This window comes from Nonomuraea sp. 10N515B, from assembly GCF_052245915.1.
Taxonomy (GTDB): domain Bacteria; phylum Actinomycetota; class Actinomycetes; order Streptosporangiales; family Streptosporangiaceae; genus Nonomuraea.
The window spans coordinates 1-104,027 of sequence record NZ_JBQQBQ010000036.1; the positions used below are offsets into that span (position 1 = coordinate 1).

A 104,027-nucleotide genomic window follows, 5' to 3' on the forward strand; every position below is an offset into this window, starting at 1 on the left:
CCCTGGTCCGCGCCGGGGCCACGTTCGTCAAGGGCAAGCTCGTCGAGCGGCCCGAGGAATCACCGACGATCGGGGGTAAGTCGAAAGCTGCTTAAGAAACTTGATCCACAGGTCTTGACGATTGCTCTGTCCGGCCCCGGGAGCTCGTGAGGATGACGAGTTGCCGAGTCGCTCGGGTCATCGTGACATAGCGGTCGACTACTCTTTCGATGCCGTTGCCGAACGCCTCTCGGTCGATGAGGAGTTGCTCACAGCTCCTTCACATAGGTGTCCTGATAAGCCGCCCGACCGTCGAAGACGTTCAGTCCGACATGTCCGCGCGTGTACGTCGTGTCCGTCACGTCCATGATCCGGGTGTCAGACAGGAACACCTGGATCCGGTTTCCCTCGGCGAGGATGCGGATCGGGTACGTCGTGCCGTGCCGGACCAGTGCCGGGACCCGGGCCAGGGCGGCCGCATCGTCGAACATCCCATCGGCCTTCGCGACCAGGCGGATCACGCGTAGGTTGGGGTCGATGTTTAGGCAGTAGGCGTCGTTGCCGTCGGCCGAGGCGCGCCACAGGAGGGAGAGTGCTCCGCTGGTCGTGGCGTCGGGGCTCCCCAGCCGGATCAGGGTGGTGAAGTCCAGGTTCGTGGCCGTGCGGGACGACATCGCGTTGCTGTCCTTGTCGAAGGTTCCGGAACGGCCCGCGCTGTCGGTCGACCAATGGCCGGCGGGGGTAACGGTCAACTCGCCCAGATTCGAGCGGAATTCCGCGCCGGTGGTCCGTGGGGTCTCTCGCTGCGTCGTACGGTCCACCAAGCGGTACGCGCTCCGCAGCCGGTGTACCTTGAGCGACTCGACGTGTGCGGTCCCGCCCTTTGTGTAGAAGGACATGCCTTGCGCGTCAGGGTCGGGGAAGATCAGGCTGGTGATCGTCGCCCGGCCGTCGGCTCCGAAGGCCTCGACCGACGAGGAATCCACGAAGACACGCAATGTCACACGGCCGTCGACGGGCCTCATCGGGGCAGTGGTGCGGCCCTTGAAGTACTGCGTGAAGTCGCTCAGGCCGGATGCCGTACGGTCGACGAACAGCCGGCCCGCCTGCGCGTCAAAGCCCACTGTCGTGTGCTGGTCGTCCTTTTCACGCAGCCGGAAGCCGACCTCCGTCGCCGTCCCGAGGGTGATCTCGGCCTCGACCTCGTACGCTACCGCTCTGACCCCGTCCAGCGGGTTGGCGGAGTCCGGCCCGACGGACAGGTCGGTACGGGTGGTCGTCGTGGCACGGAGGGCGGTCAGTTCCGGCACCGGACGCTGCACCAGACGTACACCGTCGTCGGTGTTGGTGAGGGTGAGCTCGCGCGGAATGCTCAACTGGCCGTTCCAGGCACCTGTCGGGGCGCTGAACGGGTAGTCCCAGTTGCTCGTCCAGGCCAGCCACACGCGTCGCCCGCCGGGCAGCCCGTAGAAGGACATGGCGGCGTAGTAGTCGCGCCCGGAGTCGGGGCGCAGCACCGTGCCCGCCGTCTGGTCCGGGGTGAAGGAGGTGCCGTTCCAGTCACCGGTGAAGTACTGGGCGGCCGAGCCGTCCGTCGCGCGCACGGCTCCCGTGCTCAGAGTGAGGATCCACTTGACGCGCGCCGTGTCCCCGTCGACCGGGAGTGGGAACAGGTCGGGGCACTCCCACACCCCGCCCGTCACCCAGCCGCCGTATCCGAAGGAACTGGTGTGCGTCCAGGTGAGCAGGTCGGTGGAGGTGAAGAAGCGGATGTGGTCGCCGCCGGAGACCACCATCACCCACTGCGCGTGTGCGTCGTCGCGGACGACCTTCGGGTCTCGGAAGGTCCAGCCGGCGTCGGGGCCTCCCGGGTTCTGCACGGCGGGTGCCGGGCCGCCGTGCCACTGCCAGGAGCGGCCCTTGTCCTTGCTGTAGGCGATGCGAACGCTCGCGTTGCCGCCGGGCTTGTCCGGGTGATAGCTGGTGTAGTACGCGATGAGGCCGGAGCCGCCGTCGAAGAGGCCTGACGAGTCGTCCTCGTCGACGACTGCCGAACCCGACCAGCAGTGGCCGTACTCGTTCCAGGGCAGGGCGATGGGCAGGGGCTGCCAGTGGACCAGATCCGTGCTCACGGCGTGCGCCCACCGGCCCCGGTCCTGGTGGAAGAGGTGGTATTCGCCGTCGTAGTGGACCAGGCCGTTGGGGTCGCTGGTGGAGCCGGTGAGCTGGGTGTAGTGGTATGTGGGGCGGTAGGGCTCCGTGAAGTAGCCGGCCGTGCTCCTGGCCTGCACGTTCTGGAAGTACGCCGTGCCGTACGCGGCCGCGACGCCGATGGAGGCGCCCGTGGTCGCGGAGACGCGTGCCATGAGCGCGCGTACGCCATCCACGTGCATCTCGATGGTCCTACCGGTCGCGCGGACCTCTACCCGGTAGGTGCCGCCTGCGGCGATGCGCCGGATCGGCGCGGCGGCGGTCGCGACGCGGGCGCCGGAGGCCCGGTCGATCAGGCTGACGGTGTTGCGGGCGGCGTCGAGGCGGGCCTCGTAGCCGCCGGAGCCGTTCGCGGACGCGCGCACGACGAGGCCGGCGGAGGCCGACGGGCCACTCGGCGTGATGTCGGCCCTCGCGACCAGGTCGCCGTGCGCGAATGAGTCCGTACGCAGGCCGCTGCCGCCTCGGATACCGCGCAGGTCGGGAGTCCAGGTACCGGACCTGGTCGTCCATCCCATGACGTCGGTGACGAGGTCGGCGGCGGCGATGTTGTCGAAAGACGCCGCGCCGCCGGACACCAGGACGCCGAGCCGCCCCAAGGCGTGTCCGGTGTCCCGAGCCGTGATGGCGGGGGCGTAGCCGTCGGGCGAGAGGAAGTTCGTCTGCCAGTGCACGCGCAGTTCGTCGCCTTCGGCCTCGATCCGCAGCCGGTAGACGGTTCCCGTTCTAATGGTGGTGTTGTAGGTGCCGAGGGTGACGTCCCCGTCGATGCGGCACAGCCGCAGCCGGCCCTGTCCGGGGTCGACCTGGACGCCGTAGCCCTGAGTACCCGTGGCGCCGGCCCGCACCAGCAGGGTGGCCACGGCGGAGGTGTCGTGGAGCATGAGGTCGGTCTGGAGGGCGGTGTCGTACGCCTGGGTGGCGGCGATGGCGCGGGCGGTGCCGCCGTCGGGTGCTTCGGCTCGCCAGCCGAGCGGGGTCGCCGTCCACGTGCCGCCGCCGGTGGTCCAGCCGGTGAGATTAGTGGTGACCTCGGACAGGGTGGGCGGGCCGAAGACCACGGTGCCGTTCTGGGCGAGCAGGCCCACGGCGCCGGAGTCGTAGCGGTGATCCTCTGCGCGGATGCGCCTCTTGCCGTCGACGGAGACGGTCAGCTCGGCTCCGTCCACGGTGACTTCGAGCTCGTACGTTCCTCCGGTCCGCGCTCCTGCCAGCCGCGCTGTGGCGATGGCTTGGCCGCTCGCCAGGTCGAAGAGCCGTACGCGCTCGTGGTCCAGGGCGGCCGCGTATCCGGCGGAGCCGTCCTCGGCGGCCCGGAACACCAGCGCGCCCACTCCGTTCTGGGATGTGGGGGCCACCTGGACGGTGTACGTGGCCTTGGCGGCGATCTGCTGCTCGGAGAGGGCGAGGGCGCCTTCTCCGGTGGCGCCGGTCGCCTTCCAACCGCCGTCGGCGGTGCGGTTCCACTTGCCGGTGAGGGGGAGGGGGTCGGGGATCGGGTTTCGTGCGGAGGTGTTCTCGGCAAGGGCGGATGCCGGGACGGCAGCTGGGAGGGGCAGCAGGGTGAGACCTCCGGCGAGCAGGAGGGTACGACGGGACACGCGCATGGCGGGCTCCTGAGGGGGTGCTGGGAGGGTGCTGAGAGGGTGGTGGGCTCAGACCGTCACGGCCACAGCGGCCGGGGGCCGTCGGTGAACGCCGGCGCCATCCGCCAAGCGTCGAAACTCTCCACGGTGACGTCGCCGTCGGCACTGATGCCGACGCCGACGGCCTCGTCGCAGCGGGTGGGGTAGATGCGGGCGGCGAGCGGCCGGCCGTTGGCGAAGATCTCCAGTGCGGAGTGGTCGACGAGGACACGCAGGTCCACCAGGCCGTCGCCACTCAGCGGCAGTTCCCCGTGACGCGGTTCGGCGTCCAGGGACGGGTCGAGGCTGGACGCCTCGCGGTGCAGCCGGAGGATGCCGCCCGTGGGCAGGCGGCTCACCTCGACGACCGTGCGTTCCGCACCGTCCGGCGTCTCGCGCACGACCAGCCGGGCGGTGGCGCCGGGCGCGAGCCGCAGGGTGATCTCGATGTCGAGCTGGTCTCCCCGCACGGAGTGCAGCCGGGTGTACGTGTTGTCCAGCGGGCCGGCGGGGACCCGTACGTGATCTCGCCGGAGCCGGGCCAGCTCGGGTACGGGGGCCTGAACCAGCTGCCCGTCCGCGCCGAGGGTGACGACGCGTGGCAGCGACATGACACCGCACCACCCCGCCTGCGCCGTCACCGCTTCCGATCGCCCCTCCTGGAGCCAGCCGAACATGATCCGCCGGCCGTGGGCGTCACGTGTGGACTGCGGAGCGTAGAAGTAGCGTTCGCCGTAGTCGAGCCGGTGGAGGGAGGTCGGAGTGAAGGTGTCGCCCTGGTAGCGGCCCGTCCAGTACAGAGGGTGGTGGGTGGTGCCCTCGTCCCAGGCGGAGAAGATCAGGACGTCGGTGTCGTCGTCTGTGCCGAACAGGTCGACGCACTCCCACATCGTGCCGGTCCAGTCGAGTTCGCCCCGGTTTTGCGAGGCGTCGCCGATCAGCAGGGGGCCGACGTACCGCCACGTGCGCAGGTCGTCGGATTCGTACAGGAAGGCCGTTCCGCCGACGCCCCGAATGCCCGAGCCCACCAGTTGCCGCCACACCTGGCCCTCCCGCCAGACGCAGTGGTCGCGGAAGGCGGTGGCGTCGATGTCGCGGGGCGGGGCGCTGATGACCGGATTGGCCGGGTCCTTGGTCCAGCGCCTCAGGTCGGCGGACCCGGTGGCCACGCACGGCAGTTCGCGGTTCCCGTGACGGCCGGAGTAGACGAGCGTGGGCACTCCCCCGTCGTCGACGAGGACGCCGGACCAGCAGCCGTCACGGTCGGGGCCGTCGGAGCCCGGGACGAGGGCGATCGGCTCGTCGGTCCAGTGGACGAGGTCGTTGCTGGTGGCGTGGCCCCAGTGGATGCGGTGGTGGACGGGAGCAAGCGGGTTGTACTGGTAGAAGAGGTGGTAGACGCCGTTCCAGTGGGTTAGCCCGTTGGGATCGTTGAGCCAGCCACCGGGCGAGGTGAAGTGGAAGCGGGGACGGTGGGGGTCGCGTTCGGCGCGCTCGGCCAGCCCCTCGGCGCCGGAGATGTCGGAGGGGAGGGTGAGGTCGTGGGTCATGCGGCGGCGGTCTCAGCTTCCTCGGTGTCGTCGGTGGCCTCGCCGGTCGGCCTGTCGGTGGTCTTGAGCACCCGGCGGGCGATGTCGGAGATCGGTGCGCGCAGGTGGCAGCGCACCCAGTGGGGATGTCCGTCGTCCTCGCCGACGACGTGGCGGACGGGCTCGGTGCGGCTGCACGTGCCGTCGTCGCCGTACGGGCAGGACGTGGGGTTGAGGATCGCCTCGCGCAGTCGAGCGCGCTCGACCGGGTCGTAGCTCCCGGCCCGCTCGGGGTCGGGTACGGCGGACAGCAGCAGGCGGGTGTAGGGGTGGGCCGGGGCGTCCATGACGGCAAGTGCGTCGCCGCCCTCGACGAGCTCGCCGGCGAACATCACCATCGTGGTGTCCGCGAGATAGCGGGCGGAGCCCAGGTCGTGGGTGATGTACAGCATGGCGGTGTCCCGTTCGTCGCGCAGACGCCGCATCAGATTGAGCACGCCGACGCGTACGGAGACGTCCAGCATCGAGGTCGGTTCGTCGGCGAGGATCAGCCGGGGTTCGACCGCGAGGGCGCGGGCGACGGCGACGCGCTGGCGCTGGCCGCCGGAGAGCTCGTGCGGGTAGGACTGCAGCATGTCCTCGGTCAGACCCACGGTCGTCATCAGTTCGCGCAGCGCCTCTCGTGTGGCGGGGCGGCCGTGCACGACGAGGGATCGAGTGAGGAAATGCTCGATGCGGTGAACGGGGTTGAGCGAGCCGAAGGGGTCCTGGAACACCATCTGGACCTTGCGGCGGTACGCCCGAGACGCCCGCCGCCGTTCGGTGCGCAGGACGTCCTCGCCGTCCAGGAGTACCTGTCCGGCGGAGGGCTGTTCAAGGCGGGCCAGACAGCGGGCGATGGTGGACTTGCCACTGCCGGACTCGCCGACCAGGGCGGTGATCCGGCCAGCCGGCAGGTCGAAGGACACGTCGTTGACGGCACGGACACGGCGCCGTGAGAAGACGGTGCCGACTTGGAAGTCCTTGCTCAGGCCGCGTACGGAGAGCAGGGGCTGGGTCATCGCGGGACTCCCTGAGGGCTCTGGGCCACCCACCGGCCGGGGGCGACCTCACGCAGGTTGGGGATGTTCACGGAGCAGTCCGAGCGGTCCTCGGGACAACGGACGTGGAAGCCGCAACTGCCGGCGGTACGGGGGGCGTCGAAGAGGCCGGTGAGCTCCCGGCGCGGGCCGGTCAGCGGCGGGAAGGCGTTCATCAGCGCCTCGGTGTACGGGTGGAGCGGCTGGGTGAACAGATCCTTGGCGTCGGCGAGTTCGACGATCCGTCCCCCGTACATCACGCCCATGCGGTCGGACAGCTCGACCATCAGGGACATGTCGTGGGTGATGAAGAGGATGGAGAAGCTCAGCTCGTGCTGGAGGTCGCGGATCTGGGCCATGATCTCCTGCTGGACGACGACGTCGAGTGCGGTGGTCGGCTCGTCCATGATCAGCAGTCGGGGCCGGAGCGCGACGGCCATGGCGATGACCACGCGCTGCCGCATACCGCCGGAGAGCTGGTGCGGGTAGGCCCTGAGTCGGCCGGGGTCGATGCCCACCAGGTGGAGCAGCTCGCCCGCTCTCTCCCGCGCCAGTCGTTTCTTCAGCTTCTCGTGAGTGGTGAAGATGTCGCCGATCTGCTCGCCGATGGTGAGGACGGGATTGAGCGAGTTCATCGCCGATTGGAAGACCATGGCGATCTCCCGCCACCGGAAGGCGCGCAGCTCCCGCTCGTCCAGGGCCAGGACGTCCCGGCCCTGGAAGTGGACACTTCCCGCGGTGATCTCCGCCGGGGGCTTCAGCAGTCGCATCACCGCGTTGGCGATGGTCGACTTGCCGCAGCCCGACTCCCCGGCCAGCCCGAAGACCTCTCCGGGGCCGATGGAGAAGGAGACGTCGTCGGCGCCCAGGACGGTGCGTCCGTCACTGCGGTATTCGACGCGGAGGCCGCGGACGTCGAGGACGGGTGCGTCGTGTACGGAATCCATGGCTCAGCCCTTCCTCTCGGCGGAGCGCCGCTTGGCGGGCTGGGCCCGCAGCCTCGGGTTGGTGATCTCGTCGACCGCGTAGTTGACCAATGCCAGCGCGAAGGCGACGAGCGCGATGCACAGCCCGGAGGGGACGAAGGCCCACCACGCGCCGGTCATCAAGGCGCCGTCGGTGCCGGCCCAGTACAGGTTCGTGCCCCAGCTGACGACGCTGCTGTCCCCGAGACCGAGGAACTCCAAGCCCGCCTGACCGCCGATGCCGAAGATCACGCAGCCGAGCAGCGTAGTCATCACCACGGACGCCATGTTGGGCAGGATCTCGCGGAACATGATGCGCAGCGGGCGCTCTCCCGTGACGACGGCCGCGGCCACGAAGTCCTTGCCGCGGATCGACTTGGCCTGAGCGCGCAGCACCCGGGCCGATCCCGCCCAGCCGGTGACGACGAGTACCAGGATCACGGTGGAGGTCCCGGGGGGCAGGAACGCGGCCAGGATGATGAGCAGCGGCAGGCCGGGGAGCAGCAGGAAGATGTTGGTGATCAGAGTGAGCACGTCGTCCGCGATTCGGCCGAAGTACGCGGAGGCCAGGCCGATGACGGTGGCAACCGCGCATGCGGCAAGCCCGACCGCGAACCCGACGAAGAGCGAACTGCGGGCACCCCACAGGGTGAGGGCGAGGACGTCCTGTCCCTTCGCCGTCGTACCGAGCCAGTGAGCGGCCGAGGGGGGCTGACTTCCCGTCGCGTTGATGAGCGACGGGTCGCCGGGGGCGATGACGGGGGCGAGCAGGGCGAGGAGCGCGAACAGAGCCAGCAGGGCCAGTCCGATCAGCGCTTTCTTGACGCCGGCGAGTTGGCGCAGCAGTCCACGTCGGCGGCCGGGCGGTGCCTGTGCCTTTGCCGCGGAGGTCCCCGCGATGTCGATGTCTACGGCGGTCATGTCGGCGGCTCCCCTCAGCGGACGCGGACGCGCGGGTCGAGGCGGACATAGACGAGGTCGACGAGGAAGTTCGCGAGCAGCACCGCCGCCGTGATGGTCAGGAAGATGCCCTGCATCAGCGGGTAGTCCAGGCCCTGGACGGCCATCAGGAGCTGGTAGCCGATGCCGGGGTAGGCGAACACGACCTCGGTGAGCAGGGCGCCGCCGACCACGAAGCCGAGCGCCATGCCGAAGTTGGTGACGGACGGGAGCATCGCGTTGCGGGCGGCGTAGCGGAACATGATCCGGGCGGGACTCAGGCCCTTGGCCTCGGCCATCGTGATGTAATCCTCCGCCGCCGTGGCGATCATGGTGTTGCGCATGCCGAGCATCCAGCCGCCGATGGAGACCAGCACGATGGTCAGCGCGGGCAGAACCAGGTGGGTGGCGACGTTCGAGACGAACTCGCCGGTGAAGCCGGGGGTCAGGCCGACGTCGTAGGCGTGCCGCAGCGGGAACCAGCCCAGGCTCACTCCGAACAGGTACAGCGCCCCCATGGCCAGCCAGAAGTACGGGAACGAGCCGACGAAGATCAGCAGGGGTGGGAAGGCGGAGTCGAGGACGCCGCCGCGCCGCCAGGCGGCGACGATGCCGAGCAGGTTGCCGACGACGGCGGCGATGACGAGCGCGATGCCGCCGAGCAGCAGGGTCCAGCCGATCTGCGAGCCGATCACCTCGGTGACCGGGGTCGGGAAGCGGGTGATGGAGATGCCGAGGTCGCCGGTGAAGACGCTCTTGACGTAGGTGACGTACTGCTCCCAGAGGGGGCGGTTGTCCAGGCCGAGGAGTTTCCGCAGCTGGGCTATCTGGTCGGGCTGCATCGTGCCCTGGGCCTGCGCGAACATCCGGGAAACCGGGTCGCCCGGCATGAAGCGCGGGAGTACGAAGTTCAGGGTGATGGAAGCCCAGAAGGCGAGCAGATAGAACCCCAGGTTGCGCAGGATCAGACGCACGGGTCGTGCTCCCTGTCAGTGGCGGTGGGGGCGGGGCGCGGGGGCGGCCGTCCGGGGAGGAGGACGGCCGCCGGTCCGCTCGGGCGTCAGCCCTTGACGGGCTGCAGTGAGGTGAGCACGAGGATCGTGCTGGAGTTGCGGTTGCCGAGGGTGGCGTACGGGTTCTCCTCGGTGGGCCAGCCGGTGAAGCGGGCGTCGGTGTACGCGCCCCATTCGGGGCCGGTGAACAGCGGGACCAGGGGCGCCTGCTCGTCGTACAGCTTCTGCAGGCCGTTCATCTGCTCGCGCTGCTTGGTCTCGTCCGTGGCGGCGGCGAAGGCGGCGATGAGCTCGTCGGCCTTCTTGTCGCCGAAGCGGTGGTAGTTCTCAGTGGCCTGCTTGCCGACGGGCTTGAGCATCTTGGTCGACATCACGCCTCGGTAGTACTCGTACGGGGTGGCGCCATTGTTGCTCCACACGATGCCGGTGTCGAAGGTGCCCTGGTCGTACGACGACTGGACGGCCGACCAGTCGGGCGTCTTCACGGTGGCGGTGATGCCGACCTTCGCGAGATCCTGCTTGATGATGTTGGCGACCGAGATCCAGTCGGAGGAGGCGGAGCCGACGGAGATGTCCAGCGTGAATGGCTTGCCGTCCTTCAGCAGCCGCTTGCCGCCGCTGTCCCGATAGCCGGCCGCGTCCAGGGCCTGCGCCGCCGCGCCGGTGTCGTACTTCGTCCAGGTGCACGAGGCGGCCAGGGACGTGTCGCGCCACTTGTCGTACGTCCGGGCCAGACCCGTGCAGTCGGCGGGTTCGGCGTAGCCGTTCATCGCGACCTTGGTGACCTTGTCGCGGTCGACGGCCATGCTGAGCGCCTTGCGGACGGCCGGGTCGTCGAAGGGGGCCTTGGTCGTGTTCAGCTGCCAGTTGATCATGGCGCCGACGGGTGGGAACCAGTAGTGGTTGTGCTGCTTGTCCTTGGCGACGAAGGACTTCTCGATGTCCGGGATGAAGGACTGCGTCCAGTCCACCTCGCCGTTGACGAAGGCGATATTGGCGCTGTCGTTGCCGGAGAAGGCGACCATCCTGATGCCGGCGATCTGCTGCTTGTCCGGCTGCCAGTAGTGCGGGTTCTTGCGCAGTTCGTACGACTGGCTCTGGAAGTTCTCGACCTTGGTGTACGGGCCGGTGCCGACCGGGTCCGGATTGGTGTGCTTCGCCGGGTCTTTCACCTGGGACCAGATGTGCTTCGGCAGGATGTAGTGGCCGCTGATCTCGAAGAAGGCAGGCGAGAAGGGCTTGTTGAAGGAGAACTTCACCGTTTGGGCGTCGACCGCGGTGACCTCGTCGAGGTAGTCGAAGCCGCCCAGCACGTCCTTCTGAAGCTGGAAGGTGTAGACGACGTCGTCGGCGGTGAGCGGCTGGCCGTCCGACCACTTGACGCCCTCGCGCAGCGTGAACGTGAGCGAGCGGGCGTCCTCGGCCTGCTCCCACTTGGTGGCGAGCCACGGCGTGTCCTTGGCGTCCGCCATGCTGTGCACCACCAGCGGCTCGTAGACCGCCTGATGGGTCATGGGAGCGGCCTGCATGCCCGCGAGCGGGTTGAAGTTGCGCGTGAACGTCGCCAGGTCCTCGCGCGGGATCGTGAGGAGCTGGCTACCGGAGGCGGCACCGGCCTTGGCGGCCCCGCCGGAGGCGCCGGAGCCGCCACTGCAGCCCGACAGCACCAGAGCCACTGCGGCGGAGGCGGACAGCGCCGTCATGAGGGGCCGCAGCCGCCGCCGTGAAGGTGTGGGGGGTGTCATAATGAAGATTCCTTTCCTCTTCAACACACAGGACGAAGACGGGACGGGATTCCTCGGCGGGCTGATTCGCAGTCAGACCGACGAGCGTTCGAGCAGCGGGCAGTCGAGCGTCACCCGGAGGGTGTCGAGCGGCTGCCCCGCTGCGAGGACGGCCAGCATGTCGACGCCCGTGGTGCCCATGGCTTCGAAGGGCAGGGCGAGCGTCGTCAGCTTCGGCCGCAGATAGGCGGCGATGAGTTCCTGGTTGTCGAACCCCACCACGGCCACGTCGTGCGGGATACGTAGTCCGCGTTCCTTGATCGCGTCGTACGCGCCCATCGCCATCCGGTCGTTGCCGCAGAACAGCGCGGTCGGCCGGTCGGCGCCCGTACGGTCGAGCAGTTCACACGCGGCGGTGTAGGCGCCGTCGGCGGTGGCGTAGCCCGGTATGACGAGGGAGGGATCGAGGGCGATCCCGGCCTCATGCAGGGCACGCTCGTATCCCTCGCGCCTCCCGATGGCGGCCGGTATCACTGGATCGAGATTGATGAACCCGATGCGGGTGTGCCCGGCGTCGAGGAGCCGGCGGGTCGCGCGGTAGCCGCCCGTAACCTCGTCGGGAACGACGCACGGTAGCTCCCCTTCCTCGTCATAGCAGTTGACGAGCACCGTCGGCACCTCGAGGGCGGCCTTGGGGAGCGTGACGGCCCGATGCCAGGTCGTGGCATACAGAAGCCCTTCTACGCGGTGCTCCAGCATCTGGTCGATCGCGGCGGCCTCCTGGGCGGGGTCGCTCTCGCTCGCGGCGATCAACAGGAACTTCCGGTCGCGCCAGGCGCGATTCTGCGCGCCTTTGATGACGTCAGCGGCGAAGGGCGCGGTGACGATCTCGGTGATCAGCCCGTACCAATCACTGCGCTTCGCGGCGAGGGCCCGCGCTCCGGCGTTGGGCCGGTAGCCGAGCTCGTCGATCGCCTCGAGGATCCGCTGACGGGTCTCGTCGGGGATCGTGGCGCCGGGCCGGCCGTTCAAGACAAAGGAGACGGTGGTCTGCGAGACGCCCGCGTGACGCGCGACGTCTTTCATGGTCACGCGACGCGGCTTGTTCGTGGCCACTTCCAGTCTCCTTCGATCGGCGCAGAGCAGACCAGACTCTGATCGCTTCTCGATAATGCGCTTTAGTAAAGCGTATTACCTCGGCGTTGCACGGAAGTTACGCCAGTTTCGCGCGGTATGTCAACACCCAGCATGGGCTGCATCAGGCCACCGGCCCGCACCCTTCGCCAGGACGGACGCGCGGGACGACCCACACCAGTCGGAACCTTCGCGACCTTCATGAGGGCCAGATAGGCGGTCAGGTAGTTGACCGCAGCACCGATCCTTGCGCCCAGTCGGGGGTATCGGGCAGCTCCAGCAGACGATCATCCCTGACCAATGATCGCCGAGGACGGCCGGACACAACGCGAGAGGCCCGTCACCGCGTTTCCGCTGGTGACGGGCCTCTTCCCGCTGGTGTGGCAGGTGCAAGGTTCGAACTTGCGTAGGCTGAGCCGACGGTTTTACAGACCGCTCCCTTTGGCCACTCGGGCAACCTGCCTTGTCTTCCGCTCTCGCGGCGACACACAGAAGGATAGCGGACTTCAGAGGTGTACGTGACACCGGTTTGTCCCGTGCCGGATTGTGGCGTCATGCTCGACCGGAACCAGCCCAGGCGCCCCATCCACCTACCTGACCAAGCGGTGCGGTTCTGGGCAAGAGATCATGAAGGGTGATCATCGGTGTACGGGGGACGGTGTCCTGCACGGCGGGCCGATGCTGGCTAGGCTCGTTCGCTGGGTCCGTTCGTTCGCTATTCGTGCGTTCGCGACGCCGGTGCAGGCGGGATCCGCGTAGTGCTTCGCAGCTGAGAGGGTGGGTGTTTTGGCCGATTCGTCTTTCGACATCGTTAGCAAGATCGACCGGCAGGAGGTCGACAACGCTCTGAACCAGACGGTCAAGGAGATCGGGCATCGGTTCGACTTCAAGGGCACCGGGGCGAGCATCAGCTGGTCCGGGCAGAACAACATCGAGATCAAGGCCAACAGCGAGGAGCGGGCCGATGCCGCGCTCGACGTGTTCAAGGAGAAGGTGGTCAAGCGAGGGCTCTCGCTGAAGATCCTCGACGCCGGTGAGGCCAAGCTGTCCGGTAAGGAATACCGCATGCTGGTCAGCCTCAAGGAGGGCATCGACCAGGAGCACGCCAAGAAGATCTCCAAGCTGATTCGCGACGAGGGGCCCAAGGGGATCAAGGCGCAGATTCAGGGTGAGGAGCTTCGGGTGAGCTCGAAGAAGAAGGACGAGCTGCAGGAGGTCATCTCGCTGCTCAAGGGCAAGGATCTGGATATCGCGTTGCAGTTCGTCAACTACCGATAGCTGTTGTGGACATCTCCGGGGTGGCGCGCGGTCGTGGGGGTCGCGGCGCGGAGGGGCACGTGGGAGGTGGGTTCAGGCGGCTTCTTGCATGGCATGGCATGGCCGGGCGCGTCGTTCAGGATGCGCCCGGTCATGGGCTCTTCCTGGCGCTGCGCGGGGCCGCCTATCGCCATGCGTGCGGTCCTGGGTCGTAGGGTCGGGGGATGTGACGAAGATTCCCCTGCGGCGCATCGCGGCGCGCGCTCTGCCCATCGATGATCAGGACCGGGTGCTTCTGCTGTACGGATTCAATCCCGAGCAGCCCGAGCTGCCGTACTGGTTCACCGTCGGCGGGGCCTTGGAGGACAGTGAGACGCCGGCTGAGGCCGCCGCGCGTGAGCTGTATGAGGAGGCCGGGATCCGGGTTGGCGTGGAGGAGTTCGGCGCGCCGTTCGGGGCCCGCACGATCGAGTTCTCCTGGGCGGGCTACGCCATCACGCAGGACCAGGTGTTTCTCACGGTACGGGTGGGTGACGCGGCCGTGTCGTTCGAGCACATGGAGCAGATCGAGAAGGACACGACGATCGGCTATCGGTGGTGGAGTGTCGAGGAGCTCGAAAGTGCCGAGGAGGTCTTCCATCCCGAGGATCTTGCGGCCCTCCTGCGGAAGGTCATTGCGGGTGGAGGAGTCGCGTAGCGGTCCCGCGTCGGCTGCTCACTGGGGGCGGAGGATTCGGGTGGCGCCTGCGATCAGTGCCGTTGCCAGAATCCAGCCCGAGACGATGAGCGCGTACGCCAGCCACTGCGTCCACCCGCCCGGGTCGAAGAACTCTCGCTGCCCGAATGTGGGCAGAGGGAGCAGCAGGTCGAAGGTGTATGCGAACGAGTTGAAATCTGGGCTCTCGGCGGGTTTGAGGGCTCTGGGTGGGTTGAGGCCAAAGACGACCGCGCCGATCGCCAGCAGGAGCGTGAACCATATGCCTGCCAGCCAGGGGCGGTAGCCGTATCCGACCGCGACGTCGAGCAGGCGGCCCCATAGCCGGCCGCCTAACCCCTGGGTCTGGCGTCTGGCGCGGAGTTTGGCCAGCTGGGTACGGCGGGCGAGCGCGTCGTTGCCGTCGCTGAGGTACCAGGCGGCCAGTTGCTCGTACGGCTGCGGACGGAAGCCCTCGGGGTCCCGCGTGACCCATTCGACCCTCCGTTTGACGCCGGAGCGCAGGCGGTCGTACGTCAGGCCGTTCAGGCGCAGCTTCGCCGGCCACGTTTCGGGGTCGTCGTGCAGGGTGCCTACCTTGGAGTGCGTGAGGGTGACGACGCCGTCGACGGGCTCGGCGGGCTTGAGGTAGAGCTCGCGGACCTCCATGTGGCTCATGTGGAGGGCATAACGGGTGTCGGGGCTGCTCACGGTGCCGTTGAGGGAGAACGTCCCGTTGATGCGGGCGCCTCGGAGTCGTACGCAGCCGTCTGCGTGGAATCCGTCGGTGCAGCGCATGATGTCCTCGACGACCATGTTGTCAGCGGTGAGGGCTTCCTTGCCGGGATTGCGGAGTGTTGCGTTCTCGAGGAAGAGTCCGCCGTTCAGGCGTGCGCCGACCAGGCCGACACCGCCGGTGAGGTCGGCGTTGCGCAGGTGCATGCCCGCGTCCACGATGGTGGCGTTCGCGTAGAGAGCCCATTCGCCGTCGTCGCCCACGATCTTGGTGCCGGCAAGCCACAACCCGCTCTCGAACTGGGTGCGGGCGACGCGGACGGTCCCGGTGATGTTGGAGCCGGAGAGGCTGAGGTGGCCGGCGACCCGCATGCCGCCGCCGTTGAGGCCCGGGAACGTGCAGTCGGTCAAGCGGATCGAGCGGGTGGTGGCGTTGGTGAGCTGGAGGGGTTCGTCCAGGTGGCAGCCGCTCAGCGCGAATTCGTGCTGGATGGTGCCGCCCAGGAGGGCGATTTGGCCGGTGATGCGCGCACCGCGCACCCGTACCGCAGGGACCTGGCCTGCGCCCGCCTCGCGTGCGCCGAGCAGCAGGGAGGAGACGACCTTGGCGCGGATCGTCCGCTCGGGGCCCCACGTGTCGCCGTCCTTCGGAGCGTTCTCTCCCGCGGGGCTGTCGGAGGCGCAGGTGACCGGGCCGAGGTCGACGAAGTCACCTGTGGGAAACGCGTTCCACAGTTTGCGCTCGGCTTCGGTCAGCCGGGGGGTTCGGCCCATCTGATCGATCAGCGACGGTAGCCGGCCATGCGCTCGAGGCGGGCGACGCGCTCGGACGTAGGCGGGTGGGTCGAGAAGAGGCGGCCGAAGCCGGAGCCGCGGAACGGGTTCGCGATCATCATGTGGGAGGCCGAGGTGAGGCGGCTGTTCTCGGGGAGCGGATGCCGGCGCGCGCCCATCTCGATCTTGCGGAGGGCGGAGGCCAGGGCGAGCGGGTCGCCCGTGAGCCTGGCGCCCGACTCGTCGGCCTGGAACTCTCTCGTACGGGAGATCGCCATCTGCACCATCCCTGCCGCCACCGGACCCAGGACCATCATCAGCAGCGCGCCTACGAAGCCCGGGCCCTCGTCGTCGTCGGAGCCGCCGAAGAACACGGCCACATAACTGAGCCAGGTGATCATCGTAGCCAATGCGCCGGCCACGGACGAGACGAGAATGTCCCGGTTGTAGACGTGCGACAGCTCGTGCCCGATCACGCCGCGCAGCTCGGCCTCATCGAGCAGCTGGGTCAGCCCGTACGTGACGCACACCGCGGCCTTACGCGGGCTTCGGCCCGTCGCGAACGCGTTCGGCTGTGCCGTCGGCGAGATGTAGAGCCGTGGCATGGGCTGCCGGGCCTCGGTGGACAGCTCGCGCACGATCCGGAAGAGCGTGGGCTGCTCGACCTCGCTGACCGGCCTGGCCCGCATGGCCGACAGCGCGATCCGGTCGGAGAAGAGGTAGGCCGCGCCGTTGCTCGCCAGGGCGAGCACGAGCGCGATCTGCACACCGGTTCCGCCGCCCAACCACGCGCCCGCCGCGACAATCAGCGCCGACAGGCTGCCGAGTAGCACGGCTGTGCGCAGACCGTTGTGGTGCAAGGTTCCCCCCTTCGTGGTCGAGGTCCACCACGTCCAACGACGATGACCCGGCTCTTCGTTCCCCGGCGTGCTCAGTTGAGGGCGGAGTGCGACTTTCTCGTTTCTCACCTGATGGACAGCGTGGTCATGTCCAGGACCAGTTGGGGTGCGATCGAGAACAGGATCGCCGCTGCCACGGCCAGGCCCATCGCGGGCCAGATCGCCGGTGACGGGCGGTGTGCGGCGGGCGCCGTGGCCTCTGCCGGGGTGAACAGGCGCGCCGTCCAGACGGCGTAGTAGTAGAGGCCGATCACCGTGTTGACGGCCATGACCAGCGCGAGCCAGCCGGTGCCGGCCTCGATGATCTCGCGGAAGACGAAGACCTTGGCGAAGAGCCCGGCCAGGCCCGGCGGCAGACCGGCCAGGCAGACCAGGCAGAACGCGAGCGCGATGCCCGCCGCCCGGTTGCGGTAGACCAGGCCGCGGTAGTCGTCGAGCTCGTTGCGGGCGGTTGTTCTGGAGACGAGCATGACGACCGCGAACGCGCCGAGGTTCATGGCCGCGTAGATGACGAGGTAGGCGGTGGACGCGCCGATCGCACCCGCCGTGCCGACCGCCAGCGGGGCCAGGATGTAGCCGGACTGGGCCACCGAGGACCAGGCCAGCAGGCGTACGGCCGAACGCTGGCGCAGGGCGAGCAGGTTGCCCACGGTCATGGTCAGCGCGGAGATGATCGCGATGATCGGGGTCCAGGTGGCGGCCTGCCCGGACAACGCCGCGACCAGGATGAGGATCAGCCCCGCGAACCCCGTCGCCTTCGAAATGACCGACAGCAGAGCGGCCACCGGGATGGGAGCGCCCTGGTAGACGTCGGCCGCCCAGGAGTGGAACGGCACGGCGGCGATCTTGAACGCGAACCCGGCCACGACGAGGACGACACCGACCGTGACGACGGCGGGCAGGCCCTGGTCGGCGGGCAGCGCCGCGCCCGGCGCGGGGATCTGGCCGCTGAAGACGGCGGCCAGGCGGGACAGGTAGACCGTCCCGGCGATGCCGTACAGGAGGGAGACGCCGAACAGCATGATCGCCGTAGAGACGACGGACACGACGAACAGCTTCACGGCCGCCTCGGAGGAGCGCCCGTCGTAGCGCTTCAGCGCGGTCAGGGCGAACACCGGGAGCGAAACGAGCTCCAGTGCCACCACCAGCATGATCAGGTCTCGGGAGGCAGGCAGGCTCACCGCGCCCACGAGGGTGCAGAGCAGGAGGAAATACCACTCGCCGACCGGGATGCCGCCGCTTGCCAGCTCGGTCATCGACATCAGGACGACGACCACGGCCGCCACCAGCACCAGGCCCGCGAAGACGAGCGTGAAGCCGTCCGCGACGAAGGAGCAGAGCGTCCCCTCGGCGGTGAGATTGGGGGGGACGCAGAAGGTCTGGCCGCCGCCGGTCGCCGTCTGGGCGATGACGAAGCCCAGGGAGGCCAGGACGCCGGCGAGCGTGGTCAGGCCCAGCGTGGTCTGCGTACGCGGGCGGGCGGGGAGGAAGGCGTCGAGCAGCAGCACCAGGCCGGCCACGATGCCCAGCACCAGCGGGGGCGCGATGACGAAGTAGTCGATCTGCTGGATCATGAGATGGCTCCCAGCAGGGTCTGCACGGCCGGCGTGGTGAGGGAGAGCAGGAGGCCTGGCCAGAGGCCGAGCAGGAGGATCAGGGCCACGAGCGGCGTCCAGGCCAGCAGTTCGTAGGTCCTGATGTCGGCTGCCGCCGCCGGCGCCAGGACGGCGATCTGTTGCGGCGGCGAGTCGAGGGGGACGACGGGGCGTTCGTCCGGGGTTTCGCGGACCAGGCGGTCGTCCGCGGCTTCTGGCGGGAGGTCCGCGATCAGCAGGGGGCGGCCGTGGGTGACGCGGGAGAGCATCACCAGGAAGTACGCGGCCGTCAGGACCGCGCCCAGGCCGCCGATCGCCATGTAGGTGAGGAACAGGCCGCGCGGCAGGCCGGTCGCCGGTTGATAGGAGCCGTAGAGCGCCAGCATCTCGCCCCAGAACCCGGCCAGCCCGGGCAACCCGAGCGAGGCGATCGACGCGTAGGTCAGCATCGATCCGAGCCGCGGCAACGTTGTCAGCATGCCGCCGCCCAGCGACGGCATGTCGGCGGTGTGGTAGCGCTCCTTGATCGCGCCGGCCAGGAAGAAGAGCAGACCCGTGATCAGACCGTGGGCGACGTTGGCGAAGAGCGCGCCATTGATGCCGACCGGGGTCAGCGTGGCGAAGCCGAGCAGGACGAAGCCCATGTGGCCGACCGAGGAGTAGGCGATCATACGTTTGAGGTCGCGCTGGGCGAGGCACGCCAGGGCCCCGTACACGATGCCGACCACCGCGAACGCGCCCAGCCACGGCGCCACCGCCACCGCCCCTTCGGGGAGGATGGGGATGGCGATCCTGGCGAAGCCGTACGTGCCCATCTTCAGCAGCACCCCGGCCAGCAGCACCGAGCCCACGGTGGGTGCCTCCGTGTGGGCATCGGGCAGCCAGGTGTGCAGCGGCCACATGGGGGTCTTGACCGCCAGGCCGATGCCGATCGCCACGAATGCCAGGATCTGCACCGATCTGGCCATACCGCTGCCGTGGGCCGCGCTCAGCGCCTCGATGTCGAGCGTGCCGGTCTGGGCCCAGACGAGCAGCAGGCCGAGCAGCATCACCACCGAGCCGAGCAGCGTGTAGAGGATGAACTTGACCGACGCCGCCCGCCGGCCCTCGCCGCCCCAGATGCCGATCAGGAAGTACATCGGGATCAGCACGATCTCGAAGAACACGAAGAAGAGCAGCAGGTCGAGGGCGAGGAACGTGCCGATCATGCCGACTTCGAGCACGAGCAGCGTGAACACCAGCGCCCTCGGCCTGGTGCTCATCAGCTGGCCGGGGGCTCGGGCGCTGCCCCAGGACAGATAGACGAAGCACAGGAAGGTCAGCAGGGCCGTCAGCGCGATCAGCGGCAGCGAGATCCCGTCGAGGCCGAGGTGGAAGCGGAGCCCGAGTCCCGGGATCCACGGGATGTCCACCTCGAACTGCTGCCGCGCGGCCTGGCCGTAGTCGAACATCGCCATCAGCAGGGCTGCCAGGGCCAGGGTGATGCCCGAAAGGATCAGTCCGTACGTGCGCAGCGCCGGGCGGAGGGCCTGCGGGGCCAGGACGAGGGCGAGTGCGCCCAGCAGCGGCACGGCCAGCAGCGAAACGGGAATCCAGCCCATCATGCGAACATCACCGCCCCTACCGCGATCAGGAGGACACCGGCCAGGATGCCGCTGATGTAGAGCTGGACGTTGCCGTTCTGGGCCAGGCGCAGCACCCCGGCCAATCCGCGGGCCGACCTGCCGGAGCCGCGGACCGCGCCGTCCACGACCACGTCGTCCGTCCTGACGACGAGCCTGGCCAGGGCCAGGACCGGGCGGACGAACAACGCGGCGTACAGCTGGTCCACATGGAACGCCTGCTCACATGGCGCCCGCAGCGGACCCAGCAGGCGTGCGGGGTCGGCGATGGGATCGATGCGCCAGAAGGCGTAGACCACCCCCGCGCCGAGCAGCGCGAGCACGACGCTGATGGCGGCCACGCCCAGATCCACGTGGAGTTCGCCGGAGAAGCCGAGCAGCAGCGCGGGGACGGCGAGGAGGATGAGGGGCACCAGCATCGTCCGCGGGGCTTCCGTGACGTCCACGACGTGGGCCGTGCCGGGTTCGGGCTCGGGCAACGCAACCGCCCTCGCCTCGCCGAAGAAGGTGCGGAGCCAGGCTCGGGTGGCGTACGCGCCGGTGACGGCCACGGTGGCGAGGCCGCAGCCATAAAGCAGGAGCGCTGCCGCGTCCGTCAGCCCGCCGGTCGCCAGGGCGTCGTCCATGGCCGCCAGGATCGCGTCCTTGCTGAAGAAACCGCTGGCCGGAGGGATGCCCATGAGGGCGGCGAAGCCGATCGTCATGGTCACGAACGTGATCGGCAGTTCCCTGCGCAGGCCACCCATCTGCGTCATCAAGTTGGAGCCGACGTGGTGGATCACCGCGCCGGCGCAGAGGAACAGCAGCGCCTTGAACGCGCCATGTGTCAGCAGGTGGAAGATGGCCGACGTGTCGGAGCCCGCGGCCAGGCCGCCGGCCATGTAGGCGAGTTGGCTGACCGTGGAGTAGGCGAGCACTCGTTTCAGGTCATCCTGCGCCAGCGCGGCCAGGGCGGCGCCGAGCATGCCCAGTGCCGCCACGACGGCCAGCACGTCCATCGTGGGCGGGGCTTCGCGGAACACGTCGAAGAGCCTGGCGACGATGAAGATCCCGGCGGCGACCATGGTGGCGGCGTGGATCAGGGCGCTGATCGGCGTCGGGCCCGCCATGGCGTCGGGGAGCCAGGTGTGCAGCGGGACCTGGGCGCTCTTACCGGCCACACCGGCCAGGAGGAGCATGGTGGCGGTTACGGTGGTGGCCGTGGACATCTCCGGCACCTTGGCCAGGACGTCGGCGATGCGGAAACTGCCCGCCGCCTGGCCCAGCACGAAGATCCCGAACAGGAAGCCGACGTCACCGAGGCGGGTCACGAGGAATGCCTTCACCGCGGCGCGCGAATTGCCCCGGTCCTCCCACCAGTGGCCGATGAGCAGGTAGGAGCACAGGCCCATGATCTCCCAGCCGACGTAGAGGACCAGGAGGTCCCCTGCGTAGACGACCAGGAGCATCGCGCTGGTGAACAGGCTGATGAAAGCGCTGTAGGAGGGGTAGCGCGGATCGTCTTTGAGGTATCCGACCGAATAGACCTGAACGGCCAGGGCTACGAGCGTGACCAGGACGCCGAGGAGGCTGGACAGAGGATCGGCCTGGAGGGTGAGCGAGATCGGGATGGCACCGGTGGTCACCGTGCCGTAGGTCTGGCCGGTGGGCTGTGGTGCCGTGGTGGTGCCCGCCAGGAACGCGAAGCCCGGGTCCCAGGCCAGCCAGGCTGCCAGCACTGCCGAGGCGGCGGTGGGCAGGATGGCCAGCCAAGCCGCGCGGGCATTCGCACGCTGCCCGTTGGTTGCCGCGGTCTGGGGGGCGGTGTCGTTTCCGGTGCCGTGGGGGGGCGGGTGACTGGTGGCTGGGCGCGGCGGGTGAATGGCGGCGGCTGGGCGTTGGCGGGGCCAGCGTGAAAGCAGCAGGCCCGCGAAGGCGGCCAGGAAGGGCAGGAGGACGGCCAGCAGCGGGAAGGTCGTCATCGCCGGCCACCTCGCTTCACCGGCTGCTCGCTTCCGTGGCCGTCCTGGGCGTCTCCCTGAGGGCCTCGGTGCTCCCGGGGCTCCGGCGTGTCGGCTGTGCTGTCGCCGTCGGAGTCAGGGGCGCCGTGGGACGGCTGTGCTGTGGGAGCGACCGTGGGGTCGGGCCTATCCCCCGGGAGGCTCGCCTGAGCGCGTGCCGGTGCCGTCAGGTCGTCTGTCGTGGCTTCGGTGGGTGGAGAGGCTGGCGCGGCTTCCGTGGGCAAAGAGGCAGACGTGGTGATGAGGACCGGAGGGTCGTCGGCGGGCTCGGCGAGGTCGCGGAGGTGGTCGATGTCGACCGTGCGGCGGTTGCGGTAGAGGGCGAGGACGATCGCGAGGCCCAAGCCCACTTCGGCGGCCGCGATGACGATGACGAAGAGGGTGAGCACCTGGCCGCTGTGCAGGCGGTCACGGAGCCATACGTCGAAGGCCACCAGGTTGAGGTTGACGGCGTTGAGCATCAACTCGACCGACATCAGCACGAGGATCGTGTTGCGGCGGGCGAGCACGCCGTAGACGCCGATGGAGAAGAGGAGCGCGGAGACGACTGCCGGGTAGACGATATGCACTAATGACCCCCGGTTTGATCGGGTGCCGAGCTACCGCCGGTCTGACGGCGTCCCGAATTTCCCGCGGAATCGCCTGTTTGGTCTGGTGGTGAGCCGCCGGGGATGTCCGTACGGGACAGCACGATGGCACCGATCAGTGCGGCGAGCAGCAGCACGGACAGGGCCTCGAAGGGCAGCACCCAGGTCGCGAATATGCTTGCGCCCAATTCCTTGGCGGCACCCGGGCCGGGTCTCAGCGGTGTGTACGCCGTGCGGAATCCGTCGATCACCACCGTGACCAGGATCGCGGCCGTCGCCAGCGCCACAAGGGCAGAGACGAGCCGGTTGCCGCTGTCGAGGTCCGCGGAGCGGCCGATGGGGGCTCGGGTGAGCATGATGCCGAACAACAGCAGCACGACCACCGCGCCCACGTAGATCAGCACCTGGACCCAGGCCACGAACTCGGCCGTCAGCACCAGGTAACAACCCGCCAGGGCCCCGAAGCAGACCACGAGCCAGAGGGCCGCGTGGACCAGTTGCCTGGTCGTGACGACAAGCAGCGCCGATCCAACCGCTACCGCACCCAGCAGCAAGAACACGATTTCTTGCCCGGTGGGTGACAGGTAGGAGGGCACCGCTTCGGTCACGACTCCTCCTCGGACTCCCTTGTCTCATCAGGGCCGAGCCGTCCGGGCGGGCGGATGGACCGTGGGTCGGCCATCTTGCGCCTGCGGGGGCTCGCGGCAGAAGTCTGCTCCTCCGGCTCGGGCCGTGGTTGCGGATCGGCCGAGGCTGTGGACAACTTTTCTGCGGTTGCATCACCTGTGGATGAAGCCGGTCCCTGCGACTGCTCTCCAGCATCGTCCGTAACGTGCTCTCCAGCCTCGTCCGTGACGGCCTCGCCCTCGGAGCGGGCGGGGAGAGCGCCGGGTGGTCTGATTCCGCGTACGTTCGACATCGGCCGGCGTTCGCGCTGAGGCCTGCCTGTGGGGCCTGTTGGCGTTGCGGGGCCCTCGCCGGGCGCGTTCGTCGTCGGTTTCGCGTCTTGGGCGTGGGCCGTGGGGCCTGTCCTCGCGGCGTCGTCGGCCGCTTCCGCGCTTGTTGGGGTGGTTGTCGCGCCTGCGCTGGTCTGTTCCGACGTGGCGTCGCGGGCAGGCGAACGGTCCGTCAGCTCGGTGCCGGCGGGCTCGGTGCCGGCGGGCTCGGCCGACGTGGGCTGTTCGGCACTCGGGCTAGCGGGCTGTTCGGTGGCGGGGCCCGACACGCCTTGGGTGGCCGGGCCGGACACGCCTTCGGTGGTGGGACCCGACACGCCTTCGGTGGCCGGACGGGACGGACGGTCGGCGGACGCGCCGGTGCCGCGGTCAGAGGCCCGGCGTGAGGGGCGGTCGGCACCCTGGCGGGACGGACGGTCCGCAGACGGGCCGGCGCCGCGATCCGCAGGTGGGCGGGGGGAGCGGTCCGGGGCCGGGCGGCGGGGTGCGGCGGTGAGTTCCTTTGGGGGCTCGGCGCCGGGGTCGTGGGCCGGAGGCGGGGGAACTGTCTGGGTCCAAGCCGCCAGTTGGTCCTTCTCATGCACGAGGTTGCGGATGTCACCCTCGGCGTACTCGAACTCCGGCGACCAGAAGAGCGCGTCGAACGGGCACACCTCGATGCAGATGCCGCAGTACATGCAGAGGGAGAAGTCGATGGCGAAGCGGTCGAGAACGTTGCGCTGGCGGGCGCGGCCGCCCTCGGGAGCCGGGATGGTCTCCTTGTGGGAATCGATGTAGATGCACCAGTCGGGGCACTCCCGGGCACAGAGCATGCAGGAGGTGCAGTTTTCCTCGACCAGGGCGATGACGCCGCGGCTGCGGGGCGGGAGGTCGGGCTTGACCTCGGGATACTGCTGCGTCACCGATCTACGCAGCATGTGGCGAAGGGTGATAGACAACCCCTTTGCCAGTCCGACTCCCGGCATCCTCCCCATATCAACATCATGTCGCACTTAGCGGCGCAGGTGAATGCGCCAGAGCGTTGTCCCCAGGTTTTTTCCACAGTCATCCACAGGCTGGCGGGAGGTTATCCACAAGCTGATGACATGCCCGGTATGAACCGCGACAGGACGATAGTCTCTCGGCCATGCAGCACAGCCATCAGGTCCGTCCCAGTGGCGGGGCGTGGGCGGCCGCGGTCGCGTGGGCCTGCCTGCCCCTGTTCACGTGCGGACTGGCGACCCCGTTCACGATCGGGTTCGCGGCGTTCTGGCTGCGCAGCGCGTTCCAGGCCGCTGCCGCCTCTGTTTACCTGGTCTGCATCGGCTCCTTCGTGATCTCGGCGCTCGCGTACGCCGAATTCGAGGACATCCCCGAGCCGCTGGGCCTGCTGGTGTCCCTGGGGCTCATCGTCAGCTGGGGCGGCGGTGTCATCCATTCCGGGATCCTGGTGCCGACGATGGTGCGGGCGCGGCTCAGCGCGCCTGTGCACACTCCGTACCGGCCGTACCAACAGCCCCGACAGCACCAGCACCCGCCGCCCATGCAGCAGGTGGATCTGCACCAGCGGACCACCGCGCCCAGCCACCAGCGGACGCCGGGTGAGCCGGAGTGGGTCGGGCACTATCGGGTGCTCAAGTCACTCGGACGTGGCGGACAGGGGGCTGTTTATCTGGCCGCGGCGCCCAATGGGGTGCGGGTCGCCGTGAAGGTGCTGCACGATCTGGTCGACGAGACGGCGCGGGCGAGGTTCGCGCGGGAGGTGGAAGCGGCCCGGCGGGTGGCGACGTTTTCCACAGCCCGGGTGCTGGACGTGAACATCACCGGGCAATACCCGTACATCGTCAGCGAATACGTGGAGGGGCCGTCGCTGGAGCAGCTCGTCAGGAAGCACGGGCCGCGCGACGAGGACAGCCTGACTCGGCTGGCGTTGTCCACAGCGGGGGCGCTGGCGGCCATCCACAAGGCGGGGATCGTTCATCGCGACTTCAAGCCGAGCAACGTGCTGATCGGGCATGACGGGCCACGAGTGATCGACTTCGGGATCGCCCGGGCGCTCGATCAGATGACCATGACGTCCGGGAAAATGGTGGGGACGCCGCCTTACATGTCGCCTGAGCAGTTGTCCGGGGAGACGGTGGGGCCGGCGTCCGACGTGTTCAGCTGGGCCGTGACGATCGTGTTCGCGGCCACGGGGCGGCCGGCGTTCGGGGAGGACTCCGTACCTGCGGTGTTCAACCGGGTGCTCACCGTTCATCCGGACTTATCGCCGTTGCCGCCTGCGTTACGCGGGGTTGTGGGGGGTTGTCTGAGCAAGCGGCCCGAGGAGCGGCCGTCGGCCTCCGATGTGATGTTGGCGATCATCAACTGATCCCGCATGCCGCGACCGTCGTCACTGGCGTTACGGGATTGCCGTTCTTGCCCGCTTGACCAAGTCGAGATACTCCTCGCGCGACAGCCGTTCCACGACCAGAAGCAGTTCCTGGCGCTTGGCAAAGCGGTCCACGTCGTTCGCGGGCCAGCGGCCGGGGAGGTGATGGAGAACATGATCCATCCTGTCCAGGACGACCAGGCCCGTCAGGTCCTCGTAGCTGTAGAGGAGCAGGCTGAACGCCTCGTTGATGTCCACGCCCATGGGAAAGTCGGCGATGACGACGTTCCGCTGGATGATCTGGAGCCTCCACCTGCTGTCCTTTCCGGCCAGGTACGGGCCTTGGAGCGGGCCCACGATCGAGCCTTTGTCGACGCGTCGGCGGTGGATTCTCGCCCTGACGGGGCGAATGACCATCAATGCCGGGCTGAGGGCGACGACCAGCCATTTCGCATCGACGATGTCCAGGATCAGCCGGCCGATCCAAGAAATGCCATGCCAGGCGGCCCACAGCCCCGCGTAAGCCAGATATGCCATGACGCACAAGCCGATGACTCCCGCGCATACGACTGCGGTTTTGCGCCATTTGGTGAATGAGGGGCGCGAGAGGCCGTGTAGGCGCACCCAGCCGGGGGCGCGGCTCGCGAGCACCTTGCGCACCACCCGCGAGGGCCTGCCACGGGCGTCCACCAGTGGGATTCCGGCCCGTGTAGCGAAGGACCGCAGGTGAGGCGTGTGCCATTCGCCGGGCAGGTCGAGCATGACCAGGCCGTCGGAATCCAACGCGGCCAGACCCTGAACAGAGCTGTCCCCGTGTTCATAGCCGTACTGGTAAAGCTGGGCCGGCGTCAGACGTACCGAATGGCCTGAGGTGTTGTCGGTGACCGTCAGCGAATCCCCGTCTGCGGTCAGGATGGTTTCGGGGCAGCGGCCCCCCTTTGTCGCGCCTGCTACCGGAAGAAGCTCGTTCAATGCGTCATCCCCCATGGGCCCCTTGCTCGGGTACGACGAATAAGGCGGGCGTAAAGTTTCCGCCTCGAAATTCAGACGAGGACTTTGATGACGCCGGTGAGAGCCAGTTGGAGGAGCGCCAAGGGGACGAGGCCGGCCCAGGCGAGCTTCTGCAGCTGGTCCTCGCGCAGCCGCGGATACGTCACCCGCAGCCAGATCACGACGAACGCCAGCAGGAACACCTTGACCAGCGTCCACAGCCAGCCGGGCAGGAACGGGCCGTGCCAGCCGCCCAGGAACAAGACGGTGGTCAGGAAGGACAGGACCACGATCCCGGCGTACTCGGAGAGCATGAACAGGGCGAAGCGCATGCCGGTGTATTCCGTCATCGGGCCCATGATGATCTCGGACTCGGCGATCGGCATGTCGAACGGCGGCCGCCGCAGCTCGGCCAGCCCTGCCATGAAGAAGACCACGCCGCCGATCGCCTGCCACGGCAGCCACCACCACTGCCACGCCTCGACGATTCCCGGGATCGATAGCGTGCCCGCGGCCATCGCCACCGAGGAGGCCGCCAGCACCAGCGGCAGCTCGTACGACATGAGCTGAGCGGCCGAGCGCATGCCTCCGAGCACCGAGTATTTGTTGGCCGAGGCCCAGCCGGCCATGATCGAGCCGAGCACGCCGATGCCCATGACGGCGAGGACAAAGAAGAGACCCAGGTCGAGGTCCACGGCCACGCGGCCGCGATCGATGGGGATGGCGATCAGCACGACCAGGTAAGGGACCAGCGCCACGCCGGGAGCGATCATGAAGATGCGGCGGTCGGCCGCGGCCGGGATGACGTCCTCCTTCTGCATGAACTTCACCCCGTCGGCGATGAGCTGCGCCCAGCCGTGGAAGCCACCCGCGTACATAGGGCCGAGCCGTGACTGCATGTGGGCCATGACCTTGTGCTCGGTCTGACCGATGATCAGAGGCAGCGCCAGGAACACGACGAGGATGACGGCGAAGCTCAGCACCACATCAAGCATTGGACGGCTCCCCATCGGAGTCGGCGGGCGCTCTTCGATGATCGGGCCGTGGCCGGCGGCCCAGGGCGATCAGCGACAGCGGGCATGGACGAGACGTCGGTGGTGCCTGGGGCGGGTCAGGCATCCGGGGCTCCCCAATCCGCGGGTACGCCCGGTGGGAGGGTTTTGCGGCGGCTCGGGGCACCATGTCCGGACTCCCCGGGCTCCTTGGCGCCCGGCCAGGGCTTGGCCACGCGGGCGGCCAGGATGAAGTCCTTACGTAGCGGGTGGCCTTCGAAGCCGTCGGGCAGCAGCAGCGGCACCAGGTAAGGGTGGCCGTCGAAGATCACGCCGAACATCTCGTACGTCTCCCGCTCATGCCAGTTGGCACCCCTGTAGACGCCGACGGCGGTCGGCAGGTGCGGGTCGGCGCGCGGGACGCGCGTGCGGAGCAGCAACCGCTCGCCGGCGACCAGGTTGTAGACGTGGGCCACGACGAGGAAGGCGTCCGGCGGGTCGTCGACGCCGGTCAGCCAGTCGAAGAACGCGTAGCCGAGGTCATCGCGGACGAACGTCAGCAGCTCGATCCAGTCAGCGGGCGCGACGTCGATCGTCGTGTCGCCGTAGGACTCGGAGACCTCGGCCCGGTCGCCGAAATGTGCGGCGAGCTCGGCGGCCCTCATGCCTTCTCCGACCCTGACGACGACCCTGACGACGACCCCGACGACGACTCCGACGGCGAGGACCCGTGCGAGCGGGACCACACGTACCGGTCGCTGAGCTTCTCCTCGGCGATCTTCTCCTGGAGCTTCATGATCCCGTACAGGAGGGCCTCGGGCCTGGGCGGGCAGCCAGGCACGTAGACGTCCACGGGGATGATCTGATCCACCCCGTTGGTCACGCAGTAGGAGTCCCAGTAGGGGCCGCCCGTGTTGGAGCAGGCGCCGAACGAAATCACGTATTTCGGGTCGGGCATCTGCTCGTACAGCCGCTTGACGGCCGGGGCCATCTTGTCGGTGACCGTGCCTGAGACGATCATGAGGTCGGCCTGGCGGGGGCCGTTCGCGAACGGGATCACTCCGAACCGGATGAAGTCATGCCTGCTCATCGACGTCGCGATGAACTCGATCGCGCAGCACGCCAGCCCGAAGTTGAACACCCACAGGGAATAGCGGCGACCCCAGTTGAGCACGAAGCGCATCGGCTTGGGCGCCAACCGGGAGATCGGCCCCACTGTGGGCATCGGGAGATCCGTCGCTGCCATGATTCCATTGTTGCGCGGATCGCGGGCCAGGCAAAGAAGGCCGAGCTAGGTCCAGGTGAGCACGCGCTTGCGCCAGGCGTAAACGATCCCGAGCGCGATGAACCCCAGGAACACGAACATCTCCACCAGCGTCGTCAGCCCGTAGCCCGGCGCGTCGAAGACGGTGGCCCAGGGGAACAGGAAAACGGCGTCCACCGCGAACACGACGTAGAGATAGGTGAAGACGTAGTAGCGGACCTGCGACTGCGCCCAGCCCTCGCCGACCGGGTCAACCCCGCACTCGTACGTGGTCAGCTTCTCGGGCGTGGGACGGCTCGGGCGGAGGAGGCGGTTGGCCGTCAAGGCCCCGGCCACGATGGCGATGCCGATGCCGAGCAGCGCGGCGACCAGCACGTAGGACCCGAAGTAGCCGTCCATGACGTCGATCGTAACCCGCCGACCCCCCATAGCCCCAGCCGCCGCAACCCAACGACCCCCGCAAACCCACCGCCTGGAACCCCAGGGAGCCGGTTCTTGAACAAAAGGCCGACGAGCCCGGGTCTAAAACCAAGGATCGGTCAAGACCTCTTACCTCCTCACCCAAGACCGGGGTAAACAGGAAGATCAACCCCATAACCTGACGCACATGCACAAATCGCGATTCTTTTCCGGAATCGCTCTGCTAGCCCTCTCAGCCGGCGGATGCGGTGTGACCACCTCCCCCCACGGGCGGGATGTCGTGGTCCCGGCAGAGCCGACACTGATCGACTTCGTCGACCCGGCGACCGTCGGCGGCCTGTCGATCAGGACGATGACCGAGGGCAATTCCTCCAGTGCGCCGCGATATGCGCACATCAACTACCCCGAGCTCCCCTCCGCACCCCCGCTCAACCGGGCGCTACGAGCGCAGGCCCAGCGGCAACTGCAGGACTTCCGCAAGCGCACCCCCGGCGGCGTCTACCCGCGTCCCGAGCTGAACGTCGGCTGGCAGCTCGCCGCCGCCTCCGCCCAGGCGATCGGCGTACGGCTGCGTACCGGCGAGTTCCTCAGCGCGAGCTGGGGCAATTCCACACAGACCCTCTGGTACGACCCGCGCAAGGACAAGGCCGTCGGCTCCACCGGGCTGCTGGCCGGACAGGACGCGCTGCGGCGGCTCGCGGTGCTGGTCAAGGAGCGGCTCAAGGGGCGCGGCGAGCAGATCGAACGGAACGCGGTCACGGCCGGCGAGGAGCAGTTCGACTCGATGGCGTTCAACAGGGGCGGGGATCTGGTGGTCGAGTTCGACGACTGCCAGCTCGGGCCGTGCTCGCTAGGGCGGCTCGCCGTGGCGGTGCCGGCGGAGGAGGCGGCGCCGCTGCTGTCCGATCTGGGGCGGCGTGCCCAGGAAAGCGTCCGCGGGGCGACGGGTCCGGGCGTCAGGGACGACGAGAGCGGCCTGCCCTCCTACGTGAGCGCCTCGCCGCAGGACGCCTCCGCGAGCAGCCCCCCGGCCGTCAGCAGCCGGGCCGGCACCGTGGACTGCGCCGAGGCCAAGTGTGTCGCGCTGACGTTCGACGACGGGCCGGGGCCGTTCACCGGCAGGCTGCTGAGCTTGCTGAGGGAGGCGCAGGCGCGGGCCACGTTCTTCACGGTCGGCAGCAGCGCGGCCGCGCAGCCGGAGCTGCTGCGCAGGATGAGCTCGGAAGGTCATCTGGTCGGAAACCACAGCTGGGTGCACAGGGACCTGTCGAAGCAGGCCAGCAGCAAAATCGCCGACTCGCTCGGGCGCACCGAGGACACGATCGCGGCGGCCATCGGGCAGGCGCCGACGCTGGTACGGCCGCCGTACGGGGCGGTGAGCGGGGGCCTGCGCGACATCGCGCGCCAACACGGCTTCTCACTGGTCACCTGGGACGTGGACACCGGCGACGAACAGGGCGCAAAGGCGGCCGACATCGCTAACAGGGCCGTGCGCGAGGCGCATCCAGGTGCGATCATTCTGATGCACGACACTTATCAGGAAACCGTTGACGCGGTTCCGGACATCCTCAAAAGGTTGCGCGGGAAGGGTTACAGCTTCGTCACCGTTCCAGAGTTGTACGGTTCTGCAGGAATGCAGGCCGGACGGCTGTACAGGTCAGGGAGCGAGCCGTCTCGTAAGCAGCCCCTGACGTAGCGCACGTGTTGGGGGGACGTATAGTTGGCGCTCGTGACCCGAACCGTCCTGTTCGCCCGCCTGCATGTAGACCTCTGCAGGCTCGCGTCCGGGCTGTGTCGTCGTTGTTCTCCGACCTCACCCTGAGACCGACCGCGTTTACCCGCTTTACGCGGGCCGCAAACGCGCGACCTTCCGAGGATCTAGCATGGATATAGAGAACGCGCCTAATGCAACCGCGCCTTGGCGCGTCGAGGAGGACTGAGCTGTGACGAAGCAGGTCCAGCAACTCGACCGCGTGATCATCCGGTTCGCTGGGGACTCCGGCGACGGCATGCAGCTCACCGGCGACCGCTTCACGGCGGGCACGGCGGAGTTCGGCAACGACCTTTCCACGTTGCCCAACTTCCCGGCTGAGATCCGCGCGCCGGCAGGCACCCTGCCCGGCGTGTCGAGCTTCCAGCTCCACTTCGCCGACCACGACATTCTCACGCCCGGCGACGCGCCGAACGTGCTCGTGGCCATGAACCCGGCGGCACTCAAGGCCAACCTGGGCGACCTGCCCCGGGGCTCCGACATCATCGTGAACACGGACGAGTTCACCAAGCGCAACCTGCAGAAGGTCGGCTACGCCGCCAACCCGCTGGAGGACGACTCGCTCAACGAGTGGCGGGTCCACGCGGTGCCGCTGACCTCGCTCACCGTCAAGGCGCTCGAGGGCTTCGACCTGTCCAAGAAGGACGCCGAGCGGTCGAAGAACATGTTCGCCCTCGGCCTGCTCAGCTGGCTCTACCACCGGCCGACCGACCACACCATCAAGTTCCTCGAGCAAAAGTTCGCAAAGAAGCCGGAGATCGCCAAGGCCAACATCGCGGCCTTCCAGGCGGGCTGGAACTATGGCGAGACCACCGAGTCGTTCTCGGTGTCCTACGAGGTCAAGCCGGCGCAGCTGGCGCCGGGCGTCTACCGCAACATCTCCGGCAACCAGGCGCTCGCCTACGGTCTGATCGCCGCCAGCGTGCAGTCCAAGCTGCCGCTGTTCCTGGGCTCCTACCCGATCACCCCGGCCAGCGACATCCTGCACGAGCTCAGCAAGCACAAGAAGTTCGGCATCCGCACCTTCCAGGCGGAGGACGAGATCGCGGGCGTCGGCGCGGCGCTCGGGGCCGCCTTCGGCGGCGCGCTGGGCGTGACCACCACGTCGGGTCCGGGTGTGGCGCTGAAGGCCGAGACGGTCGGCCTGGCGGTCACCACCGAGCTGCCGCTGATCATCGTGGACGTGCAGCGGGCGGGGCCGAGCACCGGCATGCCGACCAAGACCGAGCAGACCGACCTGCTGATGGCCATGTACGGCCGCAACGGCGAGTCCCCGGTGCCGATCGTGGCGCCGATGTCGCCGAGCGACTGCTTCGACGCGGCCATCGAGGCGGCCAGGATCGCGGTCAAATACCGCACCCCGGTCATGCTCCTCTCGGACGGCTACCTGGCCAACGGCTCGGAGCCGTGGCGCCTGCCCGAAATTTCCGACTTGCCCGATATTTCACAAGAATTTACGACGGCGCCGAACGGTGACGACGGCGAGTTCCTGCCGTACAAGCGGGACAGCGAGACCCTCGCCCGCCCGTGGGCCATCCCCGGCACCGCCGGGCTGGAGCACCGCATCGGCGGCATCGAGAAGGCCGACGGCACCGGCAACATCTCCTACGACCCGGACAACCACGACCTGATGGTCCGCAGCCGGGCCGCCAAGATCGCCGGCATCGACGTGCCCGACCTCGAGGTCGACGACCCCGACAGCGACGCGAAGGTGCTGGTCATCGGCTGGGGCTCGACGTACGGCCCGATCGCCGCGGCCATGCGGCGGATCAGGAGGAACGGCGGCAAGGTCGCCCAGGCACACTTCCGCCACCTCAACCCGCTGCCGGCCAACACCGGCGAGGTGCTCAAGCGCTACGACAAGGTGCTGCTCCCCGAGGTCAACCTGGGCCAGCTGGCCCTGCTGCTGCGGGGCCGCTACCTCGTCGACGTGATCAGCTACAACCGTGTGCGCGGGCTCCCGTTCAAGGCCGAGGAGCTGGCCGGAGTCATCCAGGACGTGATCGACAGTGACTGAGCTGGTGAACGGGAAGGGCTTGTCGCTCGTTCCCAAGACGGATGTGAAGCAGGGCCTGAAGGACTTCAAGTCCGACCAGGAGGTCCGCTGGTGCCCCGGCTGCGGTGACTACGCGATCCTGGCCGCGGTGCAGAGCTTCCTGCCAGAGCTCGGGCTCAAGCGCGAGAACATCGTGTTCGTGTCGGGCATCGGCTGCTCGTCGCGGTTCCCTTACTACCTCAACACCTACGGGTTCCACTCGATCCACGGCCGCGCGCCGGCGATCGCTACCGGGCTGTCCGCCTCCAGGCCCGACCTGTCGGTGTGGGTGATCACGGGTGACGGTGACGCGCTGTCCATCGGCGGCAACCACCTGATCCACGCGCTGCGCCGCAACGTCAACCTCAACATCCTGCTGTTCAACAACAGGATCTACGGTCTGACCAAGGGCCAATACTCCCCCACGTCCGAGGTCGGCAAGATCACCAAGTCGACGCCGATGGGGTCGCTGGACAAGCCGTTCAACCCGATCTCGCTGGCCATCGGCGCCGAGGCGTCGTTCGTGGCCCGCACGCTCGACTCCGACCGCAAGCATCTGCAGTCGGTGCTGCGCGAGGCCACCGCGCACCGCGGCGCGTCGCTGGTGGAGATCTACCAAAACTGCAACATCTTCAACGACAACGCCTTCGAGCCGCTCAAGGACCCGGAGGTCCGCGACGACATCACGCTGCGCCTGGAGCACGGGCAGCCGATCGTGAGCGCCTCCAAGGCGGTCGTCCGGGCCGCTTCCGGCAGTCTTGAAGTCGTGGCCCGCGACGGCGTGAGCGAGGACGAGATCCTCGTGCACGACGCGCACAACCCCGACCCGTCGCTCGCCTTCGCGCTGAGCAGGCTGGACGACCCGTCGTTCGAGCACGTGCCGATCGGCGTCTTCCGCAGTGTGGACCGGCCGTCGTACGAGGTGGCCATGGCCGAGCAGATGGAGCAGGCGGCAGCGCAGAAGGGCCCCGGTGACCTGACCGATCTGCTCATGGGTGGAGACACCTGGCGCATCGGTTGACCGGGCGCTGAGCCCTGCTGGGCTCGCGGACGGACCAACTGCTGACGTGCCTGGAGCGGGGCCCGACGAGGCGCCGCTCCAGGTAACGCACCCCCTTCTTGGACCGATACATATCCGATGCATCGGACTCGCGGGGGGACGGCAGAATGGCCGAAGCCAGGGTTGAGCGTCGCTCCGCGTACAACCGTGACTCGATAGGAGCTCGATGAGCGCCCTGCACGCTTTACGGAACCGCTTCGTGGACGCGCCGAACTCCGTGGGAGCACGCGCCCGCCAGCGCCGGTGGGACCGACTCATCGCAACATTTCCTGATCTGCCGGATATGTCGGTCATAGATTTGGGTGGAACGTTCTCCGCCTGGGAGCGGGCCCCCGTTCGGCCCGCCCGCTTGCGGATCATCAACCTGATGGATCCGCCGGCCGACCCACCCTCATGGGTCCGCGCAGAGCGCGGCGACGCCACCGAGTTGTCCGCCGAAGTCCTTTCCGGCGACTACGACCTGGTCTACTCCAACGCGGTGATCGAGCACGTGGGCGGTCACCTCCGCCGCGAGCGCTTCGCCGAAAATGTACGCTCACTCGCCGACCGGCATTGGGTGCAGTGCCCCTACCGTTATTTCCCCATCGAGCCGCACGTGCTCTTCCCCGGATTCCAGTTCCTCCCCGTTGCCGCCAGGACGACTGTCATCAGCCACTGGCCGCTCGTGCACACCACGCCCGGCAACCGGCTGGCGGCGCTACGGGATGCGATGGAGGTCGAGCTGCTCAGCGTGACCGAGATGCGCTACTACTTCCCCACGTCCCAGCTCCGGTACGAACGCATGGGCGGCCTGATCAAGTCGATGATCGCCGTCCAGGTGAAGTAGCGCTACGCCGTGATCTTGTAGACGTGGTAGGAGTACTCCTTTTCGAAGGAGTCGGTGAACCGCCCGTCCTTGACGGGCAGGGTTCGGTTCTCGAAGAGCACTTCCACCTTCGCCGCGGACCTCAGCTCGGGCGGCAGGGTCAGCATCCGGTTTCCCGGCTCGGACCCCCGCCTGGTCATGGCGAAGACGTAGAACGAGCCGTCGTGGCCCTTCAGCATGGTCTCCAGGCCGGAGCCGAAGGTGTGGGCGAAGGACTGGGTGTTGAGCACGGGGGCGAGCTGCTTGATCTGGTTGTTGACCTCGGTCGTCGCCGCCCTGACCCCGGTGTAGCACGCATCGCGGAGAATGTGGCTGCTCGTGCAGGGACCGCCGAAGCTGTGGTTGAAGTAGATGATGCCGCGTGCCTCGTGGATGAGCGAGTTCATCACCGCGCCCTGCACCTGCTCGGGGTCGATCGTCCTGACGCCACTGCCGTCTTTGTCGTTGAAGGGCCAGCCGAGCTCGACGAAGCCGTAGATCGGCTGCCGTCGCTGGTCCATGCCGTCCAGCCGGCGCTCCTTGTCCAGCAGCCAACCGTAACCGGCGGCACGGGGACATTCACTGTCGGGGAACTTGAGTATGGTCTTGGCCTCCACGCAGATTCCCGCGTCGGTGTACCAGTACATGTCGGTCGAGACGATGTCGGTGTAGTTGTTGACGAACGTGGCGTTGTCCTCGTCCGACCACCACAGCCCGACGCCCTTGCCATAGTTGGCGTAGTACATGCGCCCGTCGTTCTTCGGCAACTTGTCCTTCAGGGTGCGCATGGCGGTGAAGCCGCAGCCCTCGTCCTTGGCGCCCTTGCATGGCGTGCCCTCACCGCCGAGCCTGCCATCCCAGGGGGCGTTGCCCGGCCGTGGGAACATGTCCGCCTCGTCGGCGATCAGCCAGCCCACCGTCTCGGCGCCGTATCCCGGCAATGGCTTGCTCGTCATCGCGGACATGCCGTGCGACCGGATCAGCCCCATGTCGCTGTCTTCGGTCAGCTCCACGTAGAGATTGAGGCCGGCGGCCTGGTCAGAGGCCACGTCCTGCTCCGTGAGCACCGACTCGTACCAGACGCCGATGGGGAAGAAGGATGGATTGGTCCAACCCGCCGCCGCCGCCACGCTGAAGCGCTGGTAGTAGGACGGGCCGCCCTCCCAGGGCACTCGTGACAACTGCACGACAGAGGGTTTGCCCGGAGTGCCCGGCTCGCGCGGGCTGGCGCTCGCGTTCACCACGATCAGGACGGCGGCGACGGCGAGGACGAGCGCACCCGCCACTCTCCAGATGTTTCGCCTCCGGTGGTTCACGATCGTCCCTCCGCCGTCTCGATCTTGTAGATGTGGTACGTGCTCTCGGTGTCGAAGGAGTCGGTGAACTGGCCGTCGGCGCCGACGGGGACGGTACGCCCCTCGAAGAGAACTTCTACCTGGCGGGCCGTGGAGAGGTTGGCGGGTACGGCGAGCGTATGCCGCCCCGTGCTCGCTCCCCGCGCGACCATGGCGAAGAGATAGTACGCGCCGCGATACCGCTTCAACATCGTGTCGAGCTCGGGGGCGTAGCCATACCGGTAGGACTGAGTGTTCAGAACCGGTGCGAGCTGCCTTATCTGGCCGTTGACCTCGGTCACCGCCGGCCTGATGCCGTCGCCGCATGGTTCGCGGAGCAAGCTGACCGTCCGGCACGGGCCGCCGAAGTTGTGGCCGAGATAGATGATCCCGCTCGCCTCATGGATGAGCGAACTCATCACCGCGCCCTTCATCTGCTCGGGCCTGATGGTGCCGCCGCTCTTCTGGCTGGGATGGCCGAGTTCGACAAGCGCAAAGATCGGCTGGAGGCTGCCGTCCTCGGCGTCCAGGAGCCGCTGCCTGTCGATGACCGCGCCGTAGTTCGCGGACAGCCGGCACTGGCTGGACGGCATCCGCAGGAAGCGCTCGCCTTCGTCGCAGGCGGCAGGATCGGTGTACCAGTGGACGCCGGTCGAGACCACATTCGTGTAGCCGTTGACGAATTCGGCCGCCTGCTCGCTTGAGTGCCAATACATGACGCCTTTGCCGTAGTTGGCGTAGCGCAGGTGCCCGTCCTCGGGCAGCCGGCGGGCGAGCCTGTCCATCACGGTGAAGCCGCATCGTTTCCCCTCGGGGAGGCATACACCGCTGCGATAACCCTGCGCACCCGACCACTTCGCCACACCGGCCCCGGCCCACATGTCGGCCTCCGTGGCCAGGAACCACCCCACGGTCTCCGGCCCGGCTCCGCGCCGGGGGCCGCTGGTGATCGCCGACATCCGGTTCGAACGGACCAGCCCCATGTCGCTGTCCTGGGTCAGTTCGACGTAGGTGTTGATTCCGGCCTTCCGGTCTTTGTCCACGTCCTGCTGAGCGCGTAGGGACGCGTACCAGACGCCGACCGGGAAAAAGGACGGCTTGCTCCAGCCGGCTTCGGCGGCCGCCTTAAAACGCTTGTAGTAAGCCGGTCCACCGGCCCAGGGAACCGGTTCCAGCTCGGCCCTGATCGGCGGCAGCCCACTCGCTCGCTCGACCGCAGGCGGCGGGGTGCCCTGCGGTGCGCACGCGGCCAGGGCCAGCGCGAAGGGAGCCAGTCTCCGGATCAACCTCATCATTCCGGCGGCCGCTCTGCCAGCGCCATCAGCTCGGCTGCGCGTGCCGACCAGTCGGCACGGAGCACCGAGGCCCGCAGCTCCCCCGGCGGTAGAGGACCGCCCTCGGCGAGCGCCTCGTGGACGGCCTTGACGAACAGGTCGGCGTTGGCCGCCACCCGGACCCGGTCGGCGTAGCCGGACAACTCACCGTACTCTGTGCTCACCACCGGCAGGCCGAGGGCGAGGTATTCCTTGAGCTTGATCGGGTTGGAATGCCTGATCCAGTCGTTGTCCAGCCAGGGCATGATCGCGACGTCGAACCCGGACCCGTACGCGGGGATCTGTTCGTAAGGACGGAAACCCAGCCAGTGCACGTTCGGGAGTCCGGTGAGCCGCTCCATCGGCCCGTCGGCGTCGCCGATCAGCACCAGTGACGCCTCGGGCAGGTCGACGGCGATTCGCTCCAGCAGGTCGAAGTCGACGACGAAGCTGTCGAGCGCGCCGAAGAATCCCACGATCGGGCCCGGTATGCGGCGCAGGTCGGCAGGGCGGCGCTCGGCCGGGACGTGCTGGAAGTGGGCCAGATCCACGCCGTGGTCCAGGAAATGCGCCCGGTCGCCGGCCAAGGGACGGTCCTCGGCCATGAGGGTTCTGCTGACATAGAGCACATGATCGGCGCGTCGCAGCAGCTCACCCTCGAGCGCCTCGATGGCCGCCCCGCCGCCTTCGGGAAAGGCGGAGTGCCGATCGGAGCGGTTGAAGAGCAGCGCTCGCCGCCTCATCGGCCGCACCACATCCCACGCGGTCGGGAGCGTCACCATGATCACCGGGTCGCGGAAGCGGAGGAGCCCGCAGACCGTTTTCACCTGCGCTCTCACCAGGGCGGCATTCACCCGGCGGCCCAGTGGGGACCCGTATAGAGGCAACGGCAGCGGCGACATCACGTAGAAGCCCGGCTGTGGCCGCCGCACGAACTTCGCCACGCTGCGCAGCTTCCTGGTGATCCGCCTGACCACATGGGTCGACTTGCCGGGCAGCGGCATTCTCATGCCGATGCTGTTGACGATGAGGACCCGGCGGTGGGCCGACACCTGCCGCATCAGTTGGAAGTCCGAATGCGCCCTGTTGTGGTACCACCAGTCCTGAGCGGAGAAGCAGACGTAGTCGGCGGGCTCCGGGGGGCGGCCTGGCTGATCGGGCCACTCGCTCATGGTCAGCAGCTCACGTAGCGCCGCCCGGTGGCGGCCTCTGGCGAGCGCGCGGCTCGCCTCGTTGACCGTGACGGCCACCCTCATCAGCGCGCCGCGCGCCCGGCCATGGAGCTGCCGGTGGAGCCGGACGCGGTTGGCCGCCGCGAGCGCCCACAGCCTGCCGGAGGCGACCTGGTCTCCGCCGAGATGCACGGCCACCGCATCCGGTTCGTACCGAATGGTGAAGCCGTGCCGCCCCGCGCGCAGCATGTACTCCGTCTCCTCCGAGTACAGGAAGTATCGCTCGTCGAGCAGGCCCGCGGTCTCGACGCAGGCCCGCGAGATCAGCCACGCGGCCCCGGTCGCCCAGTCGACGGTGCGGGCCGAGTCATAGTCGCCGGGGTCGGCCACCAACTCGCCGAGGGGCGTGATCCGTCCGGCTCTGAAGCCCCCGAGCACCGCCTCGCCCACCGCTCTCAGCACGGTTGGCCGCCTGCGCAAAGAGAGCTGAAGGCGCCCCTCCTCGTCGAGGAGTTTGGGCACGGCGATGCCCGTGCCAGGGAGGGCGAGGGCTTCGCGCAACCTCGCGACCGCTCCTGGGCGGAGCCGGATGTCGGCGTTCAGCACCAAGACGTCGCAGCCCTCGGCTGCCCTGATACCGGCGTTCACACCGAAGGCGAACCCGCCGTTGCGTCCGGTCTCGATCAGCTCCACGCCCGATCCGAACGCGCGTACCCGCTCGGCCGTGTCATCGGGCGAGTCGTTGTCCACCACGATGATCCTGGCGGGCCCTGCCCCTTCCAGCCCGGGGCCGAGCGAGCGTAGGCACTCCTCGATGATCTGGCCACTGGCGTACGCGACGATCACCACGGCAAGGGTCATGTTGGGCAACCATTTCTCCAGAGATCAGGACCCACGGCCCACCAGCCGGGACCAGGCGGCGGAGGTGAGCATCCTCAGCGCGAAGGGCAGGTCCTCCCGCAGGTAACGGCGCGCGAGGCGGCGCGGCTCCAGCCACAGGCGGTGCAGCCATTCGCCGCCGACCCGCTGGAGCCCGGCGGGCGCGCGGCTGAACTGGCCCGCGGCCATGGGGATGCCCGCGCCGCACCCGACGTACCAGGCGCCGGCCAGGTGCTTCCTGAGCTCGGCGATGGTCCGTTCCTGCTTGGGGAAGCCCAAACCGACGAGGACGAGGTCGGGCGCGGCCGCCACGACCTTGTCCACGGTCTGCCGCATGCCCTCGGCCGTGGTCTCGAACCCGAAGGGGGGAGCGTAGGTTCCGGCCACGCGCAACCCCGGATAGCGCTCGGCCAGCCTCTCCGCCGCCAGGTCGGCGATGCCCGGATCCCCGCCGAGCAGGAAGACGGACCGCCCCTCCACCGCTGCGCGCTCGCTGAGGCTGAAGACCAGCGAGGCGCCGGTGACCCGGGTGGGCACGGTGAGGCCGGACAATCGAGCGGCCCACACCACCGGCATCCCGTCGGCGACCACCAAGTCCGCGCCGGTGACGAGGGCGGCCAGCGCCGGGTCCCGGCTGGCCTTGTGGACGATGTCCACGTTGGCGGTGACGATGCTGCCGCCCTGGCCCTCCGCCCACCCCTTGGCAACGTGATGGCCCACTTCGGCCTCACTGACCGCCATGACCTCCACTGCGCCGACGCGCCACCGCGGAATGCTCATGCTCTCACCTCGCCGGAAAGGGCCGCTTCCTTCCGCATGGCGCGTAGCAGCGCGCCCGAAAGGCCCAGGAAGAGGAAGGCGATGCCGCTCGTGGTCTCGAAGGCGTTGAGGTCGAACGTCGCCGAGCCGACCAGCGGCACGACCAGGGCCGCGGCCAGGCTCAGTCCCAGATCCCGCGTCGTCATGTCGGACGTGAGCGACCGCGCGCGCAAGGCTGACCAGATGCCGGTCACGAACAGCGCCACGAATGTCGCCACTCCCAGGATCCCGCCCTCCACAGCGGTCAGCAGGTACTGGTTGTCGAAGACCACGTCGTACGGCGGATACCAAGTCCCGTGACCTTGGCCGAGAAGCGGGTTGGCCCTGATCGCGTCGAGCGCGATGGTGTAGTCGGCCGTTCGCCACCGCACGCTGTCGTCGCTGCTGAGGTTGCTGAACAGCCCCGTGATCGTGCCCAGCACCCCGGGCACCGCTATCCGGACGATCACGAGGAAGCCGAGGAGCCCGATGATCGCGCGGACCCGCCGTCGGGAGGGCCATCCGATCAGCAGGACCAGGCCGGCCACCGCCAGCCCGAGTATTGGCGAGCGTGAGGCGGAGAAGACCATCCCCGCGCCGATGAGCGCGCAGCACAGCCACCAGCGCATCGCGGACGCCCCGCGCTGCTTGGCCGTGAAGGCGTAGTGCAGTGCGATGGGCAGGATCATCGAGCTCACCACGCCGAACTCGATCGGGTGGCTCGTGGTGGAGGCGGCCCTGTTGAGGCCGTTCCGCTCGACGATGGCCGGTACGTCGGAGCGGACACGGGTCCCCGGCAGGTTCATGAATTGCGTCGGGTCGAAGGTCAGGAGGTATTGGATCCCGCCGATCACGCCGATGATGGCACCGCAGACCACCACGGTCTTCAGCACCAGGTCCACGCGTTCCCGGCTGGAGACACCGTCGCAGGCCAGCAGCGCGATGCCGACGAACGCGACCGCGATGACAGCGATGTGGTCGGCCAGCGACAGCGCGCGAGGTTCCAGGTAGGAAATGGCGGCATGCGCGTAGCTCGCCAGGTAGGCGACGAGGTACAGGTAGATCGCGGTGCGGACGGGCGTCGCGCCCTTGGCCGCGCCCAGCGAGTCGGTGAAGTGGGCGCAGAACCACCACAGGACCGCGCAGAGCCCGACGGCCTCCGCTGGGGTGAGCGCGAACGGCAGGCCCCTGATGATCAGGCGCGCCGGAACGATCACGAGGACGACGACGAAGACAGCGGCGAAGGTCGCCGCGTCGGCTCGGCGCTGGGCGGGTCGCGTGACGACCGGCGGTGCCAGGATGACGCTCATCGCTGGAGCGCCGGCTCGTCGACGGACGCAGGCGCTGTCCGTGTGGCGGGCTCTCCGTCCTCGTCCCTGCGCCGGCGCAACCCTGCCGCGATGCTCTCCGCCGCGAAGGCCGAGGCCAGCGCGGCGAGCATGCCCAGCAGCAGAACGGCGGCGGTGAAGCGCATCCGGTCGGTACGCAGCATGATGGGATTCGTCGGCGGGAGGATCTCCGTGACCACGATGTACGTGGTCGGCGGCGCCTTGAGCTCCTTCTGCCGTTTGGTCAGCTCGACCTTCGCCCGCTGGGCCACCCTCGACACGATCGCCTTGGCGCTCTCCGGATCGCCGCTCCTGCCGCGGATGAGGACGAACGGCTCGCTGAAGAGCAGCTCGGGATTGGGGTGGCCGTTGTTGACCTCGTACGTGGTCTGGCCATAGGGCGACGCGCCGAGCTGGGTCATCACGTTCTCAGAGCCGAGGATCTGGACGAGGATCGACGCGGACATGTTCAGGCCGCTGTCGAAGTTCAGCAGCGGATTGGTCTCCTGGATCCGTGCCCGCGGGTCGCCCAGCTTGGATGGACCGCTGATGGGGACGGTCAGGGAAAGCACGCCGGTCGACTCATAGCGCGGTGGGACTGTGGTGTAAACGGCGTAGGCGCCTGCGAGTGTCAGCAGTAAGGCGGGGAGGGCGACGTACCAGCGTCGCAGCACCACCCCGATCGCCCGCCAGAAATCCAACTCATCCCCCTGGTCCGACTTCGAACGCAATCAGTTGCGACGTTGCTTCGCTATTTCGCAGACAGAACAAGACATACAGAGTTAATTAGTGCTAATTAGGCTTAAACTAGGATTTATCGGATTCGTCATCAGGATCCACCCACCGAGGAACCGGCGCCGTGTCGTCTATCTCCCGCGCGTAGTCCTGAACGTGCTCGCCGTCCTTGTCACCCGCGAACACCAGGACCTTCCCGTTCACCCGCGCACCGGTATCCTCCGGCGGCTCTGCCGGCGAGCTGCTCGCCGTCTCGGTCGGGACCTTCCTGCCGGCAAGGCGCCTCGTCACGACGTAGGCCACACCCAGGCCGATGCCCAAGCCGAGAATGAGAGCCGCGCCCGCGGCCTGCAGCTTGTTGCTCACATCGGCCTTCGGCTCGAGCGTCGCGATGACGTTGATCGCGATGAACGTGCTCGTCGGAGCTCCCAGAACCCGCTGCTGGTCGAGCAGTTCCTGGCGGAGGCGCTTCTCCGTGCGGCTCATCAGGTCGCGGACCGCCGCCTCGGTCGGGCCCTCACCCTTGATGTGCACGAAGGGCCCCGCCGTGACGATGCCGAGCAGGTCGGCGTTGGAGCGGCCGTCGTCGACGACGATCTGCTGCGGGCTGCCCTCTTCGACGCCCAGCTCCTGCTGGACCGTAGGGCTACTCATGGTCAGGACCAGAATGCCGACCACAGTCCGCATGCTGTCGTTGTACTGGAGCAGCGGGTTGGTCAGACCCTCCGGCTTGGTGGGGTCGAAGGAGAGCGTGCCACCCGAGGGCGGAGCCACGAGAACGAGGGACGCGTTCGCCGAATATCGCACCGGAACCAGGAAGAACGCCAGGACGGCCAGTGCGAGAGCGCCCACCACGACGGGCGGGCCGACGAACTTCCGGCGCAAGAGGTCAAATACCGTACCCCAGAAATTCATGCGTGACCCCTCGCCCCGATTTCGCGCGCTTCCTGCAACGGTCCAAGGACCGCACTCAGCTACATCGGGTAGGGGCCGCAAAACGTTACATTGCCCAATCAAGCTGCGATCCACCAGAAATCTCTGCGGATCCGGCATGTCTGGCTTTCCCTCTCACGACGCTTTAATGTGCCCCTTGGAATCTCTGCTCTGGAGGCTGATCAGATGACCGGCACATCGCCCGAACCGGAGACGCGCCGGGCCCCCTCACTCGTCGGCCGAGCTGCGCCGGAGATCGGCGTCGGCCTGTGCGTCTTCAACGGCGAGCCGTATCTGGCCACCGCGCTCAAGTCGCTGCTGGCCCAGGAAGATGCCGACTTCGAACTGGTGATCGCGGACAACTGCTCGACCGACGGCACGGAAGAGCTCTGCCGGGACGCCGCCAGGAACGATCCAAGGGTCCGCTACCTGCGACGCGAGAAGAACCTCGGCGTCATCGCCAACCACAACCGGATCGTCCAGGAAACCCGCGGCGCGTTCTTCTCCTTCGCCGGCGCGGACGATGAGTATCGCGCCGACCGGCTCACGCTGCTCGCCGCCGCGTTGCGGGCCCGGCCCGAGGCCTCCATCGCGTTCTCCTCCGCCGAGGAGATCGACGAGAAGGGGGATCTCCTCGAGGTCTGGCACAACACTGCGCCCACTGACCATCCGGACCCGGTCACGCGGTTGCACGCCAAGCTGGTCAAGTACGACGAAACCCTCCAGTTCTACGGCCTCATACGCCGCGAGATCCTGCTGCGCGCGCTTCCGCTCCAGCCGATCGTCGCCTGCGATCGGGTACTCATCGCCCAGCTGGCACTGCTCGGCCCGCTGGTGTCCGTGGCCGAGCCGCTGCTGCGGCATCGCAACCACGCGCGGAGCGTCAGCCGGGCCAACCACGCACGGACCTTCCGCAAGCGGGAGAAACCCGAGGAGAACCCCCGATTCTTCCTACCCAACGCGGCCGAGGGGGTGGCGCTCCTGCGTGCGATCCGCCACACGCCGCTGAGCGGCCGCGACAGACTGCGCGCGTACGCGGCCATGCGGCCGTGGCTACGGCGCAACGCGGTGCCGATGGCCAAGAACGTCGCGCACGCCGGCCTGGCGCTGGTCCGGCCGGCCGGATAGCACGCTGGGGCAGCCCGGCAGGGCGCTGTCCGGCCGGTCGGCCGGACAGCTGCGCACCCCGGCCGCTGTAGGTCAGCTCGCCACGATGCTCCGGATCTCCCGGAGCCGGGCCGGTGAGATCCCCACCGCCACGAAGGCCAGGATCCCGGCGGCGCCACCCGCGCAGAGCTGTACGAACGGAATGGCGCCGGCCGTGGCCTGAAGCACCGCCCAGCTCGCGGCGACCGCGGACACGCCGCCCAGCAGCGGCCGGACGATGGCCATGGTGGCGGGCGCCAGGATGATCCCGGCCCGGTGCAGGAGCACCGCCATCAGGGGAAGCGTGATCAGGACGCCTACGGCCGCGTGAGCCATCGCGATGCCGCGGATCCCGTCGAGCTGCGCGCCGAAGTACAGCGTGGGAATCAGCACCACCGCCCAGACGATCTTCAGCACGGCGATCGACTTCACCGCACCCACCGCTGTGAGGATGTCGGAGCAGGTGTTGATCACCATCCGCACGACCATCAACACCATGAGGAACGACAGCGCGGCCGCCGACGGCAGCCATCGCTCGCCGTACAAGAAGGGGACGATGACGGGCGCGAGCACGCCGACCAGGACCGCGACGGGAACCACCACGATCATCAACATGGGCAGGATCTGCTGGGCCTTCAGCGACAGCTGGTCAGGGCGCTCGTCGGCGACCCTGGAGAATCCGGGCAGCGTGACGTGCCTGAGCGCCTCTCCCACCAGCCCCGGCACCCAGTTGGAGATGTTGAGCGCCAGCAGGTAGAAGCCGAGGATGGTGGCGCCGAACAGCTTGCCCACGATGACCGAGTCCGCGTTCAGCAGCAACGCCTCCACTCCCAGGCCGAGAGCGAGCGGCAGGCCGAAGCGCAGGAGCTTCACCATGACCTCGCGCTTGAGCCCGAACCGGATCGGCTCTCTGGCCCACCTCACCATCAGGATCCCGCCGATGCCGGTGGACGCGATCGCGCCGTAGGCGAAGCTGTACGGCCCCGCCCCGAGGAACGCCGCCCCGATCGAGACCGGCACCTGCACAGCGACGCCCACCATCGTGGCGATGGCGATCTTCCCCTGCTGGAATCTGCGAAGCAGCACGGCGCTTCGTACCCCGATGAACCCGTCGATGACGATCAGGATCGCCAAGAGTCGCACCATCCCCGCGGCGCTCTCGTTTCCCGCGAAGCCGGCGAACGCCGGAGCCAGCACCCACAGGGCTCCGTACACGGTGAGGCTGAACGTCAGCACCATCGTCGTCGCGGTGGGCAGCATCTCCTCGATCCGGCCGCGCCACTGGACGATGGCCGCCACGATCCCCGCGTCGTTGACATGCCAGAGGAACTGCTGGGCCGCCAGCGCGACGGCGTAGATCCCGAAGTCGGCGGGCGACAGGAGGCGGGCGAGCACCAATCCCATGCCGAAGGACGCCATCCTGCTGGCGACCCTGGCCACAAGCCCCCATCTCAGCCCCTTGCCCGCCGACCCGGCCCGGTCGGTGACCTCATTCTCTGGCATGTGTCTCCTCTTGATCGATCCGCTCGAGCCAGATCTCGCGCCAGAAGGGCAAGTGAGCCCGCGGGCAGTTGAAGTTGTGGGTTCCAGGGCAGACGTAGTCGTCGAGAACCACACTCGGAGTCTTCATCTCGATCATCCGGCCGCTGCGCTCGTCGATGACGCGCTCCACTCTGGCGCGCACGCGCACCTTCTGACCGCAGAAGCGGAGGAGGCCGTCGTCGAAGGCCAGGCCCCTGTTGAAGAGCTTCTCGTTGAGCGTCGCCGCGATCTCCTCCTTCGGCTTGACCCGGACAAGCTCGCCCGGCTGTAGATCGAGCCGCGCGACGGGGGTCCTACCGACGGCGGTGCCTTTGAAGAAGCCCCAGGGCAGTCCCTGCTTGAACCACAGGCGCTTCGGCAGCAGCCGCGTGCTCCGGGCCTGGAGCCGGTCGAACAGCCCGACGAGGAAGCCGCGGATGGTCTCGCCTATCCCGGAATTGCCCGAGCGCACGTCCCAGAACCACTGCCTCAGGTCCTTCAGTGGCAGGACCTCGCCCGTCGCTCTCAGGATCTCCGTCGCCTGGCAGGCGTAGCGAGGAGCCCCGTCGGTGTCCGGGTCCCTGAGCGTCGCCCGGTCGAGGATCGACACGTCCACCGGGCCGTTGGGCTTCGGCGGAGCCTCGGCCCCGTCCACCTTCCGCATCCAGGCGGTCTTCCAGTAGAGCAGGCAGGCGGTCTGGCACCCCCCGTGGGAACTGCCGTCGCATCGGGACTCGGTCAGATGGACCGCGTCCCTCATGCGCCGCATACCGGAGTGCTCGATCGTGTCGCAGAGCTTGTGCGCGCTCTTGTAGACGGTCAGCTTGTGGCCGCAGAACTTGAGCATCTCCGGCATGAAGCGGAGCCCGTCCAGCTCCCCGTTGTCGTCCAGTGTCTTCAGGATCTCTTCCGCGCTGAGAACCTCAACGACGTCGCCGACCTTGTAGCCCATCATGGTTCCTTCCCCTCCAGCAGGCCGGCCTGAGCGAGCGCCTGGGCGGCCGTGCTCACGGTGGTGAACGGGATTCCTGAGCGTTCCGCGATGTCCAGCAGGCTGTGCTCTCCGTCCGAGAGGTTGAGCACCCACAGGATCGCCATCTGGTACTGCTTGCCGTCGCTGTGCAGGCTGGGGGATTTGTACAGGCCTCGCGGGCCGAGCCGCGGTTCGCCGTACGGTTCGAGATTGACGTAGGTGCGATCGGCCTCCAGCACCTGGACGATCTGGAGGAGGGCGACGAGTGTGTCGGTCAAGGCCTCGGCGGTGACCAGCTCAGGGTTGTCCGCCGAAGTGTGGTACTCCGGATACTCCTCGTTCGGCGACCTGGTCAGCAGGCCTACCGGCAGGTTGAAGCCGGGCGAGCAGAACTGGCGCTCGTCGTAGCCGAACGGGGAGAAGTCCTTGATCATGCCCCCGCTCCCACTCACGACGTGGGCAGCGGCCCGGTCCACGGCGGCGTCGCCCCGGCGGCTGCGTTTGTAGGTCAGCCCGCCGGGATCCCCGGCGCACGCCAGCACCAGCCCGTGCCTGACGCGCTCCACCCGGTCCCGATTGCGGGCCAGCCACGTGATCGAGCCGATGGTGCCGGGCGCGAACAGGAACCGGTACGTGTGCCGGGGCCCGCTCGCCGCCAGCTCTCTGGCGAGCTCGACCGCCACGGCGATGCCCGCCAGCGTCTCATTGGCCAGGGCCGGATGACAGGTGTGGCAGACGATGAGCACCTCGTCGTCGAGCTCGCCCGGCACCACGTGCTCGGCGTACGTGAGGTGGCCGTCGGCCAGCGTGGAGTCGATGACGACCTCATACTCCTCGCCGTCGTGGAGCCGGGCCAACGCGTTCTCGCTCAGGCACAGGCCCCAGGTGTCGCTGTAGTAGGCGGTCCGATACGGGACCCGGTCCGGCTGTCCGGGCACCGTGTGGAGGTGGGAGCGCAGCTCGGCGAGCGTCATGGTCGCGGAGATGGGGACGCTGTAGCCGACCACGTGCAGCGGGGAATCGGCGAAGTCGACGATCCTGCGCCCCGCCGAGTCCTTGATGTAGGCGTCTCTGACGTTCCACTCCCGCGGGACCTGCCAGTCGAGCACCTGAGTGCCCGTCGGGACCTCATGCACGTCCAGAGGGATCAGCTCACCGATGATCTCCAGCGTCCTGCGCACGCCGTCACCGGTCATGCTGCGACATATCGGATGCAGCCTCTCCACCAGGGCGTGCATCCGGTCTCCCACCTCCGGATTGTTCACGGGCGCAACGTCCCGTCGAGGCGACCCGCCTCCCGCCTGGCGGCCAGCCAGGCCAGCCGGGTGAAGCGACGCTCGAAGTCATGCCACGTCAGGCCATGGAGCCGATAGGCGTCCACCAGCTCGCCCGCACCTGCCTTGATGGTCCAGGCGGCCTGGTATCCGGGCAGCGCGGCGCGCACACGGGAGAAGTCCACCCGGTAGGAACGCGGGTCGGCGCCTGCTTCACCGGTGATGGCCAGCTCTGCGCCCGGGACCGCCGCGACCACCTCGCCGGCGATGTCGGCCACGGTCACGTTGTTCTCCTCCGTCCCCACGTTGAACGCCTTTCCATGTACGGCCTCGCGGGGCGCGGTAAGGGCGAGGGCGAACGCGCGCGCGATGTCCTGGGTGTGTACCAGAGGGCGCCACGGAGTGCCGTCAGAGAGCACCTTCACCGTCCCCGTCAGCAGCGCGTGGCCGACCAGGTTGTTCAGCACGATGTCGGCACGCAGGCGGGGGGAGAAGCCGAAGGCCGTGGCGTTGCGCATGAACACCGGGCTGAAATCGTCGTCGGCCAGCTCCGCCAGGTCGTCCTCGACCCGCACCTTGGACTCGGCGTACGGCGTGACCGGTCGCAGCGGCGCGTCCTCCCCCACGAGCCCGTCACCGCCGGAGGCACCGTAGACCGAGCAGGTGGAGGCGTACAGGAAGCGCTTCACCCCGGCGTCCCGAGCCAGCCGGGCCAACCGTACGGAGGCGTGATGGTTGATGTCGTACGTGAGCTCGGGCGCCAGCGCCCCGAGCGGGTCATTGGACAGCGCGGCCAGGTGCACGATCGCGTCGAACCCGGCCACGTGCTCAGCCGCCACGTCCCTGAGGTCCACGGCGAATCCCGGCGGGTCCGCGGGCAAGGGGCCGAGCACGCATTCCGCGAACAGCCCCGAGTCCAGTCCGACCACATCGTGTCCCTCGGCGACCAGAGCGGGGACCATGACGGTCCCCAGGTAGCCCTGATGTCCCGTTACCAGTACGCGCACGGCGTCTCCTACTCAATTGACTTGCCAACCGACGACGAGCTTGTCCGCGTGAAAGCCTTCCGCGTACCGTTCGCCGCACTGCACGCCTCTCAGGCGGGCCAGGCCACGGAACACCTCGGCGTCGAACCAGCCTCGCGAGATCTGCGAGGGATAGTGCGTGTGCAGCAGGTCCACCTTGTCCGACACGACCTCTGCCGTGAGAGGCACGAAGACGTTCGGCTGGGCCAGGTCGGACTCCCACTTGACGATCTCGTACCCGAGGATCGGAGCGTCGCGGAAGACCTGGGGGGCCAGGTCGGCGAGCCCGCGGTGGTCCTGGTGCGCGTCGTGCCGCGCCGGCGCCAGCACCAGGTCGGGCGACATCCCGGCGCGGAGCTCGCGCACCGCGTCCTTGGCACGTTCCCAGTGCGCGGGGATCCGCCCGTCGGGCAGGTCGAGCACCGTCACGTCGAGCTCCGCCTTGGGGCAGAACGCGGCCAGCGCGGCCCGTTCCTCTGCCTCCCGTTCAGTTCCCGCGCCTGACAACACCAGCGCTCTGACCCGCACCCCCGGCCGGGCGCGGCAGAGTTCGAGCAGCGTGCCACCGGCCCCGATGGGAATGTCGTCGCAGTGGGCGCCGAGAAGTGCGATCTTCTCGCATCGCTCAGGAAGCAACCGGAGCACCGAGGGCCGCCCCCCTCTCCCACAGAGCCCAAGGCCGCTCGCCGCGCGAGTACTCCTCGTCCAGCGCGGCGCGCTCCTTGACGGTGTCGGTCGGCCGCCAGAAACCCCGGTAGGGGTAGGCGAGCAGCCTCCCGCGCTTGGCCATCGCGGTGCAGGCGTCCGCCACCAGATCGCCGCCCGGCGGGATGTGCTCGAACACCTCCTGCTTGAGGACGAAGTAGCCGCCGTTGATCCAGAGCGGCATGTCGGTGACCGGCGTGATGCCACCCACAGTGCCGTTCTCGCCGAGCTCGACGCAATGGAAGGTCCCCGGCGGCGGCACGACTAGCATCGAGGCGCCCGCGCCGGACTGTGTGAACCGGTCGATCATGACGTTGAGCGGCGCATCGGTGAGCACGTCCGCATAGTTGGCCAGGAACATCTCCTCGCCCGCCAGATGCTCGCGAACGCGGCGCAGCCGCTCACCGATCGGCGAATCCGTGCCGGTGTGCACGAAGGAGATCGACCAGTCGGAAATGTCGGCCGACAGCAGCTCCACCTCGCCGTTCCTGAGCACGAAGTCGTTGGAGGCGGTCTCCCGGTAGGACAGGAAGAAGTCCTTGATGTGCTCCGCACCATGTCCCAGGCACAGGATGAACTCCTTGTGACCGTGGTGCGCGTAGTACCGCATCACATGCCAGACCAGCGGCCTGGGGCCGACGAGCTGCATGGGCTTGGGCAGTTCGCCGGGAAGCCCACTGCTCATGCGCGCGCCCCGCCCCCCGCAGAAGAGGACCACCTTCATGAGACCACCTCCAGGGTGGGAATGGGGAAGACGAGCCGGCCGCCCCACTGACGGATGTACGAGAGCTGCTCGACGAGCTCGTCGCGCAGGTTCCACGGCAGCACCAGCACATAGTCGGGCCGGTCCGCGGCGATCCGCTCCGGCGCCAGGATCGGGATCCGCGACCCCGGTGTGAACCTGCCGTGCTTGTACGGATTGCGATCCACCGTGTACGCCAGCAGGTCCGGCCGGATCCCGCAGTAGTTGAGCAACGTGTTGCCCTTGCCGGGGGCGCCGTACCCGACCACGGTCTTCCCGGCGTCCGCGGCGTCGATGAGGAAGCGCAGCAGGTCCCGCCGCACCTTGGACACCCGCGCCGCGAAGTCCTGATAACCCGACAGCTCGTGCAGGCCGGCGGCCTTCTCCCGGGCCAGCACGTCGGTCACCCGCTGCGAGACCGGCGCCTCGCCCGGTTGCGCCCACAGCCGGATCGACCCGCCATGGGTCGGCACCAGCTCCACGTCCACCAAGTGGAGCCCGCCGCTGGCCAGGGCCCTCTGCGCCGAGGCGACCGTGTAGTACTGGAAGTGCTCGTGGTAGATCGTGTCGAACTGGTTGAGCTCCATCAGCGTCAGCAGGTGCTGCACCTCGATGGAGACCCTGCCGTCGTCGGCCACCAGCGCCCGCAGTCCCTTGGTGAAGCCGACGACGTCCGGGATGTGCGCGTACACGTTGTTGGCCACCACCAGGTCGGCGGGCCCGTGTTCGGCCCGCACCCGCTGCCCGACCTCTGGAGACAAGAACTCGGTGAGCGTCGGCACGCCCTTCTCGACGGCCGCCTTGCCGACGTTGGCGGACGGCTCGATGCCGAGGCAGCGCACCCCCCGCTCGACAACATGCTGGAGCAGATAGCCGTCGTTGCTGGCCACCTCCACCACGAACGAGTCGGGCCGCAGTCCAGCGCCATCCACGAACCGCCGCGCGTGCTCGACCCAGGAGGTCGAGTAGGAAGAGAAGTAGGCGTACTCGGTGAACGTCTCCTCCGGCGTGATCAGCGGAGGGAGCTGGGCCAGCCAACACCGCGTGCAGACCCGCAGGTGCAGCGCGTAGGTGGGCTCGGGCGCCTCGAGCTGCTCGGCGGTCAGGAACAGTTCACACGGCGGGGTCGCGCCGAGGTCCACGACCCCGGTGAGCTCGTCGGAGCCGCACAGCCGGCAAGTGATCATTCAGCCACTCCGGCCAGGGCCGCTGCCTCGTGCTGCTGGGCCAGGTCCTCGGACACGCGGCTATTGGCTAAAACCATCATTGATCATTCACTCCCCTTGTGTTCCTGTGGCATGCTGCGATCATGGATCGCCTCTCGATCGACGGCTCGTGGGTGGTTACACCACGCGTGCATGCCGATCCCCGTGGCAGCTTCTTCGAGGCCTTTCGGGCGGCCGAGCTGCCGCACCCGCTGGGCGTGGCCCAGGTCAACTGCTCCATCTCCCGCGCGGGGGTGATCCGCGGCGTGCATTTCGCCGATGTCCCGCCCGGTCAGGCGAAATACGTGATGTGCGTCTCCGGCAGCGTCATGGACGTCGTCGTGGACCTCCGGGTGGGCTCGCCCACCTTCGGCCGCTGGGAGGCGGTGACCCTGGACGACGAGACGCGCAGGGCCGTGCTCATCGCCGAGGGCCTCGGGCACGCGTTCATGGCGCTGAGCGAGCAGGCCACGGTTGTGTACCTCTGCTCGCAGCCGTACAACCCAGGGGGCGAGCACGGGGTTCACCCGTTCGACCCGGCCATCGGGATCGGCTGGCCGTCCGGCCTGGAGCCCGTCGTGTCGGACAAAGACGCCAAGGCCCCGCCCCTGGAAGAGGCGCTCGCGGCCGGGCTGCTGCCGGACTACCAACGGTGCGTGGAGTTCTACGCCACGTTGCAGTGAGGGCTCCTTGCCGGGACAGGCCACGTCGTCCACTGCGGTCCAGGCGGCACAGTTGATCGCCTGCTCCGGTAACCTCGTCATCCATCCCCCTGGGAGTCCATGACATATCGGTCCCAGCTCCAGAAATGTGACATCACGGGAGAACCAGCTCGGTGAGCGTCGCGCGGTGGTCCGTCCGGGGCAGCCGCAGGGTCTGGAAGCTCCGGATCGCGATCCGGCGGTCGGCCAGCACATGGTCGATCGCCACCTTCGGGAACAGCCGCGGCTGCTCGTGATAGGGCCAGGTCATGGACAATCCCTTTCCGGTGACGTCAGCGGCGTCCCGGTAGCCGGTGGCGATCAGGTCACGCAGCACCACATGGTCGAGAGTGGAGTTGAAATCTCCGGCCAGCACCCGCAGGCGCCCTCCAGCGGGTGGTAGTGCCCGGATGCTCGGCGCCCAGCACGCCGTACGCCAGCCCTCGGAGGGCGCGCACGCGTGGACCGCGACGAGCTCCACCTCCTGCCTGCCCGGCAGCATGACAACGGCGGGAAGGTGGCGCGGACTGTCCTCGAAGACGGGGGCCGCGATCGGGGTGTCCGCCGGCCGCAGCGGGTGGCGCGAGTAGATCGCCGCGCCCTCGGAATGCGTCCCCGGTAGGACGATCTTGTACGGCAGCAGTCTTCCCAGCCCGAGCCTTTCCACCCGTTCCCTCATCAGGTTGGTGAACTCCAGCAGGTGCAGCACGTCCGGCCGATCGCGCTCGACCGCGTCGACCAGGACGGGCGGCAGCACGGAGGAGTGCAGCAGATTGACGGCCATCATCCGCAGCACGGGACCTTCGGCGGGCGGGTTGCTCTCCGGTACCACACGCGGCAGGACGGTCACTGCGAAGGCGCCGGTCACGATGACCGCGGCGACCAGCAGCGGCCCGGCACGCAGGAAGACCGCGAAACCCAACGGCACCAGCGAGAGGGCGGCCGCATACGGAGTGAACGACACCAGCTGGGACCAGAAGAACTTCGGCTCCCACCCGCACAGGCGCAGGCTCGCCCACCCGGCCAGGCCTGTCACCATGACCCACAACACCGAGTCTCCTAAACGACGCTGCACTGGCGGCCACGCATCAGCACCGGCCAGGCCGCCTGCAACGCCTGGTACCAGTGCCGGATCGGCTCCCTCCGGGTGTGCGCGAGCACACTGTTGGCCGGGCGCCTGGCCGGCCGCGGAAAGGACGCGGAGGTCACGGGGCGCACCCGCGTGGAATCGAGGCCCAGCAGGGTGAAGATCTCCTTGGCCAGCCCACACCAGCTCGTCTCGCCGGCGCTGGTGCCGTGATAGACGTCCGGCGGCAGGTCGGACTGCGCCAGCCGCACCAGGTAGTCGGCCAGGTCTGCCGTCCAGGTCGGCTGGCCGCGCTGGTCGTCGACCACCTCGACGGTCTCGCGCTCGGCGGCCAGCCTGATCATGGTCGTCACGAAGTTCCGTCCCGCGGAACCGTAGAGCCAGGCGGTGCGCACCACGTAATGGCCGTGCTCCAGCGCCGCCAGCTCCCCTGCGAGCTTGGTCCTGCCGTACGCGTTCACCGGCGCGGTCGGCGCATCCTCCCGGTACGGCAGTCGGGCGGTCCCGTCGAAGACGTAATCGGTGGACACGTGCAGGAGCCGCGCCCCGGTCCGCGAGCAGGTCTCGGCCAGCCAGCCCACCGCGTGCCCGTTGATCGCCAGCGCCTCGTCCTCGTGCGTCTCCGCGTCGTCGACCGCCGTCCAGCCGGCACAGTTGATCACCACTCTGGGCCGGTAGGCGGACACGAAGTCGCGTACCGCGCGCTTGTCGGTCAGGTCGAGCTCCGACCGGCCGAGCGCGAGCACCGGCTCCCCGGTCAGCGCCGCCCGGTCGAGGACGTCGGCGGCCAGCATGCCTCCGCCGCCCGTGATGAGCCATCTCATAACGCCTCCCGGCGCGACCGGCCGGTCATGCGGCCCACCAGTCACGGTGCTCGGCATACCAGCGGACCGTGTCCTTCAGCCCCTTCTCGAACGAGATCTCGGGACGGTAGCCGAGCGCCCGGAGCTTGGAGTCGTCCAGCGAGTACCTGCGGTCGTGGCCCTTGCGGTCCTCGACGTACTCGACCGCGTCCCAGTCCCTGCCGCAGGCTTCGAGCAGCCGGTCGGTCAGCTCCTTGTTGGTCAGCTCGGCCGTGCCCGCGATGTTGTAGACCTCGCCTGGCTCGCCCTTCTCGGCGACCAGCCGGATGCCGGCGCAGTGGTCCTCGGCGTGGATCCAGTCGCGGATGTTGCCGCCGTCGCCGTACAGGGGGATCTTCCGGCCGCGCAGCAAGTTCGTGACGAACAGCGGGATGACCTTCTCCGGGTATTGTCTCGGACCGTAGTTGTTGCCGCACCTGGTGATCGAGACGTTCAGGCCATGGGTGATCGCATAGGCGCGGGCGATCAGGTCGCCACCGGCCTTCGACGCCGCGTACGGCGAGCGCGGCCGCAGCGGCGCGGCCTCGTCCCAGGAGCCGACGTCGATCGAGCCGTACACCTCGTCGGTCGACACCTGGACCACCTTCGGGACCTCCGCCTCCAGGCACGCCTGCAGCAGCGTCTGGGTGCCGAGCACGTTCGTGCGCATGAACTCGGCGGCGCCCTCGATCGACCGGTCGACGTGCGACTCGGCCGCGAAGTTCACCACCAGGTCGTGGCCGGGCACGACCCGGCCGAGCAGCTCGGCGTCGCAGATGTCCCCATGCACGAACTCATGCCGCACCCCTTCGAGGTTGGCTCGGTTGCCGGCATAAGTCAGCTTGTCCAGCACTGTGACGTACATGTCGTGCAAATTGCGGACGAAGTGGGAGCCGATGAAGCCCGCACCGCCCGTTACAAGAACGCGTGTCATGAACTGATCTGCACCTTGCTGTGATCGCCCAACACGAGACGATGGGCTTTGGGCGTGTTGGGCGCCGGGGTGACCTCGACGTCGTGGCCGATCAGCGACGACTCGATGCGACCGACCCCGGCGATGGAAGCTCTGGGTAACACGATCGAGTACTCGATCTCGCTGCCGGTGACGGCGCAGTCGGCACCGATGGAGGTGAAGGGGCCGACGTAGCTGTCCCGGATCCGCGCGCCCTTGCCGATGATCACCGGGCCGACGATCCTGGACCGCTCGACCACGGCCCCCTTCTCGACGACCACCCGGCCCACCAGCTCGCTGACCTCGTCCACGCGTCCCCGTACCCTGGGCTCGACCGACTCCAGGACCAGGCGGTTGACCTCCAGCATGTCGGTGACGTTGCCGGTGTCCTTCCAGTAGCCGGAGATCACCGATGACTCGACGTGCAACCCCGCCTCGATCAGCCACTGGATCGCGTCGGTGATCTCCAGCTCGCCCCGCCATGACGGCTTCAGCTCCGCCACCGCCGTGTGGATGGCGGAGCTGAACAGGTAGACGCCGACCAGCGCCAGATCGCTCTTCGGTTGCGCGGGCTTCTCCTCCAGGCCGACCACCCGTCCCTTGGCGTCGAGCTCGGCCACCCCGAACTGGCGCGGGTCGCCGACCCTGGTGAGCATGATCTGGGCTGCGGGCCGCTCGCGGGCGAACCTGTCCACCAGGCCGTTGATCCCGCCCACGATGAAGTTGTCGCCCAGGTACATGACGAAGTCCTCGTCACCGAGGAACTCGCGGGCGATCAGCACGCCGTGCGCCAGCCCGAGCGGCGCCTCCTGCCGCAGGTAGGTGACCTGCAGTCCGAACGCCGAGCCGTCTCCCACGGCCGCCTCGATCTCCGGCTGCGTGTCGCCGACCACCAGGCCGAGCTCCTTGATCCCCGCCGCCGCGATGGACTCCAGGCCGTAGAACAGGACCGGCTTGTTCGCGACCGGGACCAGTTGCTTGGCCGAAGTGTGCGTGATGGGTCGGAGCCGGGTGCCCGATCCCCCGGCGAGCACGAGTGCTTTCACCGCTAGTAAGCCCCTTCTCCACGGGTGACGACAGACCAGGTCTTCCAGAGGATCTGCAGGTCGAGGATGAGCGACCAGTTCTCCACGTACCGCAGGTCGAGGCGTACGGACTCCTCCCAGGACAGGTCGGAGCGGCCGCTGACCTGCCAGAGCCCCGTCATCCCCGGCTTGACCACCAGGCGGCGGCGGACGTCGGCGGCGTACCTGCCCGCCTCCTCCGGCAGCGGCGGCCGCGGCCCGACCAGGGACATCTCGCCACGGAGCACATTGAGCAGCTGAGGCAGCTCGTCAAGCGAGTATTTCCGCAGGAAAACGCCTACCTTCGTGATTCTTGGATCGTTCCTAATCTTGAAGAGCACCCCGTCGAATTCGTTCGCGTCCAGGAGTGCGTACTTGAGCTGCTCAGCGTCAGCCACCATCGTACGGAACTTCACGACACGGAACTCTCTGCCACCTTTGCCGACCCGGGTCTGATAGAACAGCGCGGGCCCCCGGCTGGTGAGGCGGATCACCAGTGCGATGGCCAGCAGCGGCAGCGCCAGCAGCAGCAGTGCGGCCACGGCGCTCAGGCGGTCGAACACCGTCTTCACGACCTGCCGGGTGCCGTCGAGGTCGGGATGCTCCACGTGCAGGAGCGGCATCCCTGCGACAGGCCTGATGCTGATGCGCGGCCCGGCCACGTCCATGAGCGCCGGAGCCACGAAGAGATCGGTACGCGCGGTCTCCAGGCTCCAGGCCAGCCGGCGCAGCGCGGCCCCGTCCAGCTCCGGACAGGCCAGCACGGCCACGGCGTCGGCTTGCTCGCGCTCGACCACTGCGGCCACGTCTCCGAAGGAGCCGAGCACGGGAATACCGTCCAGGTCCACGTCCATCGCATGCTCGGGAAGGCAGGCTCCCACCACCTGCATTCCGTGATAGGGCTGGCGCCTGAACTGCACCACCAGGTCGAGAATCGACTCCCGGTGCCCGACCGCGATCACCTGGCGCAGATAGTCCCCGACCGCTCTCTTTCGGTGAAGACGTTTACGCATTCGGTAGCGGAAGTAGAGCGTGGCGAGCAGTGCCAGCGGCAACATCGCCATCACAAAACTCCGCGCGATCACGGTTTGCGTGGCATAGGCCATGATGGCGACGGTGGCCATCAGGCCGACGCCGCCGTTGAACACCGCCTTGAACTCTTCCGTTCCCTCGCCGTTGGCGCGCTGCCGGTACGCGCCGCCCATCATGAGTGCGATGGGCCAGGCGACGACCAGGCCGAATCCCAGCAGGTATTCGACCCAGGGAATGTAGACACCGGCGATCAGGCGCACGCCCAGCACACACACGCATGCGAGCAGCGCGCACATCGAGTCCCCACCTAACAGGAGCCGTAGGTACGCCCTCGTCCAGATGCTGGACGGACGGCGCGGCACGGCCTTGAGGAGCACAACAGCGGACTCCCCAGTCCCCACCCTCATAGCACCACCCTGTGACAACTTCATGCACCGCGATAACTTGACGTTCCTCGAACCACATGGGTTGACAAGTCCCACGTACTTAAAGGGCGGCGGCCCCCACTAAAGAGTAAAGATCGATTCCAGTGGGGGGAATAACGTAGAACGTCCACAATCGGACGCCTGATCGGCAGACTCAGGGCTTGACGGAACGGTCCATTTGATGCAGCGTCTCGCAGAGGGGAATATGAGATTTACGGCGGCATTTCAGCAGGTTGCCGCTCTATGAACCGTTTAGTCGTACTCCAGGTCGGGCAGCGCAGAGGGCGGATCCGGGCTACGCCAGACCACCACCACCCCGTCGTGCGCCGAGTCGGCCGCCAGGGCCAGCCGGTCCAGGTCGAAGTCCGGCAGATAGCGCAGGCGGGCGAGGAAGGTGGCGTCCGTGGCCGAGCGCGGCACGACGCAGCCCTCGCCGTCGCGGTCGAGCAGGATGAACAGGACGTCTTCCCCGGATGCGGTGACGACACGGACCTCCACCACGTCCTCCCACGCAAGGGCCTCGACGCTCCCGTCCGCGTAGTGACGGGTGACGCCCTCTTCCGTGACATATACGTAGGAGTCCGGCATCGGATTGCCGTGCATGGCCGCGATTCTTGCGAGTTCCGGGCCTGTCCCGCAAGGGTTCGCACTCAATGGTGCGCGTGGATGGGGTCCTCGGCGCCCCACGAGTGGCCGAGATGCGCCGCCACCGCCGCCCTGGCCGCGTCCTCCGGCCCATCCGCGATCGCGTCCAGCAGCTCGCGATGCTCACGCACCAGCACGTCCCGGTCCTGGTAGACCTCGCGCAGCCGCACCAGGCCCAGCCGGGTCTCGGCCGCGAGCACGCCGTAGAGCCGCTCGAGCCGCGGGCTGCCGACCGCCTCGATCAACGCCTCGTGCAGCGCCATGTGCTCGGCCACGGTCTCCGACCACGGCGCGCCGGCGGGCAGCGCCGCCATCCGGTGCAGCGCGGCCTCCGCCCGTGGGGCCCGCTGGCCGGCCATCGCCTGCGCCATGAGGTCCTCGAGGGGCCGGCGTACGTACATGAGATCGTTGAGGTCCGCGATCGTCACGTCGGGGACATAGGCGCTGCGATTGCGCTCGCGCCTGAGCAGTCCCTCGTGGACCAGGATCGCCAGCGCCTCCCGCACGGTCGGCCTGGCCACCCGATAGGACGCGGCGATCTCCTGCTCGGGCAGCGGGGTGCCGGGCTCGATCTCGCCGGACAGCACCCTGCTCCGCAGGGCGTCGGCCAGCGCCCCAACGGTGGAAACGGGTCTGAGGGGCAACGTCACGCCTGCGACTCTAACGCTCTTTCCCTTCGGGTACGGCCACGGCGACCAGGCTGAGTGCGAGCAGCACGAGGCCCGCCACCGAGACCGGGGCCAGCCGCTCGCCGAGCACCACCAGGCCGAGCAGCGCGGCGACGGCCGGCTCGGCCAGCGCCAGCGTGGCGGCCGTGGCCACGGGGGTGGTGCGCAGGCCACGCCCGTACAGGAAGTAGGACAGGGCTGTGGTCGCGAGCCCGAGGTAGAGCACGGCGACCAGCCCGCGCGGCTCCGCCAGCCACTCCACACCGCCGAGGAGGAGGACCGGCAGCATGATCACCGCTGCCCCGCCGAACATCAGCCCCATGACCGCGTTGGACTGTCCCCCGTCCTCGATCGCCCGGGCCGCCGTGACGGCGTAGAAGGCGTAGAGCAACCCTCCGAGCAACGCGAGCAGGACACCCGACACGACCTGACCGCCTGCCTGCGCCCCACCCCCGACGATCAGCGCCGCGCATCCGCAGACGGCGGCCGTGGTCGCCACCGTCCACCGACCGCTCGGCCGCCGCCCGTGCAGGACCCACGACAACATCCCGGTGAAAACCGGCCCGCTGCCGATGGCCACCACGGTTCCGATCGCGACGCCGGTGCGGCCGACGGCGGCGAAGAAACACAGCTGGTAGGCGGCCACCGCTGCGGCGCCGAGCAGCAGACCGGGCCTGGCCACCCGCCTGAGGCCCGCCCCAGCGAGCGTCGCGAGCACCGCGCCCCCGATGACCAGCCGGGCGGCGGCCAGCGCCACGGAGTCGGCGGAGACGAGCAGGCCCGCCGTGCCGGCCGTGCCCCAGAGCACGGACGCGCCGACGACAGACAAGGGTCCCTTCTTCATGAGAGGCATTGTCTGACAATTAGACAATTTCGTCCAGTAGCTGCTCGATCAGCCGAGTCGCCGGGGCCGCCACCTCCCCCACGTAGTCGTCGAACGCGGCCAGGCCGTCGCTGATATTGGGCAGGCTCTTGCGGGGGAGTTCGAGCAACGGGTCGTTCTCCGCGGTGATCGACCCCTCGACCTGGAAGGCGGCGGCGGAGACGGCGATGGAGACCTCGAAACGCACCTCGCGCCCGTCGGGCAGCGTGAACGTGGTGCCGATGCGGGCGCCGGCGTCCGGGAAGAAATAGGAGAAGCCCTCGCTTCTGACGAGCGGATGACTCAACTCCGCGAGAATCCCCGACGCCCGGCTCAGGGCCGCCAGCAGCCCGGCTGCGGCCAGACTCTCGCTGTCCACCCATGAAAGGGTAGATCAGCGGTCAGTCGGTTGCCAGGCGCGCGTGCCGTTCTACGTCGTAACGCACGCCGTTATATGTAAGTTTGCCCCGTTCGATGCCCTCAGGCCGGAATCCGGCCTTGGTGGCGACCCGGCACGAGGCCTGATTGTTCGTGCGATGCCCCAGCTCGAGCCGGTAGAGCCCGAGCTCGTCGAACGCCCACCTGGCCAGCTTTTCCGCGGCGACCGCCGCGATCCCCCGTCCCCTGGCCTCCGGCACGACCCAGTAGGACACCCATCCGTTGTCGTGCGCGTCGATCCCGGCCACCGCCACATTGCCGACCACCCGCTCGCCGACGGTCACGGCGAAGGCGTGCCCGACCCCCTCCCAGGAGGTGATCCACCCCTGGGCGTCCTTGAGCGTGACGATCGGAAAGGCGGTTTGCCTGCGCAGGTCGGCGGCCTGGAACGCCTGGAGGACCGCGGGCGCGTCGCTGTCGCGCCATTCCCGCAGCCGTATATCCATAGAGAGCACGCTGCCCGAGATTACCCGGGATGCACCTGCTGTCCGATCTCGTGGGCGGCCTCGAAGTCGGCCACCATCTGCTTGGGCGCCGTCAGGCACCACGCCTCCGCCACGAGCTCGAACAGCTCATCGGCGTCGATCTTGTCGAGGTGGACCACCACCCACCCGAACCGTCCAGCCGTGAACTGCACCTCGAACACCTCGGGCCGCTCGGCCACGAGCGCGATCTGCTCCTCGATCGTGGCCTTGAGGCCGACGGTCTCGGTCGCCTCCCACAAGTAGCCGAACCCCTTGTCCCGCACCTTGAGGCCGATCCACTCGCCGCCGTGGCTCATCTTGACCTCGGGCAGCTCGTCCAGCATCTCCAGGAACTCTTCGACGCTCACACCCATGCCGCCCTGTGTACCAGACTCGACCGACGTTTCCGAATGGTGGAGCACTACGACCGGCCATCGCCGTCACTCGTAGTAGCGGACTTCCAGCACGTTGCCGTCCGGATCCGGAAAATAAATGGTCTCAGGGGCGATGCCCTGGGCGCCGAAGGAGTTGGTCCCGGAGCCCGTGACCTCCACGTCGTGCTGCTTCAGCCGGACCTGGAGCGCGTCGAAATCCTCCCTGCTCACGGCCAGGCAGAAATGATTGATCGGGTGCCCGGCGCTGCCCGTCACACCGGTGCCCTCGTCCACGCCGTTGGCGCTTTCGTACGCCATCAGATCGAGAATGGTCCCGGAGGAGACCCGCACGCTCGGAAACGCCGCCTTCCCCTCGCGAAACTCCTCGGCCCGCACTCCGGGCAGTCCTACCACCTGCTCGTAGAAGCGCAGCGAGACGAGCTGGTCGGCGACCCAGCAGACGATATGGTCGAGGCGTGCGTCCATGGAGAACCTCCTCTCCCTCTAATATCTGCCGCACAAATGCACCTGTCCACCAGTGATTTCATCCGCCCGCCAATGGCCGCTTCCCCGAAAGAGCCGGTTAACGCGAAGTTCGCGGCAATTCCCGCTCGTCGCGCTCGCCGCCACGTTCGACGTCTGGGTGCTCCTGCTTCTGGCCTACGGCGCCGCGGTCACGGCCCTGACCGGCTGGGTGCCGGCTCGCTGGCCGACCCGCCGGAGACGGCTCGTCTGGACGGCCGTCGCCCTTCGCGCTGCTCCTGCCCGCGAGCAGACGCTGGTTCAACCGTTGACCCGAGAAGAAACCTTTAGGCTGGGTGCGTTTTGCCGAGGGGAGCATGATGAGCGCAGCCACCTACGTCGAGCCCGACGAGTCCGAACCCGAAGTCCCGTTGCTGGGCGGTGATGTCACCGAAGGCGTGGTCCGGAGAGGCAGCACGGTCCGCCGCCCAGTCGGCCACAACGCTCCACTGGTGCATGCCTTGCTCCGCCATCTGGAGGAGGCCGGGTTCGCCGGCGCTCCGCGGCTTCTCGGCATCGACGCATCCGGACGTGAGGTGCTGACGTACGTCAGGGGCGAGGTCGCCGGACGCCCGCGGCCCGCCTGGCTGGCCGACGAGGCGCGACTGATCTCGGTCGGCCGCCTCGTCCGCGCCTACGATGACGCCGCCGCGGGCTTCGTCCTCCCTGAAGGCATCCAGCCCGACTTCGGCGTGTCCGAACCGCCGGACATGCCGCCCGCACCGGCCTACCCTGCCGAACTCGTCGGGCACATGGACCTCACGCCCGACAACATCGCGTTCCGGGACGGTGAGGCCGCCGCGCTCATCGACTTCGACATGGCCAGACCGGCTTCCAGGGTGGACGAGATCCATAACGCGATGCTCTACTGGGCGCCGCTGGGCGATCCCATGGACGCCGACCCACCGCTGCACGACGTCGACGTCCCCCGCCGATGCCGGATCCTCGCCGACGCGTACGGCATGTCGGATCTGGACAGGTCCCGTCTCGTCGAGGTGGCCGTCCTGCGAGCGCGGCGTGCGTGGTTCTCGATGAAGCACATCGCCGAGGAGCAGGGTGGCGGCTGGGCGCGGATGTGGCAGGAGGGCGTCGGCGACAGGATCAAACGGCGGGAGGCATGGCTGGAGCGCCACGGCGCAGAGCTGGAAGCTGCGCTGACCGCCCCATAGAGAAGCCCATCAGGGAAACCAGTCGGCGGAAATCAGGGTCGGCTGGGCGCCTTGCGCCGGAGCGACGGGGACGAGGAGCGGCGACTCGGCCGGCGCGCGGAGGCGAAGCTCGATGCCGTCGCCTGTCTTCGAGCGCGCCACGGGCACTTCATCCCCGTCGTGCATGCTCAAGACCTGCCCCACGTTCGGAGCCCCTGACGTGCGACGCCCCCACCAGCTTGCCCGATGCCACGCCATCCGGCGCAGCCACGCTCTCGGCTCGCGGCACGAGGGGTCTGGTTTCTGCCCCAGCCGGATCGCGAGGTCGCCGCCGGCTCCGAAGACGCCCCACGGCACGGGGTTGACGACGAACATGCCGGTGCTCAGGGAATGGCTGCCGCGGCCCTTGAGGTTGATCAGGCCGCCGGAGCTGATCAGGGAGGCGCGCTCGCAGCGTGACGCGTCCAAGGTCACGACAGCGGTGTCGGAGACGCCGTCGTCCGGGATCTCCTGGAGCCTGACGCGGTCGATGCGCAGCCCGGCCACGCCGTCGTCCATGACCGATCCCGCCACGGCCTCCCGGAGTGTCTCCGGGACGTCGCTGCCTTCCGTGACGTCCAGCACCTCGATGCAGAGCAGGCCATCGGCCGGCATCTCGTCGGGCATCAGGTCGAAGACGACGGTGCCGCGCTTCATGGCGCCATCGCTCTCGAGAAGCAGGCACTGGCGCAACCGCCCCTGGGCGCGGACCTGGATGAGCCGCGGCAGCGCCTGGTCATCCACGCCCGTCTGTTGATTGAGATGCCAGTCCTGCACCGAGAGCCGGTCCACCGACAGGGAGACGCTGACGCGCAGGGCGTGGCCGGACTCCGCCACCTTGATCCCGACCAGCCCCGAGCGCTCGAACCGGCCCACGATCTGCACTCCACGATGGAAGTGGTCCGCCGCCTGCAGCTCTGCCGCCTGGCCGCTGGAGATCTCCATGGGCACCTGGGCGGGCGGGACGGCCGGGTCGAAGCCGGTGGCGGTCAGCATTGCCGGTGGAGCGTCGGTCACGGCGCGTACGGGAGTGCCGAGGGCGCGGTCGATTCCGGTGGTATGTCGGAAGTCCAGCCGGGTGAGAAGCGGCTCACGCCGTTCCCACATGCGGCGTACCGAGCAGGGGAAGGGATCGCCATCGCGTTCCACGTGCTGCATGGCGACGGTGAGCACCTGAGCATAGGTGTCCCCCTCGCCCATTTCCCAGTGCGGCAGCAACGGCGACGGCACGTCGGCCCCGCTGCGGTAGAGCCACAACCAGAGACGGGCCCGCTCCCGCTGCTCCTCCGTCAGCATGGTCTCGCCTTTGACATGCCGGGTGATGGCCTCGCCGAGCAACCGCCAGTAGTCGTCCCGGTTCTCGGCGACGTACGACAGCCCGCATCCGCTCCATTCCGACCAGCCGGCCTGGATGACCGGGATACCGAAGGCGGGAAGCTCGTTCGAGACGCTCCCCCGCACGGTCACGCCCAAGTCCGTCATGCTCCACAACATGTTCTTCGACAGCGCGAGGCTGGGCATGAAGACCATGTGCCGGCGCCCGGCATGGCGTGCCGTCACCGCAGCGAAATGCCCGGTCGTGTCATAGAGCGACTGGCTGGGATGGTCCAGGAAAAGCCAGTTCACCGCATCCTGCCGGGCGGCGAAGTCCGCAGTCTGCTCGAACCACTGGGCCAGATCGTCGAACACCTCTCTGTTGGTGCCCAGAGCGTCGGAAATGGCGTGGTTGAAGACCGCGAACACCGGACGATCCGGATCCAGCCCGAAACGGTGACACCCCAGCAAGCGCAGCTGCCGCCGCTCAGCTTCCGACTGCAGCTCGAACTGGCTGGTGCGGCCGGCCCGCCACCAACTGGGCCGGCCGAGATTGCCCTTCGCCCGGCAGGCCACCAATTCGGCGTTCGCCTTGATGGCATTCCTGTGCGGCCATACGTGGTCGTGGAAATGGCCGGCGATCAGTCCGGTGAGCTCCTCCCTGAAGGTGCTCAGTCCCTTGCGCCGCTCAGGAAAGAGTGCATATGCCTTCATGCACCCGGTGCTCTGAACATGGACGACCGGTATCTCCCGGCGCATGGCCGCCTCGACCGCCAATCCCCACTGGTCGTAGTCGACGTGACTGGTGACGAGGGCGGCAGCGGGCAGGTCGGCGAACAATCGCGCGTAGACGGCGGAGAAGGCCCTGATGCGGTCGCGGCGCGCCCGGTACCACTCGTCCTCGCTCTCCGGCAGCCGCGGCACCCGAGCCAACCGGACGAGCGTGGCCCTCTCTATGGCGTCGAGGCCCTCCGGAGCCGTGCTTTCGCCCTGACCTGCCAGGTGACGGTCCACGAGGTCGTGCACGTTGACGACCTCGGCTGCCCCGAACGCCTCGGCCAGCCGCCGGACCCGCTCGATGTCGTACTGCTCCCAGAGCGCCTCGCTCCACTCCCGATCCGTGCCCGTGAGCACCACCAGCCGGGCCGAGAGCAGGTCGCACAGCGCATTCGCCATCAGCAGGTTGCGTATCACGACCCGGATGTCCTGATGCAGCGCCTCGGTGACGACACATTGATCGCCGCCCGCCCGAGAGGATCGACTTCCCTCCCAGTAGGCGCCCGCCGCGTCGAGCAGGCGATCGAATGTCTGGTCGTCTCCGACAAGGCGCATGAGCCCTCCGCCCGGTTTCGTCTCTGAAAGACCGCTTCAAGCCTGCCAAGCCCGGGATGCGAACCGACTGCGCTGACACTTTCCTTGGTGACGACTTCACCGCGCCTTTACCCTGCGGAGTCCGCCGCCCTCATGCACCCCGACGATTCGCCCGAAGACCGCGCAGTCCGTCATATGGCGGGAGCTAGTATCGTCCGTTTGCACGCTGTATCCCCAAGAATGCAGCTCGTTGTCGGCACAACAGTCGGAGGCAGGCTGGGTGGCGCGATCACGCTCCGATTTTCGCGGATGGTCCTGGTGGGCACTCGTCGCCGCAAGCGTTCTCGTACCGTCCTGCGGCGTCGCGCTGGCCGTGTTCTTCGTCATCGAAGGCCGGGAAAGCGCCGACCAATGGGCCAGCATTCTCAGCTTCTTCGTCACCGTCCTGGTCGCCGCCACAGCCTTGATCGGCTGGTTACGGCAACGGGCCGAGACCGCGGGTGATCTCGGCACTCTGGATGTGGCCGAGCCGGAGGCGGACGTCGTGGCGGCGCGCGTTGAGCGCTTGGCCGCCAAGGTCGAGCAGGTATGGAAGGCGGAGGAATTACGGCAGCGCCTGCTCGACCCGGAGCCGCTCCCGGTCTCTTGGCGTACCGTGGGTCCGCCGATCAGCGACCATTGGCGGGTCATCGGCGGCAACAACACACCCATCGACCTCGATGGCAACCTCGACGATCTCTACCTGACCGTGCGCACCAAGCTTCCCAAAGCGCGCCTGGTCGCGCTCGGAGAGCCCGGTGCCGGCAAGACCTCTCTGGTGATGCGGTTCGTGCTCGCCTGCCTGGCCGCCCGCGAGCAGACGGACGCTCCGGCCGGGCCCGTGCCCGTAATGCTGAAACTGTCGACGTGGACGCCATCGGTACAGACGCTCAGGGCCTGGATCTACGCGCGGCTGCGCGAAGACTACGACTTCGACGAACCTTTGCCGCTGGATCACCTTCTGCTCGTCCTGGACGGCCTCGACGAGATGGCCGAGCCGGACCGCGAAACGGCTCTCACCGCAATCAACGCGGCGTTCAGCGCTGATTTCCCGCTCATCCTGACCAGCCGTACCAGCGAATATCTGGCCACCATCGACTCCAGGCGAGCAGATGTCCTCACCGCGGCGGCGGCGATAGAGATAAAGCCTCTCGATGCCGCCGCCGTCCGCGACTACCTGACCATCACGACGAAGCCGTCACGACTCCCCGAATGGGCGAGCGTCTTCGCGGAGCTCACCGCAGATCCTGACGGGGAGCTCGCCGGCGGGCTGTCCACTCCCCTGGCCATTTCTTTGGCCCGCGTCGCCTACGCGGAACGAGCGGCGAACCCGGATCACTTGCTCACATTCACGAACAGGCGGGACCTGGAAGCCCATCTGCTCGCTGAACTCGTCCCTTCGCTGTATTCCGACGTGTCCGAGCATGCGCGCGCAAGCTGGCGCGCAGACGACGTCCGCCCCTGGTTCTCTTTCCTCGCCCGGCACTTCCGAGCGCGAGGCATCTCCTGGCCGGATCTGAGCGACGTGGTTCCCCCTCTGGTCTACGGCCTGATCATCGGCCTCCTGGCCGGACTGTTCACGGGAACGGCGTTCAGCCTGGCGGCAGGTCCCTCCACCGGCGTGATGGTGGGAGCAACCATGATCGTGGCCATCTGGACATACACCGTCGTCATAGACCCTGAGCTCTCTTCCCTGGAGCAAATAGGCCGGCGCCCGCTGACCATTTGGGCCGCGACGTCAGGCCTTTTCTCCGTTATCCTCTGGTACCTCACCGCACAAGGCGACCTGGCACCCGACCACGCTGTGGGCATTACGCTGGTGGCCTCGCTCTGGTTTCTCGTGATGCTCTGCCGGAGCTTGATCGCCCTTCAGATCGCGATACTCGACTTCGGCATCGTGATCGCACTCACTGGCTCTCCGGCTGCTTCGCCTCAAGCGCTCGCCGTGACAGCGCTCATCGCGATCATCGTCGCGTCGATCCTTGCCGCTGCCCTGCCGCACTTCTTCATCGCCCACGTCCTGCTCTTCGCGATGGGCCGGGTGCCGTGGCGGGTGGGGGCGTTCTTGGAGGACGGATACAGGCGCGGTGTGTTGCGGAAGGTAGGTGGGCTGTACTATTTCCGTCACGATCTTCTGAGAGAACAACTAGCCGAAAGGCCCACGGCCTAGCCTGGCGAGCTCCTGATCGGTGAGTGTCAGACCGATCGCGGCGGCGGAGTCCCGAATGGAGGCCGGGCGGCTGGCGCCGGGAATCGGGATGACGTGCGGGCCGGCCGCGAGCAGCCAGGCGAGGCACACCTGCTGCGGGCTGACGTTCCGTTCACTGGCGATCGCGTGGAACGCGGTGTGCCCCGCCGGCCCTGCCTCTTCTGCTTCGAGCGCGCTCCGCGAGATTCCGCCGAGCGGGCTCCACGGCAGGAAGGCGATCCCGAGTTCGGCGCAGAGCCGCAGCTCGGGGCCACTGTCGCGGACCGCGGGAGAATACCGGTTCTGCACGGAGACAAGCCGTCCGCCGAGTTCCCGATGGGCCTGCCGAATCTGCGGCACGTCCACGTTGGAGATCCCGACCATCCGGACCTTGCCTTCGTCGTACAGCTCGCGGAGCGCGCCCAGCGACTCCGCGAACGGCACCGCCGGATCGGGCTTGTGCAGCTGGTACAGCCCGATGGCGACCACCCCCAGCCGCTTGAGCGAGCCCTCGCACGCACGCCTGAGGTGCCGTGGATCACCGTTCACCGTCCAGGAGCCGTCGCCCGGACGGCCCCGGCCGCCCTTGGTCGCCACGAGGACGTCGCCGGTGTCACCGCCGTAGCTCGCCAGCGCGCGGGCGATGAGCAGCTCGTTGTGCCCGACCTCGCCGGAGCTCCAGTGGTACGAATCCGCTGTGTCGATCAGCGTGACACCCGCGTCCAGCGCCGCGTGGACCGTGGCCATCGCTCTGGCCTCGTCCGGCCTGCCCTCAATGGACAGCGGCATCGCGCCCAGCCCGATCGCGCCGACGGAAACGTCGCCGATCACACGCATGCCAGGGCCTCCGAGAGGACGTGCGGCAGCCAGTCCGCGGTGTGCGAGAACACGAAGCCGAGCCGTACGGCACGCCCGTTGTCCATGGCGTACGCACGGTCGAAGGAGAACGGTGAGGCGTCCGGGCCTGTCGTGTACGTCGCCGGCTCCGCTCCGGCCGCGGCGGAAAGCGCCTCGCACAGGGAGGTGACGTCGAACGGGCCGTGCGAACACGCGTTCACCGGCCCCGTGAAGCCGGACTCCGCAGTCCATACCAGGAAGTCGGCGATCTCCCTGTCATTGATGAACGACGACGGGCGCGGCTCCTGGTGTACGACGACGGGGAGACCGTCGCGGATCCGCGTCGTGTAGTGGTCGAGCCTTCCGGTGAAGTCCGCACCGCCCAGTACGTGTCCCGTACGGACACTCACGAAGTCGAACACCGGCTCACGGGCGAAGACCGCCTCCGCCTGAGCCTTGCCCACCCCGTAGTGCTCGTCGACGAAGGCCGGTTCGTGCCACGGCAGATCCATTCGTACCGGAACGTTCGCGAGATCGATCGCGTCCTCGGTGACCGGCACAGTGGTGTCCAGCGCGGAATACACCTCGATCGTGGAGGTCATCACGTACCGTCGCGTGCGCTCCGCGAAGACCCTCCGCGCTGAGGCGGCCTGCCGCGGCGTGTAGCAGACCTGGTCGATCACCACGTCGAAGACGTGATCCCCGAGGGCGGCACGCAGCCCGTCCTCGTCGTCGCGGTCGGCGATGAGCTGCCTCACCCCTTCCGGCGCCGGTGAGGAGCCACGATTGACCACGGTGACGGCCGTTCCCGCATCGCGCAGCCGCTCGATCACCCGTCTTCCGAAGTACCGGTTGCCGCCGATCACACACACGCTGTCCATGGCCACAGCCTGGCGGATCTATAGTTTTAAGCGGTAGTGGTGATCTGCTTATCCAGTCGACAGGAAAACTAATGATCGACGTCCAGCGCCTGCGTGTGCTGCGCGAGGTGGCCAGGCACGGCAGCTTCAACCGGGCCGCCGCCGAGCTGCGCTTCACCCCTTCGGCCGTGTCGCAGCAGATCGCCGCGCTGGAGCGCGGCCTCGGCGTGGCCGTCGTCGAGCGCAGCACTCGAGGCGTGACGCTCACCCAAGCGGGCCTCCTCCTGGTGGAGACGGCGGAGGCCATCGCCGCGGAGCTGACCGACGCCCAGGAACGGATCGACCGGCTCACCTGTGAGCGCACCCGATTCACGGTTGCGACGTTCGCCAGCGGAGGCCGGCAGCTGCTGCCGTCCGCGCTCGCGCGGTTCGCCGCCACCCACCCCGAGGTGGAGCTGACCATCCTGGAGCGGGAGCCGGAGGACAGCATCCCGCTCCTCAAGCAAGGACGGGCCGACCTGGCCCTGGCCTACCATTTCGACGGACCCCCGCCGGCCAGTCCAGGCGACCGGTCCGGTCTCGTCTGGACTCCGCTCAGACCCGACCCGCTCCGGGTCGTCCTGCCCCGCACTCATCCTCACGCCGGCCGGGAAAGCGTTCATCTCGCCGAGCTGGCCGGAGAGCGGTGGGTGCTCGGGTGCCTGAAGACGGTCGACCTGCTGCGGCGCTACGCCGCTCTGGCCGGATTCGAGCTGCACATCTCCTGCAGCGCGACCGACTACATGTTCGCCCAGTCCCTCGTCTCGGCGGGAATAGGCGTCGCCCTCATCCCGGAGATCGCCCTCATGGAAGCGCCCGACCTGGTCGCCGTCTCCCTCCAGCCGCCCAGCCCGTCCCGCCATATCGGCATCGCCACCACCCGCCGCCACCGAGGCCCCGCACAGCCGTACATGGAATCCCTCCTGGAGCTCCTGTCCGCCGGCCCATGACCCACGCCCGCCGCAGGGCGACGCTCAACGTGCGCCGGACAGTCCTGAACCCAGGCCGGCGTCGCGGGCTCGGGCCACCGCCGCGGCGCGGTCGGTGACGCCGAGCTTGCCGTACACGGTGCTGACGTAATTGCGGACCGTCTTGTCGGAGACGTAGAGCCGGGAGGCGATGGCGGCGTTGGACAGCCCGCGCGCCATCAGGTCGAGGATCTCCACCTCTCGCTCGGTCAGCTCGGGCAGCACCGGGTTCGCGACGGTACGCCGGGACTCCGCCCCGACGAGCCCGGCGAGTGCCCGGGCGGCGTTCGGGCCGAAGTACGCGCCGCCGTCCCGGCAGACCTCCAGCGCCCGCACGATCTCGGCCCGGCCCGCCCCCTTGAGGAGGTAGCCGCGGGCGCCCGCCCGTACGGCCGCGGCCAGCGAGTCGTCGGACTCCAGCATCGTCAGGACCACGATGGCGACGCCCGGCAGCTCGGCCAGCAAGCGCCCGGTCGCCTCGACGCCGTTCATGACCGGCATGTGCAGGTCCATCAGGACGATGTCGGGAGCGAGCCGGACGGCCAGCTCGACGGCTTCCGCCCCGTCACCCGCCTCGCCCACGACCGTGACGCCGGGCTGGCGGGAAAGCGTCGCGACCAGCCCCTCCCGATACATGGGATGGTCGTCCACGATCAGCACACGCATGTCACACCTCGACTCTCGGCAACCGCACGCGGACCTCGGTGCCGCCGCCGGCTGCAGCAAGAATCTCGCATTTCCCATCAAGCTGGGCGGCGGCCTCGGCCATCGACTCCAGGCCCACGCCAACGCGCCACCCGGCGCCGGTGCCTGTTATGCCCACGCCGTCATCTCGTACCGAGAAGTGCAAGGCGTCCGGCGCCAGCTCCACCTCTACGTCGCAGCCGCTGGCACGCGCGTGCCGGGCGGTGTTGGCCAGCGCCTCACCGACGATGCGCAGGACCGCCGCCTCTGTGGCGGCCGGAAGCGGAGGCAGGCCCTCCTCGGGCAGGCGCAACCGGACCGCCAGCCCGGGCCGGCTGAAGCCCGCCGTCTGTGCGCGAAGAGCCTCCGCCAAGCCGAGATCGTCCAAGGCGGACGGGCCGAGACCGTCCACGATGCGGCGAACGTCGCCCACGGTACCGGCCAGCCACGTGGCGCACCGGTCGGCAAGGGCGCCGGCACCGGCAGGATCGGTCGCCACCATGTCGCGGAGGGTCTCCAGCTGCAGGTGTACGGCCGACAGGCTCGGCCCGAGATGGTCGTGCAGGTCCCGGCGCAGCCGGCGGCGCTCCTCGGCACGCGCGGTCACCAACGCCCGCCGCGACCGGTCCAGGTCCGCGGCGAGCCGGGCGGCGTGCGCGGCCGCACCCGCCTGCCGAGCCAGAACGTGCAACAGCCGCGCCTCGGCGGGACGGAACTCCCCGGCGCGCGGCCGGGTCAGCAGCAGCTCTCCCACCGCCTCCCCGGCATGCACCAAAGGCACCCGCACCGGGTCCGCGCCGAGCTCTTCTCCGTGGCGGGACTCCGGCCCGTCCAGCACCAGCACCCACACGGCCGGAACACGGAGGATCCTGGCCACATCGCCCGCCAGCCGTTCGAGCGCCTCCGCCGGGGCCGCAGCCGTCTCCAGGGTGGCCCCCAACCGCCCCAGCGCGTCGTACGGGTCCGCCGCGTCGCCGTACAACAACCGCCGTACCCCTCTCTGCAGGAGCCTGTGGACGGGAGCCACGCTGATGGCCACCACCGCCGCGGCGACGAGGGGAGCGCCCACACTACGCCCGAGGAGGTCTCCGAGCAGCGCGACGACCACCGCGTAGCAGAGCGCGATCTCCGCCGACATGAGCGCCCAGACCAGCCCGCGGCGCAGGACGGTCTCCATGTCCCACATCCGGTACCGCTGGATCGCCAGCACCACGGAGATCGGCAACGGCAGGGCCGAGGCCGCCAGCAGGACCCCCGCACCGCGGGCCTCGACCGTCTGGGCGGCGACCAGCAGGAGCACAGTGCCTGCCATGCCCGCGCCCACCCAGGCCAGCTGACCGCGTTCGTCGCTGTCGGCTCGGCGCAGGCGGACGCCCAGGGACGCGAGCCCGCCCAGCGCCGCGACGGCGACCATGACCAAGCAGACGGGCAGCAGCGCCTCCGCTCCCGCGACGCTCAAGGGGCTGACCAGCCCGCTGTCGGCCAGCGCCGGATCGTCGCTCTGCTGCCACGGCAGCAGAGCCCACGCGGCCGATCCGGCCACCACAGAGGCACACCCGAGGTACATCAGCGGGCGGAACACCCCCGTCGGCCGCTCACCCGAGGGGAGCCAGTAGGGGACGACGGCGGCCACGATCACGTAGGCGGGCAACCAGCTCCACACCGACAGCCAGAGCATGATCAGGTGGCCGGGCCAGCCCCGGCCGGCCGCGGCGGTGGCGTACTCGCCGGTGAAGGCGCTCGTGGCGGCACTCGCGCTCACTGCGACGAAGAGCCAGCCCAAAACCGTCCGGCCGCGCCGGATGAGGAACGCGCCGGGCGCGCCGTACACCATGGCCGTGATGGAGATCCACAACCAGTAGTCGTCGGCGAACCCCGCCGATGACTGCAGCCGCAGCACGAATCCGGCCAGCGTCGCCGCGGCGGCGGCACCCGCGACCGAATCCCCCATCATCACCAGACGCGAACGCATAGGGAGAATTGTCCGCTATGCGATGTCCCAACTACACGGGACATTTTGTCCTTGTTCGAAGGGGAGACTGCTGGCTCAGGCGGCCCGGGACAGGACTGCGCGATTGTTCGCGGCATGCGGCGAATGGACCGCGATCTACCGAGGAGTACCAACCATGAGCACGTCCCCCACCCCCCGAAGGCCCTTCCTGCTCACCGCGGCGATCATCGCCGGCCCGCTCGCCGGCGCAGTCTGGCATCTCGTCGAAAAGGTCGGCCTCCCCAGGACCGAGGCGGCGGACTACCTCGCCCAAGTGGCCGCCAACCGGAGCAACTTCGCGATCAGCACCCTGCTCTACATGGTCTTCGTCGGCTGCTTCATCCCCTTGGGCCTGGCCGTGATGCGGGTGCTGCGCGGCCGGGCACCGCTGGCCGCGACGATCTCCGGCCTGCTGTTCGGCCTGGCCGGTGCACTCGGCCTGGTCGTGTCGGGCATGCGGCCGCTCGTCCTGGGCCTGGCCCCCGAGGGCCCGGTCATCGCCGAGGCCGCCGCGGCCTACCAGCGGTACCAGAGCTCCCCGTGGTTCGACGTCGTCATGCTGGCCATGCTGGCCTCGGTCCTGATCGGCCTGGTCGTGCTGGCCGCCGCGATCCTGCGTACCGGCGCCCTTCCGCGCTGGACCGCCGCGCTCCTGGTGGGCGGTTTCATCCTGTCCAGCGGTGAGTTCCCTCCAGCTGTCACGATTCTGGGTGGGGTGGTGCAGCTGGCGGGCTTCCTGCCGCTGGCCGGCCGGCTCGTCGCCGAGACCGAGACGAAACCCGCCGTTCTAGCCTGATCGGGCGGCGCGAGGAAGGTCCTCGCGCCGCCTTATCAGCTGTCCACCTCCTGGAGTTCAGACGCGGACCCGATGTGGCGGAACACCTCCGCCGGACTTCGGAGGGCTGTGACTCAGGTCAGTCCATCACCGACTCTCCGCCGGGGTAGGCGAAGGACGACCGGGGCGAGTAGAAACCCCACACGATCTGCAACGGGTCAGCGGGGCGAAGCGCGTAGACGGAGTGGCTCGGCTCCAGAAACTCCAGCGAGACGATCTCGAACGGATCGACCGGCTCCGCCACGAACGGATAGATGCCGCTCATCCGCTGCCCGCCGACCTCGGTGATGTATCGCAGTTGTCCGCGGTTGACCGCCGTACCGGTGTGCCCGACCCTTGCGGTCGTACGGATCACCGGCACACCGTCGGACTCGGTCGTCGCAACCAGTGTCTTCCCCTCGACCTCGATCGTCGTACGACCGGAGGTGGCCGGGACGCCTCGTGCGAGCGCGTACTCGCGTACCACCGCGCTCGAGTTGAAATAGTGCGTCCACCAGCGGCCGGGGGTCACGCCGTCGGGCGCGTAGGCATCTTCCAGGTCGGGCCCGATATACGTCAGCGAGTACGCGCCGAACCCGGAGGTCTGCTCGGGCTGGTCGACGACGTACTGGTTCATAAAGACCTGCCGATTGGCCATCGGCTTCAAACCGTCGGGTACCAGTGCCGCGACGGCATCGGGTTCGGCCGGCACCCACCCGAAGTAGATCATCCGGCTGTTGACGACGAGCTGAGGTGCGACGAGTTCGGGCACGGGTTCTCCCTTGCTATGGACGACGCATAGCCGGAACTTACGTGACCTCTTCGACGAGAACAACAAGTCACGACCGGCAATGCCTGCCGCAGGGATCGGAGGCGCGGTTGACCGGCCCTGGCGGCCGACTCACTCCATGGCCGTGTAGCGGCGCAGGTCGTCGCCGGTGAGCGCCTCCCCGGGAAGGGGCGAGCCGACGCCGGCGCGCAGGCCGTTCAGCATGATCTCCGTCACGCGTGCCACGGCCGGCCCGCCGGCCATGTTCGCCGGCAAGTAGATGTGCAGGGTCATCAGCATGGCGATGTCCCCGGGGCCGACGTCGCCGCGCAGGGCCCCGTCCGCCTGCGCCTGCTCGGTCATCCCCAGCAAGGCGTCGATCACCTGCTGCCGGATCTCGTGCAGGTCGTGACCGGCTCGGAGCCGCTGGTGCAGGTGCGGGTCGAGCTTCGCCGACAACTCGCCCATGCGCAGCTTGACGCAACCACGCAGGAAGCGGCACAACGCGTGCCAGGCGTCGGGTTCCTCCCGCTGGGCGGTCTGCGCCAGGTCCGCCAGGTGGTGCAGATTCTCCTCGCCGACCGCGCGGAGCAGCGCTTCCCGGTCGGGGAAGCGGCGGTACAGCGTACCGATCCCGACGCCGGCGCGGCGGGCCACCTCGTCCAGCGGCACGTCGATGCCCTGCTCCAGGAACAACTCCCGGGCCGCCACGACGATCAGATCCCGGTTGCGGCGCGCGTCTGCCCGCAGACCGGTCGGTTCCTGCTGATTGGTTGCCTTCGCCACCTATTCCACCCCGACGCGCGATAAGACTGGACGGTTTTCCTCCGGTTAGAGTACCGTCCAAAGAGTGGAGGAAATTCCTCCAGTTAGTGAGGTCTGTCATGAACAGCCGGAACCTTCTGATCTCCGGAGCCGGCGTGGCCGGGCTGACACTGGCCTACTGGCTGGCCAGGCACGGTTTCCGCGTCACCGTCGTCGAACGGGCCCAGGCACTGCGCTCCAGCGGCAACCCTGTGGATGTCCGCGGACCCGCTCTGGCCGTCGCCGAACGGATGGGGATTGTGCCTCGGCTGCGCCAGGCCGCCACCGGCAACACCGGGCTCAGCTTCGTCAACGCCGAAGGCCGGCGCCTCGCCCGGATGGACATGAGTGGCGCCCAGCGGGCGGGGGAGATCGAGCTGCCGCGCGGCGACCTCGCCTCGATCCTGTACGAGACCTGCCGTGACCATGCCGAACTCCTCTTGGACGACTCCATCGCGGCCCTCCGGCAGGACGGGCACGGGGTGGAGGTCACCTTCGAGCGCGCCGAGCCCCGCCGCTTCGACCTGGTGATCGGGGCCGACGGCCTGCACTCGACGACGCGCCGGCTGGCCTTCGGGGCGCAGGGCGGGATCGTCCGCCACATGGGCCTCTACGTCGCCACCACCCCGCTCGGCGGCGGGGACGGACCCGGCCGGGATGTGCTCATGCACAACGCCCCTGGCAAGGCCGTCGCCGTCAGCCCCACTCCCAGCGGCGACCTGGCGTTCTTCCTCTACCGCAGCCCGGCCGAGCCCGGCTTCGACCACCGCGACACCAGCCGGCACAAGCGCATGCTGGCCGACGCGTTCGCGGACGTGTCCTGGCGGGCGCCCGAACTGCTGGAGCGTGTACGTGTCGCCGACGACCTCTACTTCGACTCGGTCAGCCAGGTGGTGCGGCCCCGCTGGTCGATCGGCCGGGTCGCGCTGCTCGGCGACGCCGCGTCCTGCGTGTCGCTGTTCGGAGACGGCTCCACACTCGCCATGGCGGGGGCGTTCACCCTGGCCGAAGAGCTGGCCGCCGCCCCCGGCGACCCCGAGACGGCCTTCCGCCGCTATGAGAGCGCCCACCGCCGCCTGGTGGACCCCAGGCAGCGCGGCATCAGGCAGGGCGCGGCGCTCCTCGTGCCTGCGACACGACCCGGCATCCTGGCCCGGAACCTGGCCATCCGCCTGTGGCCCGTCCTGGCCGCCACAGCCCGGCTCCCGCGCAGGCTAAGCAGGCCACCGGCGCGGGCGGCAGGGTGATCACCAAGCACGCGGTCATGGGACGGCCGGAGCCCCCCGACCTCGGCTGCCCAACTGCTCTGTGGGCTGAGCGTTCACTTCGTTCCACTTGTGCAGAAGCTGGGGTGAAGTGGCGTCGATCAAGTGTGGCCACCTCTGAAACGTTGAGCCGCTCGACAATCGCGATCACGGATGCGTCGACCGCGCCCAGTGGCAGGCTCGCGTACAGCTCGACCAAGCTGCTCATGCGATCCAGATCTGACGCGGTGAGATCGACCAGCGTCAGACCCGACCCGAAACTCCGCATGAGCGAGCGCGAAGCCCACGGCGGCAAGCAGGGACAACTCCAGATCACGGTGAATCCCTAAGAACGATCACGAACTGGACGGGATCGCCGATCGTCCAATCCCACATGATCGTGATCCTTGCGGTGTCCCTCGCCCTTGCCCCCATCCAGATCCCCAAGGATTTCCTGCTGAGCGAGAAGGCCGCCCGTGCGCCCCTGTCGGAAATACAGAAAGCCGAGGAGTGGTGGCAGATCAGCGACAAGCTGAACGAGCCCTTGGCACTGAACCCGTGCGGGCGCAAGCGCGCCACGACGGCAGACCGGTCGGCGGCACGCACTATTGTCCACGAGACAAGCGCGCCCTCGCACTACGGCGAGCAACTCGTGATCTACCGGAACGCCAAGGCGGCGACGACCGCCATGAGAAAGCTGCTCGCCGACGCCAAGCGGTGCGTGGCCCATCCGCATGGCAAGCCGTACAGCTGGTCCAACGATGGGAAGACCCGATGGGTGGTGAATCGCACGCGGCTCGGGACCGAGGCTGCGCTGATGCGCCTTATGATGTACGACAAGCTGAACAAGGAATGGGCTCCGCTGTTGTCCGGCATCGTGGCACGCAAGGGTCGTGCGCTGATGATTTACACCGGTGATTTGGAAAGCCTCGGCCACCCGCAGAAGCGAGCCCTCAAGACCCTGCATCGTACTGCCGCCAAGATGGCGGCGAAGGTCTGCACACTGCCCGCCGTCTGCTGATTTTGTACAGGCCTACGCCTCGCCGGACGTCAGGCCGCCCGGACAGCCCGATGCGCTGCTCCAGCACGGCCATCTCGCCGGACTCCCCGGCCACGGCGCTGAGGAGGTCCGCCGAAGAGAAGCAGTTCGCGGGAGTCCGCTGACCTGCCAAGAGATCACGCTCCCACTTGTAAAGAGCTGCCATAGGACTCGCCGGCACCGACGGGCGATCATGAACGCCCATGACGAAAAAGATCCTTTCCAGCGTTGCCGGCGTCGTTCTCGGAGCCGCCGCCCTCATCGGCAGCACCGCCTCCCCCGCGGCCGCAGTGGGCAACTGCACCAAGACCGCGAGCACCAACCACTCCGTGAGTGTCAGGTGCACCAGCGGTCTCGAGACCTACTTCCGGGTCTACGGCTACTTCTGCTCCACCTCGTCCTGCTCCTACATTCCGGGCAGCCTGGTGCCCCGGGGCGGCACGAGCAAGGCCTCCAGCAGCGCCTACTACAGCGGCAAGTGGTACGTGAAGGGCTGCTACGTGACCAGCGGCTGCTGAGTCGCCCTGGCCTGGACCTCTCCTCGAGGTCCAGGCCCCCTGCCTGCTCTCGGCCCGCTTCTTCGCCGCGACAGGCCTCATCGACAACCTGCGGCACATGGTCATCTCGAACACGGCCGACTGCGCCGAAGGCGACAGCGGCGTTTGTTGTAGCCGGACTGGCCGGGCAAGTAGGGGAAGGCACCGGGCAGGTGGTCTACGTGCCGGTAACGTGCGGGAACACTGCGGTCAGCTGTCCTCTCCTTGGGCCCAGGGCTCTACGTGCGCAAGGTCGCGGCGGCGATGGCGGCGGGATCCCAGTAGAACGGTCGGCATTCAAGCATGCGTCCGTTCCGTACCCGAATCAGTTGCATGATCATCGTGTCGATCTCCTGACCAGTTGCACGAGCGTGGAACCGTACCCGGCTCCGTACCACCACCGTGTCTCTGTCGCCCCAGTGTTCCTGCTCCAGAAACTCCATGGATGCCCAGGTCTCGCTGAAAGCGGCCAGGAACCGCTCCAGCCCGTCACGTCCTCGCCACGTCCCCGTCCCCGTGAAGGGCAAGCCGGGAGCCTGATACAGGACGACGTCAGGGTCCAGGTATGCGGCGACCTCGTCATAGCTGGTTTTGCCGAATCCGCCCGCGGCGACGTACGCGGCCTCGGCCCGGTAGAACTTCTCCATTACCGCCCAGGCGTCCTGCGATCGGTCCTCGGCAGGCGGGCCGTCAGTCTGCGTCTCGGTCACATTCGCCGTACTCATGGCTCCAGCGTCACGGACAGGTGAAGAACCGTGCTGGCGGTGATCGGACGCCTCAGTGGCGACATCCGTAACGGCATAGATCTTGGCGGGGGTGCGTAAGCCCGGCCGCGGGGATCGCCGCGCTGCTTCTCTGGGACGGCGGCATCGACACGGATCCGCGCCGCGACCTCATCCGCGGTGTCCAGATCGATCTGCGGACGGTCAGCACGCGGCTCGGCCCGGTCGAGTACGACCTGTACGGCACGGAAGGTCCCGTGCTGCTGTCCCTGCACGCCGGTCTCGGCGGAGCCGACCAGGGGCGGCTGTTCGCCAGTTGGCTGCAGGATGACGGGTTCCGCGTCCTGAGCCCCTCGCGGCCCGGTTACCTCGGCACGCCGCTGGACAGTGGCCCGACCAACGAGGAGCAGGCCGACCTGCTCGCCGCACTGCTGGACGAGCTCGGCATCGATCGAGTCGGTGTGCTCGCGGTCTCGGCCGGGAGCCCGGTGGGCTACACCTTCGCCGCCCGCCATCCGGATCGGGTCTGGGGGTTGGTCTCCATCGGAGGAGTGAGCAAGCCGCAGCCCGGCGGTGCGGGCTCGTCGCTGCGGAGAGCGTTCCTTACCACCGTCGGAGAGAAGCTCACCCTGCTGACGGCGAAGGTGTCGTTCGAGACCATCGTCTCGGCCACCGTGGAGGAGACCAGCACCTTCACCGGGAAGCAACAGGCGGAGCGCGTCTCGTACATCATGAACACGCCGCACGTGCGGACGTTCTTCGAAGCGATGTTCACGGTGACGTTCCCCTATCCGGAACGCTGGCCGGGCACGGACAACGACGCAGCTCAAGCGCGACGCGGCGCTTTGCCTTTGGAGCGGATCACGACTCCGACCTTGCTGATCCACGGCAGGCAGGACGGCGACGTGCCCTTCGAGCATGGGGAGTTCGCGGCCGAGCGGATACCCGGCGCGAAACGACACTGGATGGAGCACGAGGACCATCTGGGCTTCTGGCTCAGCCCGGGAGCGAGCCAGGCACAGGCGGTGGCGAGAACGTTTCTCCGGGACCACGCGCCGGGCGACTGAGTGCCCGCGCTCCAGGCTTCCTCGCCTGCGCTCGGGCACCTAGTAGTCCGGGCGGGCGAGGATGCCAGCCTCCCCCCACAACCTGAAGCATGTCTCACCGATCATGAAGCATTCGCACGGATGCCTCAGGAGCGGCCTCGGTAGCCTCAGGGAAAACTAGGTTCGGATATCGCTACAGCACGGAGGCCATGAATGATGCGGTTAGAGCGGGGTTCGAGTCGGCTGTACGGCATGATGTTCATGCTGGCCGCGGTGGTCCTGCTCGTGGACCAGCTCACCAAGCTCTGGGCGGTCTCCGCGCTGTCCGACAGCGAGCGCGTCGCCGTGATCCCCCCTCTGATCCACTTCCGGCTGCTGTACAACGCTGGCGCCGCGTTCTCCATAGGCACCGGCGCGACATGGGTGTTCGCCCTGGCAGCGGCAGTCGCAGTGGTCGGCATCCTCTACGCGGCGCGCCGGCTGGCCTCTCCCGGCTGGGCGCTCGTGCTGGGCGTGCTGCTCGGCGGCGCGATATCCCACCTGGGCGACCGGCTCTTCCGCGAGCCCGGCTTCGCCCGCGGGCACGTCGTGGACTTCATCGACTACGGCCTGTTCGTGGGGAACGTCGCCGACATCGCACTCACCTGCGGGTGCGCCGCGATGGTGCTGCTCAGCCTGCGTGGTGTGCCGCTCGCGAAGGTACCGGGCGAAAGATCCGCCTAGCTTCTGTGGGACAAGGCGTCCCCAGACGTGGGCACCTTGTCCTGGCCGGACTACGACCCGGCGCGCGCGGTGAACGCGTCGATCAAGCAGCCAGTGAGGTTACGCCGTGCCTCGCCGTCCGGGTCGAGCAAGGGGTTGTAGATCGTTATGTCGACACACGCGACCCCTTCGTCGGCCAGCAGCGTCCCCGCGAGCACGGCGAACTCCCTTCGGTCCAACCCGCCGGGCACGCGGTAGTCGACCGCCGGCATGAGCGCGTCGTCGAGCACGTCAGCGTCGATGTGCAGCAGGAAGCCCTCGACGCCCGTGCCGCGCAGATGAGCGAGCGCACGCTGCGCAGTGGCCTCCGCGCCGTTCTCACGCAGTTCCTCAAGGGAGACGACCAGGGCATCGGTGGCGGACAGCGCCGCGCCGGTGTCCCGCCACTCGTCAGAGTCGCGGTGGCCGATCAAGGCTGCGGCCCGAGGGGTTACCAACGGCCGTGCCCCGCCCACGTCCGCGATCACGTCCGCACCGTGGCCGAACGCGAGATACACCTCGGAATCCGACGCCTGACCTGTCGGCGAGTCGCTGGGCGGAAAGAAGTCGATGTGCGCGTCGAGAAACACCAAACCGTAAATGCCTCGCCGACGCAGCGCCAGCAAACTACCGAATATCACGCTGTCGTCCCCACCGAGGACCACGGGCAACCGGCCGTCCTCGATCGCGTCCGCCACCACGTCGGCCTGGCGCAGCGCCACCTCGGCCATCGCCTCGGCGTTGAGCAGCCGGCTCGGGTGAGCGCGGTCCCCCGAGTACGGTGGCGCCTCCACCACCGGCCCGACGCTCGCGCCGACGGCCTCGGCCAACCCTTCATCCAGCAGCGCCGTACCGAGCCGTTCGACACCCGGTACCAGGCCCAGGTTGGTACGTACGTGAATGACTTCCGGGCGATGCACCATCCGAATTCCTCTCTTCCGGCCAGCGACCTCACCCGGTAAATGCCCGCCACGTTCCTTCCCATCAGATGGGAGCCGATGCGGTGGTGGAGGTCGACCGGCAGATCAACCACGCCGGATGCATCGTCATGGCGGGCAAGCTGCTAAGAGCGTGTTTGAGAAGATCATTCATGCTCGGTTTGGCGGCGAGTCGACGGGTGCTGCGGCTGCCAGGATGGCTGGATGTCCCCTGCTTGTTACCCCTCGGACCTGACCGACGCGCAGTGGGAGCTGATCGAACCCTTACTGCCCGAGCCAAACACCGGCGGACGCCCGGAGAAGCATCCGCGCAGGAAGATCGTCAACGCGATCCTGTACGTGGTGCGCTCCGGCTGTCCATGGCGGTACCTGCCCACCGACCTGCCGCCATGGCAGACCGTGTACTGGTACTTCCAGCGGTGGGAAGAAGCCGGCGTCACCGAGATGCTGCTGACCGAATTGCGCAGGTCGGCCCGCCGGCAGGCCGGCCACGCCGATGAGCCGTCAGCCGGGATCATCGACTCGCAAAGCGTAAAAGGCGCCGACACGGTCAGCCGCGACAGTCGACACCAGCGGCCTGCTGGTCACGGTCGCAGTGATGGCTGCAAGCCGGCAAGGCCGGGACGGCGCCAAGACCACCTTGCTGTCGACGTACCTGACCACCCCGACCGGTATGTTTTCGCGGACCAGGGTTTTGCCGGACGGCTGGTGGACTGGACTCACGACACGCTGCGCACCACCCTGGAGATCGTGCGCAAGCCCACTGCCCAGCGTGGGTTCAACGTCATCTCACGCAGGTGGGTGGTCGAGCGGACGTTGGCCTGGCTGACCGCCTGCCGCCGTCTGGCTCGCGACTACGAACGCGATCCCGCGGTGTCCGCGGCGATCATCCGCTGGGCCGCCATCGCCGGTATTGCCCGTCGCCTTACTCGCGGCGGACCCGCCCAACGCCAAGCCTGTTACATCTGCGACTGACAGAGATGATCACCATCTCAGGGGCCTGGAGGTGATCCGTCGCGGAACGCTCAGTGTGAATCCGCCGTCTAATCGATCATGGTTCTGCGACACCCGAAACGCTCGCCCGCTCTGCTGTGCGCTCTGGCAGCGCCGTTGCTGTATGCCGGAGTGACCCTGATCGCGCTCCAGTTGGCCGCCCAGGCGGGGCTCAACCCCGGGCACGAAGGCTGGAACGACCTGCTGCCAGGTCGGCTGGACGGGGCGATCGAATCGGCGAGGGGATGGGTGGGCGCCATCGCCCTCATCCTCGCCGCCGAGGCGGCCGTGCTCGCCGCACTGGGGGGCTGGCTGAATCGCCGATCCACCGCCGGCGGCCTCGTGCTGTGCACGGCCGCTGGCATGGTCTACCTGATGAGTCTCGCCCTGGCCGTACTGAGCACTTACGCGATCGTGCTTTATCCTTCTGGCGATACCGATCTCGGGCCGCTTTTCCCGGGTTGGTACTTTCCTGCACTGATCGTCATCGCCATCGTGACCCTCACCGGGCTGACCGTCTGGCTGTCCGCGGCGGTCAGGGAGGCCTCAGCCTCCTGATGGTCGACGCTGCGACCACGGTGGCCCGCATATGTGCCATGCCGCGCTCTGAACATGTCCGCAGCCTGCCAACCGGCTCCGTGAGTTGATGCGACTCCTTGAAGTGTCACAACTCCACCCCCTCAAGCTGATCTTCTCAAACACGCTCTAAGCGTCGGTGTCCCCCCGATGCCACCTAGGCGGTGGGGTCTGGCAGCCTCACGCCGCGGCGACGGTGGTTTCCGGTGCTGTGTGCCGCCCACGCAGATACCGCCCGCCCAGGATCCCGTACCAGATCATGATGGGCAGGTGGAGTGCGTACCCGAGCTGTTCCAGCGCCACCGTAGGGCCGTCGGTTCCGGTCGTCCACGGAAGCCCGACCGCGGCCAGGCCGGAAAGTGCGGCGATCATGCCGGTGACACGAAGCGTGGCCGGCAACGGGATGCCTGCCACGGCGGCGGCGGTAGCGGCGACCCACAGCAGCCCGGCCAGGTTGACCGCCCATTTGGCGGTGAGCAGGACCGCCAAGGCCACTGTGGCGGCCGCCGGGGCCGCCGGGCGGGCGGCCAACTGGGTCAGTGCCAGATTTCCGGCGTCATGAAGCAGACCTGCCAGCCCGGCGCCGGCCAGCAGCCCGTCGGCCAACGTCACCAGATACGGTCTTGACGTCTGGGCCAGGCGAGCGGCCATCACCAGCCCGGCCGCGGTCAGTGCCAGCCAGCCCAGCACGTCGAAGGCCAACTCGGTCAAGTGCAGCCCGACCTGCTCGCCCACCGCGGCCAGTGCGGCGTCGGGATCGGACGGACTCAGGGTCAACCCCGATGGCACCACCATGGCCGCAGCGGCGATCATGGCTAGCAGCGAGGTCAACAGCAGCACACCGATGAGTCGGCGCCGAGGGTTCAGATCACTCATGGACAGTGACGCTAGAACCCTGACGCAGGGACAAGGTCAACATGCCGAGAGAGGCAACGTCATGTGGCGGATCGGGCAACTGGCGCGCATGGTCGGCGTATCCGAACGCACCCTGCGCCACTACGACAAGATCGGGCTGCTGACTCCCGCCGCGGTCGACCGGACCACCGGCTACTGCTGGTACGGCGTGGCCGAGTTGTCCCGGCTCGAACGCATCCGCGGACTGCAGCGCCTCGGCCTGCCGCTGCGCCAGGTCGCCGATCTGCTGGACGCACCAGAGACGCAGCTGCGGCAGGCGCTGGCCGAGATCGTGACGAGCATCCGACATGACATCGCCACGCTGGCCGCGACCGCAGCCCACGCCGAGGACCACCTCGCCACACCGATGTCGATCCTGCCCCAGCAGACCGCAGTGGGCCCACGCCGGTTACGCATCCGCCACCTGCGTCTCAACCATCCCGCCGAACTGGCCACCGTCTGCCCGGCACCACCGGCGGCCCTGCTGACCTGGCTTCACGGACAGCCCACGGGCGGATTCGCCGCCGCAGTGACCACCGACAGCGATGGCGAGCAACTCTCCCTACCCGCCCGCACCGTCGTACGGGCCGTCGTCCCACCCTCAACAGGTGTGGTCCGCGCCGGACAGGACCTGTTCGGCTGGCTGCGCCGCCACCGCCTTGCCATCACCGGTCCCACTGTGGAAGACCACCCCATCGACGCCGACGGCGCCCATGCCATCGTCCTTGAGGTGTCCGTGCGTCCACGGCAGCACACCCACGCCGCGTGATCAGCCCCCAACGGCGCGAGCATCAGCCAGGTGGAGCTCCCTCTTGGACACCGTGCAGATCGCGCCACCAGCCACCTGCACGGCCTTCCCTCACATAGCTCGAGTTGTTCGTCTCGGCAAAAATAAGCGAACCGAACAACTCACCTTGCCGACCGGGAAAGGCAGGGTGCCCACACTCAGCCCGCTCCGTGCACCCGCCATCCACACTCCTCATGCAACCCGGGTGCCGATTTGACGTGACGGAACAGCTCCGCCGCCTCATCACGCAGTGACTGTGGGATCGGCCCGGATGCGGCCTCATTGGCCTGAAGCGCTTCCTCCAGGAGATCCCGCTCGATCTGGCGTTCCAAGATCAGCCTGGCCCTGGCTGGAGGACGGTCCGGCATGGTTTCTCCTTCGGAAGGTGGCGTGGCCGGTGCAGCCAAGCCGACGAGACTCCCTCGATCGGAACATGGTCCCCGACAGCGAGTCTCTCGGCCTCAGACTGACCTATCTCGATCCGTCATCGTGTACAACCAGTTCCGCGGCGTGCCGCTGGGCGACGAAGGCCGCGACGCTGCGCAAGTACTCCAGCGGCTCGTCGGTGTCGTGCGGCACGATGCCCTCGGTGAGCAGGCCCTGTCCGCTGGGATGCCCCCGGGCGACGCCGTTTTGGTCCAGCACCAGGCGCGGCACCCCGCCTCCGGAGAGTCGGCGCCAGAACTGCACCATGTCGGTCACCTGTCCCGCGTGCGGGCTCTCGTCCATATCGAGCACCCACCGGCCGTCAGTGCGGTACAGGTAGCCCACCACGCGCCCGTGCGGATCATCGAAGCGCACATGCGGCCTGGGCCGCTGGCTCACCATCTGGCCGGCGTGGATCTCCTCTTGCAGCGGCGTGAGCAGGGTCTGCGGGTCGGCGTGCTGTTCGTGATAGTTGACCTGCCCCAGCTGCAGCAGCACCAGGTAGGCTCGGCACGCTGGCGCGTCCTCGGAGAGCGGCGGGTCGACTCGTTCCCGTAAGGCGTTCGCAGCCAGCGCCAGCACCTCCTCCCGGCGCTGCGGATCCAGCTCGTCCAGGCTCGCCTCGACCCGGCCCATCGCCTCGTCCACCGGCATCGCCCGGCGGACCCGCACCGCACCCAGGTCCCACCCCGACTGGCGTCGCCGGTAAGAGTCCTGGAGCGCCACCAGCGCCGCCGCACGAACCTCCACCAGGAAGCGCCGGCCGCCGTGCACGCGCACCACCGGCGCATCGTCATCCAGCAGCGGCACCAGTTCCTGGGTGATCCCGTTGAATTCCCGCCACTGGTCGATGCCCCCCATCCGAACCTCGGCGCACGGCGAGGCGAGCAGGTCCGCGTATGGGTGGCTGGGGTCCACGCGCCGGCTCCTCCCACGATGAACGGCACACCGGCAAGCGGCTGCACCCGTCATCGTCACTGTGGTGGCCATACCAGGTCCGTCAACGTACCCGCGTACCGCCAAAGATCTCACCATCGGTCATCTGGCGCCAGTGGAGCTCTCCTCGTGCTGCTGGTCGGATCCTGGCTCTGCACAAGGCCCCGACCGCTACGCGCCGACCCCGGCCGAGTTCACCAAAAAAGCCAGGAAGATGGCCGCCAAGGTGTGTAAGTTGCCCGGCGTCTGCCAGCTCAGGCGCAGCGCTGGGAGAAGGTCCTTTGCGCTGACATCCAAGATCGCCATCCGGGCGAAGGGGTTTTACTCCTCGTCACCCTTCTCAGGATTGGACGCCATGTCCGTCTCCAGACCGAGCGCCTCAGTGACCCACTTGTCGAACTCGATCGACGACCGCACCCAACTCACCGTGCTGGACACGAAATGCTCCAGCACGACGCCGCCACCGATCAGCATCTGGGCCTCGCCGACCAGGCGAACCGAGCCGTCGTCGTGGGTGTGGGTGTAGATCTTGGGCCACAGTGTGCGGCGGTTCCAGTCGTCGACCGCCTCGTGTAGCTGCGGCTTGACGTCGATGCTGTACGGACGGTCGTAGAAAGTGCGGACCGAGTAGACCTGCTCGTCTCCCTCACCGCGGAACATGAAGTAGGTGCGAAACTCCTCCCAGGGTGCCGCGAGGTCGCCCTCCTCGTCCGTGACGAACCTCAGCTCCATCTGGTCCAGCAGCTGCTCGACCAGACCCTGGTCGGGCAGAATTATCGCCCCGGCGGGGACGCGCGGGTTGGGTTCCGGTTGGCCCCCGGAATTCGGAATCGAAGACGGGTCAATGTCCACCGTGAAGATCCCCTTCATCGTTTCCGCCATCCTCTCGCATCCGGCCGGTGTCATTGCACACGACCTTGCCGTCCTTGGCGTAGGCGGGCATCCCATACCAGAGTTTCGGCGACAGGCCCGGCGCGCTGGCCTTGATGACGGCGTGGATCCGCTCGGCGAGGACCCGGTCCTCTCCTCCATCTCGGCGATCTTCGCGAGCACGTCACGCTCCCCGTCGGCTTTGGTCGCGCGCGAGCCGCGGCGTGCGGCCTCCTCCACCTCATTGAGCCGGCGGATGCTCACCCACGGCCGCCCTCCGGCTGGTGCCGACGGGTGACCACCAGATCAGTCCCCTGCTTCGCATCAGCCGCCAGGCAGGCAATCCCTCGCTGGGCCGCCTCAGTGACGGCACAGCTCTTCCCAGCCCCGGACCGCGTCGCTGGTACCGAACCGGATATCCCACTCGCCATCCGGCGGTGGCACCGTAACTCGATCTCCGCGCTTCGGGCTCATACCGAAACCTGCACCGACCCGAAGTCACCGCTCGTGGGCTTGCGAGCCTCGGCTTGGTGCGCAGGATCGGCCTTGATTCTGGCGGTGGCCCGCCAGCCCGCGATGACCTCCTGGGTGGTCGCATCGACATCCAACTCGGCCGCATCGGAAAGCGCTTCAACCAGTTCCAGAGTGAAGGCGCGCAGTTCGTCCGGAGACAGGTGGCGAACCCAAGGGAAGACCTCCGGCATGGCTATGACCAGCGCACGCGCGGTGGGATCATGCTTGATCAAGGCAAGGAAGAGCCGAGACGCGGTGGCCAGCGTCCGTTCGCGCTCCTCTTCACGATCTGCCGCGCTCAGGTAGAAGTCTGGAGCGTCCCGATGTGTGACACGCACACGTCCCAGGCGTGCCGCGCGCTCGGCGACCGCTCGGGGATTTCTCGACAAGTCAGAAAAGGTCACTGCGTCGGCATGGCTGGTGCTCACGCCATGAGCGAATGTCAGAACACGTTCTGATGTGATGACTCGCCCAGGCTGTACGCCAGACCGCCGGTCACGTGGCCGTCCACGTACCAGACAGACTCTCGTCCTACGGTGTGGTGATCTCCGCAGCACTCCGGCGTGAGCGATGCTGGCGACACCCACATCACCGTGCACGACAACGGCGAACCGATCCGCGCCGCGCCCCGAACCACCACCCAGGAGATCACCCGGATCAAGTCCCAGGCGCACACTAAGAAGCGAAAGATCGGCTAGGAGTGTCAAGCACCATCCGATGCCGAAGCGTCAAGCATCAAGTGAGACCAGACACTCACCTAGCGGGCCTTTGGCGTCCTGACCAGGCATCTAGTGCCTAGAGGCTCCTTAATCTCGGCGGGCTCCTTCGGGCCAGATCACCCGGACGGGCACCTCGCGCCGCCGGGCTTCGGCCACCACATCGGCGGTACCGCCATAGCCTCGGGCGGGTTGTCCGTCCCAGACGGCGAACAACACATCGGCGTCGTCAAGCATGCGCGCGCTGGCCGCCATATGGGACTCCGAGGTCGATTCCACGAAGTCCAGCCTGAGCACCCGGACCGCCCGGCCCAGCAACTCGTCGTATGTCGCGTGGCACTCGCTCGGCAACCCGTCTCGGTACTCCTTGGCCGGGATCAAGACCTCCAGTGCTCCACCGAGGTCGAGCAGCACACGAGCGAAGATCTGATCGGCTCCGTCCGCCAGGCAGGACAGCCCGCTGATGTCGGGGAGGTACTCAGCGAGCGCCTCACGAATCACCCGATCGATCAGTACGGCGGCCTCTTCCGGCAAGCCCCGGTGGCCGGAGACGGCGATGCGGACCATGATTCCCCTAGAGCAGAGTGGCGTGAAGACGTTCGTCGAACGCGCGCAGGGCCTTGGATGGCGGCCCGCCATACGCCCGGCGGAAGGTTTTGACCCGATGCAGGACGCGCTCCGAGCCGTACGTCGTACCGACCGTGAGGGCGTTGGACGCCAGATGCAGCGCCTCGTCATGGTGCCCCGCCATGGCCTCGGCGGCCGCCACCTCGGTCATGAGCACACCACGCTGCTTCGCACCGGGTTGAGCTGACGAGAGCGACTCGTTGAAGGCGGCCACTGCCTCGTCCGGCCGCTTGAGCTGTACCATCACCAGGGCTCGATAGCCCGCCAGCTTCGCATGGTCGAAGGGGAATACCCAGGGCCAGGGCGGCGCGACGGCCCGCTCACTGGCCCGTACCGCTGACTCGGCCGATCTCAACGCCTGAAGCGCTGCCGCCTCGTCTCGTACGGTCGCGTGGCCGAGCGCTTCGATGCTCAACAGCCACGCACGGGCAGTGGCCGGTGGCCGCTCGCCGATCTCCCGCCGCGCCCTCGTCAGAAGGTTCAGTCCGGTCAGCGAATCGTCTGCGTCGATCTCGAACGCGGCCAGACTGCCGATCATGTAGGCCGCCAGCAGCGCGTTGTTGGCTTGCCGTGCGCTGTCGATCGCACGACGGTAGTAGAAACGCGCCGAACCGGTGTCCTGCATGTCGGCATGCACCCAGGCCGCGAAGCCCGCCGCCTCGCTGAGACCAGACCGGATCCGGTCAGCGTGCGGAGATCGTGACGCACGGCCGAGGACGCGAGCCGCGAGATCGACCTGAGCCACGGCTCCCCTGGCGAGTTCACGCGCGGGCGTGGTCGCTTCCAGGCGGCGCTGGGCGCCGGTGATGCTCGTAAGCGTTGCCGCCGTGGTCTCGTCCACGTCCGGGCGCTTGGGCAGGGCCACCCCCGCCAGCGCGGTCAACGCCACCGCCTTGCCGAAATCTCTGCGCTTCGTCGGATCGTCATCCCCTCGGACTCCGAACCGGAGCAGGTGAAGCGGCACCCCGACTCGGATGGATAGCTCCCGAACCTGGTCCACGGTGAGCGGCTGCCGACCACGCAGCACCTTGGACACCCAGCTCTGGGAGTAGCCGACCGCCTCAGCGAGCTGGCCCTGCGTCCACCCGTGTGCCCTCCGTACCTCTTCGAGGATGGTCGGGAGATCACACTCGGCGAGAGCGGCGGCCGCGACCGGCCCGGACCAGAACTGCAGCGGTATCTGGGTCACAACGCTAGGTTAAGTCGCCGATCTCGGCCGTACCGATATTCCCGACGGGAATAGCCCTACCCCCAGCAGCGCTAGGGCATTCACCTAGGGTTGTGCTACGGCGACGCTCTGCACATGAGCGCATTCCCACCCCAGGACCTGGACGCCGCACACCGCCTGGCCGCTGCTCTCACGGCTCAAGGAATCACCGCCGATGTCCATGACGACTACGGCATGCCCATGGTGTCCGTCTGGATCGGCCTGATCGTATGGTGCGAGAACGGCATGTACTGGTGGCGCACGGGCTGGAACCCGCTCAAACACCGGGCGATCTACGCATGGCACCCCATCACCGAGCCGGCCCACGCCGCTCACCGAGTCGCCCTACGCTACGCGACACTTCGCACGTCGCACCCGCTCTCGTCAGTGATCGCCGGAGCGCAGCCGTGCCCCTGACCGTGCAGCAAGTGCTCAGGAGATTCCCCGGCTGGCAGATCACCGACATGTCCGGGGGCTGGGTCGCCATGCGCACCAACCTCGTACCTAGGAACAGCGGCCAACGTGCGCTGCGGAGAGACCTTGGAGGAACTGGCCGAGAACCTACACGCCGAGACCAGGATCCCTAGTGGAGACGGAGACCGGCACGGGGTGTTACGTGCTTCCGGGAGCTGCGGAGAAGCTCCAAGCCGCCACCGAGGGTGAAGCGGGCGGCGAGTAGGGGGCGCGACGGCCAGTGCCGGATGAGCGGAGGAACGCGTGCCCATGACCTCATGATCGGTAATGTCAGCGGTCGAACCAGCGTGCTGCCGAAGGTGTGAGCAACGTGATGACGATCGCGAGCGGCAGGATGGTGCCCAGGTCGATCAGCCTCCAACCGCGCTCGCCGTCGATAGTGGACAGGATGAGGTTACTGCCGACCGCGACCGCCTCGAAGGCGATGGCACACCAGCGCACCCACTTCCTGCGTGACGACCAGCGAAATACCAGCCACCCCGTGAGCCAGGGCCCCGGCAAAGTAGCGCTGATGGCCATGATGTCCAGTTCAGGGCTTGAGGGTGATACAGCCGGGCCGAAGCGGCAGGACGGGCGATCAAGCTAAACGAACAGGCACGGACCTTCGAGATCATGAGGTTCTCACAAGTTAATGATCAGTAGAGCAGTGCTCCGGGTGCGTGCGGAACTTAGATGATCACACGCTCGTTTTGCTGGCATGACCACACCTCAGCTCGCATGCCCCCTCTGTCAGCACACCGAGTTCCTGCGACAGAAGGGCCGTATCGAAAGCAAGCACGGCTTCATCCCGAACTATGTGACACTGATGATCTGCAAGCGATGCAACTACGTCCTGCCGTTCTGGGAAGAGAAGTCAATCTTCGATCTGAGCTGACTCACGCAGCCTTGCACGGCGCTCGCGCGCCCCTGATGCCTCGTACGAGGTGAGCGGCTTGCAGCAGGTGTTCTCGTCGGCCTCCGCGCGCAGCACTCCTCGGCTCCCAGACTCCAAGGAGTCGGACGTGCGTGGCGCGTTAGGAACCAATGAAACCTTCAGCCCTTGCTGAACGTCCATCGGCCGTCAGCGTGAATCGTCACGAGGACCGTTCCATCAGGAAGCAGCACCTCGCCGCGGTAGGAGCCGATCTCGTTCACCAGGCCCTCCTGCGACTGCTCCGTGTAGGAGTACACGATGAAGTTGCTGCTCCCAGAGTGATTGACCTTCACCGTGGTCAAGCCGGAGCTTGCTGGGGACAACAGCAGCACCTCGTCGCCGCGTCCAGACACTCGGGCGTTGGTCCACGGCCTGGCCACCGCGAGCGGCTTCACCGTGAGCGTCCATGCCCCGTCAGCTTTGATCTTGAAACCGCGCACACCTTGCCGTTCTCTTCGTTGACGATGACCGTGCCCTTGTAGGCACCGATCTCGTTCACGATCGACGCCTGCTCGGCACCGCCCGGGTCGATGGGGTGGACGATGAAGTTCGACGAACCCTGATGCGTCAGTGTGGCCAGCAACACATCCTCGGTCTCCTTGACCTTGAGTACCTTGTCGCCGACACCCCGGTACGTGCGCGGTTTGGCCATCGTCGGCGTCGGGGCGGATGTCGGGGTGGCTTCCTCGCTGGTCTCCTCCTGCATGGGCGTGGGAGGGCTGCTCGACGTCTGCCCGGCGACCACGAGCCGGTCGCGCGCTCCCGAGTTGTCCTGGCCGCCGCCTTGCAGGAGCGTTCCAATCACGGAGAGCACGATGAGTCCGCCGATTATGCCGCCGGCCACCTTCAGCCCGGTGCGGTTCTTCTTCCTGCGGTGAGGCAGCGGTGGCTGGAAGCCGTATCCGGGCGGAGGGTATCCGCCGGGCGGGCCCTGGGGCGGATATCCGGGCGGCGGACCCTGCGGTGGGTAGCCGCCTGGGGGTGGTCCTTGCGGGGGGCCGTACTGGTGCGACATGGCGACTCCAACGAGGGTGACCCAACGTAAACGCATCGGTGCCTCATCCGTCCCGCGTTACACGCCACTCTGCGTGGTCGGTTCGGGAGCCTCTGAGCCGGACACGCAAGAGGGGTGGTCTCGCCCCTGGGAAGCGCCCTCCAAGGCCGTGGCGAGGCCACCCCAAGCCCGCGAAAAGGAGTTCGATCTCCCGCGGGCCGTCTAGCGGCAGATCACGCAGTCCCGTTCTTCGGCCTGTTGATGCTGAGGCTTTCCAGCGGGCCGAACTGGTTGGTGACCCAGCCGAGCGATCCCTTGGCTTCGCCATTCAAGAGCTCGATGATCGGCTCTCGCGAGTCACGGTGCGTCTGTCCGGTGTCCAGCCACACCCTGCCCTGCCGGTCTACCCAGGCGGGGATGATGGCACGGCTCATATCGAGTTCCCCGTCCGGAACGGGATCTCAGCGTGGCCCTTCCATTCCAGGTGGACGGGACGCATGGCCGGAGCCTCATGCGAGGCGAGGATGCGCAGCGCCAATCCGACGAGCACGGCGCCGCGCTCTGTGTGGGCGGTCGCGGTCCTGCCGCTCTCGTGGATGAGCTCCAGGCGCCCGTCGTCGAGGCGGGTGACGTGGCATTCGGGGATCTCGGGAAGGGATGCGGATGCACCGCCCGGTTTAGGCTGTGTCATGGTCGGACCTCCACCGTCCGATCAAGGGCCCGTCTCAGCGTTCGCGCGCTGACCGGGCCCGCTTCATGTACTGACTCCGTCTGAGTCTGACACGTTAAGGTGTCTTAAACCATCTCTACGTGTAATACAGGACGTCTAGGTGTACCTATGTTTGCCCAGGTACATCCGGCCATCGTTGATCGCATGCACCCACGTCGATCCAAATGGCGGCAAGCGTACGCGGTCATCTGCGACCGGATCCGTACCGGCGAACTCGCCGCTGGCGACAGAGTGCCGACCGTGCACGAGCTCATGACCGAGTTCGAGATGAGCAACACCGTCGCACAGAAAGTGCACCGGGCGTTGCGCGAGGCGGGCCTGGTGGAGACAGAGCCAGGCACGGGGAGTTACGTGCTTGAGGGCGCGAAAGAGAAGCTCCAGGCCGCCACCGAGAGGGAACAGAGCGGCGAGTAGGAACGGGGCGGCCGTGCGGGATGCCCCGGCGCCCCTTCCCCGCCTGACTGGTTGGATTAAGTGGATCTTGAGTAGTAACTGATCTTGTCAGTCTTCGGTCTGCGTTAGACCTGTCGGACAAGCACTGGACCACTCAGATGGGTCACTTATGTTGACACCGGTGCCGCCGATCCCGCAGTATCCGTTCGGCACTTTAAACAAGTACTGCTGGTGATAATCCTCGGCAAAGTAGAACGGCCCCGCCTCGGCGATCTCCGTGGTGATCTCGCCGTAGCCCGCCGCCTTCAGGACCTTCTGGTACGCCTCCCGCGACGCCTCCGCCGCCTTCTGCTGCTCCGGCGAGTGGTGGTAGATCGCCGAGCGGTATTGGGTGCCGACGTCGTTGCCCTGGCGCATGCCCTGCGTCGGGTCGTGGGCCTCCCAGAAGACCTTCAGGAGCTCCTCGTAGGAGACCTTGGCGGGGTCGAAGACGACCCGCACGGCCTCGGTGTGGCCCGTGCGGCCGCTGCAGACCTCCTCGTACGTCGGGTTCGGCGTGTAGCCGCCCTGGTAGCCGACCGCCGTCGTGACCACTCCCGGGGTCTGCCAGAACTTGCGCTCGGCGCCCCAGAAGCAGCCGAGGCCGAAGTCGGCGATCTCCGTGCCGGACGGGTACGGCGGGGCCAGCGGGGCGTCCAGGACCGCGTGGCGGGCCGGGACGGGCATGGTCTCCGCGCGGCCCGGGAGGGCGTCCTCGGGTCGGACCATCGATGTCTTGTTGCCGCCGAACAGCCAGCCCATCGCACTACCTCCATAGCTCTCTGCCAGCCTACACAGGCAGCAACGCTTAAGGAGATCTACACATTTCCGTATAGTGGATGGAATTTGTGGTTAAAGGTGGTAATGGGCGAAGATGGCGTACATGCCTGACCTTCGGCGCGGCGTCTTGTACGGGGTCGCCGCCTACACCATGTGGGGGCTCTTCCCCCTCTACTGGCCGCTGCTCAAGCCGTCAGGTGCCGTCGAGATCCTGGCGCACCGGATGGTGTGGTCACTGGTCGCCGTCGCCGCCGCGCTCGCCGTCCGCAGGCACTGGTCCTGGATCCGGGAGCTGGCCAGGCAACCCAGGAAGCTCGCCCTCCTCACCCTCGCGGCCATCGTCGTCACACTCAACTGGGGCACCTACATCTACGCGGTCAACTCCGGGCACGTGGTGGAGAGCGCCCTGGGGTACTTCATCAACCCGCTCGTCAACGTGGTTTTCGGCGTGGTGCTGCTGCGCGAGCGGCTGCGGCCGCTGCAGTGGGCGGCCGTCGGGTTCGGGGCGGTCGCGGTGCTCGTGCTGGCCTTCGACTACGGGCGGCTGCCGTGGATCGCGCTCACGCTGGCGGTGAGCTTCGGGGTGTACGGGCTGGTCAAGAAGAAGGCCAATGTGGCGGCGACCGAGGGCCTGGCGGTCGAGACGCTGGTTCTGCTGCTGCCGGCTCTCGGGTATCTGATCACGCTGCAGGTGAGCGGGGAGGCGACCTTCCCGAATCAGGGGGCCGGGCATGCGTTGTTGCTGGTCGGCGCGGGGATCGTCACGGCGGTGCCGCTGATCTGCTTCGGGGCGGCCGCCATCCGGGTGCCGCTCAGCACGATGGGGCTGCTGCAGTACATCGCGCCGATCCTGCAGTTCGCGTGCGGTGTGCTGATCGCCAAGGAGACAATGCCGCCCAGCCGGTGGATCGGGTTCTCGATCGTCTGGCTGGCCTTGGCGATCTTCACGTACGACAGCATCAGGACGGCCCGGGCGGCCGCGCGTGTCAGGAGATCAGCCAGAACGCTGGACCACGTAGTCACATAGCGCCAAAAAAGCGTCGCGCGCCGAGATATCCGGCAAGCCGGAAATGTCGTCCCGCGCCCGGTCAACCCACGCCTCCAGCTCCGCCCGCGCCCGCGCCATCGCCGGGTGCGCACGGAGCAGGGTCAACGCCTCGTCCACGTCGGACTCGGCCACCGGGCCCGACAGCAGCTCGGAAAGGCGCGGGGAGTCGTCGGCGGCCAGGGCGTACAGGACCGGGAGGGTCTTGATGCCCTCACGGAGGTCAGTGCCCGGCGTCTTGCCCGACTGCGCCCCCGTGGAGGCCACGTCCAGCAGGTCGTCCCCCAGCTGCCAGGCCACGCCGATGGCCTCGCAGGCGCGGCTCAGCCGCTCCTCGACGTCCGCGGGAGCCCCGGAGAGCAGGGCTCCGAAGCGGCCGGAGGCGGCGATCAGCGAGCCCGTCTTGTCGGCCAGGACGTTGACGTAGTGCGCGATCGGGTCCTCGTCGGCGCGCGGGCCGACGGTCTCGCGGATCTGGCCCTGGACCAGGCGGGAGAACGTCTGCGCCTGGATACGGATCAACTCGGGGCCGAGGTCGGCCAGGATGTCGGAGGCCTGGGCGAACAGGTAGTCGCCGGTGAGAATCGCGACGGTGTTGTCCCACCGGGCGTTCGCGGACGGGGAGCCTCGGCGTACCGGGGCCTCGTCCATGACGTCGTCGTGGTAGAGCGAGCCCAGGTGGGTCAGCTCGATGACCACCGCGCCGGGCACGACGCCCGGCGCCGACGGATCGCCGAACTGGGCGGCGAGCAACACCATCAGCGTGCGGAACCGCTTGCCGCCGGCCTCGATGAGGTGCTTGGACGCCTCCGTGACGAAGGCGTCCTCACTCTCCACCGACGAACGCAGGAGCTTCTCCACCGCGGCCAGTCCGGTGGCCACGTCCTGCGCCAACCGTTCGTCCTCAATGGGAAGGTCAACCACGGGTGGCGCAGACATACGAGATCCCCTTATCTGATGAACAAGCTGCTAGCAGCTTCGTTGGCAACGCTGAGCATGGACTCCGGGTAGAGCCCCACCCCTACGGTAACCAGCAGCGCGACGGCGATGACAGCCACGGTCCCCGCACTGGGCACCACGATGGCCGGGCCATCGGCGGCCGGCTCGCTGAAGAACATCAGCACGATCACGCGCACGTAGAAGAACGCCGCGACGGCCGAGGCCACCACACCCACGACGACCAGTCCGGCCATCCAGCCGCCCATCGAATCGCCGGGCTGCGTCCCGCTGTTGAGCGCGGCGGCGAAGACGGCGTACTTGCCGAAGAAGCCGCTGGTCAGCGGGATGCCGGCGAAGGCCAGCAGGAAGAAGGCGAACACCCCGGCCAGGATCGGGGCCCGCTTGCCGAGCCCGGCCCAGCGTGACAGGTGCCCGGCCTCGCCGCCAGGGTCGCGCACCAGCGTGACGATCGCGAACGCGCCGACCGTCGTGATGCCGTAGACCGCCAGGTAGAACAGGATCGCCTTCAGCGAAACCGCGTTCTGCTCGGCGGAGCCGAACGTGGCCATCACGCCGACGAGCAGGAAGCCCGCGTGCGCGATGGACGAGTAGGCCAGCATGCGCTTGATCTCGGTCTGCGTGATCGCCAGCACCGAGCCGACGACCATGGTCAGCGCCGCGATGACCCAGATGACAGGCCGCCAGTTCCAGTCGAGGTTGCCCAGACCCACCCAGAACACCCGCAGCACGGCGCCCACGGCCGCGACCAGCGTGCCCGAGGCCATCAGAGCGGTGATCGGGGTCGGGGCGCCCTGGTAGACGTCCGGCTTCCACGCCTGGAACGGCGCCGCGCCGATCTTGAACAGCAGGCCCACGCCGAGCAGCGCGAGCCCGATCATCAGCAGCGGGTCGAGCGCCGCGCCCTCGGCCAGGGCCTGGTTGATGCCGGGGAGCGAGACGGTGCCCGCGTACCCGTAGACCATCGCGGTGCCGTACAGGAAGAAGGCCGAGGAGAACGCGCCCAGCAGGAAGTACTTCATGGACGCCTCCTGCGACAGCAGGCGACGCCGGCGGGCCAGGCCGCACAGCAGGTAGAGCGGCAGCGACATGACCTCGAGGGCCACGAACATCATGAGCAGGTCGTGCGAGGCCGGGAAGAGCAGCATGCCGCCGACCGCGAACAACACCAGCGGGTAGACCTCGGTGTGGCCGGCGCCGCCGGTCACGGTCTCGGCCTCTTCCTCGTCGGCGCTGCCCGGCACGGCCGCGGCCGAGGCGACGAAGTGGCCCTCGTCGTTGATCAGCAGCACGCACACGAACGACAGGACGAGGATGACGCCCCAGATGAACAGCGAGGGCCCGTCCACCGCGACCGCGCCCATGGCGGCGGCCGTCGTGGACACCTGGCCGCGCAGCACCTGCACGAGCACCAGTGCGAACGCGCCGAGCAGGCTCAGCAGAGTGAGCGGTACGTGGATCGCCTTACGCAGGTAACGCGGCGCGAACGCCTCGACGAGCACGCCGATGACGGCCGCGCCGAACACCACCAGCAGCGGCGCCAGCGTGCCGTACTCGATCGTCGGCGCTGGAATGGAGTTCACTGACCTGTCCCCTTCTCAGCGATGGTGGAGACCGGCACCTTCACGTTGGTCAGGGTCTCTTGCACGGACGGGTTGATCACGTCGAGCAGCGGCTTGGGGAAGAAGCCGAACCCGATGATCAGGGCGACCAGCGGGGCCAGCACCCAGATCTCGCGGGCGTTCAGGTCCTTGAACGCCTTGACCGGCTCGGCGGTCGGCCCGTTCATGACCCGCTGGACCATCCACAGGATGTAGACGGCCGCGAGGACCACGGCCACCGCGGAGATGACGGCGGCCGCCGTCAGCGCCCCGGAGCCATGGGCCGCGCTCGAGTAGGTCCCGATCATGACCATGAACTCGCTGACGAACGACGACAGACCGGGCAGCGAGAGCCCCGCAAGACCGGCGACCAGGAAGAAGCCCGCCAATACCGGCGCGACCTTCTGCACGCCTCCGTAGTCCTCGATGTACGGCGAGCCGCGCCGGGCGATGAGGAAGCCGGCGGCCAGGAACAGCGCGCCGGTGGCGAAGCCGTGGTTGACCATGTAGAGGGCGGCGCCGGACTGGGCGACGTCCGACATGGCGAAGACGCCCAGCACGATGAAGCCGAAGTGCGAGATCGACGTGTAGGCGATGAGCCGCTTCATGTCGTTCTGCCCGATGGCCACGATGGCGCCGTAGATGATGCTGATGACCGCGAGCACGACGATCGGCATCGTGAACGCCTTGGCCGCCTCCGGGAACAGCTCCAGGCAGAAGCGCAGCATGCCGAACGTGCCGACCTTGTCCAGCACGCCCACCAGCAGCACGGCGGCCCCGGCCGGCGCCTGCGCGGCCGCGTCGGGCAGCCACGTGTGCACCGGCCACAGCGGCGCCTTGATCGCGAAGGCGATGAAGAACCCGGCGAACAGCCACTTCTGCATGGCCGGGTCCTGGATGGCCCCGATCAGCTCGGGGAACATGAACGTGTTCTTGCCGGCCACGAAGTAGAGCCCGATGACCGCGACCAGCATGAGCAGGCCGCCGAACAGCGAGTACAGCAGGAACTTGACGGCCGCGTAGGACCGCTGGGCGCCGCCGTACGAGCCGATCATGAAGTACATCGGGATCAGCATCGCTTCGAAGAAGACGTAGAAGAGGAAGATGTCGGTCGCCGCGAAGACGCCGATCATCATCGTCTCCAGCACCAGCAGCAGCGAGAAATACGTCTTCACCGACCGCTTGGGCGCGATCACGGTGCCGTCGGCGCTCTTGACCCCGTCGGCGTCGTGCCAGGAGGCCAGCACCACGATCGGCACCAGCACTGCCGACAGCGCGATGAGCACGAGGGCCACGCCGTCGACGCCGACCCCGAACTTCACGCCGAAGCTGGGGATCCAGTTGTACTCGGCCACGAACTGGAACCGGTCGCCGTTCGGCTTGAACCCGGCGGCCATGACGCCCGTGAGCACCAGCACCAGCAGCGAGACCAGCAGCGTGACCTGCTTGGCCAGCTTGTCACTGCCCTTGGGGAGCAGGGCCACCACGATGGCGCCCACCACGGGCACCGCCATGAGTATCGGAAGCCAGGGTGACATCAGATGGTCCCAACGAGGAGCAGGGCGCCGGTCAGCAGGGCGGCACCGATGAAGATGGACAACGCGTACGTTCTGGCGAAGCCCGTCTGGATCCGCCTGAGGCGCCCGGAGCTGCCGCCGATGCCCGCGGCCAGGCCGTTGACCAGCCCGTCGACGCCGCGGTTGTCGAAGAACACGGCGAGGCGGGTCAGCCACTGGCCGGGGCGCATGAACAGTGACTCGTTGAGCGCGTCACCGTACAGGTCGCGGCGGGCGAACGTGGTGAGGAACGAACCGCGCGGCTGAACGGCGGGCACCTCCACCCGGCCGTACCGCATCCAGGCGAAGGCCGCACCCACGGCGACCAGCGCCAGCGTGGCGAGACCCGGCGTGCTGGTGAAGTGGAACTCCGGCAGCTCCGTCGGCCGTCCGACCGCCGGCGCCAGGAACAGCAGGAGCCGGTTGCTCAGGACGAGGTAGCCGCCCAGACCGATGGCGCCGATCGACAGGATGATCAACGGCCAGGTCATGACCGCCGGCGACTCGTGCGGGTGTGCGCCCTCGGCCCAGCGCTTCTGGCCGAAGAAGGTCATGAAGACCATCCGCGACATGTAGAAGCCGGTGATCCCTGCGCCGAGCACGGCCAGCCAGCCCAGGATGGGCTGGTGGTGCACCGCGGTCTCGATGATGCCGTCCTTGGTGAAGTAACCGGACAGCAGCGGGAACCCGATGATCGCCAGGTAGCCGATGAAGAACGTGACGAAGGTCAGCGGCATGAACGTGCGCAGCCCGCCGTACTTCCGCATGTCGACTTCGTCGTTCATGCCGTGCATGACGGACCCGGCCCCGAGGAACAGGTCGGCCTTGAAGAAGCCGTGCGTGATCAGGTGGCCGATCGCGAAGGCGTAGCCGACCGGGCCGAGGCCCGCGCCCAGCATCATGTAGCCGATCTGCGACATCGTCGAACCGGCCAGGCCCTTCTTGATGTCGTCCTTCGCACAACCGATGATGGCACCGGCGAGCAGCGTGGCCGCACCCACGATGGCCACGGCCAGCGCGGCGCCGGAGCCCTCGGGGAAGAAGTACACCCCGGACCGGACCACCAGGTAGACGCCGGCGGTGACCATGGTCGCGGCGTGGATCAGGGCCGACACAGGAGTCGGACCCTCCATGGCGTCCAGGAGCCAGGACTGCAGCGGCAGCTGCGCCGACTTGCCGCAGGCGCCGAGGAGCAGCAGCAGCCCGATGGCGAGCGTGGTGCCGTTCTCGGCCTGGATCGGCTTGAGCTCCGCGAACGACAGCGTCTGGTACGTCGTGAAGATGACGAACATGCCGACCAGCAGGCCGAAGTCACCGACGCGGTTGACCACGAACGCCTTCTTGGCCGCGACCGCCGCCGACGGCTTGAACTGCCAGAACCCGATCAGCAGGTACGACGCCAGACCGACGCCCTCCCAGCCGATGAACAGGCCCACGTAGTTGTCGGCCAGCACCAGCAGCAGCATCGCCGCCACGAACAGGTTGAGATAGGCGAAGAACCTGCGCCGGTGCTCGTCGTGCGACATGTAGCCGATCGAGTAGATGTGGATCAGCGAACCCACACCGGTGATCAGCAGCGCGAAGCTGATCGACAGCGGGTCGATCAGCAGCCCGATGTTGATGTCGAGGTTGGGGATGAACTCCCACAGGTGCACCGCCCGGCGGCGCTCGTTCTCCCCAAAGCCGATGAGCTCGACAAACGCCAGCACCGCCACGACGAACGAGGCGAGGGACATGGCCACGCCCAGCAGATGGCCCCAGCGGTCGGTGAGCCGGTTGAACGCCAGCAGGATGAACGCTCCCAGCAACGGGAAAGCGATCATCAGCCAGGCGTTGCCGATCATGCCGCCGGTGTGCTGGGCGATCTGAGCGATTTCAGATTCCACCAGTCACCTCTTAGTACTTCAGCAGGTTGGCGTCGTCGACCGACGCGGACCTGCGGGTTCGGAAGATCGTCACGATGATGGCGAGGCCCACCACGACCTCGGCCGCGGCCACCACCATCACGAAGAACGCGATGATCTGGCCTTCCAAGTTGCCGACCTGCCTGGAGAAGGCGACGAACGCGAGGTTGCAGGCGTTGAGCATGAGCTCCACGCACATGAACACCACGATCGCGTTACGCCTGATCAGCACGCCGATGGCGCCGATGGCGAACAACAGGCCGGACAGGACGAGGTATTGCGTCGTCATTTGTTCACCTCGTTGGTGGTCTGCTCGGCGTCCTGCTCCTCGGCCTCGTCGCGCGCGTGGATGTCGCGCTCGTCGGCGTCTTCCTCGACCGTGTGCTTGATGGCCGCGGCGAACCTGGGGTCAGCGGGCAGGTGGTCGTGCTCGACGTCGTAGCGCGCGATGTAGCGGTTGACCGAGGACTCCGCGACCGTTCCGTCGGGCAGCAGTGCCGGCATGTCGATGGCGTTGCCGGTGGCGTAGGTGCCGGGGCCCGGCAGCGGCGACGGCCGGTCGCCGGCGAACCTGGCCCGGGCCAGGTCCTTCTGCGTGGGCTTGTCGGTGAGCCGCTCGCGGTGCGCCAGCACCATGGCGCCCAGCGCCGCGGTGATCAGCAGCGCCGAGGTGATCTCGAACGCGAAGACGTACTTGGTGAATATCAGCAGCGCGATCGAGCGGATGTAGCCGCCCTGCGCGGTGGCCTGTGCCAGCCCGACTTCGGGAGCGAAGATCGCGTTGCCCACGGCCAGGATGATCAGCGTGGCGAAGCCGATGCCGGCGAGCACCGCCCAGACGCGCTGGCCCCTGATCGTCTCGACGAAGGAGTCGGACGAGTCCACGCCCACCAGCATGAGCACGAACAGGAACAGCATCATGACGGCGCCGGTGTAGACGATGATCTGCACCGCGGCCAGGAAAGGCGCGTCCTGCACCGCGTACAGGACCGCGAGGCAGAGCATCACCGTGCCGAGCATCAGCGCCGAGTACACGGCCTTCCGGTTGAAGACCATGCCGAGCGCGGCGCCGACGGAGACGACGGCCAGCACCCAGAACGTGATGGTCTCACCCATTGGTCCGCCCCAGCCGGTAGTAGTCCTCTTCGGTCTCACCGAGCCGCATGGGGTGCGGCGGCTGCTCCATGCCCTGGGTCAGCGGCGCGAGCAACATCTCCTTGGTGAAGATGAGGCCCTCGCGGGTGCTGTCGGCGAGCTCGTACTCGTTGGTCATGGTGAGCGCGCGGGTCGGGCAGGCCTCGATGCAGAGACCGCACAGGATGCACCGCAGATAGTTGATCTGGTAGGTGCGGCCGTAACGCTCGCCCGGCGAGAAGCGTTCCTCATCGGTGTTGTCCGCGCCCTCCACGTAGATCGCGTCGGCCGGACACGCCCAGGCGCACAGCTCGCACCCCACGCACTTCTCCAGCCCGTCGGGCCAGCGGTTGAGCTGGTGACGCCCGTGGAAGCGAGGAGCCGTCGGCCTCTTCTCCTCCGGGTAGTTCGTCGTGACGGGCTTCTTGAACATCGTATGGAAGGTGACCCCGAAGCCTTTGACGGGGTTCAGCCAATCAGTTAGTCCCACTGGGAATCTCCTTGTGCTGCACCCCGTGGTAGTGCGGCAGATCGAGCGGTGGCACCGGGAAGCCACCCTTCGTCGGCTCGTTGGACAGTTCCTCGAACTCGGCTTCGACCTGGGCCTTCCTGGCTTCCTTGCGCCGCTGGTTGACGGTGTCGAACCGCATCCAGATGGCCAGCGCCCCGACCACGATGATCCCGGTGACC

General features: G+C 68.0%; 101 protein-coding genes, 1 tRNA gene and 3 pseudogenes. 26 read left to right on the forward strand and 79 right to left on the reverse strand.

Annotated features, from left to right (window positions below):
• Window positions 1–248 precede the first annotated feature (248 nt).
• The 9 genes from ACTWQA_RS38060 to ACTWQA_RS38100 all read right to left on the reverse strand — a co-directional run bounded on the left by ACTWQA_RS38060 (window position 249) and on the right by ACTWQA_RS38100 (window position 12,661).
• Complete coding sequence (locus ACTWQA_RS38060; RefSeq protein WP_443163791.1) at window positions 249–3,797, reverse strand: glycoside hydrolase family 32 protein; 3,549 nt, start codon at window positions 3,795–3,797, stop codon at window positions 249–251.
• A gap of 56 nt (window positions 3,798–3,853) precedes the next feature.
• On the reverse strand, window positions 3,854–5,365 hold the full coding sequence (locus ACTWQA_RS38065) for a glycoside hydrolase family 32 protein (RefSeq protein ID WP_443163792.1): 1,512 nt from the start codon (window positions 5,363–5,365) through the stop codon (window positions 3,854–3,856).
• Complete coding sequence (locus tag ACTWQA_RS38070) at window positions 5,362–6,405, reverse strand: ABC transporter ATP-binding protein (protein WP_443163793.1); 1,044 nt, start codon at window positions 6,403–6,405, stop codon at window positions 5,362–5,364. The genes ACTWQA_RS38065 and ACTWQA_RS38070 overlap by 4 nt, the downstream gene beginning before the upstream one ends.
• A complete protein-coding gene (locus ACTWQA_RS38075) occupies window positions 6,402–7,370 on the reverse strand; it encodes an ABC transporter ATP-binding protein (RefSeq protein ID WP_443163794.1) in 969 nt (322 codons plus the stop codon). Before ACTWQA_RS38075 ends, ACTWQA_RS38070 begins: the two co-directional genes overlap by 4 nt.
• Window positions 7,371–7,373: 3 nt before the next feature.
• The gene (locus tag ACTWQA_RS38080; RefSeq protein WP_443163795.1) at window positions 7,374–8,309 is read right to left on the reverse strand and encodes an ABC transporter permease; all 936 of its coding nucleotides are present in this window, start codon (window positions 8,307–8,309) and stop codon (window positions 7,374–7,376) included.
• Window positions 8,310–8,323: 14 nt separating this feature from the next.
• The gene (locus ACTWQA_RS38085) at window positions 8,324–9,301 is read right to left on the reverse strand and encodes an ABC transporter permease (RefSeq protein ID WP_327586152.1); all 978 of its coding nucleotides are present in this window, start codon (window positions 9,299–9,301) and stop codon (window positions 8,324–8,326) included.
• An 86-nt stretch (window positions 9,302–9,387) separates the two neighbouring features.
• Window positions 9,388–11,085 (reverse strand): ABC transporter substrate-binding protein, encoded by a 1,698-nt coding sequence (locus ACTWQA_RS38090; protein ID WP_443163796.1) that lies wholly within the window; start codon window positions 11,083–11,085, stop codon window positions 9,388–9,390.
• Window positions 11,086–11,157: 72 nt separating this feature from the next.
• Entirely contained in the window at window positions 11,158–12,180 is a 1,023-nt protein-coding gene (locus ACTWQA_RS38095) for a LacI family DNA-binding transcriptional regulator (protein WP_443163797.1), read from the reverse strand.
• Between the two features lie 399 nt (window positions 12,181–12,579).
• Window positions 12,580–12,661 (reverse strand) — tRNA-Tyr (locus ACTWQA_RS38100).
• A 323-nt stretch (window positions 12,662–12,984) separates the two neighbouring features.
• On the opposite strand from ACTWQA_RS38100, the gene ACTWQA_RS38105 reads away from it, so the two are divergent.
• Together ACTWQA_RS38105 and ACTWQA_RS38110 are read left to right on the forward strand one after the other, a co-directional pair.
• Window positions 12,985–13,476: a YajQ family cyclic di-GMP-binding protein gene (locus ACTWQA_RS38105; RefSeq protein ID WP_442942053.1), complete on the forward strand. Its 492-nt coding sequence runs from the start codon at window positions 12,985–12,987 to the stop codon at window positions 13,474–13,476.
• A 205-nt stretch (window positions 13,477–13,681) separates the two neighbouring features.
• On the forward strand, window positions 13,682–14,152 hold the full coding sequence (locus ACTWQA_RS38110) for an NUDIX hydrolase (protein ID WP_443163798.1): 471 nt from the start codon (window positions 13,682–13,684) through the stop codon (window positions 14,150–14,152).
• A gap of 18 nt (window positions 14,153–14,170) precedes the next feature.
• Here ACTWQA_RS38110 and ACTWQA_RS38115 read toward each other — a convergent pair whose 3' ends face one another.
• From ACTWQA_RS38115 to ACTWQA_RS38150, 8 genes and pseudogenes are all read right to left on the reverse strand, one after another.
• The gene (locus ACTWQA_RS38115; protein WP_443163799.1) at window positions 14,171–15,658 is read right to left on the reverse strand and encodes a hypothetical protein; all 1,488 of its coding nucleotides are present in this window, start codon (window positions 15,656–15,658) and stop codon (window positions 14,171–14,173) included.
• Between the two features lie 8 nt (window positions 15,659–15,666).
• Window positions 15,667–16,518 carry a zinc metalloprotease HtpX gene (gene htpX / locus ACTWQA_RS38120; protein ID WP_443163800.1) on the reverse strand — a complete coding sequence of 284 codons (852 nt, stop codon included), beginning with the start codon at window positions 16,516–16,518 and terminating at the stop codon, window positions 15,667–15,669.
• A gap of 104 nt (window positions 16,519–16,622) precedes the next feature.
• Entirely contained in the window at window positions 16,623–18,131 is a 1,509-nt protein-coding gene (locus ACTWQA_RS38125) for an NADH-quinone oxidoreductase subunit N (RefSeq protein ID WP_443163801.1), read from the reverse strand.
• The gene (locus ACTWQA_RS38130; RefSeq protein WP_443163877.1) at window positions 18,128–19,753 is read right to left on the reverse strand and encodes a complex I subunit 4 family protein; all 1,626 of its coding nucleotides are present in this window, start codon (window positions 19,751–19,753) and stop codon (window positions 18,128–18,130) included. The genes ACTWQA_RS38125 and ACTWQA_RS38130 overlap by 4 nt, the downstream gene beginning before the upstream one ends.
• Entirely contained in the window at window positions 19,753–21,735 is a 1,983-nt protein-coding gene (locus ACTWQA_RS38135; RefSeq protein WP_443163802.1) for an NADH-quinone oxidoreductase subunit 5 family protein, read from the reverse strand. The genes ACTWQA_RS38130 and ACTWQA_RS38135 overlap by 1 nt, the downstream gene beginning before the upstream one ends.
• A gap of 293 nt (window positions 21,736–22,028) precedes the next feature.
• Window positions 22,029–22,343 (reverse strand): annotated as a pseudogene (nuoK, locus tag ACTWQA_RS38140) (NADH-quinone oxidoreductase subunit NuoK); the annotation flags it as partial.
• Entirely contained in the window at window positions 22,343–22,969 is a 627-nt protein-coding gene (locus ACTWQA_RS38145) for an NADH-quinone oxidoreductase subunit J family protein (RefSeq protein WP_443163803.1), read from the reverse strand. The pseudogene nuoK (ACTWQA_RS38140) and the gene ACTWQA_RS38145, both read right to left, overlap by 1 nt.
• Window positions 22,966–24,234: a 4Fe-4S binding protein gene (locus ACTWQA_RS38150; RefSeq protein WP_443163804.1), complete on the reverse strand. Its 1,269-nt coding sequence runs from the start codon at window positions 24,232–24,234 to the stop codon at window positions 22,966–22,968. Before ACTWQA_RS38150 ends, ACTWQA_RS38145 begins: the two co-directional genes overlap by 4 nt.
• Before the next feature lie 209 nt (window positions 24,235–24,443).
• On the opposite strand from ACTWQA_RS38150, the gene ACTWQA_RS38155 reads away from it, so the two are divergent.
• The gene (locus ACTWQA_RS38155) at window positions 24,444–25,667 is read left to right on the forward strand and encodes a serine/threonine-protein kinase (RefSeq protein ID WP_443163805.1); all 1,224 of its coding nucleotides are present in this window, start codon (window positions 24,444–24,446) and stop codon (window positions 25,665–25,667) included.
• Between the two features lie 30 nt (window positions 25,668–25,697).
• On the opposite strand, the gene ACTWQA_RS38160 is transcribed toward ACTWQA_RS38155, so the two are convergent.
• The 5 genes from ACTWQA_RS38160 to ACTWQA_RS38180 form a co-directional block, all read right to left on the reverse strand.
• Window positions 25,698–26,654, reverse strand: a complete 957-nt coding sequence (locus tag ACTWQA_RS38160; protein ID WP_443163806.1) for a hypothetical protein — start codon at window positions 26,652–26,654, stop codon at window positions 25,698–25,700.
• A gap of 56 nt (window positions 26,655–26,710) precedes the next feature.
• On the reverse strand, window positions 26,711–27,652 hold the full coding sequence (gene nuoH / locus ACTWQA_RS38165; protein ID WP_443163807.1) for an NADH-quinone oxidoreductase subunit NuoH: 942 nt from the start codon (window positions 27,650–27,652) through the stop codon (window positions 26,711–26,713).
• 116 nt (window positions 27,653–27,768) lie between these two features.
• Window positions 27,769–28,314 carry an NADH-quinone oxidoreductase subunit C gene (locus tag ACTWQA_RS38170; RefSeq protein WP_443163808.1) on the reverse strand — a complete coding sequence of 182 codons (546 nt, stop codon included), beginning with the start codon at window positions 28,312–28,314 and terminating at the stop codon, window positions 27,769–27,771.
• Complete coding sequence (locus ACTWQA_RS38175; protein WP_443163809.1) at window positions 28,311–28,895, reverse strand: NADH-quinone oxidoreductase subunit B; 585 nt, start codon at window positions 28,893–28,895, stop codon at window positions 28,311–28,313. The genes ACTWQA_RS38170 and ACTWQA_RS38175 overlap by 4 nt, the downstream gene beginning before the upstream one ends.
• 45 nt (window positions 28,896–28,940) lie before the next feature.
• Window positions 28,941–29,312, reverse strand: coding sequence for an NADH-quinone oxidoreductase subunit A (locus ACTWQA_RS38180; RefSeq protein ID WP_443163810.1), 372 nt, complete (start codon window positions 29,310–29,312; stop codon window positions 28,941–28,943).
• A gap of 271 nt (window positions 29,313–29,583) precedes the next feature.
• On the opposite strand from ACTWQA_RS38180, the gene ACTWQA_RS38185 reads away from it, so the two are divergent.
• The 5 genes from ACTWQA_RS38185 (at window position 29,584) to ACTWQA_RS38205 (ending at window position 35,025) form a co-directional block, all read left to right on the forward strand.
• Window positions 29,584–31,029: a polysaccharide deacetylase family protein gene (locus ACTWQA_RS38185; RefSeq protein WP_443163811.1), complete on the forward strand. Its 1,446-nt coding sequence runs from the start codon at window positions 29,584–29,586 to the stop codon at window positions 31,027–31,029.
• A gap of 33 nt (window positions 31,030–31,062) precedes the next feature.
• A complete protein-coding gene (locus ACTWQA_RS38190; protein WP_367804195.1) occupies window positions 31,063–31,155 on the forward strand; it encodes a putative leader peptide in 93 nt (30 codons plus the stop codon).
• Window positions 31,156–31,276: 121 nt separating this feature from the next.
• On the forward strand, window positions 31,277–33,121 hold the full coding sequence (locus ACTWQA_RS38195; protein WP_443163812.1) for a 2-oxoacid:acceptor oxidoreductase subunit alpha: 1,845 nt from the start codon (window positions 31,277–31,279) through the stop codon (window positions 33,119–33,121).
• Complete coding sequence (locus tag ACTWQA_RS38200) at window positions 33,114–34,160, forward strand: 2-oxoacid:ferredoxin oxidoreductase subunit beta (protein WP_443163813.1); 1,047 nt, start codon at window positions 33,114–33,116, stop codon at window positions 34,158–34,160. The genes ACTWQA_RS38195 and ACTWQA_RS38200 overlap by 8 nt, the downstream gene beginning before the upstream one ends.
• 406 nt (window positions 34,161–34,566) lie before the next feature.
• Window positions 34,567–35,025, forward strand: coding sequence for a hypothetical protein (locus ACTWQA_RS38205; RefSeq protein ID WP_443163814.1), 459 nt, complete (start codon window positions 34,567–34,569; stop codon window positions 35,023–35,025).
• Window positions 35,026–35,027: 2 nt separating this feature from the next.
• Here the strand turns inward: ACTWQA_RS38205 and ACTWQA_RS38210 are convergent, their stop codons facing one another.
• From ACTWQA_RS38210 to ACTWQA_RS38240, 7 genes are all read right to left on the reverse strand, one after another.
• A complete protein-coding gene (locus ACTWQA_RS38210; protein ID WP_443163815.1) occupies window positions 35,028–36,329 on the reverse strand; it encodes a hypothetical protein in 1,302 nt (433 codons plus the stop codon).
• Between the two features lie 26 nt (window positions 36,330–36,355).
• Window positions 36,356–37,663 carry a hypothetical protein gene (locus tag ACTWQA_RS38215; protein WP_443163816.1) on the reverse strand — a complete coding sequence of 436 codons (1,308 nt, stop codon included), beginning with the start codon at window positions 37,661–37,663 and terminating at the stop codon, window positions 36,356–36,358.
• Window positions 37,664–37,668: 5 nt separating this feature from the next.
• Entirely contained in the window at window positions 37,669–39,723 is a 2,055-nt protein-coding gene (locus tag ACTWQA_RS38220) for a glycosyltransferase (RefSeq protein ID WP_443163817.1), read from the reverse strand.
• Window positions 39,724–39,747: 24 nt separating this feature from the next.
• On the reverse strand, window positions 39,748–40,521 hold the full coding sequence (locus tag ACTWQA_RS38225) for a WecB/TagA/CpsF family glycosyltransferase (protein WP_443163818.1): 774 nt from the start codon (window positions 40,519–40,521) through the stop codon (window positions 39,748–39,750).
• Window positions 40,518–41,849, reverse strand: coding sequence for an O-antigen ligase family protein (locus ACTWQA_RS38230; RefSeq protein WP_443163819.1), 1,332 nt, complete (start codon window positions 41,847–41,849; stop codon window positions 40,518–40,520). The genes ACTWQA_RS38225 and ACTWQA_RS38230 overlap by 4 nt, the downstream gene beginning before the upstream one ends.
• Entirely contained in the window at window positions 41,846–42,568 is a 723-nt protein-coding gene (locus tag ACTWQA_RS38235; protein WP_443163820.1) for a hypothetical protein, read from the reverse strand. Before ACTWQA_RS38235 ends, ACTWQA_RS38230 begins: the two co-directional genes overlap by 4 nt.
• A 106-nt stretch (window positions 42,569–42,674) precedes the next feature.
• Window positions 42,675–43,487: a hypothetical protein gene (locus ACTWQA_RS38240; RefSeq protein ID WP_443163821.1), complete on the reverse strand. Its 813-nt coding sequence runs from the start codon at window positions 43,485–43,487 to the stop codon at window positions 42,675–42,677.
• 234 nt (window positions 43,488–43,721) lie between these two features.
• Here ACTWQA_RS38240 and ACTWQA_RS38245 point away from each other — a divergent pair, with 234 nt between their 5' ends.
• Window positions 43,722–44,663, forward strand: coding sequence for a glycosyltransferase family 2 protein (locus ACTWQA_RS38245; RefSeq protein WP_443163822.1), 942 nt, complete (start codon window positions 43,722–43,724; stop codon window positions 44,661–44,663).
• Between the two features lie 72 nt (window positions 44,664–44,735).
• On the opposite strand, the gene ACTWQA_RS38250 is transcribed toward ACTWQA_RS38245, so the two are convergent.
• The 7 genes from ACTWQA_RS38250 to ACTWQA_RS38280 are packed head-to-tail and all read right to left on the reverse strand — an operon-like array spanning window position 44,736 to window position 52,108.
• The gene (locus ACTWQA_RS38250) at window positions 44,736–46,184 is read right to left on the reverse strand and encodes an oligosaccharide flippase family protein (protein ID WP_443163823.1); all 1,449 of its coding nucleotides are present in this window, start codon (window positions 46,182–46,184) and stop codon (window positions 44,736–44,738) included.
• Window positions 46,171–47,157 (reverse strand): hypothetical protein, encoded by a 987-nt coding sequence (locus tag ACTWQA_RS38255; RefSeq protein ID WP_443163824.1) that lies wholly within the window; start codon window positions 47,155–47,157, stop codon window positions 46,171–46,173. The genes ACTWQA_RS38250 and ACTWQA_RS38255 overlap by 14 nt, the downstream gene beginning before the upstream one ends.
• Window positions 47,154–48,440, reverse strand: coding sequence for a DUF4910 domain-containing protein (locus ACTWQA_RS38260; RefSeq protein WP_443163825.1), 1,287 nt, complete (start codon window positions 48,438–48,440; stop codon window positions 47,154–47,156). Before ACTWQA_RS38260 ends, ACTWQA_RS38255 begins: the two co-directional genes overlap by 4 nt.
• The gene (locus tag ACTWQA_RS38265; protein ID WP_443163826.1) at window positions 48,437–49,456 is read right to left on the reverse strand and encodes an NAD-dependent epimerase/dehydratase family protein; all 1,020 of its coding nucleotides are present in this window, start codon (window positions 49,454–49,456) and stop codon (window positions 48,437–48,439) included. The genes ACTWQA_RS38260 and ACTWQA_RS38265 overlap by 4 nt, the downstream gene beginning before the upstream one ends.
• Before the next feature lie 12 nt (window positions 49,457–49,468).
• A complete protein-coding gene (locus ACTWQA_RS38270; protein WP_443163827.1) occupies window positions 49,469–50,110 on the reverse strand; it encodes a PIG-L deacetylase family protein in 642 nt (213 codons plus the stop codon).
• The gene (locus tag ACTWQA_RS38275) at window positions 50,100–50,903 is read right to left on the reverse strand and encodes a sugar phosphate nucleotidyltransferase (protein WP_443163828.1); all 804 of its coding nucleotides are present in this window, start codon (window positions 50,901–50,903) and stop codon (window positions 50,100–50,102) included. Before ACTWQA_RS38275 ends, ACTWQA_RS38270 begins: the two co-directional genes overlap by 11 nt.
• Window positions 50,900–52,108, reverse strand: coding sequence for a methyltransferase domain-containing protein (locus tag ACTWQA_RS38280; RefSeq protein WP_443163829.1), 1,209 nt, complete (start codon window positions 52,106–52,108; stop codon window positions 50,900–50,902). The genes ACTWQA_RS38275 and ACTWQA_RS38280 overlap by 4 nt, the downstream gene beginning before the upstream one ends.
• A gap of 122 nt (window positions 52,109–52,230) precedes the next feature.
• Between ACTWQA_RS38280 and ACTWQA_RS38285 the strand changes: the two genes are divergently transcribed.
• Window positions 52,231–52,809 carry a dTDP-4-dehydrorhamnose 3,5-epimerase family protein gene (locus tag ACTWQA_RS38285; protein ID WP_443163830.1) on the forward strand — a complete coding sequence of 193 codons (579 nt, stop codon included), beginning with the start codon at window positions 52,231–52,233 and terminating at the stop codon, window positions 52,807–52,809.
• 133 nt (window positions 52,810–52,942) lie between these two features.
• Here ACTWQA_RS38285 and ACTWQA_RS38290 read toward each other — a convergent pair whose 3' ends face one another.
• The 12 genes from ACTWQA_RS38290 to ACTWQA_RS38345 form a co-directional block, all read right to left on the reverse strand.
• Window positions 52,943–53,878 (reverse strand): endonuclease/exonuclease/phosphatase family protein, encoded by a 936-nt coding sequence (locus tag ACTWQA_RS38290; protein ID WP_443163831.1) that lies wholly within the window; start codon window positions 53,876–53,878, stop codon window positions 52,943–52,945.
• Window positions 53,879–53,886: 8 nt separating this feature from the next.
• The gene (rfbD, locus tag ACTWQA_RS38295; RefSeq protein ID WP_443163832.1) at window positions 53,887–54,738 is read right to left on the reverse strand and encodes a dTDP-4-dehydrorhamnose reductase; all 852 of its coding nucleotides are present in this window, start codon (window positions 54,736–54,738) and stop codon (window positions 53,887–53,889) included.
• Between the two features lie 25 nt (window positions 54,739–54,763).
• Entirely contained in the window at window positions 54,764–55,690 is a 927-nt protein-coding gene (gene rfbB / locus ACTWQA_RS38300) for a dTDP-glucose 4,6-dehydratase (protein WP_443163833.1), read from the reverse strand.
• Window positions 55,687–56,754, reverse strand: coding sequence for a glucose-1-phosphate thymidylyltransferase (locus tag ACTWQA_RS38305; protein ID WP_327586256.1), 1,068 nt, complete (start codon window positions 56,752–56,754; stop codon window positions 55,687–55,689). The genes rfbB and ACTWQA_RS38305 overlap by 4 nt, the downstream gene beginning before the upstream one ends.
• 2 nt (window positions 56,755–56,756) lie before the next feature.
• Complete coding sequence (locus ACTWQA_RS38310; protein ID WP_443163834.1) at window positions 56,757–58,211, reverse strand: sugar transferase; 1,455 nt, start codon at window positions 58,209–58,211, stop codon at window positions 56,757–56,759.
• Window positions 58,212–58,481: 270 nt separating this feature from the next.
• On the reverse strand, window positions 58,482–58,832 hold the full coding sequence (locus ACTWQA_RS38315; protein WP_138672784.1) for a hypothetical protein: 351 nt from the start codon (window positions 58,830–58,832) through the stop codon (window positions 58,482–58,484).
• A gap of 47 nt (window positions 58,833–58,879) precedes the next feature.
• The gene (locus ACTWQA_RS38320) at window positions 58,880–59,524 is read right to left on the reverse strand and encodes a GntR family transcriptional regulator (protein WP_443163835.1); all 645 of its coding nucleotides are present in this window, start codon (window positions 59,522–59,524) and stop codon (window positions 58,880–58,882) included.
• A 10-nt stretch (window positions 59,525–59,534) separates the two neighbouring features.
• Window positions 59,535–60,386 (reverse strand): DMT family transporter, encoded by an 852-nt coding sequence (locus tag ACTWQA_RS38325; protein ID WP_443163836.1) that lies wholly within the window; start codon window positions 60,384–60,386, stop codon window positions 59,535–59,537.
• 19 nt (window positions 60,387–60,405) lie between these two features.
• A complete protein-coding gene (locus ACTWQA_RS38330) occupies window positions 60,406–60,783 on the reverse strand; it encodes a hypothetical protein (RefSeq protein WP_443163837.1) in 378 nt (125 codons plus the stop codon).
• Window positions 60,784–60,805: 22 nt separating this feature from the next.
• Window positions 60,806–61,288, reverse strand: coding sequence for a GNAT family N-acetyltransferase (locus ACTWQA_RS38335; protein ID WP_443163838.1), 483 nt, complete (start codon window positions 61,286–61,288; stop codon window positions 60,806–60,808).
• Window positions 61,289–61,308: 20 nt separating this feature from the next.
• Window positions 61,309–61,680, reverse strand: coding sequence for an MmcQ/YjbR family DNA-binding protein (locus ACTWQA_RS38340; RefSeq protein WP_305914479.1), 372 nt, complete (start codon window positions 61,678–61,680; stop codon window positions 61,309–61,311).
• 66 nt (window positions 61,681–61,746) lie between these two features.
• Complete coding sequence (locus tag ACTWQA_RS38345) at window positions 61,747–62,166, reverse strand: VOC family protein (RefSeq protein ID WP_305914478.1); 420 nt, start codon at window positions 62,164–62,166, stop codon at window positions 61,747–61,749.
• A 356-nt stretch (window positions 62,167–62,522) separates the two neighbouring features.
• Between ACTWQA_RS38345 and ACTWQA_RS38350 the strand changes: the two genes are divergently transcribed.
• Window positions 62,523–63,371: an aminoglycoside phosphotransferase family protein gene (locus ACTWQA_RS38350; RefSeq protein ID WP_443163839.1), complete on the forward strand. Its 849-nt coding sequence runs from the start codon at window positions 62,523–62,525 to the stop codon at window positions 63,369–63,371.
• A 9-nt stretch (window positions 63,372–63,380) separates the two neighbouring features.
• On the opposite strand, the gene ACTWQA_RS38355 is transcribed toward ACTWQA_RS38350, so the two are convergent.
• Window positions 63,381–66,035, reverse strand: coding sequence for a hypothetical protein (locus tag ACTWQA_RS38355; RefSeq protein ID WP_443163840.1), 2,655 nt, complete (start codon window positions 66,033–66,035; stop codon window positions 63,381–63,383).
• A 259-nt stretch (window positions 66,036–66,294) separates the two neighbouring features.
• Between ACTWQA_RS38355 and ACTWQA_RS38360 the strand changes: the two genes are divergently transcribed.
• Entirely contained in the window at window positions 66,295–68,223 is a 1,929-nt protein-coding gene (locus ACTWQA_RS38360) for an NACHT domain-containing protein (protein WP_443163841.1), read from the forward strand.
• Here ACTWQA_RS38360 and ACTWQA_RS38365 read toward each other — a convergent pair.
• Together ACTWQA_RS38365 and ACTWQA_RS38370 are read right to left on the reverse strand one after the other, a co-directional pair.
• Window positions 68,200–69,078, reverse strand: a complete 879-nt coding sequence (locus tag ACTWQA_RS38365) for an aldo/keto reductase (protein WP_443163842.1) — start codon at window positions 69,076–69,078, stop codon at window positions 68,200–68,202. The genes ACTWQA_RS38360 and ACTWQA_RS38365 overlap by 24 nt on opposite strands.
• The gene (locus tag ACTWQA_RS38370) at window positions 69,069–69,959 is read right to left on the reverse strand and encodes an NAD-dependent epimerase/dehydratase family protein (RefSeq protein WP_443163843.1); all 891 of its coding nucleotides are present in this window, start codon (window positions 69,957–69,959) and stop codon (window positions 69,069–69,071) included. Before ACTWQA_RS38370 ends, ACTWQA_RS38365 begins: the two co-directional genes overlap by 10 nt.
• Window positions 69,960–70,030: 71 nt before the next feature.
• Here ACTWQA_RS38370 and ACTWQA_RS38375 point away from each other — a divergent pair, with 71 nt between their 5' ends.
• Entirely contained in the window at window positions 70,031–70,927 is an 897-nt protein-coding gene (locus ACTWQA_RS38375) for a LysR family transcriptional regulator (RefSeq protein ID WP_443163844.1), read from the forward strand.
• A gap of 24 nt (window positions 70,928–70,951) precedes the next feature.
• Here the strand turns inward: ACTWQA_RS38375 and ACTWQA_RS38380 are convergent, their stop codons facing one another.
• Together ACTWQA_RS38380 and ACTWQA_RS38385 are read right to left on the reverse strand one after the other, a co-directional pair.
• On the reverse strand, window positions 70,952–71,611 hold the full coding sequence (locus ACTWQA_RS38380) for a response regulator transcription factor (protein ID WP_443163845.1): 660 nt from the start codon (window positions 71,609–71,611) through the stop codon (window positions 70,952–70,954).
• Between the two features lies 1 nt (window position 71,612).
• Window positions 71,613–73,601 carry a sensor histidine kinase gene (locus ACTWQA_RS38385; RefSeq protein WP_443163846.1) on the reverse strand — a complete coding sequence of 663 codons (1,989 nt, stop codon included), beginning with the start codon at window positions 73,599–73,601 and terminating at the stop codon, window positions 71,613–71,615.
• A 154-nt stretch (window positions 73,602–73,755) separates the two neighbouring features.
• Here ACTWQA_RS38385 and ACTWQA_RS38390 point away from each other — a divergent pair, with 154 nt between their 5' ends.
• On the forward strand, window positions 73,756–74,415 hold the full coding sequence (locus ACTWQA_RS38390) for a DUF4386 family protein (RefSeq protein ID WP_443163847.1): 660 nt from the start codon (window positions 73,756–73,758) through the stop codon (window positions 74,413–74,415).
• 118 nt (window positions 74,416–74,533) lie between these two features.
• Here ACTWQA_RS38390 and ACTWQA_RS38395 read toward each other — a convergent pair whose 3' ends face one another.
• Together ACTWQA_RS38395 and ACTWQA_RS38400 are read right to left on the reverse strand one after the other, a co-directional pair.
• A complete protein-coding gene (locus ACTWQA_RS38395; protein ID WP_443163848.1) occupies window positions 74,534–75,205 on the reverse strand; it encodes a hypothetical protein in 672 nt (223 codons plus the stop codon).
• A 129-nt stretch (window positions 75,206–75,334) separates the two neighbouring features.
• Window positions 75,335–75,988, reverse strand: a complete 654-nt coding sequence (locus tag ACTWQA_RS38400; protein WP_443163849.1) for a TetR/AcrR family transcriptional regulator — start codon at window positions 75,986–75,988, stop codon at window positions 75,335–75,337.
• Window positions 75,989–76,086: 98 nt separating this feature from the next.
• Here ACTWQA_RS38400 and ACTWQA_RS38405 point away from each other — a divergent pair, with 98 nt between their 5' ends.
• The 3 genes from ACTWQA_RS38405 to ACTWQA_RS38415 all read left to right on the forward strand — a co-directional run bounded on the left by ACTWQA_RS38405 (window position 76,087) and on the right by ACTWQA_RS38415 (window position 78,807).
• On the forward strand, window positions 76,087–77,253 hold the full coding sequence (locus ACTWQA_RS38405) for an FAD-dependent oxidoreductase (protein ID WP_443163850.1): 1,167 nt from the start codon (window positions 76,087–76,089) through the stop codon (window positions 77,251–77,253).
• Between the two features lie 391 nt (window positions 77,254–77,644).
• Window positions 77,645–78,271, forward strand: a complete 627-nt coding sequence (locus tag ACTWQA_RS38410) for a hypothetical protein (protein ID WP_443163851.1) — start codon at window positions 77,645–77,647, stop codon at window positions 78,269–78,271.
• A 221-nt stretch (window positions 78,272–78,492) separates the two neighbouring features.
• Window positions 78,493–78,807 carry a hypothetical protein gene (locus tag ACTWQA_RS38415; protein ID WP_443163852.1) on the forward strand — a complete coding sequence of 105 codons (315 nt, stop codon included), beginning with the start codon at window positions 78,493–78,495 and terminating at the stop codon, window positions 78,805–78,807.
• A gap of 257 nt (window positions 78,808–79,064) precedes the next feature.
• Here ACTWQA_RS38415 and ACTWQA_RS38420 read toward each other — a convergent pair whose 3' ends face one another.
• A complete protein-coding gene (locus ACTWQA_RS38420; protein ID WP_443163853.1) occupies window positions 79,065–79,550 on the reverse strand; it encodes a nuclear transport factor 2 family protein in 486 nt (161 codons plus the stop codon).
• Window positions 79,551–79,804: 254 nt separating this feature from the next.
• Between ACTWQA_RS38420 and ACTWQA_RS38425 the strand changes: the two genes are divergently transcribed.
• Together ACTWQA_RS38425 and ACTWQA_RS38430 are read left to right on the forward strand one after the other, a co-directional pair.
• The gene (locus ACTWQA_RS38425; RefSeq protein WP_443163854.1) at window positions 79,805–80,614 is read left to right on the forward strand and encodes an alpha/beta fold hydrolase; all 810 of its coding nucleotides are present in this window, start codon (window positions 79,805–79,807) and stop codon (window positions 80,612–80,614) included.
• 192 nt (window positions 80,615–80,806) lie between these two features.
• Complete coding sequence (locus ACTWQA_RS38430; protein ID WP_305914457.1) at window positions 80,807–81,316, forward strand: signal peptidase II; 510 nt, start codon at window positions 80,807–80,809, stop codon at window positions 81,314–81,316.
• Window positions 81,317–81,366: 50 nt separating this feature from the next.
• On the opposite strand, the gene ACTWQA_RS38435 is transcribed toward ACTWQA_RS38430, so the two are convergent.
• Window positions 81,367–82,257, reverse strand: coding sequence for an arginase family protein (locus ACTWQA_RS38435; RefSeq protein WP_443163855.1), 891 nt, complete (start codon window positions 82,255–82,257; stop codon window positions 81,367–81,369).
• 219 nt (window positions 82,258–82,476) lie between these two features.
• On the opposite strand from ACTWQA_RS38435, the gene ACTWQA_RS38440 reads away from it, so the two are divergent.
• Both ACTWQA_RS38440 and ACTWQA_RS38445 read left to right on the forward strand, forming a co-directional pair.
• Window positions 82,477–83,247 (forward strand): IS5 family transposase, encoded by a 771-nt coding sequence (locus ACTWQA_RS38440; protein WP_443163856.1) that lies wholly within the window; start codon window positions 82,477–82,479, stop codon window positions 83,245–83,247.
• A gap of 150 nt (window positions 83,248–83,397) precedes the next feature.
• Complete coding sequence (locus ACTWQA_RS38445; protein WP_443163857.1) at window positions 83,398–83,823, forward strand: hypothetical protein; 426 nt, start codon at window positions 83,398–83,400, stop codon at window positions 83,821–83,823.
• A 198-nt stretch (window positions 83,824–84,021) separates the two neighbouring features.
• On the opposite strand, the gene ACTWQA_RS38450 is transcribed toward ACTWQA_RS38445, so the two are convergent.
• Window positions 84,022–84,717: a hypothetical protein gene (locus ACTWQA_RS38450; protein ID WP_443163858.1), complete on the reverse strand. Its 696-nt coding sequence runs from the start codon at window positions 84,715–84,717 to the stop codon at window positions 84,022–84,024.
• 61 nt (window positions 84,718–84,778) lie between these two features.
• Here ACTWQA_RS38450 and ACTWQA_RS38455 point away from each other — a divergent pair, with 61 nt between their 5' ends.
• The gene (locus ACTWQA_RS38455) at window positions 84,779–85,504 is read left to right on the forward strand and encodes a MerR family transcriptional regulator (RefSeq protein WP_443163859.1); all 726 of its coding nucleotides are present in this window, start codon (window positions 84,779–84,781) and stop codon (window positions 85,502–85,504) included.
• A gap of 176 nt (window positions 85,505–85,680) precedes the next feature.
• Here the strand turns inward: ACTWQA_RS38455 and ACTWQA_RS38460 are convergent, their stop codons facing one another.
• The 5 genes and pseudogenes from ACTWQA_RS38460 to ACTWQA_RS38480 all read right to left on the reverse strand — a co-directional run bounded on the left by ACTWQA_RS38460 (window position 85,681) and on the right by ACTWQA_RS38480 (window position 88,695).
• Complete coding sequence (locus ACTWQA_RS38460) at window positions 85,681–85,890, reverse strand: hypothetical protein (protein ID WP_443163860.1); 210 nt, start codon at window positions 85,888–85,890, stop codon at window positions 85,681–85,683.
• A gap of 103 nt (window positions 85,891–85,993) precedes the next feature.
• Entirely contained in the window at window positions 85,994–86,866 is an 873-nt protein-coding gene (locus tag ACTWQA_RS38465; protein ID WP_443163861.1) for a hypothetical protein, read from the reverse strand.
• Window positions 86,867–87,205: 339 nt separating this feature from the next.
• A complete protein-coding gene (locus ACTWQA_RS38470) occupies window positions 87,206–87,736 on the reverse strand; it encodes a YbjN domain-containing protein (RefSeq protein ID WP_443163878.1) in 531 nt (176 codons plus the stop codon).
• 55 nt (window positions 87,737–87,791) lie between these two features.
• Window positions 87,792–88,018, reverse strand: a pseudogene (locus tag ACTWQA_RS38475) (hypothetical protein); the annotation flags it as partial.
• A gap of 206 nt (window positions 88,019–88,224) precedes the next feature.
• A complete protein-coding gene (locus tag ACTWQA_RS38480; RefSeq protein ID WP_443163862.1) occupies window positions 88,225–88,695 on the reverse strand; it encodes a hypothetical protein in 471 nt (156 codons plus the stop codon).
• Between the two features lie 135 nt (window positions 88,696–88,830).
• Here ACTWQA_RS38480 and ACTWQA_RS38485 point away from each other — a divergent pair, with 135 nt between their 5' ends.
• Complete coding sequence (locus ACTWQA_RS38485; protein WP_443163863.1) at window positions 88,831–88,965, forward strand: hypothetical protein; 135 nt, start codon at window positions 88,831–88,833, stop codon at window positions 88,963–88,965.
• A 108-nt stretch (window positions 88,966–89,073) separates the two neighbouring features.
• Here the strand turns inward: ACTWQA_RS38485 and ACTWQA_RS38490 are convergent, their stop codons facing one another.
• Together ACTWQA_RS38490 and ACTWQA_RS38495 are read right to left on the reverse strand one after the other, a co-directional pair.
• Window positions 89,074–89,550 carry a hypothetical protein gene (locus tag ACTWQA_RS38490; protein ID WP_443163864.1) on the reverse strand — a complete coding sequence of 159 codons (477 nt, stop codon included), beginning with the start codon at window positions 89,548–89,550 and terminating at the stop codon, window positions 89,074–89,076.
• A gap of 7 nt (window positions 89,551–89,557) precedes the next feature.
• Window positions 89,558–90,799: a helix-turn-helix domain-containing protein gene (locus ACTWQA_RS38495; protein WP_443163865.1), complete on the reverse strand. Its 1,242-nt coding sequence runs from the start codon at window positions 90,797–90,799 to the stop codon at window positions 89,558–89,560.
• 114 nt (window positions 90,800–90,913) lie between these two features.
• Between ACTWQA_RS38495 and ACTWQA_RS38500 the strand changes: the two genes are divergently transcribed.
• Entirely contained in the window at window positions 90,914–91,234 is a 321-nt protein-coding gene (locus tag ACTWQA_RS38500; RefSeq protein WP_443163866.1) for a hypothetical protein, read from the forward strand.
• A 327-nt stretch (window positions 91,235–91,561) separates the two neighbouring features.
• Here the strand turns inward: ACTWQA_RS38500 and ACTWQA_RS38505 are convergent, their stop codons facing one another.
• The 5 genes from ACTWQA_RS38505 to ACTWQA_RS38525 all read right to left on the reverse strand — a co-directional run bounded on the left by ACTWQA_RS38505 (window position 91,562) and on the right by ACTWQA_RS38525 (window position 93,889).
• The gene (locus ACTWQA_RS38505) at window positions 91,562–91,810 is read right to left on the reverse strand and encodes a hypothetical protein (protein ID WP_443163867.1); all 249 of its coding nucleotides are present in this window, start codon (window positions 91,808–91,810) and stop codon (window positions 91,562–91,564) included.
• Window positions 91,811–92,323: 513 nt separating this feature from the next.
• Window positions 92,324–92,599, reverse strand: a complete 276-nt coding sequence (locus ACTWQA_RS38510) for a hypothetical protein (RefSeq protein WP_443163868.1) — start codon at window positions 92,597–92,599, stop codon at window positions 92,324–92,326.
• On the reverse strand, window positions 92,596–93,255 hold the full coding sequence (locus tag ACTWQA_RS38515; protein ID WP_443163869.1) for a hypothetical protein: 660 nt from the start codon (window positions 93,253–93,255) through the stop codon (window positions 92,596–92,598). The genes ACTWQA_RS38510 and ACTWQA_RS38515 overlap by 4 nt, the downstream gene beginning before the upstream one ends.
• A 176-nt stretch (window positions 93,256–93,431) precedes the next feature.
• Entirely contained in the window at window positions 93,432–93,632 is a 201-nt protein-coding gene (locus ACTWQA_RS38520; protein ID WP_443163870.1) for a hypothetical protein, read from the reverse strand.
• Entirely contained in the window at window positions 93,629–93,889 is a 261-nt protein-coding gene (locus ACTWQA_RS38525; protein WP_443163871.1) for a hypothetical protein, read from the reverse strand. Before ACTWQA_RS38525 ends, ACTWQA_RS38520 begins: the two co-directional genes overlap by 4 nt.
• Before the next feature lie 183 nt (window positions 93,890–94,072).
• Here ACTWQA_RS38525 and ACTWQA_RS38530 point away from each other — a divergent pair, with 183 nt between their 5' ends.
• Window positions 94,073–94,342 (forward strand): GntR family transcriptional regulator, encoded by a 270-nt coding sequence (locus ACTWQA_RS38530; RefSeq protein ID WP_443163872.1) that lies wholly within the window; start codon window positions 94,073–94,075, stop codon window positions 94,340–94,342.
• Window positions 94,343–94,429: 87 nt separating this feature from the next.
• Here ACTWQA_RS38530 and msrA read toward each other — a convergent pair whose 3' ends face one another.
• The gene (msrA, locus tag ACTWQA_RS38535) at window positions 94,430–95,122 is read right to left on the reverse strand and encodes a peptide-methionine (S)-S-oxide reductase MsrA (protein ID WP_443163873.1); all 693 of its coding nucleotides are present in this window, start codon (window positions 95,120–95,122) and stop codon (window positions 94,430–94,432) included.
• 121 nt (window positions 95,123–95,243) lie between these two features.
• Between msrA and rarD the strand changes: the two genes are divergently transcribed.
• Window positions 95,244–96,167 carry an EamA family transporter RarD gene (gene rarD, locus ACTWQA_RS38540; protein ID WP_443163874.1) on the forward strand — a complete coding sequence of 308 codons (924 nt, stop codon included), beginning with the start codon at window positions 95,244–95,246 and terminating at the stop codon, window positions 96,165–96,167.
• Here rarD and ACTWQA_RS38545 read toward each other — a convergent pair.
• The 8 genes and pseudogenes from ACTWQA_RS38545 to ACTWQA_RS38580 all read right to left on the reverse strand — a co-directional run.
• The gene (locus tag ACTWQA_RS38545; protein WP_443163875.1) at window positions 96,135–97,124 is read right to left on the reverse strand and encodes a polyprenyl synthetase family protein; all 990 of its coding nucleotides are present in this window, start codon (window positions 97,122–97,124) and stop codon (window positions 96,135–96,137) included. The two genes, rarD and ACTWQA_RS38545, sit on opposite strands and share 33 nt — an antisense overlap.
• Before the next feature lie 11 nt (window positions 97,125–97,135).
• Window positions 97,136–98,725: an NADH-quinone oxidoreductase subunit NuoN gene (gene nuoN, locus ACTWQA_RS38550; RefSeq protein ID WP_305914433.1), complete on the reverse strand. Its 1,590-nt coding sequence runs from the start codon at window positions 98,723–98,725 to the stop codon at window positions 97,136–97,138.
• Window positions 98,722–100,281 (reverse strand): NADH-quinone oxidoreductase subunit M, encoded by a 1,560-nt coding sequence (locus ACTWQA_RS38555; RefSeq protein WP_327586300.1) that lies wholly within the window; start codon window positions 100,279–100,281, stop codon window positions 98,722–98,724. Before ACTWQA_RS38555 ends, nuoN begins: the two co-directional genes overlap by 4 nt.
• Window positions 100,281–102,143 (reverse strand): NADH-quinone oxidoreductase subunit L, encoded by a 1,863-nt coding sequence (nuoL, locus tag ACTWQA_RS38560; RefSeq protein WP_443163879.1) that lies wholly within the window; start codon window positions 102,141–102,143, stop codon window positions 100,281–100,283. Before nuoL ends, ACTWQA_RS38555 begins: the two co-directional genes overlap by 1 nt.
• 52 nt (window positions 102,144–102,195) lie before the next feature.
• Entirely contained in the window at window positions 102,196–102,492 is a 297-nt protein-coding gene (nuoK, locus tag ACTWQA_RS38565) for an NADH-quinone oxidoreductase subunit NuoK (RefSeq protein WP_305914431.1), read from the reverse strand.
• Window positions 102,489–103,319: an NADH-quinone oxidoreductase subunit J gene (locus ACTWQA_RS38570; protein ID WP_443163876.1), complete on the reverse strand. Its 831-nt coding sequence runs from the start codon at window positions 103,317–103,319 to the stop codon at window positions 102,489–102,491. Before ACTWQA_RS38570 ends, nuoK (ACTWQA_RS38565) begins: the two co-directional genes overlap by 4 nt.
• Window positions 103,312–103,827 carry an NADH-quinone oxidoreductase subunit NuoI gene (nuoI, locus tag ACTWQA_RS38575; protein WP_305914429.1) on the reverse strand — a complete coding sequence of 172 codons (516 nt, stop codon included), beginning with the start codon at window positions 103,825–103,827 and terminating at the stop codon, window positions 103,312–103,314. The genes ACTWQA_RS38570 and nuoI overlap by 8 nt, the downstream gene beginning before the upstream one ends.
• Window positions 103,814–104,027, reverse strand: a pseudogene (locus ACTWQA_RS38580) (NADH-quinone oxidoreductase subunit NuoH); the annotation flags it as partial. The gene nuoI and the pseudogene ACTWQA_RS38580, both read right to left, overlap by 14 nt.

Bases quoted from the DNA above. Each gene is read 5' to 3' on its own strand.
- ACTWQA_RS38060 (WP_443163791.1), bottom strand. From the start codon at position 3,797: ATGCGCGTGTCCCGTCGTACCCTCCTGCTCGCCGGAGGTCTCACCCTG.
- ACTWQA_RS38065 (WP_443163792.1), bottom strand. From the start codon at position 5,365: ATGACCCACGACCTCACCCTCCCCTCCGACATCTCCGGCGCCGAGGGG.
- ACTWQA_RS38070 (WP_443163793.1), bottom strand. From the start codon at position 6,405: ATGACCCAGCCCCTGCTCTCCGTACGCGGCCTGAGCAAGGACTTCCAA.
- ACTWQA_RS38075 (WP_443163794.1), bottom strand. From the start codon at position 7,370: ATGGATTCCGTACACGACGCACCCGTCCTCGACGTCCGCGGCCTCCGC.
- ACTWQA_RS38080 (WP_443163795.1), bottom strand. From the start codon at position 8,309: ATGACCGCCGTAGACATCGACATCGCGGGGACCTCCGCGGCAAAGGCA.
- ACTWQA_RS38090 (WP_443163796.1), bottom strand. From the start codon at position 11,085: ATGACACCCCCCACACCTTCACGGCGGCGGCTGCGGCCCCTCATGACG.
- ACTWQA_RS38115 (WP_443163799.1), bottom strand. From the start codon at position 15,658: ATGGGCCGAACCCCCCGGCTGACCGAAGCCGAGCGCAAACTGTGGAAC.
- ACTWQA_RS38125 (WP_443163801.1), bottom strand. From the start codon at position 18,131: ATGATCCAGCAGATCGACTACTTCGTCATCGCGCCCCCGCTGGTGCTG.
- ACTWQA_RS38130 (WP_443163877.1), bottom strand. From the start codon at position 19,753: ATGGGCTGGATTCCCGTTTCGCTGCTGGCCGTGCCGCTGCTGGGCGCA.
- ACTWQA_RS38135 (WP_443163802.1), bottom strand. From the start codon at position 21,735: ATGACGACCTTCCCGCTGCTGGCCGTCCTCCTGCCCTTCCTGGCCGCC.
- ACTWQA_RS38150 (WP_443163804.1), bottom strand. From the start codon at position 24,234: ATGCTGCGTAGATCGGTGACGCAGCAGTATCCCGAGGTCAAGCCCGAC.
- ACTWQA_RS38155 (WP_443163805.1), top strand. From the start codon at position 24,444: ATGCAGCACAGCCATCAGGTCCGTCCCAGTGGCGGGGCGTGGGCGGCC.
- ACTWQA_RS38160 (WP_443163806.1), bottom strand. From the start codon at position 26,654: ATGGGGGATGACGCATTGAACGAGCTTCTTCCGGTAGCAGGCGCGACA.
- nuoH (WP_443163807.1), bottom strand. From the start codon at position 27,652: ATGCTTGATGTGGTGCTGAGCTTCGCCGTCATCCTCGTCGTGTTCCTG.
- ACTWQA_RS38170 (WP_443163808.1), bottom strand. From the start codon at position 28,314: ATGAGGGCCGCCGAGCTCGCCGCACATTTCGGCGACCGGGCCGAGGTC.
- ACTWQA_RS38175 (WP_443163809.1), bottom strand. From the start codon at position 28,895: ATGGCAGCGACGGATCTCCCGATGCCCACAGTGGGGCCGATCTCCCGG.
- ACTWQA_RS38180 (WP_443163810.1), bottom strand. From the start codon at position 29,312: ATGGACGGCTACTTCGGGTCCTACGTGCTGGTCGCCGCGCTGCTCGGC.
- ACTWQA_RS38205 (WP_443163814.1), top strand. From the start codon at position 34,567: ATGGATCCGCCGGCCGACCCACCCTCATGGGTCCGCGCAGAGCGCGGC.
- ACTWQA_RS38220 (WP_443163817.1), bottom strand. From the start codon at position 39,723: ATGACCCTTGCCGTGGTGATCGTCGCGTACGCCAGTGGCCAGATCATC.
- ACTWQA_RS38225 (WP_443163818.1), bottom strand. From the start codon at position 40,521: ATGAGCATTCCGCGGTGGCGCGTCGGCGCAGTGGAGGTCATGGCGGTC.
- ACTWQA_RS38230 (WP_443163819.1), bottom strand. From the start codon at position 41,849: ATGAGCGTCATCCTGGCACCGCCGGTCGTCACGCGACCCGCCCAGCGC.
- ACTWQA_RS38245 (WP_443163822.1), top strand. From the start codon at position 43,722: ATGACCGGCACATCGCCCGAACCGGAGACGCGCCGGGCCCCCTCACTC.
- ACTWQA_RS38250 (WP_443163823.1), bottom strand. From the start codon at position 46,184: ATGCCAGAGAATGAGGTCACCGACCGGGCCGGGTCGGCGGGCAAGGGG.
- ACTWQA_RS38255 (WP_443163824.1), bottom strand. From the start codon at position 47,157: ATGATGGGCTACAAGGTCGGCGACGTCGTTGAGGTTCTCAGCGCGGAA.
- ACTWQA_RS38275 (WP_443163828.1), bottom strand. From the start codon at position 50,903: ATGAAGGTGGTCCTCTTCTGCGGGGGGCGGGGCGCGCGCATGAGCAGT.
- ACTWQA_RS38280 (WP_443163829.1), bottom strand. From the start codon at position 52,108: ATGATCACTTGCCGGCTGTGCGGCTCCGACGAGCTCACCGGGGTCGTG.
- ACTWQA_RS38285 (WP_443163830.1), top strand. From the start codon at position 52,231: ATGGATCGCCTCTCGATCGACGGCTCGTGGGTGGTTACACCACGCGTG.
- rfbD (WP_443163832.1), bottom strand. From the start codon at position 54,738: ATGAGATGGCTCATCACGGGCGGCGGAGGCATGCTGGCCGCCGACGTC.
- rfbB (WP_443163833.1), bottom strand. From the start codon at position 55,690: ATGACACGCGTTCTTGTAACGGGCGGTGCGGGCTTCATCGGCTCCCAC.
- ACTWQA_RS38310 (WP_443163834.1), bottom strand. From the start codon at position 58,211: ATGAGGGTGGGGACTGGGGAGTCCGCTGTTGTGCTCCTCAAGGCCGTG.
- ACTWQA_RS38315 (WP_138672784.1), bottom strand. From the start codon at position 58,832: ATGCACGGCAATCCGATGCCGGACTCCTACGTATATGTCACGGAAGAG.
- ACTWQA_RS38325 (WP_443163836.1), bottom strand. From the start codon at position 60,386: ATGAAGAAGGGACCCTTGTCTGTCGTCGGCGCGTCCGTGCTCTGGGGC.
- ACTWQA_RS38335 (WP_443163838.1), bottom strand. From the start codon at position 61,288: ATGGATATACGGCTGCGGGAATGGCGCGACAGCGACGCGCCCGCGGTC.
- ACTWQA_RS38340 (WP_305914479.1), bottom strand. From the start codon at position 61,680: ATGGGTGTGAGCGTCGAAGAGTTCCTGGAGATGCTGGACGAGCTGCCC.
- ACTWQA_RS38345 (WP_305914478.1), bottom strand. From the start codon at position 62,166: ATGGACGCACGCCTCGACCATATCGTCTGCTGGGTCGCCGACCAGCTC.
- ACTWQA_RS38350 (WP_443163839.1), top strand. From the start codon at position 62,523: ATGAGCGCAGCCACCTACGTCGAGCCCGACGAGTCCGAACCCGAAGTC.
- ACTWQA_RS38355 (WP_443163840.1), bottom strand. From the start codon at position 66,035: ATGCGCCTTGTCGGAGACGACCAGACATTCGATCGCCTGCTCGACGCG.
- ACTWQA_RS38365 (WP_443163842.1), bottom strand. From the start codon at position 69,078: ATGCGTGTGATCGGCGACGTTTCCGTCGGCGCGATCGGGCTGGGCGCG.
- ACTWQA_RS38370 (WP_443163843.1), bottom strand. From the start codon at position 69,959: ATGGACAGCGTGTGTGTGATCGGCGGCAACCGGTACTTCGGAAGACGG.
- ACTWQA_RS38375 (WP_443163844.1), top strand. From the start codon at position 70,031: ATGATCGACGTCCAGCGCCTGCGTGTGCTGCGCGAGGTGGCCAGGCAC.
- ACTWQA_RS38380 (WP_443163845.1), bottom strand. From the start codon at position 71,611: ATGCGTGTGCTGATCGTGGACGACCATCCCATGTATCGGGAGGGGCTG.
- ACTWQA_RS38385 (WP_443163846.1), bottom strand. From the start codon at position 73,601: ATGCGTTCGCGTCTGGTGATGATGGGGGATTCGGTCGCGGGTGCCGCC.
- ACTWQA_RS38390 (WP_443163847.1), top strand. From the start codon at position 73,756: ATGAGCACGTCCCCCACCCCCCGAAGGCCCTTCCTGCTCACCGCGGCG.
- ACTWQA_RS38405 (WP_443163850.1), top strand. From the start codon at position 76,087: ATGAACAGCCGGAACCTTCTGATCTCCGGAGCCGGCGTGGCCGGGCTG.
- ACTWQA_RS38410 (WP_443163851.1), top strand. From the start codon at position 77,645: ATGATCGTGATCCTTGCGGTGTCCCTCGCCCTTGCCCCCATCCAGATC.
- ACTWQA_RS38415 (WP_443163852.1), top strand. From the start codon at position 78,493: ATGACGAAAAAGATCCTTTCCAGCGTTGCCGGCGTCGTTCTCGGAGCC.
- ACTWQA_RS38420 (WP_443163853.1), bottom strand. From the start codon at position 79,550: ATGAGTACGGCGAATGTGACCGAGACGCAGACTGACGGCCCGCCTGCC.
- ACTWQA_RS38430 (WP_305914457.1), top strand. From the start codon at position 80,807: ATGATGCGGTTAGAGCGGGGTTCGAGTCGGCTGTACGGCATGATGTTC.
- ACTWQA_RS38435 (WP_443163855.1), bottom strand. From the start codon at position 82,257: ATGGTGCATCGCCCGGAAGTCATTCACGTACGTACCAACCTGGGCCTG.
- ACTWQA_RS38440 (WP_443163856.1), top strand. From the start codon at position 82,477: ATGTCCCCTGCTTGTTACCCCTCGGACCTGACCGACGCGCAGTGGGAG.
- ACTWQA_RS38450 (WP_443163858.1), bottom strand. From the start codon at position 84,717: ATGAGTGATCTGAACCCTCGGCGCCGACTCATCGGTGTGCTGCTGTTG.
- ACTWQA_RS38455 (WP_443163859.1), top strand. From the start codon at position 84,779: ATGTGGCGGATCGGGCAACTGGCGCGCATGGTCGGCGTATCCGAACGC.
- ACTWQA_RS38460 (WP_443163860.1), bottom strand. From the start codon at position 85,890: ATGCCGGACCGTCCTCCAGCCAGGGCCAGGCTGATCTTGGAACGCCAG.
- ACTWQA_RS38490 (WP_443163864.1), bottom strand. From the start codon at position 89,550: ATGGTCCGCATCGCCGTCTCCGGCCACCGGGGCTTGCCGGAAGAGGCC.
- ACTWQA_RS38500 (WP_443163866.1), top strand. From the start codon at position 90,914: ATGAGCGCATTCCCACCCCAGGACCTGGACGCCGCACACCGCCTGGCC.
- ACTWQA_RS38505 (WP_443163867.1), bottom strand. From the start codon at position 91,810: ATGGCCATCAGCGCTACTTTGCCGGGGCCCTGGCTCACGGGGTGGCTG.
- ACTWQA_RS38515 (WP_443163869.1), bottom strand. From the start codon at position 93,255: ATGCGTTTACGTTGGGTCACCCTCGTTGGAGTCGCCATGTCGCACCAG.
- ACTWQA_RS38520 (WP_443163870.1), bottom strand. From the start codon at position 93,632: ATGAGCCGTGCCATCATCCCCGCCTGGGTAGACCGGCAGGGCAGGGTG.
- ACTWQA_RS38525 (WP_443163871.1), bottom strand. From the start codon at position 93,889: ATGACACAGCCTAAACCGGGCGGTGCATCCGCATCCCTTCCCGAGATC.
- ACTWQA_RS38530 (WP_443163872.1), top strand. From the start codon at position 94,073: ATGCACCCACGTCGATCCAAATGGCGGCAAGCGTACGCGGTCATCTGC.
- msrA (WP_443163873.1), bottom strand. From the start codon at position 95,122: ATGGGCTGGCTGTTCGGCGGCAACAAGACATCGATGGTCCGACCCGAG.
- rarD (WP_443163874.1), top strand. From the start codon at position 95,244: ATGCCTGACCTTCGGCGCGGCGTCTTGTACGGGGTCGCCGCCTACACC.
- ACTWQA_RS38545 (WP_443163875.1), bottom strand. From the start codon at position 97,124: ATGTCTGCGCCACCCGTGGTTGACCTTCCCATTGAGGACGAACGGTTG.
- ACTWQA_RS38555 (WP_327586300.1), bottom strand. From the start codon at position 100,281: ATGTCACCCTGGCTTCCGATACTCATGGCGGTGCCCGTGGTGGGCGCC.
- nuoL (WP_443163879.1), bottom strand. From the start codon at position 102,143: ATGATCGGCAACGCCTGGCTGATGATCGCTTTCCCGTTGCTGGGAGCG.
- nuoK (WP_305914431.1), bottom strand. From the start codon at position 102,492: ATGACGACGCAATACCTCGTCCTGTCCGGCCTGTTGTTCGCCATCGGC.
- ACTWQA_RS38570 (WP_443163876.1), bottom strand. From the start codon at position 103,319: ATGGGTGAGACCATCACGTTCTGGGTGCTGGCCGTCGTCTCCGTCGGC.